This is a genomic window from Streptomyces olivoverticillatus, assembly GCF_014203555.1.
Classification (GTDB): Bacteria; Actinomycetota; Actinomycetes; order Streptomycetales; family Streptomycetaceae; genus Streptomyces; species Streptomyces olivoverticillatus.
In genome coordinates, this window is record NZ_JACHJH010000006.1 from 1 (window position 1) to 114271 (window position 114271).

General features: G+C 73.1%; 98 protein-coding genes, 1 tRNA gene, 1 rRNA gene and 2 pseudogenes (1 of these 102 cut by a window edge). 63 read left to right on the top strand and 39 right to left on the bottom strand.

What is annotated here, in order from left to right:
* The 3 genes and pseudogenes from rrf to FHS39_RS25180 form a co-directional block, all read left to right on the top strand.
* A 5S ribosomal RNA gene (rrf, locus tag FHS39_RS19485) occupies nucleotides 1–95 on the top strand; the annotation flags it as partial.
* Nucleotides 96–588: 493 nt separating this feature from the next.
* Nucleotides 589–1077: pseudogene (locus tag FHS39_RS26075) on the top strand (hypothetical protein); the annotation flags it as partial.
* Nucleotides 1078–1431: 354 nt separating this feature from the next.
* Complete coding sequence (locus FHS39_RS25180; protein WP_343069677.1) at nucleotides 1432–2232, top strand: tetratricopeptide repeat protein; 801 nt, start codon at nucleotides 1432–1434, stop codon at nucleotides 2230–2232.
* Nucleotides 2233–2306: 74 nt separating this feature from the next.
* Here FHS39_RS25180 and FHS39_RS19495 read toward each other — a convergent pair whose 3' ends face one another.
* A complete protein-coding gene (locus FHS39_RS19495) occupies nucleotides 2307–3611 on the bottom strand; it encodes a DUF1015 family protein (RefSeq protein ID WP_184350652.1) in 1305 nt (434 codons plus the stop codon).
* Nucleotides 3612–3691: 80 nt separating this feature from the next.
* Between FHS39_RS19495 and FHS39_RS19500 the strand changes: the two genes are divergently transcribed.
* Entirely contained in the window at nucleotides 3692–4723 is a 1032-nt protein-coding gene (locus tag FHS39_RS19500) for an HAD hydrolase-like protein (RefSeq protein WP_184350653.1), read from the top strand.
* Between the two features lie 47 nt (nucleotides 4724–4770).
* Here FHS39_RS19500 and FHS39_RS19505 read toward each other — a convergent pair whose 3' ends face one another.
* Nucleotides 4771–5118 carry an SCP2 sterol-binding domain-containing protein gene (locus tag FHS39_RS19505; RefSeq protein WP_184350654.1) on the bottom strand — a complete coding sequence of 116 codons (348 nt, stop codon included), beginning with the start codon at nucleotides 5116–5118 and terminating at the stop codon, nucleotides 4771–4773.
* A gap of 69 nt (nucleotides 5119–5187) precedes the next feature.
* Between FHS39_RS19505 and FHS39_RS19510 the strand changes: the two genes are divergently transcribed.
* From FHS39_RS19510 to FHS39_RS19520, 3 genes are read left to right on the top strand one after another with little or no spacing between them, the layout of a single operon-like run.
* Nucleotides 5188–5418, top strand: coding sequence for a hypothetical protein (locus FHS39_RS19510; RefSeq protein ID WP_184350655.1), 231 nt, complete (start codon nucleotides 5188–5190; stop codon nucleotides 5416–5418).
* Nucleotides 5419–5431: 13 nt separating this feature from the next.
* On the top strand, nucleotides 5432–6238 hold the full coding sequence (locus FHS39_RS19515; protein ID WP_184351086.1) for a TlyA family rRNA (cytidine-2'-O)-methyltransferase: 807 nt from the start codon (nucleotides 5432–5434) through the stop codon (nucleotides 6236–6238).
* A complete protein-coding gene (locus FHS39_RS19520) occupies nucleotides 6235–7173 on the top strand; it encodes an NAD kinase (protein ID WP_045934407.1) in 939 nt (312 codons plus the stop codon). The genes FHS39_RS19515 and FHS39_RS19520 overlap by 4 nt, the downstream gene beginning before the upstream one ends.
* Here FHS39_RS19520 and FHS39_RS19525 read toward each other — a convergent pair.
* Nucleotides 7170–8645 carry a S41 family peptidase gene (locus FHS39_RS19525; RefSeq protein ID WP_184350656.1) on the bottom strand — a complete coding sequence of 492 codons (1476 nt, stop codon included), beginning with the start codon at nucleotides 8643–8645 and terminating at the stop codon, nucleotides 7170–7172. The genes FHS39_RS19520 and FHS39_RS19525 overlap by 4 nt on opposite strands.
* A gap of 122 nt (nucleotides 8646–8767) precedes the next feature.
* Here FHS39_RS19525 and recN point away from each other — a divergent pair, with 122 nt between their 5' ends.
* The 3 genes from recN (at nucleotide 8768) to FHS39_RS19540 (ending at nucleotide 12546) form a co-directional block, all read left to right on the top strand.
* Nucleotides 8768–10519, top strand: coding sequence for a DNA repair protein RecN (gene recN / locus FHS39_RS19530; RefSeq protein ID WP_184350657.1), 1752 nt, complete (start codon nucleotides 8768–8770; stop codon nucleotides 10517–10519).
* Nucleotides 10519–11292, top strand: coding sequence for a hypothetical protein (locus FHS39_RS19535; protein ID WP_184350658.1), 774 nt, complete (start codon nucleotides 10519–10521; stop codon nucleotides 11290–11292). The genes recN and FHS39_RS19535 overlap by 1 nt, the downstream gene beginning before the upstream one ends.
* A gap of 135 nt (nucleotides 11293–11427) precedes the next feature.
* Nucleotides 11428–12546: a glycosyltransferase gene (locus tag FHS39_RS19540; RefSeq protein WP_184350659.1), complete on the top strand. Its 1119-nt coding sequence runs from the start codon at nucleotides 11428–11430 to the stop codon at nucleotides 12544–12546.
* Nucleotides 12547–12550: 4 nt separating this feature from the next.
* On the opposite strand, the gene FHS39_RS19545 is transcribed toward FHS39_RS19540, so the two are convergent.
* Nucleotides 12551–14161 (bottom strand): PucR family transcriptional regulator, encoded by a 1611-nt coding sequence (locus tag FHS39_RS19545; protein ID WP_184350660.1) that lies wholly within the window; start codon nucleotides 14159–14161, stop codon nucleotides 12551–12553.
* Nucleotides 14162–14201: 40 nt separating this feature from the next.
* Between FHS39_RS19545 and FHS39_RS19550 the strand changes: the two genes are divergently transcribed.
* A complete protein-coding gene (locus FHS39_RS19550; protein WP_184350661.1) occupies nucleotides 14202–15521 on the top strand; it encodes an MFS transporter in 1320 nt (439 codons plus the stop codon).
* Here FHS39_RS19550 and FHS39_RS19555 read toward each other — a convergent pair.
* Nucleotides 15493–17295, bottom strand: a complete 1803-nt coding sequence (locus FHS39_RS19555; RefSeq protein ID WP_184350662.1) for a glycoside hydrolase family 15 protein — start codon at nucleotides 17293–17295, stop codon at nucleotides 15493–15495. The genes FHS39_RS19550 and FHS39_RS19555 overlap by 29 nt on opposite strands.
* A 456-nt stretch (nucleotides 17296–17751) precedes the next feature.
* Here FHS39_RS19555 and pyrG point away from each other — a divergent pair, with 456 nt between their 5' ends.
* The 9 genes from pyrG to FHS39_RS19600 all read left to right on the top strand — a co-directional run bounded on the left by pyrG (nucleotide 17752) and on the right by FHS39_RS19600 (nucleotide 28512).
* On the top strand, nucleotides 17752–19404 hold the full coding sequence (gene pyrG / locus FHS39_RS19560) for a CTP synthase (protein WP_184350663.1): 1653 nt from the start codon (nucleotides 17752–17754) through the stop codon (nucleotides 19402–19404).
* Between the two features lie 76 nt (nucleotides 19405–19480).
* Nucleotides 19481–20107, top strand: a complete 627-nt coding sequence (locus FHS39_RS19565; RefSeq protein ID WP_184350664.1) for an NUDIX domain-containing protein — start codon at nucleotides 19481–19483, stop codon at nucleotides 20105–20107.
* Between the two features lie 195 nt (nucleotides 20108–20302).
* Nucleotides 20303–22300: a tetratricopeptide repeat protein gene (locus tag FHS39_RS19570; RefSeq protein WP_425507794.1), complete on the top strand. Its 1998-nt coding sequence runs from the start codon at nucleotides 20303–20305 to the stop codon at nucleotides 22298–22300.
* 186 nt (nucleotides 22301–22486) lie between these two features.
* Complete coding sequence (gene ald, locus FHS39_RS19575; protein ID WP_184351087.1) at nucleotides 22487–23602, top strand: alanine dehydrogenase; 1116 nt, start codon at nucleotides 22487–22489, stop codon at nucleotides 23600–23602.
* A 322-nt stretch (nucleotides 23603–23924) separates the two neighbouring features.
* The gene (locus FHS39_RS19580) at nucleotides 23925–25070 is read left to right on the top strand and encodes a ParA family protein (protein WP_184350666.1); all 1146 of its coding nucleotides are present in this window, start codon (nucleotides 23925–23927) and stop codon (nucleotides 25068–25070) included.
* Nucleotides 25055–25576 (top strand): hypothetical protein, encoded by a 522-nt coding sequence (locus FHS39_RS26080; protein ID WP_184350667.1) that lies wholly within the window; start codon nucleotides 25055–25057, stop codon nucleotides 25574–25576. Before FHS39_RS19580 ends, FHS39_RS26080 begins: the two co-directional genes overlap by 16 nt.
* Before the next feature lie 82 nt (nucleotides 25577–25658).
* Nucleotides 25659–26585 carry a segregation and condensation protein A gene (locus tag FHS39_RS19590; protein WP_184350668.1) on the top strand — a complete coding sequence of 309 codons (927 nt, stop codon included), beginning with the start codon at nucleotides 25659–25661 and terminating at the stop codon, nucleotides 26583–26585.
* Nucleotides 26582–27241, top strand: coding sequence for an SMC-Scp complex subunit ScpB (gene scpB, locus FHS39_RS19595; RefSeq protein ID WP_184350669.1), 660 nt, complete (start codon nucleotides 26582–26584; stop codon nucleotides 27239–27241). The genes FHS39_RS19590 and scpB overlap by 4 nt, the downstream gene beginning before the upstream one ends.
* The gene (locus FHS39_RS19600; protein ID WP_184350670.1) at nucleotides 27241–28512 is read left to right on the top strand and encodes a pseudouridine synthase; all 1272 of its coding nucleotides are present in this window, start codon (nucleotides 27241–27243) and stop codon (nucleotides 28510–28512) included. The genes scpB and FHS39_RS19600 overlap by 1 nt, the downstream gene beginning before the upstream one ends.
* 64 nt (nucleotides 28513–28576) lie before the next feature.
* Here the strand turns inward: FHS39_RS19600 and FHS39_RS19605 are convergent, their stop codons facing one another.
* Nucleotides 28577–28939, bottom strand: a complete 363-nt coding sequence (locus FHS39_RS19605) for a DUF952 domain-containing protein (protein ID WP_184350671.1) — start codon at nucleotides 28937–28939, stop codon at nucleotides 28577–28579.
* 89 nt (nucleotides 28940–29028) lie between these two features.
* On the opposite strand from FHS39_RS19605, the gene FHS39_RS19610 reads away from it, so the two are divergent.
* The 4 genes from FHS39_RS19610 to der all read left to right on the top strand — a co-directional run bounded on the left by FHS39_RS19610 (nucleotide 29029) and on the right by der (nucleotide 33098).
* Nucleotides 29029–30114: a prephenate dehydrogenase gene (locus FHS39_RS19610; protein ID WP_184350672.1), complete on the top strand. Its 1086-nt coding sequence runs from the start codon at nucleotides 29029–29031 to the stop codon at nucleotides 30112–30114.
* A 96-nt stretch (nucleotides 30115–30210) separates the two neighbouring features.
* Nucleotides 30211–30927: a (d)CMP kinase gene (cmk, locus tag FHS39_RS19615; RefSeq protein WP_184350673.1), complete on the top strand. Its 717-nt coding sequence runs from the start codon at nucleotides 30211–30213 to the stop codon at nucleotides 30925–30927.
* A complete protein-coding gene (locus FHS39_RS19620; protein WP_425507795.1) occupies nucleotides 30885–31577 on the top strand; it encodes a lysophospholipid acyltransferase family protein in 693 nt (230 codons plus the stop codon). The genes cmk and FHS39_RS19620 overlap by 43 nt, the downstream gene beginning before the upstream one ends.
* A gap of 57 nt (nucleotides 31578–31634) precedes the next feature.
* Nucleotides 31635–33098, top strand: a complete 1464-nt coding sequence (gene der, locus FHS39_RS19625; RefSeq protein WP_184350674.1) for a ribosome biogenesis GTPase Der — start codon at nucleotides 31635–31637, stop codon at nucleotides 33096–33098.
* Nucleotides 33099–33162: 64 nt separating this feature from the next.
* Here der and FHS39_RS19630 read toward each other — a convergent pair whose 3' ends face one another.
* Together FHS39_RS19630 and FHS39_RS19635 are read right to left on the bottom strand one after the other, a co-directional pair.
* Nucleotides 33163–33477 carry a hypothetical protein gene (locus FHS39_RS19630; RefSeq protein ID WP_246470366.1) on the bottom strand — a complete coding sequence of 105 codons (315 nt, stop codon included), beginning with the start codon at nucleotides 33475–33477 and terminating at the stop codon, nucleotides 33163–33165.
* Between the two features lie 158 nt (nucleotides 33478–33635).
* Nucleotides 33636–34418, bottom strand: coding sequence for a hypothetical protein (locus tag FHS39_RS19635; protein WP_184350676.1), 783 nt, complete (start codon nucleotides 34416–34418; stop codon nucleotides 33636–33638).
* 246 nt (nucleotides 34419–34664) lie between these two features.
* On the opposite strand from FHS39_RS19635, the gene FHS39_RS19640 reads away from it, so the two are divergent.
* Entirely contained in the window at nucleotides 34665–35915 is a 1251-nt protein-coding gene (locus FHS39_RS19640) for a glycosyltransferase family 4 protein (protein WP_184350677.1), read from the top strand.
* 32 nt (nucleotides 35916–35947) lie between these two features.
* Nucleotides 35948–36814 carry a hypothetical protein gene (locus FHS39_RS19645; RefSeq protein ID WP_343069653.1) on the top strand — a complete coding sequence of 289 codons (867 nt, stop codon included), beginning with the start codon at nucleotides 35948–35950 and terminating at the stop codon, nucleotides 36812–36814.
* On the opposite strand, the gene ctaD is transcribed toward FHS39_RS19645, so the two are convergent.
* Entirely contained in the window at nucleotides 36811–38493 is a 1683-nt protein-coding gene (gene ctaD, locus FHS39_RS19650; protein WP_184350678.1) for an aa3-type cytochrome oxidase subunit I, read from the bottom strand. The genes FHS39_RS19645 and ctaD overlap by 4 nt on opposite strands.
* 517 nt (nucleotides 38494–39010) lie before the next feature.
* Here ctaD and FHS39_RS19655 point away from each other — a divergent pair.
* Entirely contained in the window at nucleotides 39011–39226 is a 216-nt protein-coding gene (locus FHS39_RS19655; RefSeq protein WP_184350679.1) for an I78 family peptidase inhibitor, read from the top strand.
* Between the two features lie 75 nt (nucleotides 39227–39301).
* Here the strand turns inward: FHS39_RS19655 and FHS39_RS19660 are convergent, their stop codons facing one another.
* Complete coding sequence (locus tag FHS39_RS19660; protein WP_184350680.1) at nucleotides 39302–40312, bottom strand: phosphatase PAP2 family protein; 1011 nt, start codon at nucleotides 40310–40312, stop codon at nucleotides 39302–39304.
* A gap of 261 nt (nucleotides 40313–40573) precedes the next feature.
* A complete protein-coding gene (locus FHS39_RS19665; protein ID WP_184350681.1) occupies nucleotides 40574–41749 on the bottom strand; it encodes a mannosyltransferase family protein in 1176 nt (391 codons plus the stop codon).
* A gap of 155 nt (nucleotides 41750–41904) precedes the next feature.
* Here FHS39_RS19665 and FHS39_RS19670 point away from each other — a divergent pair, with 155 nt between their 5' ends.
* Both FHS39_RS19670 and FHS39_RS19675 read left to right on the top strand, forming a co-directional pair.
* Entirely contained in the window at nucleotides 41905–43491 is a 1587-nt protein-coding gene (locus FHS39_RS19670) for an MFS transporter (protein WP_184350682.1), read from the top strand.
* Nucleotides 43492–43592: 101 nt separating this feature from the next.
* Complete coding sequence (locus FHS39_RS19675) at nucleotides 43593–44762, top strand: acyl-CoA dehydrogenase family protein (RefSeq protein ID WP_184350683.1); 1170 nt, start codon at nucleotides 43593–43595, stop codon at nucleotides 44760–44762.
* 85 nt (nucleotides 44763–44847) lie between these two features.
* Here the strand turns inward: FHS39_RS19675 and FHS39_RS19680 are convergent, their stop codons facing one another.
* The gene (locus FHS39_RS19680) at nucleotides 44848–45294 is read right to left on the bottom strand and encodes a cell division protein SepF (protein ID WP_184350684.1); all 447 of its coding nucleotides are present in this window, start codon (nucleotides 45292–45294) and stop codon (nucleotides 44848–44850) included.
* Nucleotides 45295–45570: 276 nt separating this feature from the next.
* Between FHS39_RS19680 and FHS39_RS19685 the strand changes: the two genes are divergently transcribed.
* The 5 genes and pseudogenes from FHS39_RS19685 (at nucleotide 45571) to FHS39_RS19705 (ending at nucleotide 50923) form a co-directional block, all read left to right on the top strand.
* The gene (locus FHS39_RS19685) at nucleotides 45571–46815 is read left to right on the top strand and encodes a DUF5685 family protein (protein ID WP_184350685.1); all 1245 of its coding nucleotides are present in this window, start codon (nucleotides 45571–45573) and stop codon (nucleotides 46813–46815) included.
* Between the two features lie 117 nt (nucleotides 46816–46932).
* Nucleotides 46933–47466: pseudogene (locus FHS39_RS19690) on the top strand (LLM class oxidoreductase); the annotation flags it as partial.
* 212 nt (nucleotides 47467–47678) lie between these two features.
* The gene (locus FHS39_RS19695) at nucleotides 47679–48602 is read left to right on the top strand and encodes a trypsin-like serine protease (RefSeq protein WP_184350686.1); all 924 of its coding nucleotides are present in this window, start codon (nucleotides 47679–47681) and stop codon (nucleotides 48600–48602) included.
* Between the two features lie 155 nt (nucleotides 48603–48757).
* Complete coding sequence (locus FHS39_RS19700; protein WP_184350687.1) at nucleotides 48758–49771, top strand: slipin family protein; 1014 nt, start codon at nucleotides 48758–48760, stop codon at nucleotides 49769–49771.
* A gap of 261 nt (nucleotides 49772–50032) precedes the next feature.
* Nucleotides 50033–50923: a S1 family peptidase gene (locus FHS39_RS19705; protein WP_184350688.1), complete on the top strand. Its 891-nt coding sequence runs from the start codon at nucleotides 50033–50035 to the stop codon at nucleotides 50921–50923.
* Nucleotides 50924–51021: 98 nt separating this feature from the next.
* Here the strand turns inward: FHS39_RS19705 and FHS39_RS19710 are convergent, their stop codons facing one another.
* The 3 genes from FHS39_RS19710 to FHS39_RS19720 all read right to left on the bottom strand — a co-directional run bounded on the left by FHS39_RS19710 (nucleotide 51022) and on the right by FHS39_RS19720 (nucleotide 54564).
* Nucleotides 51022–51465 (bottom strand): subtilase-type protease inhibitor, encoded by a 444-nt coding sequence (locus FHS39_RS19710; RefSeq protein ID WP_184350689.1) that lies wholly within the window; start codon nucleotides 51463–51465, stop codon nucleotides 51022–51024.
* Nucleotides 51466–52016: 551 nt separating this feature from the next.
* Nucleotides 52017–53411: an NAD(P)/FAD-dependent oxidoreductase gene (locus FHS39_RS19715; protein WP_184350690.1), complete on the bottom strand. Its 1395-nt coding sequence runs from the start codon at nucleotides 53409–53411 to the stop codon at nucleotides 52017–52019.
* Between the two features lie 118 nt (nucleotides 53412–53529).
* Nucleotides 53530–54564, bottom strand: coding sequence for a DUF3533 domain-containing protein (locus FHS39_RS19720; RefSeq protein ID WP_184350691.1), 1035 nt, complete (start codon nucleotides 54562–54564; stop codon nucleotides 53530–53532).
* A gap of 212 nt (nucleotides 54565–54776) precedes the next feature.
* On the opposite strand from FHS39_RS19720, the gene FHS39_RS19725 reads away from it, so the two are divergent.
* The 14 genes from FHS39_RS19725 (at nucleotide 54777) to FHS39_RS19790 (ending at nucleotide 73479) form a co-directional block, all read left to right on the top strand.
* A complete protein-coding gene (locus FHS39_RS19725; protein WP_184350692.1) occupies nucleotides 54777–58223 on the top strand; it encodes a DNA polymerase III subunit alpha in 3447 nt (1148 codons plus the stop codon).
* A complete protein-coding gene (locus FHS39_RS19730; protein ID WP_184350693.1) occupies nucleotides 58220–59263 on the top strand; it encodes a DNA polymerase Y family protein in 1044 nt (347 codons plus the stop codon). The genes FHS39_RS19725 and FHS39_RS19730 overlap by 4 nt, the downstream gene beginning before the upstream one ends.
* A 186-nt stretch (nucleotides 59264–59449) precedes the next feature.
* Nucleotides 59450–60322, top strand: coding sequence for an alpha/beta fold hydrolase (locus FHS39_RS19735; RefSeq protein WP_184350694.1), 873 nt, complete (start codon nucleotides 59450–59452; stop codon nucleotides 60320–60322).
* A 115-nt stretch (nucleotides 60323–60437) separates the two neighbouring features.
* Complete coding sequence (locus FHS39_RS19740; RefSeq protein ID WP_184350695.1) at nucleotides 60438–60947, top strand: ribonuclease FAU-1 family protein; 510 nt, start codon at nucleotides 60438–60440, stop codon at nucleotides 60945–60947.
* A gap of 4 nt (nucleotides 60948–60951) precedes the next feature.
* Nucleotides 60952–62460 (top strand): carboxyl transferase domain-containing protein, encoded by a 1509-nt coding sequence (locus FHS39_RS19745; protein WP_184350696.1) that lies wholly within the window; start codon nucleotides 60952–60954, stop codon nucleotides 62458–62460.
* 167 nt (nucleotides 62461–62627) lie between these two features.
* Nucleotides 62628–63848 (top strand): ATP-grasp domain-containing protein, encoded by a 1221-nt coding sequence (locus tag FHS39_RS19750; RefSeq protein ID WP_184350697.1) that lies wholly within the window; start codon nucleotides 62628–62630, stop codon nucleotides 63846–63848.
* Nucleotides 63848–65590: an IucA/IucC family siderophore biosynthesis protein gene (locus FHS39_RS19755; RefSeq protein ID WP_246470367.1), complete on the top strand. Its 1743-nt coding sequence runs from the start codon at nucleotides 63848–63850 to the stop codon at nucleotides 65588–65590. The genes FHS39_RS19750 and FHS39_RS19755 overlap by 1 nt, the downstream gene beginning before the upstream one ends.
* Nucleotides 65591–65637: 47 nt before the next feature.
* Nucleotides 65638–67383 carry an IucA/IucC family protein gene (locus FHS39_RS19760; protein WP_184350699.1) on the top strand — a complete coding sequence of 582 codons (1746 nt, stop codon included), beginning with the start codon at nucleotides 65638–65640 and terminating at the stop codon, nucleotides 67381–67383.
* Nucleotides 67380–68567 carry an alanine racemase gene (locus FHS39_RS19765; protein WP_184350700.1) on the top strand — a complete coding sequence of 396 codons (1188 nt, stop codon included), beginning with the start codon at nucleotides 67380–67382 and terminating at the stop codon, nucleotides 68565–68567. The genes FHS39_RS19760 and FHS39_RS19765 overlap by 4 nt, the downstream gene beginning before the upstream one ends.
* A 166-nt stretch (nucleotides 68568–68733) precedes the next feature.
* A complete protein-coding gene (asnB, locus tag FHS39_RS19770) occupies nucleotides 68734–70587 on the top strand; it encodes an asparagine synthase (glutamine-hydrolyzing) (protein WP_184350701.1) in 1854 nt (617 codons plus the stop codon).
* Between the two features lie 73 nt (nucleotides 70588–70660).
* Complete coding sequence (locus FHS39_RS19775) at nucleotides 70661–71035, top strand: GntR family transcriptional regulator (RefSeq protein ID WP_184350702.1); 375 nt, start codon at nucleotides 70661–70663, stop codon at nucleotides 71033–71035.
* A 69-nt stretch (nucleotides 71036–71104) separates the two neighbouring features.
* The gene (locus FHS39_RS19780) at nucleotides 71105–72481 is read left to right on the top strand and encodes a glycoside hydrolase family protein (protein ID WP_184350703.1); all 1377 of its coding nucleotides are present in this window, start codon (nucleotides 71105–71107) and stop codon (nucleotides 72479–72481) included.
* Nucleotides 72482–72574: 93 nt separating this feature from the next.
* On the top strand, nucleotides 72575–72829 hold the full coding sequence (locus FHS39_RS19785; RefSeq protein WP_184350704.1) for a hypothetical protein: 255 nt from the start codon (nucleotides 72575–72577) through the stop codon (nucleotides 72827–72829).
* Between the two features lie 14 nt (nucleotides 72830–72843).
* Nucleotides 72844–73479: a hypothetical protein gene (locus tag FHS39_RS19790; RefSeq protein ID WP_184350705.1), complete on the top strand. Its 636-nt coding sequence runs from the start codon at nucleotides 72844–72846 to the stop codon at nucleotides 73477–73479.
* A gap of 7 nt (nucleotides 73480–73486) precedes the next feature.
* On the opposite strand, the gene FHS39_RS19795 is transcribed toward FHS39_RS19790, so the two are convergent.
* The 6 genes from FHS39_RS19795 to FHS39_RS19820 form a co-directional block, all read right to left on the bottom strand.
* On the bottom strand, nucleotides 73487–77149 hold the full coding sequence (locus tag FHS39_RS19795; protein ID WP_184350706.1) for a lipopolysaccharide biosynthesis protein: 3663 nt from the start codon (nucleotides 77147–77149) through the stop codon (nucleotides 73487–73489).
* Nucleotides 77142–77957 carry a polysaccharide deacetylase family protein gene (locus tag FHS39_RS19800; RefSeq protein ID WP_184350707.1) on the bottom strand — a complete coding sequence of 272 codons (816 nt, stop codon included), beginning with the start codon at nucleotides 77955–77957 and terminating at the stop codon, nucleotides 77142–77144. Before FHS39_RS19800 ends, FHS39_RS19795 begins: the two co-directional genes overlap by 8 nt.
* Nucleotides 77954–79000, bottom strand: a complete 1047-nt coding sequence (locus tag FHS39_RS19805; protein ID WP_184350708.1) for a glycosyltransferase family 2 protein — start codon at nucleotides 78998–79000, stop codon at nucleotides 77954–77956. Before FHS39_RS19805 ends, FHS39_RS19800 begins: the two co-directional genes overlap by 4 nt.
* On the bottom strand, nucleotides 78997–79818 hold the full coding sequence (locus FHS39_RS19810) for a glycosyltransferase family 2 protein (RefSeq protein ID WP_184350709.1): 822 nt from the start codon (nucleotides 79816–79818) through the stop codon (nucleotides 78997–78999). The genes FHS39_RS19805 and FHS39_RS19810 overlap by 4 nt, the downstream gene beginning before the upstream one ends.
* Nucleotides 79819–80239: 421 nt before the next feature.
* Nucleotides 80240–81334: a GNAT family N-acetyltransferase gene (locus FHS39_RS19815; protein WP_184350710.1), complete on the bottom strand. Its 1095-nt coding sequence runs from the start codon at nucleotides 81332–81334 to the stop codon at nucleotides 80240–80242.
* Nucleotide 81335: 1 nt separating this feature from the next.
* Nucleotides 81336–81791: a hypothetical protein gene (locus FHS39_RS19820; protein ID WP_184350711.1), complete on the bottom strand. Its 456-nt coding sequence runs from the start codon at nucleotides 81789–81791 to the stop codon at nucleotides 81336–81338.
* A 312-nt stretch (nucleotides 81792–82103) separates the two neighbouring features.
* Between FHS39_RS19820 and FHS39_RS19825 the strand changes: the two genes are divergently transcribed.
* Nucleotides 82104–82907: an SGNH/GDSL hydrolase family protein gene (locus FHS39_RS19825; RefSeq protein ID WP_184350712.1), complete on the top strand. Its 804-nt coding sequence runs from the start codon at nucleotides 82104–82106 to the stop codon at nucleotides 82905–82907.
* On the opposite strand, the gene FHS39_RS19830 is transcribed toward FHS39_RS19825, so the two are convergent.
* Nucleotides 82896–84533, bottom strand: a complete 1638-nt coding sequence (locus tag FHS39_RS19830) for a serine/threonine-protein kinase (protein WP_184350713.1) — start codon at nucleotides 84531–84533, stop codon at nucleotides 82896–82898. The genes FHS39_RS19825 and FHS39_RS19830 overlap by 12 nt on opposite strands.
* 246 nt (nucleotides 84534–84779) lie before the next feature.
* On the opposite strand from FHS39_RS19830, the gene FHS39_RS19835 reads away from it, so the two are divergent.
* Nucleotides 84780–85061, top strand: a complete 282-nt coding sequence (locus FHS39_RS19835; protein ID WP_184350714.1) for a hypothetical protein — start codon at nucleotides 84780–84782, stop codon at nucleotides 85059–85061.
* 74 nt (nucleotides 85062–85135) lie between these two features.
* Here FHS39_RS19835 and FHS39_RS19840 read toward each other — a convergent pair whose 3' ends face one another.
* Together FHS39_RS19840 and hmgA are read right to left on the bottom strand one after the other, a co-directional pair.
* Complete coding sequence (locus FHS39_RS19840) at nucleotides 85136–85885, bottom strand: UTRA domain-containing protein (protein ID WP_184350715.1); 750 nt, start codon at nucleotides 85883–85885, stop codon at nucleotides 85136–85138.
* Between the two features lie 51 nt (nucleotides 85886–85936).
* Nucleotides 85937–87265 carry a homogentisate 1,2-dioxygenase gene (gene hmgA / locus FHS39_RS19845; protein WP_425507805.1) on the bottom strand — a complete coding sequence of 443 codons (1329 nt, stop codon included), beginning with the start codon at nucleotides 87263–87265 and terminating at the stop codon, nucleotides 85937–85939.
* A gap of 204 nt (nucleotides 87266–87469) precedes the next feature.
* Between hmgA and FHS39_RS19850 the strand changes: the two genes are divergently transcribed.
* Together FHS39_RS19850 and FHS39_RS19855 are read left to right on the top strand one after the other, a co-directional pair.
* Complete coding sequence (locus FHS39_RS19850) at nucleotides 87470–88888, top strand: aldehyde dehydrogenase family protein (RefSeq protein WP_184350717.1); 1419 nt, start codon at nucleotides 87470–87472, stop codon at nucleotides 88886–88888.
* A gap of 53 nt (nucleotides 88889–88941) precedes the next feature.
* Nucleotides 88942–90027, top strand: coding sequence for a zinc-binding dehydrogenase (locus FHS39_RS19855; RefSeq protein WP_184350718.1), 1086 nt, complete (start codon nucleotides 88942–88944; stop codon nucleotides 90025–90027).
* Nucleotides 90028–90044: 17 nt separating this feature from the next.
* On the opposite strand, the gene FHS39_RS19860 is transcribed toward FHS39_RS19855, so the two are convergent.
* Nucleotides 90045–90605, bottom strand: coding sequence for a DUF2165 domain-containing protein (locus FHS39_RS19860; RefSeq protein WP_184350719.1), 561 nt, complete (start codon nucleotides 90603–90605; stop codon nucleotides 90045–90047).
* 152 nt (nucleotides 90606–90757) lie between these two features.
* Here FHS39_RS19860 and FHS39_RS19865 point away from each other — a divergent pair, with 152 nt between their 5' ends.
* Nucleotides 90758–91393 (top strand): TetR/AcrR family transcriptional regulator, encoded by a 636-nt coding sequence (locus tag FHS39_RS19865; protein WP_184350720.1) that lies wholly within the window; start codon nucleotides 90758–90760, stop codon nucleotides 91391–91393.
* Nucleotides 91394–91408: 15 nt separating this feature from the next.
* Entirely contained in the window at nucleotides 91409–91870 is a 462-nt protein-coding gene (gene soxR / locus FHS39_RS19870) for a redox-sensitive transcriptional activator SoxR (RefSeq protein ID WP_184350721.1), read from the top strand.
* Between the two features lie 49 nt (nucleotides 91871–91919).
* Here soxR and FHS39_RS19875 read toward each other — a convergent pair whose 3' ends face one another.
* Together FHS39_RS19875 and FHS39_RS19880 are read right to left on the bottom strand one after the other, a co-directional pair.
* Nucleotides 91920–92531: a hypothetical protein gene (locus tag FHS39_RS19875; protein WP_184350722.1), complete on the bottom strand. Its 612-nt coding sequence runs from the start codon at nucleotides 92529–92531 to the stop codon at nucleotides 91920–91922.
* 187 nt (nucleotides 92532–92718) lie between these two features.
* The gene (locus FHS39_RS19880; protein WP_184350723.1) at nucleotides 92719–94041 is read right to left on the bottom strand and encodes an alpha/beta fold hydrolase; all 1323 of its coding nucleotides are present in this window, start codon (nucleotides 94039–94041) and stop codon (nucleotides 92719–92721) included.
* 125 nt (nucleotides 94042–94166) lie between these two features.
* Between FHS39_RS19880 and FHS39_RS19885 the strand changes: the two genes are divergently transcribed.
* A complete protein-coding gene (locus FHS39_RS19885) occupies nucleotides 94167–94769 on the top strand; it encodes a TetR/AcrR family transcriptional regulator (RefSeq protein ID WP_425507796.1) in 603 nt (200 codons plus the stop codon).
* Nucleotides 94770–94790: 21 nt separating this feature from the next.
* On the opposite strand, the gene FHS39_RS19890 is transcribed toward FHS39_RS19885, so the two are convergent.
* The 4 genes from FHS39_RS19890 to FHS39_RS19905 all read right to left on the bottom strand — a co-directional run bounded on the left by FHS39_RS19890 (nucleotide 94791) and on the right by FHS39_RS19905 (nucleotide 98621).
* Nucleotides 94791–96023 (bottom strand): acyl-CoA dehydrogenase family protein, encoded by a 1233-nt coding sequence (locus FHS39_RS19890; RefSeq protein ID WP_184350725.1) that lies wholly within the window; start codon nucleotides 96021–96023, stop codon nucleotides 94791–94793.
* Nucleotides 96024–96030: 7 nt separating this feature from the next.
* A complete protein-coding gene (locus FHS39_RS19895; protein WP_184350726.1) occupies nucleotides 96031–97053 on the bottom strand; it encodes a phosphotransferase family protein in 1023 nt (340 codons plus the stop codon).
* Between the two features lie 120 nt (nucleotides 97054–97173).
* The gene (locus FHS39_RS19900) at nucleotides 97174–98100 is read right to left on the bottom strand and encodes an MBL fold metallo-hydrolase (protein ID WP_184350727.1); all 927 of its coding nucleotides are present in this window, start codon (nucleotides 98098–98100) and stop codon (nucleotides 97174–97176) included.
* A gap of 83 nt (nucleotides 98101–98183) precedes the next feature.
* A complete protein-coding gene (locus tag FHS39_RS19905) occupies nucleotides 98184–98621 on the bottom strand; it encodes a MarR family winged helix-turn-helix transcriptional regulator (protein WP_184350728.1) in 438 nt (145 codons plus the stop codon).
* 148 nt (nucleotides 98622–98769) lie between these two features.
* Here FHS39_RS19905 and FHS39_RS19910 point away from each other — a divergent pair, with 148 nt between their 5' ends.
* Together FHS39_RS19910 and FHS39_RS19915 are read left to right on the top strand one after the other, a co-directional pair.
* Nucleotides 98770–100263, top strand: a complete 1494-nt coding sequence (locus FHS39_RS19910) for an MFS transporter (protein ID WP_184350729.1) — start codon at nucleotides 98770–98772, stop codon at nucleotides 100261–100263.
* A 31-nt stretch (nucleotides 100264–100294) separates the two neighbouring features.
* Nucleotides 100295–101218, top strand: coding sequence for an NADP-dependent oxidoreductase (locus FHS39_RS19915; protein WP_184350730.1), 924 nt, complete (start codon nucleotides 100295–100297; stop codon nucleotides 101216–101218).
* Between the two features lie 210 nt (nucleotides 101219–101428).
* Here FHS39_RS19915 and FHS39_RS19920 read toward each other — a convergent pair whose 3' ends face one another.
* Both FHS39_RS19920 and FHS39_RS19925 read right to left on the bottom strand, forming a co-directional pair.
* Entirely contained in the window at nucleotides 101429–101965 is a 537-nt protein-coding gene (locus FHS39_RS19920) for an NUDIX hydrolase (protein ID WP_045932291.1), read from the bottom strand.
* A gap of 32 nt (nucleotides 101966–101997) precedes the next feature.
* Entirely contained in the window at nucleotides 101998–102882 is an 885-nt protein-coding gene (locus FHS39_RS19925; RefSeq protein WP_184351090.1) for a DMT family transporter, read from the bottom strand.
* Nucleotides 102883–103277: 395 nt separating this feature from the next.
* Here FHS39_RS19925 and FHS39_RS19930 point away from each other — a divergent pair, with 395 nt between their 5' ends.
* Together FHS39_RS19930 and FHS39_RS19935 are read left to right on the top strand one after the other, a co-directional pair.
* Nucleotides 103278–104261 carry a hypothetical protein gene (locus FHS39_RS19930; RefSeq protein WP_184350731.1) on the top strand — a complete coding sequence of 328 codons (984 nt, stop codon included), beginning with the start codon at nucleotides 103278–103280 and terminating at the stop codon, nucleotides 104259–104261.
* A gap of 53 nt (nucleotides 104262–104314) precedes the next feature.
* Nucleotides 104315–105853, top strand: coding sequence for an APC family permease (locus tag FHS39_RS19935; protein ID WP_184350732.1), 1539 nt, complete (start codon nucleotides 104315–104317; stop codon nucleotides 105851–105853).
* Between the two features lie 32 nt (nucleotides 105854–105885).
* Here the strand turns inward: FHS39_RS19935 and FHS39_RS19940 are convergent, their stop codons facing one another.
* The 3 genes from FHS39_RS19940 to FHS39_RS19950 all read right to left on the bottom strand — a co-directional run bounded on the left by FHS39_RS19940 (nucleotide 105886) and on the right by FHS39_RS19950 (nucleotide 107335).
* Nucleotides 105886–106293 carry a (2Fe-2S) ferredoxin domain-containing protein gene (locus FHS39_RS19940; protein WP_184350733.1) on the bottom strand — a complete coding sequence of 136 codons (408 nt, stop codon included), beginning with the start codon at nucleotides 106291–106293 and terminating at the stop codon, nucleotides 105886–105888.
* A gap of 72 nt (nucleotides 106294–106365) precedes the next feature.
* A complete protein-coding gene (locus FHS39_RS19945; protein ID WP_184350734.1) occupies nucleotides 106366–107154 on the bottom strand; it encodes a class I SAM-dependent methyltransferase in 789 nt (262 codons plus the stop codon).
* A 93-nt stretch (nucleotides 107155–107247) separates the two neighbouring features.
* Nucleotides 107248–107335, bottom strand: a tRNA-Leu gene (locus FHS39_RS19950).
* Between the two features lie 241 nt (nucleotides 107336–107576).
* Between FHS39_RS19950 and FHS39_RS19955 the strand changes: the two genes are divergently transcribed.
* The 3 genes from FHS39_RS19955 (at nucleotide 107577) to FHS39_RS19965 (ending at nucleotide 110321) form a co-directional block, all read left to right on the top strand.
* The gene (locus FHS39_RS19955) at nucleotides 107577–108911 is read left to right on the top strand and encodes a M20/M25/M40 family metallo-hydrolase (RefSeq protein WP_184350735.1); all 1335 of its coding nucleotides are present in this window, start codon (nucleotides 107577–107579) and stop codon (nucleotides 108909–108911) included.
* A 153-nt stretch (nucleotides 108912–109064) separates the two neighbouring features.
* Nucleotides 109065–109298: a chaplin gene (locus tag FHS39_RS19960; protein ID WP_184350736.1), complete on the top strand. Its 234-nt coding sequence runs from the start codon at nucleotides 109065–109067 to the stop codon at nucleotides 109296–109298.
* Nucleotides 109299–109448: 150 nt separating this feature from the next.
* Entirely contained in the window at nucleotides 109449–110321 is an 873-nt protein-coding gene (locus FHS39_RS19965) for a chaplin (protein WP_184350737.1), read from the top strand.
* Between the two features lie 118 nt (nucleotides 110322–110439).
* On the opposite strand, the gene FHS39_RS19970 is transcribed toward FHS39_RS19965, so the two are convergent.
* The gene (locus tag FHS39_RS19970) at nucleotides 110440–110628 is read right to left on the bottom strand and encodes a DUF5703 family protein (RefSeq protein ID WP_045932285.1); all 189 of its coding nucleotides are present in this window, start codon (nucleotides 110626–110628) and stop codon (nucleotides 110440–110442) included.
* A gap of 47 nt (nucleotides 110629–110675) precedes the next feature.
* Here FHS39_RS19970 and FHS39_RS19975 point away from each other — a divergent pair, with 47 nt between their 5' ends.
* On the top strand, nucleotides 110676–111353 hold the full coding sequence (locus FHS39_RS19975; RefSeq protein ID WP_184350738.1) for a hypothetical protein: 678 nt from the start codon (nucleotides 110676–110678) through the stop codon (nucleotides 111351–111353).
* Between the two features lie 46 nt (nucleotides 111354–111399).
* Here FHS39_RS19975 and FHS39_RS19980 read toward each other — a convergent pair whose 3' ends face one another.
* Both FHS39_RS19980 and FHS39_RS19985 read right to left on the bottom strand, forming a co-directional pair.
* A complete protein-coding gene (locus FHS39_RS19980) occupies nucleotides 111400–113379 on the bottom strand; it encodes a helix-hairpin-helix domain-containing protein (protein WP_425507797.1) in 1980 nt (659 codons plus the stop codon).
* On the bottom strand, nucleotides 113376–114271 hold the 3' portion of the coding sequence (locus tag FHS39_RS19985; protein WP_184350739.1) for an aldo/keto reductase. 88 nt of this gene lie beyond the right edge of the window; only the last 896 of its 984 coding nucleotides appear in the window; its start codon lies off the right edge, out of view; its stop codon occupies nucleotides 113376–113378. Before FHS39_RS19985 ends, FHS39_RS19980 begins: the two co-directional genes overlap by 4 nt.

Here is a 114271-nt window from a genome sequence, read left to right on the forward strand (position 1 = left end):
AAACGCCCGGTTACATTCCGAACCCGGAAGCTAAGCCTTTCAGCGCCGATGGTACTGCATGGGGGACCGTGTGGGAGAGTAGGACGCCGCCGAACAATCTTTCAAGGACCCTTGGTCCCAGCGTTCACGCTGGGACCAAGGGTCCTTTTGTTTTTTCCTTTGCATATCTTGCCGAAGCGCATCTGTGAGCAGTGTGCGCGAGAATGACAGCGGTAGCTGAAGACAGGAGTCACGTCGATGTCCACCAACTCTCCCGACGATCGCTCGGGCGGCGAGCGCCGCGGTGGGCCTCGCGGCCCCCGTGCCGGCGGCTTCCGCCGTGATGACCGCTCCGGCGGTTTCCGTCGCGACGACCGTGGTGGCCGTCCGGCTGGTGGCTCCGCGCGCCGCGACGATGACCGCGGCGGTTTCCGCGGTGGCCGTGACGAGCGTCGCGACGACCGTCCCACCTTCCGTCGCGATGACCGTCGTGACGACCGTGGCCCGCGCCGTGATGACGACCGTCCGACCTTCCGTCGCGATGACCGTCGTGACGACCGCTCCGGTGGTGGCTTCCGACGTGACGACCGCCCGTCCGGTGGCTTCCGTCGGGATGACCGCCCCTCCACTGGTGGTTTCCGTCGCGATGAGCGCCGTGACGACCGCGGTCCCCGTCGTGATGACGACCGTGGCGGCTTCCGCCGCGATGACCGTCGCGATGACCGCCCGTCGTTCCGTCGCGATGAGCGTCGTGATGACCGCGGCCCGCGTCGCGACGACGACCGTGGCGGCTTCCGCCGTGACGAGCGCCGTGACGAGCGTCCGTCGTTCCGTCGTGACGAGCGTCGTGATGACCGCGGTCCCCGCCGTGATGACGACCGTGGCGGCTTCCGCCGCGATGACCGTCGCGATGACCGCCCGTCGTTCCGTCGCGATGAGCGTCGTGACGACCGTGGCCCGCGTCGCGACGATGACCGTGGTGGTTTCCGCCGTGACGAGCGCCGCGATGACCGTCCGTCGTTCCGTCGCGATGAGCGTCGTGACGACCGCGGCCCGCGTCGCGACGACGACCGTGGCGGCTTCCGCCGCGATGACCGTCGTGACGAGCGTCCGTCGTTCCGCCGGGACGAGCGTCGTGACGACCGCGGCCCCCGTCGCGACGACGACCGTGGTGGCTACCGCGGTGGCCGCGATGAGCGTGGTCCTCGTCGTGATGACGACCGTGGTGGCTTCCGTCGCGACGATCGTCGTGACGACCGTGGCCCGCGCCGCGACGACGACCGCGGCCCCCGTCGTTCGTTCCGTGACGACCGGCAGGGCGGCGGCTACCGTGGCCGCGACGACCGCTCCGGTGGCTACGGGCGCCGTGACGACCGGGACCGCGGCGACCGCGAGCCTGTGAAGCGGCTGCCGATCCCCGAGGAAGTGACCGGCGAGGAGATCGACAAGGACGTGCGGCAGGAGCTGATGAGCCTGCCGAAGACGCTCGCCGAGGACGTCGCGCGCAACCTCGTCATGGTCGCCAGGCTGCTGGACGAAGAGCCCGAGCAGGCCTACGAGTACTCGCGGGTCGCCCTGCGGCTCGCCTCGCGCGTGGCCGCCGTCCGTGAGGCCGCCGGCTTCGCCGCGTACGCCACCGGCAAGTACTCCGAGGCGCTCGCCGAGTTCCGTGCCGCCCGCCGGATGACCGGTTCGGTCGAGCTGTGGCCCGTCATGGCCGACTGCGAGCGCGGCATGGGCCGCCCGGAGCGTGCCCTGGCCATGGCCGGTGAGCCCGAGGTGCAGAAGCTCGACAAGGCCAGCCAGGTCGAGATGCGCCTGGTCGCCGCCGGTGCCCGCAAGGACATGGGCCAGGCGGACGCGGCGGTCGTGACGCTGCAGAGCCCCGAGCTGGCGTCGAACTCCGTCCAGCCGTGGACCGCACGCCTGCGGTACGCCTACGCCGATGCGCTGCTCGACGTGGGCCGCGAGGACGAGGCGCGCGAGTGGTTCGCCAAGGCCCTCGAGGCCGACCAGGGCGGCACCACGAACGCCTCCGACCGGCTCGCCGAGCTGGACGGCGTGGAGTTCACGGACGCCCTTGAGGAGACCGCGGACGAGACCGCGGACGAGGCTGTCGCCGAGACCCCGGCTGTCGAGACCCCGGCTGTCGAGACCCCGGCTGTCGAGACCCCGGCCGCCGAGGCCCCCGCTGCCGAAGCCGACGCCGATGCAGCCGCCGACGCCGAGGACTCCGGCTCCAAGGACGCCTAAGACGCTCCGGCACTGATACGACGACGAGGGCGGAACCCCCACCAGGGGTTCCGCCCTCGTCGTCGTATTCCGGTTCAGTCCAGAGCCAGGCTCCGCAGCACCAGCCCCGTCGCCGGCTTGGGGCCGAACGACGTCGACTTGCGCGGCATCGTGACGCCCTGCTCGGCGAGTTCACGGACGACGTCCTCGTGGACCGGGTGCATCAGCACTGCCGTGCCGCCGTGGCGCTCGGCCTGCTCGACGGCGGCCGCCGTCTCGTGGATGTAGCCGATGTGCTCCGGGTCGTCCGGCACATGCCAGACGTGCTCCAGGAGCGTGGAGTGCAGCACCGTGGCATCCAGCTCGCGCCATGCCCGCGGCCGGTCGGCCGGGATCGTGCGGGCCAGCAGCTCCGCGTCCGGGCGGTCGACGAGGTGGAAGCGGCCGTCGCCCGCCAGCAGGAAGGCATTGCCGTGACCGCCCCCGCCCACCGCCTGCGCCAGCGCGTCGAGGGCGTCCTGCAGCGGTACGTCGAGGGTGCGCACCCGGAAGGTGCCGCCCACCGCGGCCAGTGCCTCGGCGACCGGGAGGCGGTGCAGCAGGCGGTGGATGGCGCGGACCCGCAGCGGGTAGCGGGCGGTGTCCACGAGCAGCACCAGGCCGAAGTCCCAGGGGCCCGGCGCCGGTTGCTCGGCGCGCAGGCGCAGGTAGGTGGCCCAGCGGTGGTGGCCGTCGGCGATGAGGGCGTGCCGGTGGGAGAGGTCCCGGTCGATCCGGTCCAGGTCGTCCTGGGCGGTGATCGACCACAGGCGGTGCGCGTAGCCGTCGTCGGTGGTCGTCGAGAGCAGCGGCTCGGTGCGGATGACGCGCTCGATGACGCCCGCCGCGCCTTCCGTGCCATTGCCGTCGCCACGGTAGGAGAACAGCAGCGGTTCCAGGTTGGCGCTGGTGTCGCGCATCAGGGCGGCGCGGTCCTCGATGATGTGCGGCATGACGTCCTCGTGGGGGAGGACCACGCCTTCCTCGCGCGGGGTGAGGCGGAGGGCGCCGATGAGGCCGCGCTGGAGTATGCCCTCGCCCCGCTGCTCGTAGACGTAGAGCGCGGGCACGGGATCGGCGGCGAGGACGTTCTCGTCCTGCCAGCGGCGCAGGGTGCGGGCCGCCTGGCGGTGCCGGTCCGCGGCCGTGGCCGCCTGCGGGAGGATGAGCCGGACGATGTTGTGCGGGTCCGCGGTCTCCAGGTGGCGCAGGCCGTCGGGCCGTACGACGACGTCGTACGGCGGCGAGGTGACCGCGGCGAGGCTGCCCACCCGCTCGGGGACGTAGCGCAGCCCCCGGAAGGGTGCGAGATGAAGCCCCTGCCCGGTGGCACCGGTGGGGCCGTGGCCTGGAGTGCTCATTGGGAAATGCTATGTCCCGAGACCCGCCGGGCAATGAAATGATCGGGGAAGAGACGTACGGCACAGGGAGCGATCACAGCATGGAGCAGACCGTCCGGACCCGCCCCGACGGCAGCGGGCAGCGGCTGAGCGAGGCCTACGACACCGCGCTGCTCGACCTCGACGGCGTCGTGTACGCGGGGGGCGAGGCGATCGTGCACGCCGTGGAATCGCTGGGTGCGGCCCGGGACGGCGGGATGCACCTGGCCTACGTGACGAACAACGCGGCGCGCACGCCCGAGACCGTGGCCGGGCATCTGACCGAGCTGGGCGTGCCGGCCGGGCCGGCGGACGTGATCACCTCGGCCCAGGCGGTGGCCCGGCTGATTTCCGATCAGATTCCGTCAGGTTCCCGGGTGTTGGTGATCGGCGCCGAGGGGCTGCGGGTCGCGCTGCGTGAGCGCGGGCTGGTGCCGGTGGAGTCGGCGGACGACGACCCGGCCGCCGTGGCGCAGGGGTACGGCGGGCCCGACATGCCGTGGTCGCGGCTGGCGGAGGCCTCGTACGCGGTGGCGCGCGGGGTGCCGTGGTTCGCCTCCAACACGGACCTGACGATTCCGAGCGCGCGGGGCATCGCACCGGGCAACGGGGCGGCGGTTCAGGTGGTGCGGATAGCGACCGGCGCCGAGCCGCAGGTGGCGGGCAAGCCGCTGCCGCCCATGCACCGCGAGACGATCCTGCGGACCGGGGCCGAGCGGCCGCTGGTGGTCGGGGACCGGCTGGACACGGACATCGAGGGCGCGCACGTCGGCGGAGTGGACTCGCTGCTGGTGCTGACCGGTGTGACGACGCCCACGCAGCTCCTCGCGGCCCGGCCGGAGCATCGGGCGACGTATGTGGCGGAGGACCTGCGCGGGCTGCTCGTGGCGCAGCCCGCCGTCTCCGGCACGGCCGGCGAAGGCTTCCGGTGCGGCGGATGGACGGCGTCGGTCAGCGGTGACGCGTTCGTCCTCGACGGGGACGGTGACCGCGGCGACGCGCTGCGGGCGCTGTGCGCCGCCGCCTGGACGACGGCCGGCGACGGGGTCTGCGAGCTGGACCCGGGCAAGGCGCTGGCCCGGCTCGGCTGGTAGGAGCCGGCAGGAGAGGGTCTCGGGGGGCGAAGGCCCCCTCCGGGCCCCTACAGGATCGAGCGCAGCCGGAGCACGTCCCGCAGGCTCGCCTGGACCTTGACCCGGCCGCTCGCCCAGGCCCGTGCGAAGTGAATCTTGCCGTCGACCAGGGCCAGCAGGTCGTCGCCGGACATCTCCAGACCGATCTCGGCCCGCCGCTCGGGCGTGCCGTGGACGGTCATCACATCCCTGATCCGGCCGTCCCTGAGGTGCCCGACGAAGGTCACGTCGAGGTCGGTGATGTGACAGCTGAGGGAACGGTCGAGCGCGGCGGCGCTGCGCAGCTCCCCGCCCGCCCCTTCGAGGTTCTCCGCCAGCCTGTCGAGTGCGCCCCGGCACTCCTCAATGGTCGCCATTTCCCTGGACGCTACCTCAGAACGGCGGAAACGCCGGAGAAACACCCGTTCCGAGGTAGCGTCGGAACCATGACCGAAGGCCCTTCCCAGCCCCAGCCGCTCGGCGTCGAACGGACCCCCACCGGAAACGACCGCGTGGACGCCGTCCTGGCCCGGCTGGCCGACGCCGGCCACCTCGACGCGAGCGGTCACCTGGAGGTGTACGAGGATGTACACGCAGGTCTGCGCGACGCGCTCGGCGCGCTCGACCGGCACCCCGGGCCTTCGGGCCCCACGCGTCCGTACGACAACAGGAGCTGAACCGCACGTGGCAGTGACCCGCCGCCGACTCGACGCGGAGCTGGTGCGCCGCAAGCTGGCCCGTTCGCGCGAGCACGCGAGCCAGCTGATCGCCGCAGGGCGCGTGACCGTCGGCGGCACGACGGCGACCAAGGCCGCCACGCAGGTGGAGACCAGCGCCGCTCTGGTCGTCACCCAGGACGACAGCGACCCCGACTACGTCTCGCGCGGCGGTCACAAGCTCGCCGGCGCCCTGGCCGCCTTCGTGCCGCTCGGGCTGAAGGTCGAGGGCCGGCGGGCGCTGGACGCGGGCGCCTCCACGGGCGGCTTCACCGACGTGCTGCTGCGCTCGGGCGTCGCCCACGTCGTCGCCGTCGACGTCGGCTACGGGCAGCTGGCCTGGTCGCTGCAGAGCGACGAGCGCGTCACTGTCAAGGACCGGACGAACGTGCGCGAACTGACGCTGGAGCAGATCGACGACGTCCCGGTCGACCTGGTCGTCGGCGATCTGTCCTTCATCCCGCTCGGGCTGGTGCTGCCCGCGCTCGTGCGGTGCGCGGCGCCCGACGCGGACCTGGTGCTCATGGTCAAGCCCCAGTTCGAGGTGGGCAAGGAGCGGCTGGGCAGCGGCGGCGTGGTGCGCAGCGCCGAGCTGCGCGCCGACGCGGTGTGCACCGTCGCCCGGCAGGCGGCCGGGCTGGGGCTGGGTGTGCTGGGTGTGACGGCGAGCCCGCTGCCGGGTCCGTCGGGCAATGTCGAGTACTTTCTGTGGCTGCGCGCCGGTGCGCCCGAACTGGACCCGGCCGACGTTGACCGTGCAGTGGCGGAGGGGCCCCGTTGACCACTTCAGAAGCACCATCACAGGCACAGAGCGCAGGAGGACGTACGGTCTTCCTGCTCGCGCACACCGGCCGTCCGGCGGCCATTCGCAGCGCCGAACTCGTGGTCGAGGGGCTGCTGCGCTGCGGGATCGGGGTGCGGGTGCTGGCCAAGGAGGCCGCCGACCTGCCGCTGCCGCCCTCGGCGGAGCGGGTCGAGACCGGTCCGGGCCGTCCGGATGCCCTGGAGGGCTGTGAGCTGCTGGTGGTGCTCGGCGGCGACGGCACGCTGCTGCGCGGCGCGGAGTTCGCGCGGCGCTCCGGGGTGCCGATGCTGGGCGTCAACCTGGGCCGGGTCGGCTTCCTCGCCGAGGCCGAGCGCGACGACCTCGACAAGGTCGTGGACCGGGTCGTCACCCGCGCCTACGAGGTCGAGGAGCGGATGACGCTGGACGTGCTGGTCCGCACGGACGGGCACGTCGTGCACACCGACTGGGCGCTCAACGAGGCGTCCGTCGAGAAGGCGGCGCGGGAGCGGCTGCTGGAGGTCGTCACCGAGGTCGACGGCCGCCCGGTCTCGCGTTTCGGCGGCGACGGCGTCGTGTGCGCGACGCCGACCGGTTCGACGGCGTACGCGTTCTCGGCGGGCGGGCCGGTGGTCTGGCCCGAGGTCGAGGCGCTGCTGATGGTCCCCATCAGCGCCCACGCCCTCTTTGCCAAGCCGCTGGTGACCGCGCCGGACTCGGTGCTGGCCGTCGAGGTGCAGCCGCAGACCCCGAACGGGGTGCTGTGGTGCGACGGCCGCCGCACCGTCGAACTCCCGGCGGGTGCGCGAGTGGAGGTGCGGCGGGGTGCGGTGCCGGTGCGGCTGGCGCGCCTGCACCACGCGTCGTTCACGGACCGGCTGGTGGCGAAGTTCGCCCTGCCGGTGGCGGGGTGGCGGGGGGCGCCGCACTAGCGGCGGGCCGGCCCCCGGCCCCGGAGCTCTTCCAGCGCCCGGGTGAGCGCCGAGTCACGGTGGTGGGAGAGCTCGTCCTCCGTGAAGACGTCCGTGTGGATCGCCGGCGGGATGCCCGTGCCGTCGTAGGTCGTGCGGTGGTCCTGCGCGCTGACGAACTCCTCGTTCGGCAGCCAGAACTTCCAGCCGTTGGGCAGGGTGCGTTCGAGCCGGTCCGAGAACAGCCCCTGGGTGTTCTCGCCGATGAGTACCGGGCGCGGCCCACGGCCCAGCAGGGCCTGGGTGAGCGTCTCGCCCGCGCTCATGGTGAGCCGGCCGGTGAGGACGGTCAGGGGGCCGGTGTAGACCGGCCCCCGGTGCGGGCTGACCGCGATCGGCTCGGCGGGGGTGAACTTCTTCGGGTCCCGGGCGTCGTTCCGGGCGTGCTTGAGGTAGGCCGTGTACGGCCGTCCGGTGAGCCGCTCGGCCACGCTCAGGGCGAGGCGGTCGGAGCCGCCGCCGTTGAGGCGCAGGTCGAGGACGAGGCCGTGCAGGGCATCCGGGCCGCTGGTGCGGGCGGCGGTGAAGACCTCGTCGAGGGCCTTGTCGAGGGTGGCCTTGTCGGCTTCGTAGGCGTTGCCCCGGTCGTAGCCCAGGAACGTCGTGATGCGCAGGAATCCGATCCGGCCGGGCAGCTCGGCGTAGGTGATCTGTCCGTTCGCCCAGGACCGCTCGCCGGCCTTCTGGGCGCCGGCCGCATCGACGCTCGCGGCGACCGCGCCGTCGATGCGGGCCCGTTCCTGCTTCCCGGGGATGACGGTGTCCTGCCGGTGCCCGCTGAAATAGCCGTCGGGGTTCTCCAGGTCGACCAGGCCGGTGTGCCCGTCGTAGAGCGGCCGGATCATCTCGGACAGGATCGAGAAGAGCTCCTTTTTGCTGGTGTTTGCGGTGATGCGGGGCCGGTAGCGGTCCCGCATCGCGTTCCAGTCGACGTGCCGGGCGGCGAAGAAGGGGTAGTTCTCGGCGTAGGTCTGCCAGTAGGTGTCGAAGACGGTGCGCGGGTCCGCGTCCGGGGACGGGACGGTGGCGGGGCTGCAGTTCGCGGGGAGCGCGGCGGTGCGCCGCAGCGTGCGGTGGCCCACGTTGTCCCCGAACGCCAGCTCCGACCGGTCGCTCCCCTTGAGGGCCACCGTGAGGGGTGCCTCGCCGTCCTGCCGGAAGGGGCCGGTGGCATCGGTACGGGTGCCGGTCAGCTCGCCGGGCAGACAGCTGACGCCCGTCGTCTCGTACGTCCGCAGCTTGCGGCCGCCGTCCTCGATGGCGACGACCGTGCCGTAGCCGTCCATGCGCCAGGTGCCGTCGAGCGAGGCCGTGCGGGGCGTGGCGGCGACCGCGCTCGCGGTGCCGGCGGCGGTGGTCAGGGCGACGGCGGCGGCCAGGAGCAGGGCTGTGGTGCGGGGGCTGCGGGTGTGGGGGCGGAGGCCTGCGTTCATGGTGAACAGCCTCCTCCGGTAAGGGGTGCCGGGACCATGGAGTGATCACCCGGAACGGTGGTGGGGCTTTCCCCAAGGTGTTCAGTGGGGGAGGCCGTCGCGAGGGGCCCCCGGAACCTCGTATGGTCGTATCCGTGTTGGAGGAGATGCGGATCCGGTCCTTGGGCGTCATTGACGACGCGGTGGTCGAGCTGTCGCCCGGTTTCACGGCGGTGACGGGCGAGACCGGCGCCGGCAAGACCATGGTCGTCACCAGCCTCGGGCTGTTGCTCGGCGGGCGCGCCGACCCCGCCCTGGTGCGGGTCGGGGCGAAGGCGGCGGTGGTCGAGGGGCGGATCGCCCTCGACGGCCGGTCGCCCGCGGCCGTGCGGGCCGAGGAGGCGGGTGCCGAGCTCGACGACGGCACGCTGCTCGTCAGCCGCACCCTCTCCGCGGAGGGGCGCTCGCGCGCCCATGTGGGCGGCCGCAGCGTGCCGGTGGGGCTGCTGGGCGAGCTGGCCGACGACCTCGTCGCCGTCCACGGGCAGACCGACCAGCAGGGGCTGCTGCGCCCCGCGCGCCAGCGGCAGGCCCTCGACCGCTACGCGGGCGACGCGGTCGCCATGCCGCTCGCCAAGTACGCCGACGCCTACCGCAGGCTGCGGGCGGTGGCCGCCGAGCTGGCCGAGCTGACGACGCGGGCCCGCGAGCGCGCCCAGGAGGCGGACCTGCTGCGGTTCGGCTTGGAGGAGGTCGCCGCGGCCGAGCCCGTGCCGGGGGAGGACGCCGAGCTCTCCGCCGAGGCGGAGCGGCTGGGCCACGCCGAGGCCCTGGCCTCCGCGGCCACCGCCGCGCACGCCGCGCTCGCCGGCGATCCGGAGGACCCCGAGGGCATCGACGCCGCCACGCTCGTCGCAGGTGCGCACCGGGCCGTTGCAGCCGTACGCTCCCACGACCCCGCGCTCGCGGCCCTCGCCGACCGGATCGGCGAGATCGGCATCCTGCTCCGCGACGTGGCGGGCGAGCTGGCCGGCTACGCCTCCGACCTGGACGCCGATCCGCGGCGGCTCGCGGCCGTGGAGGAGCGGCGGGCCGCGCTGACGCACCTCACGCGCAAGTACGGCGAGGACATCACCGCCGTCCTGGCCTGGGCCGAGAGCGGCGCGGAGCGGCTGGCCGAGCTGGACGGCGACGACGAGCGGATCGGCGAGCTCACCGCCGAGCGCGACGCCTTGCGGGCCGAGCTCGGGGAGCTGGCCGAGGCGCTGAGCGCCGCCCGGGCGGAGGCGGCCGAGCGCTTCGCCGGAGCCGTCACCGCCGAGCTGGCGGAACTGGCCATGCCGCATGCGCGGGTGTCCTTCTCCCTCCGGCAGAACGCGGTGTCCGACGCGGAGTCCGGCATCGAGGTCGGCGGTCGGGCCGTCGCCTACGGGCCGCACGGCGCGGACGAGGTCGAGCTGCTGCTGACCCCGCACCCCGGGGCGCAGCCGCGGCCCATCGCCAAGGGGGCCTCGGGCGGCGAGCTGTCGCGGGTCATGCTGGCCGTGGAGGTCGTCTTCGCGGGGTCCGCCCCGGTGCCGACCTATCTGTTCGACGAGGTGGACGCCGGGGTCGGCGGCAAGGCCGCCGTCGAGGTCGGCCGGCGGCTGGCGCGGCTCGCGCAGTCGGCGCAGGTGGTCGTGGTGACGCACCTGCCGCAGGTGGCCGCCTTTGCGGACCGGCACCTGGTGGTGGAGAAGACCCACGACGGCGCGGTGACGCGCAGCGGGGTCAAGGCGATGGAGGGCGAGGACCGGGTGCGGGAGCTCTCGCGCATGCTGGCGGGCCAGGAGGACTCGGAGCTGGCTCGCGCCCACGCGGAGGAACTGCTGCAGGCGGCACGGGCGGGGCGTTGATGCCGTGGCGGGCGGCCGGTGCCCGGCGCGGCGCCGGCACCGCCGCGCTCGTCGCGCGTGGCGCGTATGAGGCGCTGCGCCGCACCCGGCCCGGCGGCCGGGCCGTCTGGGAGCGCAAGAACCACGCGGGCCGCACCGTGGACCTGTGCAGCGGTCCCGCCGCCGCGCTGGGCACCGCGGCGGGCATCGGCACCGCCCCCGGGCTGCCGGCCCGGCACCGGGCCGCCGGTTCCCTGGCCGTGCTCGCCGCCGCGGCCTGCGGCGCGTACGACGACGTCGCAGGCGCCGGCGACCCCCGCCGCGGCTTCCGCGCCCACCTGGGCGCCCTGCGACGCGGCGAAGTGACCAGCGGCACCGTCAAGCTCGCCGGCATCGGTGCCGCCGGGCTCGCCGCCGGGATGGTGCTCGAAGAGCGCCCCCTCGACCGCGCGCTCGCCGCGGTCGTCATCGCCGGATCCGCGCACCTGGTCAACCTGCTGGACGTACGGCCCGGCCGCGCCGCCGCGGCCGTGATCGCGCTCGGTGCGGGCGGGCTGCTGCGCGGTGGGGCCGCGAGGGGGGTCTGCGCCGCCCCCGTGGCTGCCGCGGCCGTGCTGGCCGCCGATGACATCGGCGAGCGCACCATGCTCGGCGACACCGGCGCCCACGCCCTCGGCGCGGGGCTCGGCGTCGCCGTCGTGGCCGCCAACGGCCGTGCCGGGCTGGCCTTCCACGCCGCGGTGCTGACCGCCGTGGCCCTCGTCGCCGACGCCCGGAATCCCCAAAGCGGGTGAATCCGGGGATGTGCGGGCGAGGTAGGGCGGGCCGCCCACGGAACGGCGGTGACCGGATGCCGGTGGAGGCTGGCATCCTGGGCGCAGCACCTCGCCGTACGCCCCGCCCGACGTCGACTCAGGAGCTTCCCCCGCGTGAGCAGCACACCCGGCCCCTCGCACGGGCGGCCGCCCCTGCACGCCGTTCAGGTATTGGGCGGCGGCAGCGGGGGGAGCGGCGCGCACGTGCGCTCGTTGGCGGGCGGACTGGTGGCGCGAGGGCTGCGGGTGACGGTGTGCGGACCGGGGGAGACCGCCGGGCGGTACGGGTTCGATGATTCGGGCGCGTCCTTCGTGTCGCTGCGCGCAGGCACGAACGCGCCGGCCGTCGCCGGGATCCGGGCGGCGGCCGCGGACGCCGACGTGGTGCACGCGCACGGGCTGCGCTCCGGGATGCTGGCCGCGCTGGCGCTGCGGGGGCGCCCTACGCCGCTGGTGGTCACCTGGCACACGCGGGTGTCCGCGGAGGGGGCGCGTTCCCACGTCGTACGGCTCATGGAGCGGCAGGCGGCGCGCGCGGCGGCGGTGGTGCTCGGCGCTTCCTCGGACCTGGTGGACCAGGCGCGGCTGCGCGGCGCGCGGGATGCCCGGCTGGCGCCCGTGGCGCTGCCCGCGCCCCGGTACGCGCTCGACGAGGACGAGCTGCTGCGCAACAAGGCCCGCGCCGAACTGGGCGCCGTGGCCCGGCCGTTGCTCGTCACCGTCGGCCGCCTGGAGCCCGGCCAGGGCTACGGACCGCTGCTGGATGCCGCCCGGGTCTGGCGGGAGCTGGACCCCGAGCCGCTGCTGGTCGTGGCGGGGGAGGGGCGCGAACGCCCGGAGATGCAGCGCCGGATCGAGGACGAAGGGCTGCCGGTGCAGCTGGTGGGCCGCCGCGACGACGTGCCCGAGCTGCTGGCCGCCGCCGACGTCGTGATCCTGGCGAGCCGTTGGGAGGCGCGGTCCTGGCTGGCCCAGGAGGCGCTGCACGCCGGGGTGCCGCTGGTGGCCACCTCGGTCGGCGGGGTGCCCGACCTGGTGGGGGCGGCGGCCGAGCTCGTCCCCTATGGCGATGCGCCCGCGCTCGCCGATGCGGTGGCACGCCTGCTGGAGGACCCCGTCCGCCGGGCCGAACTCTCCTCGGCGGGCCGCCGCCAGGCGGCGAGCTGGCCCTCGGAGGACGACACGGTCGCCCACGTCCTGAGCATTTACGACGAACTCGGGCACCGGGTCTGAGCCGTCACCCCACGTGGCGCCGGGCCCGCAGGGCCAGGCTCAGGGCCAGCACCGTCTGCGGGTCCTCCAGATCCGTGCCCAGCAGTCGGCCGATGCGGGCCAGCCGGTCGTACAAGGTCTGCCGGTTGAGGTGGAGTTCGCGTGCCGTCTCCGCCTTGCGGCCCGCGTGGGCGAGGTAGGTCTCCAGCGTCGGCAGCAACGCCGGGCGGGAGGTGCGGTCGTGGGCCAGCAGCGGCCCGATGACCCGCTCGACGAAGTCCGCCAGCTCGCCGTGGGCGCGCAGCCGCCACAGCAGGACGTCCACGTCCAGCCGCCGCACGTCGTGCCACGGCCGGTCCGGCAGCCCCTGTGCCGCGGTCGCCGCCTGCGCGGCGTGGCGCAGCCCCGCCCCGGCCGTCGCCCAGGTGGCGGGCGCGCCGACCACCACCACCGGCGGCCGGGCGGCCGTCCGCTCCGCCCCGGCCCGCAGCGCCGCCGCGACCCGGTCCGCCACCGCCGCCCGTTCGCCCTCCTCCCGCAGCCCCACCAGCAGCGGAACCCGCCCCTCCGGAAGCCGTACGCCCAGCAGCACCGGCACCCCCACGCCCGCCAGCTCCTTGTGGACCGCACAGGCCAGCGGCGCCCAGGCGTCCGGGGGCACCAGCTCGGTGGCCATCCGCATGACCACCGGCAGCAGCGGTCCCGGTCCGGGCCGAAAGCCCAGCACCCGGGCCTGCGCGGGCGCGTCCGCCGCGTCCAGGCGCCCTTCGGCCAGGTCGGTGAGGAAGTCGCCGCGCCCGCGGGCGGCCAGCTCCTCCTCCTGCCGCGCCTGGAGCAGCACCACCGCCAGCAGCCCGGCCGCCCGGTCCGCGGCGATCCGGTGCACGGGCGCGAGCGGCGCGTTCACCGGCAGCACCGCGAGGCGGGCCCGTACGGCGCCGGGGCCGGGCCCGTGTCCCGGCACATCCGTCACCAGACTCCCTGGCAGCCCCGCCGCCCGCAGCCCGTCCCACACCTGGAGCGGATCCGCCGCACCGCTCGCGCCCACGGGCCCGGCGGCGTACAGCAGCCGCCCGTCCGGCGTCTCCAGGAAGACGGGGTTGCCCGCGAAGTCCGCGAAAAGCCGCAGCACTTCCGGCACCCCGCCGCCGCCCAGCAGCACCTCCGTGCACCGCCGGTGCACCTCCTCGGCCCGCTGCAACAGCGCGTAGTGCTCGTTGACCAGCTCCGTGTGGATCTCCTCGGTCACCGCCACGAACGGCACCTCCCGGTGCAGCTGGACCAGCGGCAGCCCGCAGGAGCGCGCCGTGTCCACCACCGCGGCGGGCAGCGTCGCGAACCGCGCACCCAGCTCGACCACCAGCGCCGCGATGTCCCGCTCGGCCAGCCCCCGGACGAACGCCCGCTGTTCGGCGGCGCGGGCGCCCAGCCCCAGCCCGGTGGTCAGCAGCAACTCGCCGCCCTTGAGCAGCGCCGCGATGTTGGGCGCTTCGCCCGCGTGCACCCAGCGCACCGGCCGGTCCAGCCGGTCCGGGCCCGCCATCACCTCGGGCAGCCCCCGCCGCAGCGCGGGCAGTTCGAGGGCGCGGGCCACGGTGATCGTGCCCTGGGCGGCGGACGGCGCGTGCGGTTCCATGGCGGGAACCTACAGGTCGCACGCGCCTACCCTGTCCCGCATGACGTCTGCCGCCGAACCCGCCTCCGGGCCGTCCGACATATCCGGCACGGCCAACGCCGACCCCTCTTCCCCCGACCTGCCCGCCGTCCAACGGCGCACCCTCAAGGTCCTGATGGCGGCGCAGGTCGTCGCGGGCATCGGCATGGGGGCGATGCTCTCCTCGGGCGGGCTGCTCGTGGAGCACCTCAGCGGCTCCGAGGCCACCGCGGGCTTCGGCACCACGCTCGTCACCCTCGGCGCCGCGCTGGTGTCCGTACCGCTCGCCGCGCTCTCCCGGGCCCGCGGCCGCCGCGCCGGGCTCGGCGCCGGCTGGCTGACCGCCACCGCGGGCGCCCTGACCGTCCTGGTCTCGGCCCACTTCGGCCGGCTCGCGCCGACCATGCTGGGCATGCTGCTCATCGGCGCCGCCACCGCCGCGAACCTGCAGTCCCGCTACGCGGCCGCCGACCTCGCCGAGCCCGGCGCCCGCGCGGGCGCCCTCTCCCTCGTCGTGTGGTCGACCACCGTCGGCAGCGTCCTCGGCCCCAACCTCAGCGAGCCGGGCGCCGCCGTCGCCCGCGTCGTGGGCGTCCCCGACGCGGCCGGCACCTTCGTCTTCTCCGTCGCCGCGTTCGTCACCGGCTGGGCCGTCGTCCACACCCGGCTGCGCCCCGACCCCCTGCTGCTCGCCAGAGCCCGCGAGGCCGCGAACGGCGGGCAGGAGGCACAGCGGCAGGGCTTCGGCGCCCGGATGCGCGCGGCGGCCCGGCACGTGACGGGCTCGCCCGCCGCCCTGACCGGGCTGGGCGCGCTGGTCCTCGGGCACGCCGTGATGGTGTCCGTCATGACGATGACGCCCGTCCACCTCGCCCACCACGGCGCCTCGCTCGGCGTCGTGGGCTTCACCATCAGCCTGCACATCGCCGGGATGTACGCGCTCTCGCCGCTGGTGGGCAAGGCCGCCGACCGGCTCGGGCGGATACCGGTGATCCTCGCCGGGCAGGGGATCATGGCGCTCGCCACGCTGCTCGCCGGCACCTCCGGCGGCCGTCAGTGGCCGGTGGGGGCCGGGCTCTTCCTGCTGGGCCTGGGCTGGTCCTGTGCGACCGTCGCAGGCTCGACGCTGCTGAGCGAGTCCGTCGGCGCCGCGCACCGCTCGGAGGTGCAGGGCCTGTCCGACACCCTCATGAACCTCGTCGGGGCGGCGGGCGGCGCGCTCTCCGGCGGCCTGCTCGCCCTCTACGGCTACGGCGGCCTCAACGCCGCCGCAGCCGTCCTCGTCCTCCCCGTCAGCGCCTTCGCGCTGTACTTCAGCCTCCGAACGCGCTCGACGCGGTGAGCCGCAGCGCCGTGTCGATCAGCGGCACATGGCTGAACGCCTGTGGGAAGTTGCCCACCTGACGCTTCAGGTGCGGATCCCACTCCTCCGCCAGCAGTCCCAGGTCGTTGCGGAGCGCCAGCAGTTTCTCGAAGAGCTGGCGGGCCTCGTCGACCCGGCCGATCATCGCCAGGTCGTCGGCGAGCCAGAACGAGCAGGCCAGGAAGGCCCCTTCGTCGCCCTCCAGCCCGTCGACGCCCGCCTCCTCGCCCGCCGTCGGATAGCGCAGCACGAAGCCGTCGGCGGTGGACAGCTCGCGCTGGATGGCCTCGATGGTGCCGATGACGCGCTTGTCGTCCGGCGGCAGGAAGCCCATCTGCGGGATCAGCAGCAGCGACGCGTCGAGCTCCTTCGAGCCGTAGTACTGCGTGAAGGTGTTGCGCTCCTTGTCGTAACCCTTCTCGCAGACGTCCCGGTGGATGTCGTCGCGCAGCTCGCGCCAGCGCTCCAGCGGGCCGTCCACGTCACCGGACTCGATGAGCTTGATGGTGCGGTCCACCGCGACCCAGGCCATGACCTTGGAGTGCACGAAGTGGCGGCGTGGGCCGCGCACCTCCCAGATGCCCTCGTCCGGCTCGGTCCAGTGGTCCTCGAGGTAGCCGATGAGCCGCAGCTGGAGCAGCGACGCGTAGTCGTTGCGGGCGAGGCCCGTCATGTGCGCCAGGTGCAGGGCCTCGGTGACCTCGCCGTAGACGTCCAGCTGGAGCTGGCCCGCGGCGCCGTTGCCCACCCGCACCGGAGTCGAGTTCTCGTACCCCGGCAGCCAGGGCAGCTCGGCCTCGCTCAGCTCGCGCTCGCCCGCGATGCCGTACATGATCTGCAGGTTCTCCGGGTCGCCCGCCACGGCCCGCAGCAGCCACTCCCGCCAGGCGCGGGCCTCCTCGCGGTAGCCGGTGCGCAGCAGCGAGGAGAGGGTGATCGCGGCGTCCCGCAGCCAGGTGAAGCGGTAGTCCCAGTTCCGGACGCCGCCGATCTCCTCCGGCAGCGAGGTGGTGGGCGCGGCCACGATGCCGCCGGTGGGGGCGTACGTCAGTGCCTTGAGCGTGATCAGCGAGCGGACCACGGCGTCCCGGTAGGGGCCGTGGTACGTGCAGTGGCCCACCCACTCCCGCCAGAACTCCTCCGTGGCCTCCAGCGCCCCGTCCGGGTCGGGCAGGGCCGGGGGCTCGCGGTGCGAAGGCTGCCAGCTGATGGTGAAGGCGACGCGCTCGCCGGGGGAGACGGTGAAGTCGGAGTAGGTGGTCAGGTCCTTGCCGAAGGTGTCGGCGGTGGTGTCCAGCCACACCGAGTCGGGACCCGCGACGGCTACCGTGCGCTCGCCCACCTTGTGCACCCACGGCACGACCCGGCCGTAGGAGAAGCGCATCCGCAGCGCCGAGCGCATCGGCACCCGCCCGCTGACGCCCTCCACGATCCGGATCAGCTGGGGCGCACCGTCGCGCGGCGGCATGAAGTCGATGACCCGCACCGTGCCGCGCCCGGTGTCCCACTCGGATTCGAGCACGAGGGAATCCCCCCGGTACCGGCGGCGGTCCGCACGCGGCGGCGCCGCACCCGAGGGGTGCGCCGGGCCGATCCGCCAGTAACCGTGCTCTTCCGTGCCGAGCAGTCCGGCGAACGCCGCATGCGAATCGAATCGGGGCAGGCACAGCCAGTCGGCCGTGCCGTCCCGGCAGACCAGTGCGGCGGTCTGCATGTCGCCGATGAGTGCGTAATCCTCGATACGCCCGGCCACGTCATCTCCAGTCGAACGGCATCTAGGACCCCGGAGGGCCTTTGGCGGTCAAGCGATCTTCGACGAGCTCTGTTCCGGAAGGGGAGTACCTCCCTGGCGGGCGCCCCCAGCGGTGGCTGGGAGAGGTAGCTCGGGGAGGGCGGGATGGTGCCGTGCCGGCCGGCTCGCTGCATGTGTCCGAGCAGGATACGACGCGGAGTTGGGACACGCGCGACGGTTGGCCGGGGAATCTGTGCCGAATGGGTGGCCCGGGACACGCCGTGACGCACGGGCCGTGACACAGGGTCCGCGAGGGCACAGCGCCGCGTCACCGGAAGCGCCGGGCCCCGGGCGCTGATACCCTGGTACCCCGTGGACCGGTGGGTGCAAGACCCCCCAACCGCAGCGACGGCGACTCCGGGAAAACCGGGTGATCGCCGAATCGCACCTCCACCTCGCGACCACGGGAGCCCCCCTTTGGCAATTGCCGCTAAGCCCACGACGACCAAGCACCTCTTCGTCACCGGGGGTGTGGCCTCATCGCTCGGCAAGGGGCTGACCGCCTCCAGCCTGGGCGCGCTGCTCAAGGCACGGGGTCTGCGGGTGACGATGCAGAAGCTCGACCCGTACCTGAACGTCGACCCCGGCACGATGAACCCTTTCCAGCACGGCGAGGTGTTCGTCACCAATGATGGCGCCGAGACCGACCTGGACATCGGCCATTACGAGCGCTTCCTGGACGTCGATCTCGACGGCAGCGCGAACGTGACCACGGGCCAGGTCTACTCCACCGTGATCGCCAAGGAGCGGCGCGGCGAGTACCTGGGCGACACCGTGCAGGTCATCCCGCACATCACCAACGAGATCAAGCACCGCATCCGCCGCATGGCGACCGACGACGTCGACGTCGTCATCACCGAGGTCGGCGGCACCGTGGGCGACATCGAATCGCTGCCGTTTTTGGAGGCAGTGCGTCAGGTCCGCCACGAGGTCGGCCGTGACAACGTCTTCGTCGTCCACATCTCGCTGCTGCCCTACATCGGCCCGTCCGGCGAGCTGAAGACCAAGCCCACCCAGCACTCGGTCGCCGCCCTGCGCAACATCGGCATCCAGCCCGACGCGATCGTGCTGCGCGCCGACCGCGACGTGCCCACCGCCATCAAGCGCAAGATCTCGCTGATGTGCGACGTGGACGAGGACGCGGTGGTCGCCGCCATCGACGCCAAGTCGATCTACGACATCCCCAAGGTGCTGCACGCCGAGGGCCTGGACGCCTACGTGGTGCGCCGCCTGGACCTGCCCTTCCGCGACGTCGCGTGGTCCCAGTGGGACGACCTGCTCAAGCGCGTCCACGAGCCGGACCACGAGGTCACCGTCGCCCTGGTCGGCAAGTACATCGACCTGCCCGACGCCTACCTGTCGGTGACCGAGGCCATCCGGGCCGGCGGTTTCGCCAACAAGGCCCGAGTGAAGATCAAGTGGGTCACCTCCGACGACTGCACCACCCCCGCGGGTGCCAAGAAGCAGCTCGGCGACGTGGACGCGATCTGCATCCCCGGCGGCTTCGGCGACCGCGGCGTCAACGGCAAGGTCGGCGCGATCACCTACGCCCGTGAGAACAAGGTGCCGCTGCTGGGTCTGTGCCTGGGCCTGCAGTGCGTGGTGATCGAGGCCGCCCGCAACCTGGCGGGGATCGCGGACGCGAACTCCACCGAGTTCGACCCGGCCACCGCCCACCCGGTCGTCTCCACGATGGCCGAGCAGATGGACATCGTCGCCGGCGAGGGCGACATGGGCGGCACCATGCGACTGGGCATGTACCCGGCCAAGCTCGCCGAGGGCTCCATCGTCCGCGAGGTGTACGACGACGCCCCCTACATCGAGGAGCGCCACCGCCACCGCTACGAGGTGAACAACGCCTACCGCGGTGAGCTCGAGAAGAAGGCGGGCATCGTCTTCTCCGGCACCTCCCCGGACAACAAGCTGGTGGAGTACGTGGAGTACCCGCGCGAGGTCCACCCGTACCTGGTGGCCACCCAGGCCCACCCGGAGCTGCGCTCCCGCCCGACCCGTCCGCACCCGCTCTTCGCGGGCCTGGTCAAGGCGGCCGTCAAGCGTCAGCAGGGCTGACCTATACGGTTGACCGGGGTAGGGCCTCCCACACTGGGCGGCCCCACCCCGGTTTTCGCATTTCTGGAGGACGCACATGCGCATCAAGGACACCGCCGAGGAATGGCGGATCACCGCCAGCGAGACGCCGTTCACCGGCAACAAGACCAGCGTGCGCACGGACACCGTGGTCATGCCCGACGGCAGCGCCGTCACCCGCGACTACCAGGTGCACCCCGGCTCCGTCGCCGTCCTCGCCCTCGACGACCAGGACCGGGTCCTGGTGGTCAACCAGTACCGCCACCCCGTGCGCCAGAAGCTCTGGGAGATCCCCGCGGGCCTGCTCGACGTCCCCGGCGAGAACCCGCTGCACGCCGCCCAGCGCGAGCTGTACGAGGAGGCGCACGTCAAGGCCGAGGACTGGCGGGTGCTGACCGACGTCTACACCACCCCCGGCGGCTGCGACGAGGCCGTCCGCGTCTTCCTGGCGCGCGGCATCTCCGACGTCGAGGGCGAGCGCTTCGAGGTCTCCGAGGAGGAGGCCGACATGGAGATCGCCCGCATCCCGCTGACCGACCTGGTGCGCGGCATCCTCGCGGGCGAGCTGCACAACAACTGCCTCGTGGTCGGCGTGCTCTCGCTCACCGCAGCCCTCGCGGGCGACGGCCTCGACGCGCTGCGCCCGGCGGAGGCCCCCTGGCCGGCCCGCCCCTTCGAGGCGTAGCAGGCGAAGTCACTCTCGCGGGACCCCGTCCGACTGTCATCCAACCCGAAGAGGTGATCTTCTAAGGGGCCGGACGGGCATTCCCGGCGGGTGGCGGGCGGTGAACTAGGCTCGTTGCGTTCCCGCCCGCGGCCGCGGCGGGCCAGTGCAGCAGGCAGTGACCTCCCCGCCGTAGGCAGGGGAAGGGAGTGGACCGTGGCGGAACGGACGGTGGAGACCGGAGAACCTGTGGCGCCGCCGCCCGCCCGGCGGCCGCCCGCCGGACCGGAAGTGAGACCCCGTCAGCAACGGCCGTCCCGTCGGCGACCCGCCGCGCCTCCCGGCACATTCGTCGGGCGGCAGCGCGAACTCAAGGAACTGCGCGCCGACATCGTGCGCGCCGGCCTCGACACCCTCTCCGGCCGCAAGCAACCGCGCGGCAGGGTACTGCTCATCGCCGGACGCCCCGGCTCCGGCCGCACCGCGCTCGCCGAGGAACTCGCCCGGCAGCTGGCCGCGGAGTACCCGGACGGAGTACTGCGCGCCCGGCTCACCGGCCCCGACGGCGAGCCCGTACCCACCGAACGCACCGCGCGCGCCCTGCTCGCCGCGCTGGGCGCGCCCGTGCCCGCCGGGGCGTGCGAGGACGAACTGACCGAGGCGCTGCGCCGCGCGCTGGACGGGCGCCGGGCGCTGCTGCTCCTGGACGACGCCGCCGGCGCCGAACAGGTCGACCCGCTGCTGCCGGACGAGCCCGAGTGCCTGGTCGTCGCCGTGGCCCGCGGCCCGCTGACCGGCGTGCCCGACGTGCGGCCCTGCACACTGGGCGGGCTGGACACGGCCGCCGCCGTGGAGCTGCTGGAGTCGTACGCGGGCCCGACCCGCATCACCTGCGACCCGGCGGCCGCGGCCGCCGTCGTCGAGGAGTGCGGTGGCCAGCCCGCGGCGCTGGTGCTGGTCGGCGGCTGGCTGGCGGCACAGCCCAAGATGTCCGTCGTCGACGTGGTCAACCGGCTGCGGGAGCTGCCGCCCGCCGAGGGGCACGAGAACGCCGGACACCCGCTGGCCCGCTCCTTCTGGCTCGCCTACGAGGCCCTGCCCCGGCCCGTCGCCCGCACCCTGCACCTGCTCGCCCTGGCCCCGTCCGGACTGGCCGACGCCCACACCGCCTCCGCCCTGGCGGGGTGCGCGGTCTCCACCGCCCAGGGCGCCCTGGAGGACTTCACCGCCCGCGGCCTGCTGCGCCAGGAGGCCCCCGAGGGCCCGGAAGGGGTGCTTCCGCCGCAGTACCGGGTGCCGGGCTGCCTGGCGCCGCTGCTCGGCTCCCTGCTGCACGCACAGGAGCGGCCGGCCGAGATCGAGCTGGCCCGCGCCCGGATGCTGGAGCGGACCGTGCGGCAGCTGCACTCCTGCCGTGCGGCGACCGAGCGCAACGATCCGGCCGTGCGCCGGAGGATCGAGCAACTGCCCAGGGCGCTGCGGTTCCCCTCGGAGCGGGCCGCCGGCCAGTGGCTGGCGGCCCGGCTGCCGGCGTTGCTGGCCGCGGCCCGGCTGGCCGTGGAGGACGGCCGGCTGGACACCCTGGCGCGGCGGCTGGTCTCCGCGCTGACCCGGGCCCTGACGGCCCATCTGGGACCGGAAGCGGCCGCTCCGGAGCTGTACGGGCTGCACCAGCTCGTCCTGGACGTGGCCCGGCGCTGCGACATGCCGCTGGAGAAGGCGGCGGCCCTGCTCAACCTCGGGGATCTCGACGCCCGGGCCGGGCGCACCCAGGAGGCGCTCGAGCGCTACCGGGACGCGCTCCAGGCAGCCCGGGAGTCGGGCGACCCGTACGCCACCAGCCGGGCGCTGGAGTCCGTCGCCGCCGCCCACCAGGAGCTCGGCGACTTCCAGCGCGCGGCCGACTGGTACCGGCGGGGGCTGGAGCTGCGGCTGACGCGCGGTGAGCTGGCCGACGAGGCCCGGCTGTACGGGCGGCTGGGCGCGGTGCACGGCTACGCGGGCCAGTGGCAGGAGGCACTACGCGACTGGCGGGCCGCCGGCGCGGCCTGCCGCAGGCTGCGGGACGTGCCGGGGCAGGTCCGCGCGCTGACCGAGAGTGCCCGGCTGCTGGAGCTGCTGGGTGACGCCCCCGCGGCCGAGCGGCACCGCTCGGCCGCGGCCCAGCTGCAGCCTGAGGCTCCGGCGCAGGGCCCGGACACCCGGAAGGGGTAACGCAGGGTACTTGATCGTCGACCTACGAAATCAGTGGCGCGTGCCGCAAAGATTGGTGCATTGCAAGGCTAGACAGCGCGGGATCCTTCATTAGACTGGCTGAGCCGCGATCGACGCGGTCTGCTCTGGTGTGCCCGGGCATATCAGGATTAGCCTGTCATTCTCTGAACAAGGACCGTGATCGACGTGAAGGTCGGCATCCCCCGCGAGGTCAAGAACAACGAATTCCGCGTGGCCATCACCCCGGCCGGTGTGCTCGAACTCGTGCGCAACGGCCACCAGGTCTTCGTGGAGAAGGGGGCCGGTCTCGGCTCCTCCATCACCGACGCCGAGTACGTCGGTGCCGGTGCCGCCATCCTGGACACCGCTGACGACGTCTGGGCCACGGCCGACCTGCTGCTGAAGGTCAAGGAGCCCATCGCCGAGGAGTACCACCGCCTCCGCAAGGGCCAGACCCTCTTCACCTACCTGCACCTGGCCGCCTCCCGCGAGTGCACGGACGCCCTGCTGCAGTCCGGCACCACCGCCATCGCCTACGAGACCGTGGAGCTCGCCAACCGCGCGCTGCCGCTGCTCGCCCCGATGTCCGAGGTCGCGGGCCGGCTGGCCCCGCAGGTCGGCGCCTACCACCTGATGCGCTCGGCCGGCGGCCGCGGCGTGCTGCCGGGCGGTGTCCCGGGCACCCACGCGGGCAAGGCCGTCGTCATCGGCGGTGGCGTCTCCGGCTGGAACGCCGCGCAGATCGCCGTCGGCATGGGCTTCCACGTGACCCTGCTCGACCGTGACATCAACAAGCTGCGCGAGGCCGACAAGGTCTTCGGCACCAAGGTGCAGACGGTCGTCTCCAACGCCTACGAGCTGGAGAAGGCCGTCGTCGAGGCCGACCTCGTCATCGGCGCGGTCCTCATCCCCGGCGCCAAGGCCCCCAAGCTGGTCACCAACGAGCTCGTCGCCAAGATGAAGCCCGGAAGTGTACTTGTCGACATTGCGATCGACCAGGGCGGCTGCTTCGAGGACTCCAAGCCGACCACGCACACCGAGCCGACCTTCCAGGTCCACGACTCCGTGTTCTACTGCGTCGCCAACATGCCGGGCGCCGTCCCCAACACCTCCACCTACGCGCTGACCAACGCCACGCTGCCCTACATCGTGGAGCTGGCCAACCGCGGCTGGCAGGAGGCGCTGCGCCGCGACGCCGCGCTGGCCAAGGGCCTCAACACGCATGAGGGCCAGGTCGTTTACGGCCCGGTCGCCGAGGCGCACGGCCTGCCGCACGTCGAACTGAGCACCCTGCTGGGCTGAGTCGGCGCCGCCGCACCCACGAAAGCACGCACCCGGCCGGGCCTTGCCGAGCAAGGCCCGGCCGGGGCTTTTCCGCCCCCGTCCCGCCTGCCCGTGAAACTTCCGGGTTATGGGCCGAACACCCTTGACAGAAGGGTGTTCGATTGCCGACACATCGTGCCGTCTCCGGCGGATTGTGTTGCTGCGGACCGCCGACACGCCATAGAGTCGCCAACCGTCGGCATGGTGCCACGCTGACGTATCTAGATGTTTCCTGGTCACCAAGGAGGTAGGACGACTTGTGAATGAGTCGACATTTGCTCCCGGGGGTGGTCAACCAGGAATGCTCCCGTGCGTGGAGGTTCCCCCAGCGCAGGGGCCGAGTCCCGTGGGACTCCAAGCTGTCGGCTCCGTCGCTGTCCACACCTTCGCAGCACACCAGAACATCCAGAACATGACGACAGCCCACCAGAGCATGGACGGTCAACACGTGAACGCCATGGCCGGCGACCGCGGCACGGAGCTCGCCCGTCTCGCCGACTACGAGGAAGTCCCCGAAGGGCACTTCTACGACCCCGACGCCGAGTACGAGCCGGACCCGGAGTACGCCGCGACCCTCGCCCCTGACGCCGCCCGCCAGCGCCGCGAGCGCATCGGCCCCACCGGCCGCCCCCTGCCGTACTTCCCGATCCCCGGACCGCTGACCCACCACGGCCCGGCGAAGATCATTGCGATGTGCAACCAGAAGGGCGGCGTGGGCAAGACCACGTCGACCATCAACCTGGGCGCGGCCCTTGCCGAGTACGGGCGCCGGGTGCTGCTCGTCGACTTCGACCCGCAGGGCGCGCTCTCCGTCGGGCTCGGAGTCAACCCGATGGAGCTGGATCTGACGGTCTACAACCTGCTCATGGAGCGGGGCATGTCGGCCGACGAGGTGCTGCTCAAGACGGCCGTGCCCAACATGGACCTGCTGCCCAGCAATATCGATTTGTCAGCGGCCGAGGTCCAGCTGGTCAGCGAGGTGGCCCGGGAGTCCACCCTGCAGCGGGCGCTCAAGCCCCTGATGGCCGACTACGACTACATCGTGATCGACTGTCAGCCCTCGCTCGGCCTGCTCACCGTCAACGCCCTGACGGCGGCTCACAAGGTGATCGTGCCGCTGGAGTGCGAGTTCTTCGCGCTGCGCGGAGTGGCCCTGCTGACGGAGACCATCGAGAAGGTCCAGGAGCGGCTCAACCCCGAGCTGGAGCTGGACGGCATCCTCGCCACCATGTACGACTCGCGCACCGTGCACAGCCGCGAGGTCCTCGCGCGCGTGGTCGAGGCGTTCGACGACCACGTCTACCACACGGTCATCGGCCGTACGGTCCGCTTCCCCGAGACCACGGTCGCGGGCGAGCCCATCACCACGTACGCCTCCAACTCCGTCGGCGCCGCCGCCTACCGTCAGCTCGCCAGGGAGGTGCTCGCCCGGTGTCACGCCGAGTGAGTCTGCCCGGAGCCGACGAACTGTTCCGTACGACCGGAGGGATGGGGCTGCAGTCCTCCTCCCCCCGCCGCAAGGCGAACGGCGAGACGCCGCCGCGGGTCCCCGGTCCGGGTGACGGTCCGGATGCCGAGCGGTCCCCGGGGCCAGAGGGGCGCCCCGCCGCCCCGGCGGCCGGTGCGGCCCAGGAGCCGGACGAGGGGCGGCGGGCCGACGCGGCCCGTGCCGCCGCCGCCCCGCGGTCCGTGGAGCCGGCCCAGGGCAAGCGCCGTGGACGCGCCGCGGGCCGTCGCCCCAGCGGCCGCGAGCGGCACGACGAGAAGATCACCGTCTATGTCTCCGCCGAGGAGCTCATGGACCTCGAACACGCCCGGCTGGTGCTGCGCGGCGAACACGGCCTCGCGGTCGACCGCGGCCGGATCGTCCGGGAAGCCGTCGCCGTCGTCCTGGCCGACCTCGAGTCGCGCGGCGACGCGAGCATCCTCGTACGGCGCCTGCGCGGCCGCTGAGCGGCCCCGCCGCGCTAGCCTCCTGCCGTACCGCGCCTTCACGGGCCGTACGGCCCGTTCCGCCCCGCACCCTGGAAAACCGATGCCCCCAGCCGCCGCTCCTCCGGCCCGCCGTCCCCTGGGCCGCGGCCCCGGCGGGCAGGCGACGCCGCCGGCCGACACCGAGGGGCCCGAGGCGCCCGCGGCGGCGGAGACCGAAGGCGACGGCCGGTTCACCGTCCGGCTGGACAACTTCGAAGGCCCCTTCGACCTGCTCCTCCAGCTGATCGCCAAGCACAAGCTGGACGTCACCGAGGTGGCCCTGTCCAAGGTCACCGACGAATTCATGGCCCACATCCGGGCCATGGGCCCGGATTTCGACCTGGACCAGACCACCGAGTTCCTCGTCGTCGCGGCCACCCTCCTCGACCTCAAGGCGGCCCGGCTGCTGCCCGCCGCCGAGGTCGAGGACGAGGCGGACCTCGCCCTGCTCGAAGCCCGCGACCTGCTCTTCGCCCGGCTGCTCCAGTACCGCGCGTACAAGCGCATCGCGGAGATCTTCAGCGACCGGCTGGAGGACGAGGGCCGACGCTACCCCCGTACGGTCGGCCTCGAACCCCACCACGCGGAACTGCTGCCCGAGGTCGTGCTCGGCATCGGCGCCCGGCGGCTGGCCGAGCTCGCCGTCAAGGCGATGACCCCCAAGCCCGTGCCGCAGGTCTACGTCGACCACATCCACGCCCCCCTGGTCAGCGTCCGCGAGCAGGCCGGGCTCGTCGTGGCCCGGCTGCGCGAGGCGGGCGAGGCGAGCTTCGCCGAGCTGACCGAGGACGCCCCGGACACCCTGACCGTCGTGGCGCGCTTCCTGGCGCTGCTGGAGCTCTACCGCGAGCGGGCGGTCGCCCTGGACCAGGAGGAGGCGCTGGGGGCGCTCACGGTCCGCTGGACGGGCACGGCGGGCGCCTCCCTGCCGGTGTCCGACGAATTCGACCGAGCCCCCGAGGCGGAGCCCGAGGAGAGGACGCCGTGAGCGAAGGACCGTACGGACGCGAGGAGCCGCCCGCCGGGACGGACACCGCCCCGCAGCTCGCCCTCAGGCCCGCCCTGGAGGCCGTCCTCATGGTCGTGGACGAGCCCGCCACCGAGGAACACCTCGCCAAGGTCCTCGGCCGGCCGCGCCGCGAGATCGCACAGGCGCTGCAGGAGCTCGCCGACGAGTACACCGTCCAGGGCCGCGGCTTCGAGCTGCGGCAGATCGCGGGCGGCTGGCGGTACTTCACCCGGCCCGCCTACGCGGCGGCCGTGGAGTCCTTCGTCCTCGACGGGCAGCAGGCCCGGCTGACCCAGGCCGCGCTGGAGACCCTGGCCGTGGTCGCCTACCGCCAGCCGGTGGGCCGCTCCAGGGTCTCCGCCGTGCGCGGCGTGAACTGCGACGGCGTCATGCGCACCCTCCTCCAGCGCGGTCTGGTGGAGGAGGCGGGGACGGAACCCGAAACAGGTGCGATCCTGTACAGGACGACGAACTACTTTCTGGAGCGGATGGGCCTGCGCGGCCTCGACGAGCTCCCCGAGCTCGCGCCGTTCCTCCCCGAGGCGGAAGCGGTCGAGGGCGACTCCCAGGAAGGGGTGCCGTCGTTCGATCCGGACGCACCGGACACCGAAGCGGACGACAAGACGGAACTTTGATGCGAAGCAGCGGCAGGAACAGCGGAAGCGGCAACCGGGACGACCGGGGCGGTCGAGGCCGCCCGGCCTCCGGCGGCGGGCGCGCGGGCGGCGGACGCTCCGAGGGCGGTCGCTCCGGCGGGCGTTTCGACGGCGGGCGCGCCGGTGACCGGCGGGACGACCGCCGCGATGATCGCCGCGATGATCGCCGCGACGACCGTCGTGATGACCGTCGTGACGACCGGCAGCAGGAGCGCCCCCGCCGGCCGCGCCCCGAGGAGCGCCGCTACGACGTGGGCCCCGACGCCGAGCGCACCCGCGGTGGCGCCACCAGCGGCCGCACCACCGGTCCCACTAGCGGCCGCGGCGCGTCCGCCCGCGGTGGCGCCAAGGGCGGCCCGCGCAAGAGCTCCACGGCCGGTTCCGGCGGGCGCAGCAGCGGGCCCGCCCGTGGCCATGGCTACGCCCCGGCCCGCCCGCGTGAGCTCGACGCCAAGATCGAGGAGCGCAACCGGGAGCGGCACAACAAGCCCCAGGTGAAGACCCCCAAGACCTTCCCCGGCGCCGAGCAGGAAGGCGAGCGCCTGCAGAAGGTGCTGGCCCGTGCCGGCATGGGCTCGCGCCGTGCCTGCGAGGAGCTCATCGAGCAGGCCCGCGTCGAGGTCAACGGGCAGATCGTCACCGAGCAGGGCCTGCGCGTGGACCCGGAGAACGACGAGATCAAGGTCGACGGCCTGACCGTCGCCACGCAGTCGTACCTCTTCTTCGCGCTCAACAAGCCCGCCGGCGTCGTCTCCACCATGGAGGACCCCGACGGCCGCCAGTGCCTCGGCGACTACGTCACCAACCGGGAGACCCGTCTCTTCCACGTCGGCCGCCTCGACACCGAGACCGAGGGCATCATCCTGCTCACCAACCACGGCGAGCTGGCCCACCGGCTGACGCACCCGCGGTACGGCGTGCAGAAGACCTACCTGGCCGCCATCACCGGGCCGCTGCCGCGCGACATCGGCAAGCAGCTCAAGAGCGGCATCGAGCTGGAGGACGGCTACGCCCGCGCGGACAACTTCCGCGTCATCCAGCAGACCGGCAAGAACTACCTGGTCGAGGTCACCCTCCACGAGGGCCGCAAGCACATCGTGCGGCGCATGCTGGCGGAGGCGGGCTTCCCCGTCGAGAAGCTGGTGCGCACCTCGTTCGGCCCCATCGCCCTGGGCGACCAGAAGTCGGGCTGGCTGCGCCGTCTGACGAACACCGAGGTCGGCATGCTGATGCGCGAGGTCGAGCTCTAGGATCCGGCCCGGCCGTCGTGGCGGCGGGATCTTTCCCGCCGCCACGACGGGCACGGTCGAACGGTCAGGACCACACCGCAAGCCCCGTCGCCCGGCCCGTCTCGTCGCGCTGGATCTCCATCATGCCGTCGACCGCATCGCGCGTGATCCGCCCGTAGACGTGCGGGAAGAGCGTCCCGGGGGCGACCCCGGGCGGGGGAGCGGGATCCGCGGACTCCCAGCGGACCAGGACGTCCAGCTTGTGCTCGTCGACCAGCAGCGCCATCAGCGGCCCCGGCACCTCCCGGTAGAACGCGGTGGCCACGGCCAGCGTCGTCGCCTCGTCCGGCGAACAGTGCACGAAGCCCTCCTCGGCCAGCGACGCGGGGGAGTAGGGGCGGTCGGGCACGGCCAGCCAGTCGTCCAGGGGCACCACATGAAAGATCATGAGCATGGTTGTACCGGACGCGGACCCCCTTCGTCGCTGACTAGGCTGGGAGCCACCAGTCAACGGACGCGCCCCCAGGACACCGCCCAGTGAGAACAGCTCTCGTCATCGGTACCGGACTCATCGGTACCTCCGCCGCGCTGGCCCTGGCCGGCCGTGGGATCCAGGTCCACCTGGCGGACCACGACCCCGCCCAGGCCCGGACGGCCGCCGCCCGCGGCGCCGGCACCGACCAGCCGCCGGAGGGGCAGGTCGACCTCGCCATCGTCGCCGTGCCGCCCGCGCACGTCGCCGCGACCCTCGCCGACGCCATCCGGGGCGACCTGGCCCGCGGCTACCTCGACGTCGCCAGCGTCAAGGGCGGCCCCCGCCGGGAGCTCGAAGCGCTCGGCGCCGACCTCACCGCCTACCTGGGCACCCACCCCATGGCAGGCCGGGAGCGCAACGGCCCCCTCGCCGCCACCGCCGACCTCTTCGAGGGCCGCCCCTGGGTGCTCACCCCCACCGGCGACACCGACACCGAGGTCCTCAACCTCGCCCTCGAACTGGTCGCCCTGTGCCGTGCCGTGCCCGTCGTCATGGACGCCGACGCCCACGACCGGGCGGTCGCCCTCGTCTCGCACACCCCGCAGCTGGTCTCCAGCATGGTCGCCGCCCGCCTGCGGGACGCGGACGAGACGGCCGTGCGCCTGTGCGGCCAGGGCATCCGCGACGTCACCCGCATCGCCGCCTCCGACCCGCGGATGTGGATCGACATCCTCTCCGCCAACCCCGGCCCCGTGGCCGACGTCCTCGCCGGCCTCGCCGCCGACCTCGACGAGACCGTACGGGCCCTGCGCGCCCTGGACTCCGCCGACGAGGACAAGCGGATCGACGGCGCCTCCGGCATCGAGGACGTGCTGCGCCGCGGCAACGCCGGCCGTTCCCGGGTGCCGGGCAAGCACGGCGCGGCCCCGGCGGTCTACGAGACGGTGACTGTGCTGATCGGCGACCAGCCGGGCGAGCTGGCCCGGATCTTCGCGGACGCCGGGCGGGCGGGCGTCAACATCGAGGACGTCCGCATCGAGCACGCCACCAACCAGCAGGCCGGCCTGATCCAGCTGATGGTCGAACCGGGTGCCGTCTCCTCCCTCGCGGCGACCCTGCGCGACCGGGGCTGGTCGGTCCGGCAGTAGCCCGCCCCGGACGGCTGCACGGGGCGGTCCGGCGAGCCAGTAACCTTGGGTGAGCCCCGTTGGGGCCCATCGTCTCCCGCCCCGTGCACAAGGAAGGTGTCTGACACCGTGGAAACCGCCGCCCGGACCGCCCCGGCAGCTGTCATCGTCGGCATCGACGGCCCCTCCGGCACGGGCAAGTCCAGCACCTCCAAGGCCGTCGCCGCCAAGCTGGGGCTGGCCTACCTGGACACCGGCGCCCAGTACCGGGCGATCACCTGGTGGATGCTGAACAACGGCATCGACGTGAACGACGCCGACGCCGTGGCCGCCGCCGCCGGCAAGCCCGACATCGTCTCCGGCACGGACCCGCTCGCGCCGACCATCACGGTCGACGGCGCCGACGCGTCCGCGCCCATCCGCACCCACGAGGTCACCTCCGCCGTCAGCGCCGTCAGCGCCGTGCCGGAGATCCGCACCCGGATGACCGAGCTGCAGCGCGCCATCGCCGCCGAGGCGCCGCACGGCATCGTCGTCGAGGGCCGGGACATCGGCACCACCGTGCTCCCCGACGCCGACCTCAAGATCTACCTCACCGCCTCGCCCGAGGCCCGCGCCGCCCGCCGCAACGGCGAGCTCAAGGGCGCGCAGGCCGCCGGCCTGGCCGCCACCCAGGCCGCCCTGCTCAAGCGGGACGCCGCCGACTCCGGCCGCAAGACCTCCCCGCTGGCCAAGGCCGGCGACGCCGTCGAGGTGGACACCACCGAGCTGACCCTGGACCAGGTCATCGAGTGCGTGGTCACCCTCGTCGAGGAGAAGCGGGCGGCCGCGTGAGCGGAGCGGTCACCGGCTCCGAGCCCGGCGCCGCCGTCGGGCGGCGGATCGGCATCGGGCTGATGTACGGGCTGTGGAAGCCCCGTGTGCTGGGCGCCTGGCGGGTGCCCGCGGCGGGGCCCTGCATCGTGGCCGTGAACCACTCCCACAACCTCGACGGCCCGATGGTGATGGGCACCGCGCCCCGCCCCGTGCACTTCCTGATCAAGCGGGAGGCGTTCACCGGCCCGCTGGACCCCTTCCTGCGCGGGATCGGCCAGCTCAAGGTGGACCGGGAGAGCGTGGACCGGGCCGCGATCACGGACGCGCTCGGCGTGCTGGAGCGCGGCCACGTCCTGGGGATCTTCCCCGAGGGCACCCGCGGCGAGGGCGACTTCGCCTCCGTCCGCGCCGGGCTCGCCTACTTCGCCGTGCGCTCCGGGGCGCCGATCGTGCCGGTGGCGGTGCTGGGCACGGCCGAGCGGCAGGGCCGGGCGATATCCGGACTGCCGCCGCTGCGCAGCCGGGTCGACGTGGTCTTCGGCGACCCCTTCACGGCGGGCGACGGCAGCGGACGCCGCACCCGCAAGGCGCTGGACGAGGCGACCGTGCGCATCCAGGAGCGCCTGGGCGCACACCTGGCGGACGCCAAGCGGCTGACCGGCCGCTGACCGAGACTTAAGAAGCACACCGCTATGTGTGCGGACGACGAACGAGGAACGGACTTCATGAACGACCAGATCCACTCCGGCGACGAGCACGGTGAGCTTGGCGACGCCGAGTACGCGGAGTTCATGGAGCTCGCGGCCCAGGAGGGCTTCGACGCCGACGAGGTCGAGAGCGAGCTCGCCGCCGCCGGCCACGGCCCGCTGCCCGTCCTCGCCGTCGTCGGCCGCCCCAACGTCGGCAAGTCGACGCTGGTGAACCGCATCATCGGCCGCCGCGAGGCCGTCGTCGAGGACCGGCCGGGCGTCACCCGTGACCGCGTCACCTACGAGGCAGAGTGGGCCGGGCGCCGCTTCAAGGTCGTCGACACCGGCGGCTGGGAGCAGGACGTCCTCGGCATCGACGCCTCCGTGGCCGCCCAGGCCGAGTTCGCGATCGAGGCCGCCGACGCGGTGGTCTTCGTCGTGGACGCCACCGTCGGCGCCACCGACACCGACGAGGCCGTCGTCAAGCTGCTGCGCCGGGCCGGCAAGCCCGTGGTGCTGTGCGCCAACAAGGTGGACGGCCCCTCCGCCGAGGCGGACGCCGCCATGCTGTGGTCGCTCGGCCTCGGCGAGCCGATGCCGGTCTCCGCGCTGCACGGCCGCGGCACCGGCGACATGCTGGACGAGGTCCTCAGGGCGCTGCCCGAGGCCCCCGCCCAGACCTTCGGCGCGGCGCTCGGCGGCCCCCGCCGCATCGCGCTGATCGGCCGTCCCAACGTCGGCAAGTCGTCCCTGCTGAACAAGGTGGCGGGCGAGGAGCGCGTCGTCGTCAACGAGCTGGCCGGCACCACCCGCGACCCGGTCGACGAGCTGATCGACCTGGGCGGCCAGATCTGGAAGTTCGTGGACACGGCGGGCATCCGCAAGCGCGTCCACCTCCAGGAGGGCGCCGACTACTACGCCTCGCTGCGCACCGCCGCCGCCGTGGAGAAGGCCGAGGTCGCGGTCGTCCTGATCGACGCGAGCGAGTCCATCAGCGTCCAGGACCAGCGCATCATCACCATGGCCGTCGAGGCCGGCCGGGCGCTCGTCCTCGCCATCAACAAGTGGGACACGCTGGACGAGGAGCGCCGCTACTACCTCGAGCGCGAGATCGAGACCGAGCTCGCCCAGATCGCCTGGGCGCCCCGGGTGAACGTCTCGGCGCGCACCGGCCGGCACATGGAGAAGCTCGTCCCGGCGCTGGAGACCGCGCTGGCCGGATGGGAGACGCGAGTGCCCACCGGGCGCCTCAACGCCTTCCTCGGTGAGCTCGTGGCCGCCCACCCGCACCCGATCCGCGGCGGCAAGCAGCCCCGCATCCTCTTCGGCACGCAGGCGGGCACCAAGCCGCCGCGCTTCGTGCTCTTCGCCTCCGGCTTCCTGGAGGCCGGCTACCGCCGCTTCGTCGAGCGTCGGCTGCGCGAGGAGTTCGGCTTCGAGGGCACGCCGATCCACATCTCGGTGCGCGTGCGCGAGAAGCGCGGCCGCAACAAGAAGTAGGGCGGCTGCGCTCTAGCGCCACCCAAAGCCCCGGGACCCGTACGGGCCCGGGGCTTTCGCGCGCTCAGAAGTTGCGCATCCGGCCGTCGCGCTGGCCGGGCGGCAGTGCGGGCAGCTGGCTGCCGCGGCGGCCGTAGTACGACTCCCAGACCGCGTTGTACCCCGACTGGACGGGGTACGAGGGCGCGGGGAGCTGGGGGAAGTAGCCCTGCCCGCTGTAGCCGCCCTGCGGGCCGAAGCCCTTGAACCTCAGCTCCTCCTCGCCCGAACGGTCACCGGGCAGCGTGCGGAACGACCGGCGGTACTCGGCGCAGAGGGCGTCGTAGATCGGGGTGACCGAGAAGGGGTGCTCCGGGCCGGCGTCGCGGGGTGGCCGCATGCCGGGGATGTGGTTCGGGTACGAGGTCCGGGCGACGGGTTCGTATGAGTACACATCCCTGCCAACGACGCGGGACCCCGTCGGATGCGGCCCCCGACTCGAATGGCTCGCCGGGACCACCCCCACGGGGTGCACAAGGGGAGGAAAGGCCCGGCCGGTCAGGTGCCCGCGAGCGGCATGGACGCACCCACCAGGCGGCCCGCGGCCGCGGCCCGGTCCAGCGCCTCGCGCAGCAGGTCCTCGCGCGGCTGTGCCCCGATCGTCCCGACCGGTGCGGCAAAGACCAGCACCCGCTGCGTCTTGTTCACCGCGGCCCGCCACTCGTCGGCGACCTGCATGGCCTGGTGCGCCTGCCACCAGGCGGTGGGGGCGGCACCGGCCTGGGACTGCAGGATCGCGTGCAGCTTGCCCATGACCAGCAGCACCGACCAGCCCGGCGAGGGGGCGGGCACCCGGTCGATGGAGCCGACCGGCGCGAAGCCCTGCTCGGTGAGGAGCTCCAGGAAGACGTCCTCGGACCCGCCGGTGCCCGGGCGGGCGATCGGGGCGAGCGGCTCGACGACCAGCGCGGGCTGGATCTCGCCGCCGACCATCACCAGGCCGCTGGTCACCCCGAGCTCGGCCTGCAGTGGCACCTCCGTGCGCACCCCCACCTGCTCGCCGCCCTCGCCCGTGATGGACCTCACGGCGCCCTGGAGCTGTTCCTCGGAGACCGGCACGACCTGCGAAGGGATGCAGGTGGCATGCGCGAAGGCGAGCACCGCCGTCTCCTCGCCGACGAACAGCACGGTGCTGGTGGGCTCCCGCTCGGTGTCGCCGGGGGTGCGGCAGGACGTGCAGTCGTACTGGCCCGGGGCGTTGTCGCCGCCGAGCAGTCGGTCCGCTTCTTCGTCGCCGATCTCGGCGCGTACGTCGTCGCTGACATCGAGCATGCGCGGCACGGGGGCTCCTCGTACTGAAACGTTAAGGGGGCGCCGGGACCGTCCCGGCGGCTCGTAAGGAGACAACGGACGACCCATGGCCTGGGTCACGGCCCGGAAAAGTTCCCGTCCGGGGCTACCGATTCCTCATCACTTGGGGAACGAGTTGGCGATCACGGCCAACCGCCGGGCCCTCCGTGCGGTCTAACCTCTCAGTAGAAGCGGGCTACCCGGACTGTCCGCGGCATACCGGCTGCATGGGGACGAATGCACATCTCATTCCTGATTCACAACGCGTACGGAATCGGCGGCACGATCCGCACCACGTACAACCTCGCGGGCACTCTCGCCGAGCACCACGACGTGGAGATCGTCTCCGTCTTCCGCCACCGCGACGAGCCCGTCTTCGCCCCCAGCAGCAAGGTGCGGCTGCGGCACCTGGTCGACCTGCGCAAGGACAGTCCCGGCCACGACGGCGACAACCCGGAGTACGAGCGCCCCGCCACGGTCTTCCCCGCCACCGAGGGCCGCTACAAGCAGTACAGCGCGCTCACTGACCGGCGGATCGCCGAGCACCTGCGCGGCCTGGAGTGCGACGTGGTCGTGGGCACCCGTCCCGGTCTCAACGTCCACATCGCCCAGCAGGCCCGCCGCGGTCCGGTCCGCATCGGCCAGGAACACCTGACGCTCGGCACCCACTCCCCGCAGCTCAAGCTCACCCTGCGCACCCACTACCCGCGCCTGGACGCGGTCACCACCGTGACCGAGGCCGATGCGCAGACCTACCGCAAGATGATGCGGCTGCCCGGAGTCCGCGTCGAAGCCGTGCCCAACAGCGTCCCCGCCCCGGCACTGGCCCCCGCCGACTCCACCGGCAAGTGGGTGATCGCCGCCGGCCGGCTCGCGCCCGCCAAGCGCTACGACGTCCTCATCCGGGCCTTCGAGAAGGTCGTCGCCGAGCGCCCCGACTGGCGGCTGCGGATCTACGGCGCCGGTGCCGAGCGCGCCAAGCTGCGCGCGCTGATCGACAAGCGCGGCCTCTACAACCACGTCTACCTGATGGGCCCGGCCACCCCGCTGGAGCCCGAGTGGGTCAAGGGCTCGATCGGTGCCGTCACCTCCAGCCTGGAGTCCTTCGGCATGACCATCGTCGAGGCGATGCGCTGCGGCCTGCCGGTGGTCTCCACCGACTGCCCGCACGGTCCCGGCGAGATCATCGACAACGGTGTCGACGGCCTGCTCGTGCCCGTCGGCAAGGTCGACGAGATCGCCGCCGGACTGCTCAAGCTGATCAACGACGACGAACTGCGCAAGAGCATGGGCGAGCGCGCCCTGGAGAACTCGGCCCGCTTCGACCCCGACCGGGTCGCCGGGCGCTACGAGGAGCTCTTCACCGACCTGCTCGCGCGCGGCGCCTTGCGCGGCTCGCTGCACCGCACCCGCGGCGCCCTGCTCAGCAGCGCCTTCCGCACCAAGGACCGCAGCCGCTCCGCCCTGCGAAGGGCGCGAGCCGCATGACCCCTTCCACCACCCCCGAGGAGAGCACCATCGTGTCTGCCCCTCCCCTGGCCTTCGGCGCGGAGAACCCCACCGCCGACTGCATCGCGGACTCCGCGGGCGGACTGACCTTCGACCTCGACGCACCGGGGCACGGGGGCGAGCCCGCCCACTGGTCCGCGGCCCTCGTCCTGCGCCGCCGCGGCGCCACCGGGGAGGACGAGGTCCGGCTGCCGCTGACGTCCAACGGCGAAGGGCGCCTGCGGGCCGTCCTGCCCAGCACCGTCGCCCTCCCGGAGGGCCGCTGGGACGTCCACGTGGCCTGCGGCGAACACGCTCCGCAGCGCCTGGTGCCCGGCGTGGCCGACCTGCGCTCGCTCGTCGACCGCAGACCCGGCCCCAGCACCTCGCCGCTCGCCGTGCGCATCCCGTACGCGACCAAGCACGGCAACCTCTCGCTGCGCAGCTGGCTGCGGGCCCCGCACGCCGAGGCCGGCGACCTCCTCCTCGAGGCCTCCGGCATAACGGGCCACGGCTGCCTGTACCGGGTCGGGGAGCCGGCGGCCTGGCTGGCGGAGGCCGTCGTCGAGGCGCGGCTGCGCCGCGACGACGACGTCATGGTCACCGCGGCGGTCACCCCCGACGGCCAGGACTTCACGTTCTTCCTCTCCTACGACGAGCTCTGCGCCCCGTGGCACGGCGGCCTGGACGTGTGGGACCTGTGGCTGCGCGGACCGGAGGGCACCTCCCCGGTGCGCCTGGCCCGCATCCTGGACGACGTCGCCGACAAGAAGCAGATCTTCACCTACCCCGCGCGGGACGTCGCCGCCTCCTACGCCCCTGCCCGGGTGAGCCCGTACTACACCGTCGACAACGACCTTTCCGTCCGCGTCGACGAGCGGCCCCCGGTCACCGCTTAGCGCGGTCCCGCTTCGCCCGTGGCCTCGGCCTTCTCCTGCCGCACCGTCTCCGGATGGTGCAGGTCGAAGGCCGGGGACTCCGAGCGGATGCGGGGGAGGGAGAGGAAGTTGTGGCGCGGCGGCGGGCAGGTGGTCGCCCACTCCAGCGAGCGGCCGAAGCCCCAGGGGTCGTCCGACTCGACGCGCCTGCCGTACTTGGCGGTCTTCCAGACGTTGTAGAAGAACGGCAGCGTCGACATCCCGAGCAGGAACGCCCCGATGCTGGAGATCGTGTTCAGCGCGGTGAAGCCGTCGGCGGCCAGGTAGTCGGCGTACCGCCGGGGCATCCCCTGCGCGCCCAGCCAGTGCTGGACGAGGAAGGTGAGGTGGAAGCCGGTGAACAGGGTCCAGAAGTGGAGCTTCCCCAGCCGCTCGTCCAGCAGCTTCCCGGTGAGCTTGGGCCACCAGAAGTAGAAGCCCGCGAACATGGCGAAGACGACCGTCCCGAACACCACGTAGTGGAAGTGCGCGACCACGAAGTAGGTGTCGGTGACGTGGAAGTCCAGCGGCGGGGAGGCCAGGATCACCCCGGTGAGGCCGCCGAAGAGGAAGCTGACCAGGAAGCCGACCGCCCACAGCATCGGCGTCTCGAAGGACAGCGAGCCGTGCCACATGGTGCCGATCCAGTTGAAGAACTTCACCCCGGTCGGCACGGCGATCAGGAACGACATGAACGAGAAGAACGGCAGCAGCACCGCCCCGGTCGCGAACATGTGGTGCGCCCAGACCACCACCGACAGGGCCGTGATCGCCATGGTCGCGCCGATCAGCATCACATAGCCGAAGATCGGCTTCCGGGAGAAGACCGGGATGATCTCGGTGATGATGCCGAAGAACGGCAGCGCGATGATGTAGACCTCCGGGTGCCCGAAGAACCAGAACAGGTGCTGCCACAGCAGCGCCCCGCCGCTCGAAGCCTCGAAGACCTGCGCCCCGAACCGCCGGTCCGCCTCCAGCACCAGCAGCGCCGCGGCCAGCACCGGGAAGGCCAGCAGGATCAGGATGGACGTGAAGAGCACGTTCCAGGTGAAGACCGGCATCCGGAACATCGTCATGCCGGGCGCGCGCATGCCGATGATGGTGGTCAGGAAGTTCACCGCGCCGAGGATGGTGCCGAAGCCGGACAGCGCCAGGCCCAGGATCCACATGTCGGCGCCCAGCCCCGGTGAGCGGACCGCGCTGCTCAGCGGTGCGTAGCCGGTCCAGCCGAAGGACGCGCCGCCCTCGGGCATCAGCAGGCTGCTGACCACAATCAGGCCGCCGAAGAGGTAGAGCCAGTAGGCGAACATGTTCAGCCGGGGGAAGGCCACGTCCGGCGCGCCGATCTGCAGCGGCATGATCGCGTTGGCGAAGCCCGCGAAGGCAGGGGTGGCGAAGAGCAGCAGCATGATGGTGCCGTGCGCGGTGAACGCCTCGTTGAACTGCTCGTTGGTGATCAGCTGCAGCCCGGGGCGGGCCAGCTCGGCGCGCATCAGCATGGCGAGCAGCCCGGCGACGAGGAAGAAGCAGAACGACGTGATCAGGTAGAGGTGCCCGATCTTCTTGTGATCGGTGGTGGTCAGCCAGTCCACCACGATCCGGCCGCGCTGCCGCTCCCGGGTCTCGCCCGATGCGGTGGCCTGCGCGGTGTCGCTCCCCATCCCTGCCCCCTCGCTGTCGGCTCATAAGGCTGTCGTGGCACGTGAGCCCTCCCGGGCACCCGCCATGATGCTCGCCGGGTGGGCCGGGGCGCGAGGGTGCCTCGCCGGGTTCGGGCCGCGGTGCCGTCCCATGCCGGTCAAACAGATGTCCGCGACCGGTGTGCGCGTTGTGGCGGAACTGTGTATTCCGGGCGGTCCGGCAGCCCTCGCCGGACGGCACCGGAGACCCTCTCGGCAATTCTTCCCGAGCGGTATCTCCATGACTCTTTACCCGGGAATTCCAGCGAGCCCACAGAGAGGTTGACCGGGTCCTTTGGAAAAGGTGCCGTGAATTTCTCCGCGGTGTTTTATGAAGGCGGTTGGCGGGATACGGAACGGGCGCCGGGGACGGTCGGTGGCGAGGCGCAAGGGCTCGCAACATCTGTGACAGAAGTGTGACCAGTGGCGGACCGGGCGGGGACGGATCCATGGGCGGCTCCGCTTCCCCCGGCCGGGCGGCGCGGCCTACGGTGCTGCCATGGCACCTCTTCCGCACTTCCCCTCCGACCCCGACGACGACCCCGGGGCGTACGCCGGCCTCGACGCCGAGACCGCCGCGGAGCGCGCCCGCTCGCGCGGCTGGACGGAGGTCCGGGCGCTGGCGCCAGGCACCTTCATCACCCTGGAGTACCGCGTCGGGCGGCTGAACTTCGAGGTCGAGGACGGCCTCGTACGGCGCTGCTGGAAGGGGTAGAAAGCGCAAGGAGGGCGGTCCCGGAAGCTTCCGGGACCGCCCTCCTTCGTGCTGTGCGTCCTTGCCGTCGCGCCGTCAGCTCGCGGTGCGGCCACGGCCGGCGGCCGGGCCCAGCGGCGCGGTGCGCGGCGCGCGGTCGGCGTGCGGCGGCCGGCGGCTGCCGGTGGGGGTGACGGGCGTCCGCTCCGAGCGGGCGGTGTGCGGCCGGGGCAGCAGGTGCGGCCGGCCGTCCGGGACACGGGAGGCGCCGCCGCGGCTGCCCGCGCCCACGGGCTCGCGGACGGGCCGCTCGTCGTCGGCCGGGGCGCGCGGTCCGCCCAGGGCGACCGTCGCCGGCACCGGAGCCGCAAGCGGTGCGCCGCGCTCGCGCAGCCGCCGCCAAAGGGTCAGCAGCCAGGCCTCGGCGCGGGCCATCAGCGGCTCGAACCAGGGGAGCACCAGCAGGACCAGCAGCCCCGCGGTCCAGCCGAGGGTCACGTCGCTCATCCAGTGCGTGCCCAGGTAGACGGTGGTCATCCCGACCCCGAGCGCCAGCAGTGCCGCGATCACCGAGGCCACCCGGCGGGTGCGCGGGGTGGTCGCCAGATAGGCCAGCACGCCCCAGGTCACCACCGCGTTCGCGGTGTGCCCGGAGGGGAATATGTCGCCGCCCGCGAACATCTCGTTGGAGCCGATCGAGGTGGCGTAGTGCGGGCCGAGCCGGCCCATGCCTATCTTCGCGGCGCCCACGGTCGCGTTGAGCAGCAACAGCGAGGTGCCCAGCACCAGCAGCGGGCGCAGGGTCTTCTGCTTGTACGTGCACCAGCCCAGCCAGGCGGCCACGGCGACGGCGGTCGGGCCGCGCTGGCCCAGGACCACGAAGTAGTCGAGGAACGTGTGGATCTCCGGCCACTGCTTGTACGGCCGGAAGAGCATGACCTGCCAGTCGAACCGCACCGGCCAGGACGTGGTGAGCACACCGACCACGATCGCCACGTACACCATGAGGGTCGCCACGAAGATCCCCAGGCGGGTCCTGGTCATCCGCGGCCGCACGGGATCGGTCTGGCGCTCCTCCGCTTGGACGAGCTCGTCGTTGGTACGCACTCAATCGACGTTACATTGCGTGACGGGAGGGTTTGGCCGATCGGGCCTCTTTGTGATGACGATGTGATGTGGAATGCGTCTCAACCATGACTTTCGGCGCGCCCGATCCGACGGAATAAGGAACACCTAAAGAATCGTCCGGGGAGTTTCCGGAACTACTCTCTCCGCCTTATTCCATTTTCCTGTGCCGATGTTTATCGGTGATTGGCCACGACGTTCCGTGCCGTTTCCCCGTACCCGTCGGACGGTCCGGAAATATGATCACGGGGGGCCGGAGCCGTGCAGCCAGAAGGCGCCGTAGACCGCTGACGCCAGCGCCACACCGGACACCACGGTCACCATCCGCACCGTCCGCATGCGCGCCAGGGCCACCGCGAGCGGCAGCAGCAGCGGGAAGGCGGGCAGCATCAGACGCGGCTTGGAGCCGAAGTACCCCTTGGCCGTCAGGGCCAGCAGCAGCACCACGCCCGTATAGACGAGCAGCGGCAGCGGCTGGCGCTGCCGCGCCCCCGCCGCGTACAGCCAGAGCACCAGGCCCACGCCGACCAGCAGCGCCAGCCCGGCGGGGAACGCCGGGCCCGCCAGCCGCTGCCCGATGAACGAGGCGAAGGCGAGCCCCCCGTCGAAGCCGTTGCCCCAGCCGCCCTGGACATCGAGGTAGCCGGTGACGCTTCCCTCGCGCACACCGACCCAGGCGAAGTAGGCCAGCCAGCCCAGCGGCGCGAGCACCACGCCGAGCAGCATCCGCCCCCGGGGCAGCGCCCGCCGGTCCTCACTGCGCAGCAGCGTCACCGCCGCCGTGATCCACACGGCCGCCACCACCGCCGCGCCCACCGGCCGGGTCAGCCCGGCCAGTGCCGCGAACGCACCCGCCGCCACCCACCGGCCGCGCAGCAGCCCGTACACGCTCCACGCGGCCAGCGCCGTGAACAGCGACTCCGAATAAGCCATCGACTGCACCACGCCCACCGGCAACACGGCCCACAGCGCCACCAGCGCGACGCCCGTCCGCCGCCCGTGCACCAGGTCGCCGACGGCGAAGATCCCCCACGCGGCGAAGAGCGAGGCCACCGCGCTCACCACGAGCCCCGCCTGCCCCGCCGACAGCGGCAGGACCGCGGACAGCCCCCGCTCCAGCCCCGGCAGCAAGGGGAAGAACGCCAGGTCCGAGTGGACCTTCCCGCCCCCCAGATGAAGGGTGTAGCCGTAGCCGTGCTCGGCGATCCGGGCGTACCAGAGGGAATCCCAACGCGCCGAGAGCAGCTGGAGCGCGCTCTTTCCGTCCGCCAGACCCCACAGCGCCAGCGCCACGACGCCCAGCACCCGCACCGCCGCGAACACCAGCAGCGCCGGAACGGCACGGCGCAGCGCGAAACCGAACGCGGCGCGGCCGCGGGGCGGTGCACCCGTGCCGGGGGGAGGAGCGAGAGTGGTCATCGATCGATTGTCCCAGCCCTGTGACGTGAGAGGTGCCACGGAGGTTCGGGCGGGACTCGCGTACGCTGTCGACTCACTCAAGCCGCCTCAAACCGTCGGGCCCGCGCATTCCCGGGCCCGCGGCCGTCCGGCGCACGACCACGACAGGAGAGTGAATGTCCGGGACGACCACCGCCGGCACCCGACGGTCGTCGGGTGTTCCCCGGCAGCGGTCCCGGTACGGGCTCTCCGTCCGCGGGGGCGGCGCCGGGGCGAGCCGCTGGACGGTGCTCGTCGTCCTGTGCGTCAGCCTGCTCCTCGTCGCCGTCGACGCCACCGTGCTGCACATCGCCGTCCCGGCCGTCAGCGAGGACCTGCGGCCCAGCGCGATCCAGCTGCTGTGGATCGTGGACGTCTACCCCCTGGTCTGCGCCTCGCTGCTCATCCTCTTCGGCACCCTCGGCGACCGCGTCGGCCGCCGCCGGGTGCTGCTCCTGGGCTATGCGCTCTTCGGCGTGGCCTCGGCGCTGGCCGCGCTGGCCACCGCGCCCGAGGTGCTGATCGCGGCCCGGGCGCTGCTCGGCGTCGGCGGGGCGATGATCATGCCGGCGACGCTGTCGATCCTGCGGCAGGTCTTCCCCGACCGGCAGGAGCGGGCGCTGGCGATCGGCGTGTGGAGCGCGGTGGCCGCCGTGGGCGCGGCGGTGGGTCCGCTCGTCGGCGGGCTGCTGCTGGAGCACTTCTGGTGGGGATCGGTCTTCCTCATCAACATTCCGCTGATGGCGCTGGTCCTGCCGGCCGGGTGGTGGCTGCTGCCCGAGTCGACCGGTGACCGCAACGGCCCATGGGACGTGGTCGGCGCGCTGATGGCGGCGTTCGGACTGTTCGGCGTCGTCTACGGGGTGAAGCGGATCGGCGGCGCCGAGGCGCTGTCCCTCACCACGCTGGTGCCCGGGGCGCTCGGGGCCGCACTGCTCATCCTCTTCGTACGCCGCCAGCGGCGGCGCACCCACCCGCTGGTCGACCTCACGATGTTCGCGCGGCCCGCGTTCGGCACTTCGGTGGGGTGCATCGTGCTGGCGATGCTGGCGCTGGTCGGGCTGGAGCTCATAGCCGCCCAGTACCTCCAGCTCGTCCTCGGCCTCACCCCGCTGGAGACCGGCCTGCGACTGCTGCCGCTCACCCTCGCCGCCATGGCCGCGGGGCTCGCGGGGTCGCACGTGCTGCGCCGCTTCGGCCCCCGGGCCATGGTCTCGGCCGGCTTCGTGCTGACCGCGATGGCCGTGCTCTCCCTGACCGTCATGGGCGACCGGGACCGGCCCTGCGTGCTCGTCGTGGGCTTCGTGCTGCTCGGCTTCGGCCTGGAGACGACGCTCTTCGGGGCGTACGAATCGATGCTCAGCGAGTCGCCCGCGGAGTCCGCGGGCGGTTCGGCGGCGATCGGCGAGACCTCCTACCAGCTCGGCGCCGGCATCGGCATCGCGCTGCTGGGCAGCGTCATGAACGCGGCGTACGCGCCCGGAGTGGCCGACGTGCCCGGGGTGCCGAGCGCCGCGGGGCGGGCGGCGAGCCACTCGCTGGGCGAGGCGTACCAGGTGGCCGACCGGGTCGGCGGACCCGCGGGGGCCGCGCTGCGCGGCGCCGCGCGGGAGTCCTTCGTCTACGGGATGCACGTCGCCCTGGCGGTGAGTGCGGCTCTGCTGCTGCTGGGCGCGCTGGCCGCGCTGCGCCTGCCGCGCGGCACGGAGAGCGGAACGCCGTAGCGGGCGAGGGGCGGGACCGGGGCTGGACGAACGTGGTTACCCGGCCGTAGCGTTCGGGGCAAAGCCGTTGATCCACACCGCACCCGAGCCCGGAGGCCCCCGTGTTCGACCCGCACGATCCGCTCGCGATCGACGACCTCCTCACCGACGAGGACCGGGCCGTCCGCGCCACCGTCCGGCAATGGGCGGCCGACCGCGTGCTGCCCCACATCGCCGAGTGGTACGAGAGCGGCAGCCTCCCTGGCATCCGTGAACTCGCCCGCGAGCTGGGCTCGATCGGGGCCCTGGGCATGCAGCTCACCGGCTACGGCTGCGCGGGCGCGAGCGCCGTGCAGTACGGGCTGGCCTGCCTGGAGCTGGAGGCCGCCGACTCCGGCATCCGCTCGCTGGTCTCGGTGCAGGGCTCCCTCGCGATGTACGCCATCCACCGCTTCGGCTCCGAGGAGCAGAAGCAGCGCTGGCTGCCCGGCATGGCGGCAGGCGAGATCATCGGCTGCTTCGCGCTGACCGAGCCTGACCACGGCTCCGACCCGGCGGGCATGCGGACGTTCGCCAAGCGGGAGGCCGGGGGCGACTGGGTCCTGACCGGCCGCAAGATGTGGATCACCAATGGCTCGGTGGCCGGGGTGGCCGTGGTCTGGGCGCAGACCGAGGAGGGCATCCGCGGCTTCGTCGTGCCGGCGGACAGCCCGGGTCTGTCCGCGCCGGAGATCAAGCACAAGTGGTCGCTGCGCGCCTCGGTCACCAGCGAGCTGGTGCTGGACGAGGTGCGGCTGCCCGCGGACGCGGTGCTGCCGGAGGCCGTCGGCCTGCGCGGGCCGCTCAGCTGTCTGAGCCACGCCCGGTACGGGATCGTGTGGGGCTCGATGGGCGCCGCGCGCACGTGTTTCGAGACGGCGCTGGACTATGCGAAGACCCGGGAGCAGTTCGGCAGGCCGATCGGTGGCTTCCAGCTCACCCAGGCCAAGCTGGCCGACATGGCGGTGGAGCTGCACAAGGGCATCCTGCTCGCCCACCATCTGGGGCGGCGGATGGACGCGGGGCGGCTGCGGCCGGAGCAGGTGAGCTTCGGCAAGCTCAACAGCGTGCGCGAGGCGATCGAGATCTGCCGCACCGCGCGGACGGTCCTGGGGGCCAACGGGATCTCGCTCGAATACCCCGTCATGCGGCACGCCACGAACCTGGAGTCGGTGCTCACTTACGAGGGCACCGTGGAGATGCACCAACTGGTGCTGGGCAAGGCGCTCACCGGCATCGACGCGTTCCGGTAAGCACCTGCCCGTTGGGTCCCAGTCAGTTCTGATTGCTGTGCTTGCCCGGGGGCCGACCCCCGGACCCCCGGCCGGCCCCCCCGCGTCAGTTCTGGTTGAAGAAGCCGCCGTTGGCGCGGCGCATGGGCTCCCCGCTGACCACCTTGTAGTCGGCGGGGGTGAGCAGGAAGACGCGGTTGGCGACGCGCTCGATGGAGCCGCGCAGCCCGAACGTCAGACCGGCCGCGAAGTCCACGACCCGCTTGGCGTCGCCGGGCTCCATCGCCGTGAGGTTGACGATCACCGGCACGCCCTCGCGGAAGAGTTCGCCGATGCCGCGGGCGTCCCGGAAGCCGTCCGGGGTGACGGTGGCGATCCGGGTGCCCTGCTCCTGGGCGACCTCGTCGGCCACCCGCACCTTGGGGTTGGTGACCCAGGAGTCGGCTGGCTCGGGCCCTTCGTACGAGTCCTCTTCGTAGCCGCCGTAGTAGCCCTCGCCATCGCTGTCGTCGACGAGGCCAAGCCAGGCACTCGCCTTGCGCACCGATCCCATGGACGCCTCCTCTCACACGCGGTGTGTTCCGCCCGCTCCCCTATGGTCGTCCATGATGCGGATGATGTGCCAAGTGGATGGCGGCCAAGCGAGGATTTCGTGACGCATCTGGTGCAAAGCGGGTGTCGGTGCGTCAGAAACCTCGAGGAGTCAGCCACAGGCGCTGGACCTGGGCATATGCGGCATGGGTCGGGTGCGTGCAGGCCACGGCCCAACACGATTCTCCCCGGTGACTAGGATGCCCGGGCACATCGACACCACACACGGGGACACGTTTTGTTCGGGATTATCAGGCCATGCCGTCATCGGCTGTCCGAGAGCATGCGGACGGAGTGGATGGCGCATCTTTGCGGCCTCTGCCTCGCTCTGAGGGGCGATCACGGGCAGTTTGCTCGAATAGCCACCAACTATGACGGTCTAGTCATATCCGTTCTGGTCGAGGCCCAGTCCTCGCGCGCCGAAGGTGCGAACTCCTGGCGGCGCACGGCCGGTCCGTGCCCGTTGCGCGGCATGCGCAGCGCTTCCGTGGCCAAGGGCGAGGGCGCCCGGCTGGCCGCGTCCGTCTCGCTGGTACTGGCCTCGGCCAAGATGCGGGACCATGTTGCCGATGGGGACGGAGCGTTGGGCAGGCGCCCGGTCGCGGCCGCCGCCCGCCGGATCGCCGCCAAGTGGGACCGGGCGGGCGCACGTACCGGCTCCGAACTCGGCTTCGACACCGCCGTACTGGTCGACGCGGTCGAACGGCAGACCGGGCTCGAGGAGCTCGCCGGGCCGGGCACCCCCCTGGTGCAGATCACCGAGCCGACGGAGACGGCGACCGCCGCGGCCTTCGGCTACACGGCCGTACTGGCCGGGCGGCCCGCCAACCGGGCGCCGTTGGAGGAGGCGGGCCGGCTCTTCGGGCGGCTGGCACACCTGTTGGACGCCGTCGAAGACCTGGCCGAGGACGCCCGTACCGGCGCATGGAACCCGGTCGCCGCCACGCAGACCCCGCTCGCCGAGGTGCGGCGGCTGTGCGACGACGCCGTGCACGGAGTGCGGTTGGCGCTGCGCGAGGTGGAGTTCGGCAGCAAGGCGCAGGGCAGGCTCGCGCATCTCCTGCTCGCCCATGAACTGCAGAGCGCGGTCGACCGGGCGTTCTCCGACGGCGGCCACACCTGTGCGAACCCCGGACACCGGGGAGCCGCGGAACACCAGGGCGCCTTCGGCCCGCCGTCCTACATGCCCCCGCCCGCGCCGCCGCAGCCGCCGAGGTGGGGGAGGCGGCGCGGGCTGATCGCCGGGTGCGCGGTGTGGAGCGTGATGTGCTGTACGTGCCAGGTGTGTTGCAAGGACCCCTATATGGACCCCTGGAGCGGGAAGCCGCGCGAGGCCTGGTGCTCCATCTGTGCCGACAACTGCGACTGCGGTGGAGGCGACTGCAGTGGCTGTGGTGATTGCTGCGATGCCTGCAACTGCTGCGGCAAATGCTGCGATGGATGCGACGGATGTGATGGATGCGATTGTGGCTGTGACTGCTGAAAGGTACTGACCGAGCAGAAAGTGGCGCGAGGGGAGGGTGCGGCCGGAGCGACGGCCGGGGTGAAGGCAGCGGAGGCGCCGGCTTTGCCGCCGGGGAGGCGGGGCGGGCGGCCGTGGCCCGGGGTGACCTTCGTCCTCGGCGACACGGCGGCCGAGGCCCAGGAGAAGGCCGCCGAGATCCGCAAGCAGCAGGTCTCCCCGCAGACCGCCCTGCTCACCCTGGAACAGGTCTGGGGCCGCGACCTGTCCGGCTACGACCTCGACGGCCCGCTGCCGGACATCGACCCCGATCCCGAAGGCCGCCCGGCCCAGGGCCGGGTGCGCATCGGCGATCCGCTCGCCGTCGCCGCGAAGTGGCGGGCCGTCTCCGAGGCCAAGGGCCTGTCCATCCGGCAGACGGTGATCGAGACCACCGGCCGGCAGTCCTTCATCGGGACGCCCGCCCAAGTGGCCGACGCCCTCGACGAGTTCGTCACCCTCCGTGCGGCGGACGGCTTCATCCTCGTCCCCCAGTTCACCCCCGGCGGCCTCGACGACTTCGTCGAGAGGGTCGTCCCTCTGCTCCAGGAGCGCGGCGCCTTCCGCACGGAGTACTCCGGGCACACACTGCGCGAGCACCTCGGACTCGCGCGGCCCGCGGGGAAGGGGTGAGCGGCGGGCTCGGGGGAGCCTCCTCGGGGCGCTCGTCGCGCGCCGGGGGCGCGTCCGAAAGGCGCTCTTGCGCCGCGGTGTCCGATGCCCGAATACTCCCGGACAGCGCTTGTCAGGGGCACGGCGAAAGTGGAATCCTGCGTGCCTCTTGGCTGTGCGCCTCACGGGCCCGTCCCACCGGCGGGCCCCGGACCCCCCTCGGGAGGAAAGACGTGAGGATCAAGCGCACCACCCCCCGTACCGGCACCGCCCGCCGAGCCAGGGTCATCGCCGTGGCCTCCGGCCTCCTGGCCGCCTCCGCACTCGCTGCCACCAGCGCCCACGCCGAGCCCGGCGCGGCAAGCACCGCCTTCTCCGCCGCCCAGCTGTCCGCCGCGAGCTCCGCCGTCGAGTCGGCCGACGTCGCGGGCACCGCCTGGGCTGTCGACCGGGCAAACGGAGACGTGGTCGTCACCGCCGACTCCACGGTCTCCGCCGCCGCCATAGCCAGGATCAGACAGCAGGCCGGGCCGTTGGCCGACGCGATACGCGTCGAGCGCACGCCCGGCACCCTCAAGCCGCTGCTCGCCGGCGGCGACGCGATCTACGCACCCACCTGGCGCTGCTCGGTCGGGTTCAACGTCCGCAAGGGCAACACCTACTACTTCCTAACCGCCGGCCACTGCACCCAGGGCAAGCCGCCCTACTACACCAACTCCAGCCACAGCACGAGCATCGGCCCCACCACCGGCACCACCTTCCCGGGCAGCGACTACGGGATCGTGCAGTACACCAACGGCTCCCTCGCCCACCCCAGCGCCGTCGACCTCTACAACGGCAGCTCCCAGCGCATCACCTCCGCGGGCAACGCCGCCGTGGGCCAGAGCGTCCAGCGCAGCGGCTCCACCACGAAGGTGCACGGCGGCAAGGTCACCGGCCTGAACGCCACCGTCAACTACGGCAACGGCCAGGTGGTCCGCGGCCTGATCCAGACCAACGTCTGCGCCGAGCCGGGCGACAGCGGCGGCGCGCTCTTCGCCGGCTCCACCGCCCTCGGGCTGACCTCCGGCGGCAGCGGCAACTGCACCTCCGGCGGCACGACCTTCTTCCAGCCGGTCACCAAGGCGCTCAGCGCCTACGGGGTGAGCATCTTCTAGCGCCCCCTCCCGCGTCTGACCGCGAGCGCTTCCGCCCTTCCCCAGCCTCTCGGCCAGCAGCACAGAGCCCCCGGCCCGCCCGGCCAGGGGCTCGACCACGCCCCGGCGCGGGCATACCGTGGATGTATCGCCTATGCGTACGGCAGGGGGTCGTGATGCTCGAAGACCTCGTGGTGGCAGTGGTGGCCGCAGGATCCGCCGGGGTGGTGTACCTGGTCGGGGCGGCCCGGGTGGTCAAGCAGTACGAGCGCGGAGTGGTGCTGCGCCTGGGGCGGCTGCTGCCCAACGTCCGGCAGCCCGGGTTCACGCTGATCGTTCCCGGAGTCGACCGGCTCCGTAAGGTGAACATGCAGATCGTCACCATGCCGGTGCCCGCCCAGGAGGGCATCACCCGTGACAACGTGACCGTGCGCGTGGACGCGGTCGTCTACTTCAAGGTCGTCAACCCGACCGAGGCCGTGATCGCCGTCGAGGACTACCGCTTCGCGGTCTCGCAGATGGCACAGACCTCGCTGCGCTCGATCATCGGCAAGAGCGACCTGGACGACCTGCTCTCCAACCGGGAGAAGCTCAACCAGGGCCTGGAGCTGATGCTCGACAGCCCGGCCATCGGCTGGGGCGTGCAGATCGACCGGGTCGAGATCAAGGACGTCTCCCTGCCGGAGACGATGAAGCGGTCGATGTCGCGGCAGGCCGAGGCCGAGCGGGAGCGGCGGGCCCGCGTGATCAACGCGGACGCGGAGCTGCTGGCGTCGAAGAAGCTGGCGGAGGCGGCTCGGACGATGTCCGGGCAGCCGTCGGCGCTGCAACTGCGGCTGCTGCAGACGATCGTGGCCGTCGCCGCCGAGAAGAACTCGACGCTGGTGCTGCCGTTCCCTGTGGAGCTGTTGCGGTTCCTGGAGCGGGCCGGCCACGGGGAGGCCGCGCCGCCGGCCCGGCCGGAGGCCGAGCCCGCGGCCGAGCGGATCGAACTCGAAGAGGCGCCGGAGGCTTCGCAGATCGCGGAGTCCTTGGCGTCCTTGGGGTCCGCGGAGCCCCTGGAGCTCTCGGAGCCCTCGGCGTCCTCCGAGCCCTTGAAGTTCACAGAGCCTTCGGAGACCGCGGAGCCCGTGGAGCGCCCGGCGTCCGCGGAGCCCGGGGACGGCGGGGCGGGCACCGAGCGTGCGTAAGGCATAGGCAAGGCAGGGGTACGGCATAGGGCGTAGAGCCCTCGAACGCCCCCGGCAAGCGCGCGGCGCGTGATGGGGGCGCGCGCATGGTCATGCGCGCGACTGGAAGTCGCCCTTGTGCACTCCCCCCTCCGATCGGGACACTCGACGGACGACTTGGCATGGACGCGACCCGTGCCGCACGTCCTCCGGGTCCCGGACGCAGCATCGCCGCCGGGAACCCGACCCCCCACTGGAGGTGTCGAGTTGACCATCCGCCGGATGCCCGCGCGCGCCGCCTCGGCTCTCGCCGCCGCTCTTGCCCTCACCGCCGCCGTCCTTCTCCCGCAGTCCGCCCACGCGTCGTCCGCTTCGGCCGCCACCCGCTTCTCCGACTCCCAACTCGACGTCGTGCAGGAGGAGTTGAGCAAGACCGCCGCCATTCCCGGTACGGCGTGGGCGACGGACCCCAGACTGGGCCGGGTGGTCGTCACCGCCGATTCCACCGTCACCGGCGCCCGGCGGGCCAAGCTCGACGAGGTCGTCTCCGGCTCCGGCGGGGCCGTGGTGGTGCGTACGGTCCCCGGCAGGCTCACCCGTTTCCTCGGCGGCGGCGACGCGGTCTACGGTCGCTCCGCCCGCTGTACGGCGGGGTTCAACGTCACCCGGCCCGGCAGGCCCGCTGCTTTCCTGACGGCCGGACACTGCGGCAACGCCGTGCCGAGCTGGTCCGCCACCCAGGGCGGCCCGGAGATCGCGAAGACCGTGGCCTCGGTGTTCCCCGGGCACGACTACGCGCTCGCGGAGTACACCGCCGGCGGCGACCACCCGAGCGTCGTGAACCTCCACGGCTCCGGTGCGCAGGCCATCCGCGAGGCCGCCCTCGCGTCCGTCGGTGAGACGGTCGAGCGCAGCGGCTCCAGCACCGGCGTGCACAGCGGCAAGGTCACCGGCATCGACGCCACGGTCAACTACCCGGAGGGGCAGGTCACGGGGCTGATCAAGACCAGTGTCTGCGGCGAGCCGGGGGACAGCGGCGGCCCCCTCTTCGACCACGACAAGGGTCTCGGCGTGCTCTCCGGCGGTGTCGGCAGCTGCGGGCTGCAGGGCGGGGAGACCTACTACCAGCCGCTCCCGGAAGCCCTGGCCGCGCTCAAGGCGCAGCTCGGCTGAGGGCGCGCCCCCACAGGCGGCGGCCCCCGGACACACCTCCACGGTGTCCGGGGGCCGCTTTTCGCGTGCTGTGGCCGCGCGGTGTGGCTGGCCTCCGGTCAGAACTCGAAGACCGTGCCCTTGCCCGCCTTCGCCTCGCACGGGTTGGCGAACGTGTGCTCGTAGTTGACGCGCTTGCCTTCCCAGACGCCTATGGCCGTGACCACGGACGGGTTCCACTCCTTGGTGCAGAACGTGTCGGACTTGATCTTGGTGATCTGATCGAAGTCCCCGTCGGTCAGACGGAGCTGGGCGCAGGCGCCGCGCACGTCCGGGTGTGTGCCTGCGGGCTTGGGCATACAGGTGAGCGTCACCGCGCGCTGTACGTTCGCGGTCGCCGCCTCGTCGCCCTGGCCGACGGTCAGTACGAGCGCTGAGGGCGCGTACAGACTCTGCGTCTGCGCCGCTTGCGCGGGCGCGGCGTTCGCGGCCGTCCCGGCCGCCGCCAGGCCGCCCAATGCCAGCGCGGCCCCCAGCGCGATCCCCCCAGTGATGTACCGCATTCCGAACACTCCCTTGCTCGTGGGTGCAGATAACGGACGGCAGTCTGGCCCAAGTTGGGCATGAACGCACGCCCATCGAACACTTTCAGTCGCCGGTTGAAGACTTTCCGTAGTGGCTCGATCTCATGTGAAACGGGTCTCCGGGGTGGCGCCAGGTAAACGCCGGGCGGACGGGAGTGTCCGACTTGGCGGGGAAGAGGGGGATTTAATGTTTCAGGAGTGTTGACCAGCGCAGATCCCTTGTAATCATTGACGACCCCTTAGGGAAGCCTTGGAAAGCTTGATTTAATGGCTTGTTGATCGTCGTATCGAAGGGCCTCGGTGTTGGCTCGGAAGGCTCGCGAGGCCAGGCCGAAAAGCGGTCCGCCCGGCGGTTGCGGGGCGACCTGCAGGGCTGCGGAGCTCCGCAGTAATGGCCGAAGAGCACTCAGACCGACCGTTCGGTCTGTCCTCAAAAGGCTCTCTCGTCACTGGTGTTGATGCCCGCGGAGGGGCCGCTGACACCGCTTCCGCCGTTTCGTATACAGCGACCAATCAGTTGCGGCGGTCCATCAGCGCGCGCGGTGACGCAGGACGCTCAGGAGGACGGAGGGGTGGGCGAGGGCCGCGGGGCCGTCGAGCATGTGCTGGACGCGGGCGAAGCGGCGGTAGGCGGCCGGGTCCTCCGGCAGGACGGCGAGCAGGCCGGTCAGATACCGGTGCGCGAGGCGGCGGCCGACCGAGAGCGCCCGGGAGGGGTCCGCGGCGAGGTCGGCGGTGGTGCTGAACGTCCAGGGCAGGCGCAGCAGCCGGGCGGCGCGCCGCTGGAACGGGCGGGCCACGGGCCCGGCGGGCTTCCCGGCGGCGGCGCGCTCGCCGAGCATGGTGCCGAGCAGGACGGCCTGCTCGGCGGCGACCGTCATCCCTTGCCCGTAGAGGGGGTTGAGGGTGCACAGCGCGTCGCCGAGGACGGTCAGGCCGTCGGGCCAGGCGGGCATCTTGTGGAAGAGCGTCCAGTGGTTGCCGGGATTGGTGTGCCGGTAGGTGCGCGAGAGCGGGGTGCCCTCGGCGACGCATTCGGCGAAGTGGGGGTTGCGCAGGCCGGTGGCGTACTCCAGGAAGCCGGTGTCGTCCGCGGGCGGCAGGTCGTCGTCGCGGGTGATCAGGCAGATGATCCAGCGGCCGCCGTCGATGGCGAGAATGCCGCCGCCGCGTGGCACGGCGGGCAGGAAGGGGACCTCCACGGAGCAGAGCCAGTCGTGGTCGCGGGCGCTGTCGGGGATCTCGTACAGCCGTGAGGAGTAGGCGAAGGGCGAGGCGACGGCGAGCCGGCGGGCCCGCGGATAGCCCGCCGCCTCGAGCCAGCGGGACAGCGGCGAGGAGCGGCCGGTGGCGTCGACGACCAGGTCGGCGGGGAGGGTGAGGTTCTCCGGGGTGGCACCCGGCGCCAGCCTGCGGCCGATGACGGCCCGGACGCGGCCCGCGGCGCGGTCGAGGGCCAGCCCGTCGGCGCGGAAGCCGTCGAGGGTCTCCACCTGGGGCAGGGCGGTCACCCGGCGGCGCAGGCACTCCTCCAGGGTGTCCCGGCCGCAGGACTGCAGCGGGATGTCCAGGTGGGCGCTGGGCGCCCAGCCGGTGGGCAGCAGGCTGCGGTAGGCGGTGCCGAAGTCGAAGACGGGCGCCTGCCGTGCGGAGAGTTCCTCGCGCAGGCCGGGGAAGAGGATCTCCAGGAGCTGTCCGCCCCGGGCGAGCATGCCGTGGGGGTGCCGGGCCTGCGGCACTCCGGGGCGGGGCTCGCCGGGGCGGGGCGCCCGGTCCCGCTCGATGACGGTGACGCGCTCGAAGGTCTCGGCCAGCACCCGGGCGGTGAGCAGGCCCGCGTAACCGCCGCCGAGCACCACCGCCTGCCGCCAGGGCCGCGGGGCCGCCTCGGCCTCCGCCCGGGATATGTCCGTGCCGGACGCCACATGGACCTCCCCTGTCCGTCTGCCGGGCCGTGACGCTGCACGGCCCCCAACAGAGTGGACCCGCGCCCGTACCGGGATCACCGGCTCGTCAGCGCACCGACCGGCGCGCGCCGGTGGTTCAGGCGCCGGGCGAGGACTTCCTGGACCGCAGCGCCGAGCACGTCAGCGTGACGACCGTCCCGGCCACGGCCCAGGCGGAGAGCACCAGCAGCGGGCCGGTCAGGGCGTTGCCCCGGAAGTATGCGATGGAGCGGGCGGACCAGGTGCCCGCCCCCGGTGGCAGGGCCGGCCCGATGGTGCGCCAGAAGGGCGGCAGCAGCGGATAGGGATAGGCGCCGCCCGCGCTGGGGTTGCCGAGCACGACGACGAGCGCGATGGCCAGCCCGATGCCCACAATGCCCGCGAGCCCCTGGAAGGCCAGGGTGATGGCGCCGACGGCGAAGACCACCAGCGCGCCCAGCCCCCACAGGCAGGGGATGCTGCCGGGCAGGGCGTCGAGCGCGGGGCCCGCGATGACGGCGCCGAGCAGGCCGGAGCCGAGGGCGTAGAGGGCGATCGCGCCGAGCCGGATGACGGCCCGGTGGAGATTGGCGGGGCGGGCCCCGGCGCTGACGGCGAGGATCGCGGCACACAGATAGCCGCCCACGCACCACCCCACGACCAGGTAGAACGAGGTCAGGCCCCGGGCGTCGCCCCGGGCCGCCGGAGCGACGTCGCGCACCTTCACGCTGCGCTGCTGCGACTTCTCGACCTTGGTCACCACCGTCTCCGTGGCCTGGGCGAGCGAGGCGCCGGAGCCGCCCGCGACGAGCAGGGTGTCGGTGGTGCCGCGCGGGTCGACGATCAGCGCGGCGTCCAGGTCGCGTTCGCGGATCCGGCGGACGGCGTCCGCCTCGCCCCGGACCACGCGCGGGTCCAGCGGGTCGCCGGGCAGTGCGCCGAGCTTGCCGGCCAGCTCCGCGCTGATCTGCTGCGGGGCCACGACGCCCAGCGGGATCTCCTTCGGCCTGGGGCTGTGGAAGGCCCCGATGTAGGAGGCGATGAACGCGAGCTGGAGCACCAGGGCGCCGAGCACCAGTGCCGCCGCGCGGCCGGTCACCGCCTGCCGGACCTCTTCGACGAAACGGGCGGAGCCGCCGGGGGTGAGGACCATGCCCCGAGCCTGCGCGCGCCGGTGGGGCGGCGCAGGTCGTGCGGGCCGTTCGAGGGACGGCGTGCGCGCGAGCGCTCGTACGGGTTCGCACAGACATTCGTACGAACGTTCGAGAAGTGGTCTATGGTGGGGGGAAGAGGAAGGGCTGTTTTCGGCCAGGAAATGTCGGACGGACGAGCCGACCAGGAGGTGGGGAAGCGGCAGGAGGCGCGATGGCAGGCTTCACGCATCTGCACACCGCGTCGGGGTTCTCGGCGCGGTACGGCGCCACCCACCCGGAACGGCTGGCCGAGCGGGCGGCCGAGCGCGGCCTGGACGCCCTCGCCCTCACCGACCGCGACAGCCTCGCCGGCACCGTCCGCTTCGCCCGGGCCGCCGCCAGGGCCGGGGTGCGCCCGCTGTTCGGCGTCGACCTGGCCGTACGGGACCCCGAGCCCGAGCCCGGGCCGGCCGTGCGCAGGCGGACCCCCGTGCGCGGCGGGGCCTTCGTCGACGAATCGGCGCCCCGCGCGGTCTTCCTCGCCCGCGACGGCGCGTACGGCTGGGCCGCGCTGTGCGCCCTGGTCTCCGCCGCACACGCCGGAGGCACCGAGCGCCCCGAGCTGCGCCACGCGGACCTGGCGGGCGCCGCGGCCGGGCTGCGCGCCCCGCTGACCGTCCTGCTCGGCCCCGGCTCCGAGGTCGGCCGCGCCCTCGCCGCGGGCCGCCCCGACCGGGCGGCACGGCTGCTCGCGCCCTGGCGCGAACTGTTCGGTGACGGCCTGCGGTTGGAGGCCGTCTGGCACGGCCGCACCGGCACCGGCCCCGGCTCCCTGCGGCTGGCCGCCCGCACCGTCGGCTTCGCCGCCGAACACGGCGTACGGGCCGTGCTGACCAACGCCGTGCGCTACGCCGACCCCGGGCAGGGCCCCGTCGCCGACGTCCTCGACGCGGCGCGGCTGCTGGTGCCCGTCGACCCCCGCAGGCCCGAGGCCCTCGACGGCGGGGAGCGCTGGCTGAAAGGCGCGTCCGCCATGGCGGACGCCGCCGAGCGGATCGCCGAGGCCGCGGGGGAGCGCCGCGAAGGAGCGCACCGGCTGCTGACCACGACGGAGGAGACCGCCGCCGAGTGCCTCGTCGACCCCGAGGGCGACCTGGGGCTGGGCACCGTCCACTTCCCTGAGCCGCACCTGGTGGGGGCCGGGCGGCGCACCGCCGCGCGCGTGCTGCGCTCCCGCTGCGCCGCGGCCATGGTGCTGCGCGGCTACGACCGCGACCGCCGCCACTGGGACCGGCTGGAGGAGGAGCTGGCCGTCATCGAGGCGCGGGGCTTCCCCTCGTACTTCCTCACCGTCGCGCAGATCGTCGACGACACCCGGGCGCTCGGCATCCGGGTCGCCGCCCGCGGCTCCGGCGCGGGCTCGCTCGTCAACCACCTGCTCGGCATCGCGCACGCCGACCCCGTCGCGCACGGCCTGCTCATGGAGCGCTTCCTGTCGGTGCGCCGGGCCGCGCTGCCCGACATCGACATCGACGTGGAGTCCGCGCGCCGCCTGGACGTCTACCGCGCGATCTTCGACCGCTTCGGCGAGGAGCGCGTCGCCACCGTCTCCATGCCCGAGACCTACCGGGTGCGGCACGCGGTGCGGGACGTGGGCGCGGCCCTGGGCATGGAGCCGGCCGAGGTCGACCGGCTCGCCAAGGCCTTCCCGCACATCCGGGCCAAGGACGCCCGCGCGGCGCTCGCCGAACTGCCCGAGCTGCGCGGCGTCGCCGCCGGCCGGTACGGCGCGGGGCACCGGATGTGGGAGCTGGTGGAGGCGCTGGACGGACTGCCGCGCGGGATCGCCATGCACCCGTGCGGGGTGCTGCTGTCGGACGCCTCGCTGCGGGCCCGCACCCCCGTCGTGCCCACCAGCGGCGCGGGGTTCGCGATGTCGCAGTTCGACAAGGACGACGTGGAGGAGCTCGGGCTGCTCAAGCTCGACGTGCTGGGGGTGCGGATGCAGTCCGCGATGGCGCACGCCACCGCCGAGCTGGCACGGGCCACCGGGCGCCGCATCGATCTGGACGACCCGGCGCAGGTGCCGCCGGGCGACCGGCGGACGTACGAGCTGATCCGCTCCGCCGAGACGCTGGGCTGCTTCCAGATCGAGTCGCCCGGCCAGCGCGATCTGATCGGCCGGCTCCAGCCCGAGGACTTCCACGACCTCGTGGTCGACATCTCGCTGTTCCGGCCGGGCCCGGTCGCGGCCGACATGGTGCGGCCCTTCATCGCCGCCCGGCACGGCCGCGCCCCCGCCCGCTACCCGCACCCGGACCTGGAGGAGACGCTGCGCGAGACCTATGGCGTGGTGGTCTTCCACGAGCAGATCATCGAGATCCTGCGCATCATGACCGGCTGCGACCGGGCCTACGCGGACGAGACGCGCCGCGCCCTGTCCGATCCCGAGCTGATCGGCCGGGTGCGCGCCTGGTTCGCGGCGGCGGCGCGCCGCAAGGGCTACTCGTCCGAGGTGGCCCGGCGCACCTGGGAGATCGTCGAGGCGTTCGGTTCGTACGGCTTCTGCAAGGCGCACGCCGTGGCCTTCGCCGTGCCGACCTACCAGTCGGCCTGGCTCAAGGCGCACCACCCGGCCGCCTTCTACGCGGGCCTGCTCACCCACGACCCGGGGATGTACCCCAAGCGGCTGCTGCTCGCGGACGCCCGGCGGCGCGGGGTGCCGATCCTGCCGCTGGACGTGAACCGCTCGGGCGCCGCCTATTCGATCGAACTGGTGTCCGGTGATTTCGGCATCCGCCTGGCGCTCTCCGAAGTGCACGGCATCTCCGAGGCCGAAACCCACCGCATCGTGGCCGGCCGCCCCTACACCTCGCTGGTGGACCTGTGGCAACGCGCCCGCCCCGGGCGGCCCGTGGCCGAACGGCTCGCGCGGGTGGGGGCGCTGGACGCGTTCGGCACCAACCGCCGCGACCTGCTGCTGCACATCGCGGAACTGCACCGGCACCGGCGCGGCGACGCCGCCCAGCCCACCCTGGTCGACAGCGCGCAGGCCGAGCCCATCGGCCTGCCCGACCTCGACGCGGAGGAGCGGCTCGGCGCGGAGCTGAGCGTGCTCGGCATGGACGCATCGCGCCATCTGATGTCCCGGCACCGGGACTTCCTGCAGGAGCTGGGCGCCATGCCCGCCCGGCTGCTGCGCGATGCGCGCCACGGCGAGACCGTGCTGGTCGCCGGCGCCAAGGCCGCCACCCAGACCCCGCCCGTCCGCTCGGGCAAGCGGGTCATCTTCACCACGCTCGACGACGGCACGGGCCTGGTGGACTGCGCCTTCTTCGACGACAGCCACGCGGCGTGCGCACACACCGTCTTCCACTCCTGGCTGCTGCTCGTGCGCGGCGTGGTCCAGCGCCGCGGCCCGCGCAGCCTGAGCGTCGTGGGCGCCGCGGCCTGGGACCTCGCGGAGCTCGCCGCCCTCCGCGCCGAAGGCGGCCTGGACGCGGTGGCCGCACTGCTGGCCGCAGGCGGTGCAGCGGGCGCCGGCGCCGCACCGTCGCAGCGCCGCATCCGGCTGTCCACCGGCTACGCCCTGCACCCCTGGTCCGACCTCCGGCCCGCGGGCGAGGGCGCGGCCACCGGCCGCAAGCTGTGGCACGCGAGCCCGGGGAGCGCGGGATGAGCGCGGGCGAGGGCCGCCACCTCGCCGCCGTGCCGGACCGCCCCCCGGCGGCGGGCGTGCTCTACGTGCACTTCCACCCCGTGGCCGGCCCGGCCCTGACCGAGGACACCTACGACGGGCTGCTCGCCCTGCTCGCCGAGGTGACGCCCGTCGTCCAGGCGCTGCCGCCCGACGCCGCGCTGCTGGACGTGCGGGGCGCGGTGCGGTACTTCGGGCACGACCCGGCGGAACTGGCCGCGCTGCTGCGGGTGCGGGCCCTCGCCCGGTACGGGGCCGACTGCACGGTCGGCATCGCGGGCAACCCCATGCTCGCGCGGATGACCGCACACGACGGGCCGCCGGGGTCGGTCCGCACGCTCCCGGACGACGCGCAGGCCGTGGCCGCGTTCCTGGCCCGCAAGCCCGCCGCCGCCCTGTACGGGGTGGGGCCCGCCACCGCCCGTACGCTGTGCGCCTACGGGCTCGACAGCGTCGGCCGGATCGCCGAGGCGCCGCTGTCCGCGCTCCAGCGCGTCCTCGGTGCGGCCGCCGGGCGCCGGATCCACGAACGGGCCCGCGGCATCGACCCGACGCCCGTCACCCCGGACGCCCGCGTCCGCTCCATGGGGTCCGAACACCGCTTCGGCAGCGACGAACTGGACCCGCACCGGCGCCGCCGCGCGCTGCTCGCGCTCGCCGACGGGCTGGGGCTCCGGCTGCGGCAGAGCGGTCAGGTAGCACGCGGTCTGAAGCTCACCGTCCGCTATGCCGACGGCTCCTCGACCACTCGTTCCCGGACTTTCCCAGAACCGACCGCGCATACCCCCGAACTGACCGCCGCCGCCTATGCGCTGCACGCCGCGCTCGGCCTGCAGCGGGCCCGGGTGCGGGCCGTGGCGCTGCGCGCCGAAGGGCTGTGCGACGCCCAACTCGTCGCGCACCAGCTTTCTTTCGACCCGGAGGACGAGAAGGCGCGCCGGGTGGAGGCGGCCGTGGACCGGGCCCGGGCGCGCTTCGGGATGGCGGCGGTCGGCCTCGCCTCGGCACACCACGTGGCCTGAGCGCGTCCCTGTTTCTGCGGGGCGGTGGCTTGTTCTGTTCGCAAAGATGCGTGCCGCTTTCCTTGACGGCGGCATGACCAGCGCGCACCCTACTCGCACGTAAGTTGACGCGCTATCAGCGAACCGGTGGTAAGGGTGTCCCCGTTCGCCCTAGCGTTTCTCCCCCCCCACCTGCGAGGAGTTCATGTGAAGCTGCCCTGGAGACCCCTGCGTGCCCTCCTGCCTGCCCTTGCCCTGGCACTCACCGTAGCCGCCGTCCCGCAGACCGCCACCGCCGCGCCCGCCCACGCCGAGACTGTCAGCAGTGGCTGGAACGACTACTCCTGCAAGCCATCGGCCGCCCACCCCAGGCCCGTCGTCCTCTCCCACGGCACCCTCGGCAACTCCGTCGACAACTGGCTCGCCTTCGCGCCCTACTTGACCAACCGCGGCTACTGCGTCTTCTCCTACGACTACGGGCAGGTGCCCGGCATCCCCTTCTTCCACGGCCTCGGGCCCATCGAGAAGTCGGCCGGGCAGCTCGCCGCCTTCGTCGACAAGGTGCTCGCAGCCACCGGCGCGCCGAAGGTCGACGTGGTCGGGCACTCCCAGGGCGGCATGATGCCGCGCTATTACCTGAAGTTCCTCGGCGGTGCGGACAAGGTCAACTCCCTCATCGCCATGGCCCCCACCAGCCACGGCACCACGCTGTCCGGCCTCACCAAGCTTCTCGACGTCGTCCCCGGCGCCCGCGCCGCGATCTCCGGCCTCACCCCGGGCCTGACCGACCAGGCCCAGGGCTCCGACTTCCTGCGCCGCCTCAACGAGGGCGGTGACACCGTCCCCGGCGTCCACTACACGGTCATCGCGAGCAAGTGGGACGAGATCGCGACGCCCTACCGCTCGCAGTTCCTGACCGGGCCCGACGTGCGCAACGTCCTCGTCCAGGACCTCTGCCCGGTCGACCTCTCCGAGCACGTCGCGCTCGGCACGATCGACCGCGTCGTCTTCCACGAGATCCTCAACTCCCTCGACCCGGCCCACGCCACGCCGACCACCTGCGCTTCCGTCATCGGATAGGGCAGTCCCGCGGCGTGGTCCGCGCCGCGGGAAAACCGGTGGCACCGCGGCCCGCCGTCGGGGAGGCTTCACGGCGTCCCACGACGGCGGGTTGCACAGGTTCGAGGAGCACGACATGAGCAGGACTCTGACGGCAGGCGAGAGCGTGACGGTCAGGCTGGTGAAGGGCGGCCGCACCAAGGTCCGCTACCCGGCGGTCGTCGTCCGCGACGACGGCACGCACGCCGTGGTGCGCGCGCCCTGGGCCGGGGCGGGCTCCCGCGACTTCGGGTTCGTCCGCTTCGAGGAGGGCGACGTGTTCACCGAGCACTACTGGCGCGACCGCTGGTACGCGGTCATGGAGGTGCGGGACGCGGCCGGTGCCCTCAAGGGCTGGTACTGCGACGTCGCCCGCCCGGCCGAGATCGGCGAGGAGGTGGTCGTCGAAGACCTCGACCTCGACCTGTGGCTGTCGGCCGACGCGGCGACCGTCCTGCGCCTGGACGAGGACGAGTTCGACGCCAGCGGCCTCGCCGAGCGCGACCGGGACGCCGCCGCCTCGGCCCGGCGGGCACTGGACGAGCTGGAGGCGCTGGCCCGCGCCGGTGGGTTCGCCGCCCTGCTGGCGGAGCGCGTGGCAGGGTGAGGCCATGAGCGCGAACAACCCCCGTACGCCCGCCCTCGACCTCATCGCCGCCGTGGTGGACCCCGGCAGCTGGCACGGCTGGGACGAACCCGTCGATGTGAGCACCGACGACCCCGGCTACCGCGCCGACCTGCTCGCCGCACGCGAGCGGACCGGCCTGGACGAGTCCGTGGTCACCGGCGAGGGCACGGTCGGCGGCCGCCGAGTGGCCGTGGTGGCCTGCGAATTCCGCTTCCTGGCCGGGTCGATCGGGGTGGCGGCGGGGGAGCGGCTGGTTCGGGCGGTGGAGCGGGCCACGGCCGAGGGCCTGCCGCTGCTGGCGGCGCCCGCCTCGGGCGGCACGCGGATGCAGGAAGGCACGATCGCCTTCCTGCAGATGGTCAAGGTCACCGCCGCGATCGCCGACCACAAGGCCGCGGGCCTGCCGTACCTGGTCTATTTGCGCCACCCCACGACGGGAGGCGTCCTCGCCTCCTGGGGCTCCCTGGGGCACCTCACGGCCGCCGAACCGGGAGCCCTCATCGGCTTCCTGGGTCCGCGCGTCCACGAGGCGCTCTACGGCGAGGAGTTCCCGCAAGGCGTCCAGGTGGCGGAGAACCTGCTGGCCAACGGGCTCGTCGATGCAGTGCTGCCCGCGGCGCGGCTGGGGGAGATCGTGGCGCGGTCGCTGTCGGTCCTGTGCGGCGAGACGGTTCCGGCCGCCGGGGCAGCGGTGGCCGAGGTCGCCGGGGCGCCGGCAATCGCACCGTCCGCCGCCGAATCGATCCGGCGGTCGCGGCTGCCCGGACGGCCCGGTGTACGGGAGTTGCTGGCAGCCGTCGCCGGCGACGTCACACCGCTCAGCGGGACCGGCGCCGGCGAGCGCGACCCGGGGATGCTGCTCGCGCTCGCCCGCGTGGGGGGTGTGCCCTGCGTCGTCCTGGGGCACGACCGCGGCCGGCCCCCCGCATCCGGACGGCACGGGCAGGCGCTCGGGCCAGCCGGACTGCGGGCCGCCCGGCGCGGCATGCGCATCGCCGCCGAGCTGAACCTGCCACTGCTCAGCGTCGTCGACACCGCCGGGGCCGCACTCTCGCGCGAGGCCGAAGAGGGCGGGCTGGCGGGGGAGATCGCCCGCTGCCTCGCCGACCTGGTCACCCTGCCCGCACCCACCCTGTGCCTGCTGCTCGGCCAGGGCGCGGGCGGCGCCGCGCTCGCGCTGCTCCCGGCGGACCGGGTGGTCGCCGCCCGGCACGCATGGCTCTCCCCGCTGCCGCCCGAGGGCGCGTCGGCCATTCTCCACCGCACCACCGACCGGGCCTACGAGGTCGCTGAGCGCCAAGGCGTGCGCTCCGCCGACCTCATGGCCAGCGGCATCGTGGACCGGCTCGTGGAGGAGGACGGCGAGACCGGCCTCCTGCTGACCCTCGGACCGCTGCTGGGCGCGGAGTTGGCCGCTCTGAGGGCGTGCGACCAAGGCGAGCGCCTCGCCGCACGGCGCGCACGCTACCGCCGCCTGGGGAGCGCGAAGTGAGGCACGCACCGGCACTCCCTCGGGGAATTGACAGACTTAGGGTTACCTAACCTAGGGTCGTCCCCGTGGTGCGGCGGTGTCGACACGGCGGAGGGCGAGGGCAAGAGTGGCGGCAGCGTCACCCGCGCAAGCACCCCTCGTCCACCCCGGCCCGAAAGGCGCCTGCCGTGCGGCTGCATCTGCTCGCGCTCAAACCGACCGACTCCGTCACCGAGGGCTTCCTGCCCGCCGCCGCCCGGCTCGGCCTGACGGTCACCCTCCTCACCGACCAGCCCACGGCACACAGACGCGCCTACGAGCGGCACACGGCCCACGGCGGCGCCCCGCTGCCCGCACTGGACGTCGTCCCCTGCGACGTCGGCGACTACCGCGAGGTCATCGACCGGATCGCCGCCCTCGGCCGCCCCGACGCCGTCTTCACCAACAGCGACCACCTCCAGACCCAGGCCGCCCTGGCCGCCGCTTACTTCGGCCTCCGCGGCAAGGACTGGCGGGCCACGTACAACGCCAAGAACAAGGCGCAGCTGCGCCGCGTCCTCGCCGCAGCGGGCCTGGACACCGTCCGCTCCGCCGAGCTGGCGCCGGACGACGACCCGGCCGCCCTCGCCGCGACGGACCTGCCCTTCCCCTGCGTCCTCAAGCCCCGCGAAGGCGTGGCCAGCGAGGACGTCGTCCTGGTCGGCAGCGCGAGCGAACTCGTCGGCCGCTGCCGCGAGATCAGGGCCCGGCGGCCCGGCGCCGCGCTCGTCGCCGAGGAGTACCTCGACGGAGAGCTGCACACCCTGGAGACCCTCGGCGACGGCAGCACCCTGCACACGGTCGCCGCCTTCCGCACCGAGCTCTCCCCGCTGCCGTACTTCACCGAGGAACGCTGCCACCTGCTGCCCGCCCCGCCCCAGCCGCACAGCGCGCAGGTCGTCGCCCAGCTCGAAGCCCTCGGCGTCGGCCTCGGCGCCTGCCACACCGAGTACGTGGCCCAGGGCGACCGGGCCAGGATCATCGAGGTCAACTACCGCGCCGTCGGCGACCACAGCGACCTGGCCCTCGCCGAACTGCTCGGCGTCCCGCTCTTCGAGGACATCCTGCGCACCCACCTGGGCGAGCGGCTGCCCGCCCGCCCAGGTGCGCCCGCCGGCGCCCGGGTACGTATGGAGTACGTGCGCGCCGAGCGCGGCGGCACCCTCAAGGCCGCGCCCGGGGCGAGCGACACCGAGCGCGACGGCGTCCGGCTGGTCTACCGGCCGCTGCGCGCACTCGGCGAGGAACACCCGCTCCACCACTCGAACCGCGACTTCCTGGGCGCGCTGTGGGCCACCGGCACCGACGACGACCGGATGGACCGCGCAGTCGCGGACTTCCTGGCGTCCCGGCGATGGGAGATCGGCTGATGAGCAGGACCACGACCGACACGGCGGAGAACGCGCTCCTGGTCCGGGTCCTGACCACCCTGCTGCGCGAGGACCCCTACGGACTGCGCCGCACCGCCCGCACCGAGCACCGCCCGGACGGCGACTGGCTCCGGCTCCGGGCCGCGGGCGGCACGCTGCTGGTGCCGGTCGCCGCCGACGGCTTCCAGTGCGAGATCCAGGCCCGCGAGGCCCTGCTGGAGACCGCCGACGGCACCCGCCTCACCGGCCTCCGCCCCGTCCTGGACCGGCTCCGCGGGGCCGTGGCCGCCGAGGACCGGCCCGGCTTCGACGCCTTCGCCGCCGAGTGCCGCGAGGCCCTCGCCACCGCCCACCTGCACGACCGGCTGCGCCCGGGCGTCGTCGAACGGCTGGCAGGGACGTACGGGGACACCGTCACCGCCTGGACCGGGCAGCGCGGCGCGCTCGCCTTCGACACCCTCGCCGCCTTCCGCGACCACCCCGTCCACCCCACCGGCCGCGCCAGGTCGGGCCTGGGTGAGGACGAACTGCGGGCCCACGCACCCGAGTTCCACCCCCGCTTCCCGCTGCGCTGGCTCGCCCTCCCGCACACGGCCGTGCGCGGCGAGCGGGCGGAGCTGCCCGCGTGGTGGCCCGCACCCTCGGCCCTCGGCCTGAGCGGGCTGGACGCCACCCACCTCGCCCTGCCCGTCCACCCGCTCACCGCCGCCGGGCCGCTCGCCCCGGCCCTGCGCGCCACCGGACTCGCCGGCCGCGCCCACCTCGCCGAGCAGCCGTGGCTGGAGGTGATCCCCACCCTGTCCACCCGTACGGTCGCGGTCGCGGGCGACCTCGCCACCCACCTCAAACTGCCCCTCACCACCGCCACTCTGGGCCGGCTCAACCGGCGCACCATCAAACCCGGCACGCTCCTCGACGGCGAGGTCTCCCAGCGGCTGCTGGAGGAGATCACCGCCCGCGAGCCGCGCTTCGCCGCCACCGTCCTGCTGGCCGACGAGCGCACCCACCTGGACGCGGACCACGAACTCCTCGCCGCCCTGGTGCGCCGCCACCCACCCGGCCTCCACGAAGCCCACATCGTCCCCGTCGCCGCACTGCTCGCCCGCGCCCCCGACGGCCGTCTCGTCGCCGAAGCCCTCGCCGAGCGCTACTACGGCGGCTGCCTCGCCACCTTCCTCGACGCCTATCTGACGCTGCTGATGGACTGGCACACCACCCTCTTCTCGTACGGCATCGCCCTCGAATCCCACCAGCAGAACACCTCCGTCGTCCTGGACGAGGCCGACGGCCGGCCCCGGCTGCGGCTGCTGCTCAAGGACAACGACGACCCCCGCGTGCACCCCGCCCGGCTCGCGGCCCGGATCGGCCGTGCGACGGACGGCCTGCTCGGCTTCGGCGACCGGCGGATACTCGTCGCCGGGGACGGGCCCGTCGCCGACGTCTTCGCGACCATCACCGTCCACCTGTGCGCCGGCGCCCTCGCCTTCGAGCTGGCCCGGCTCGGCCGGGGCACCCTGGACGGCTGGCTGGCCCAGCTGCGCGACCGGCTCGCCGAAGCCATCGCCCGGCTCGCCCCTGGGCCCGCCGCCGTCCTGCGCGCCCGGGTCCTGGCCGCCCGCCGGCTGCCGGTCAAGGCCATGGTCACGGCCGGCACGCTGCTCACCAAGGAGCGCTCCGGCGCCACCGACATCAACAAGTACTACGTCGACGGCCCCAACTACCTGCTGCCGACGGCCCGGTGACGGCGCACACCGGCCCGCCCCCTCCCCCCTCCGCTGGAGCCGCTGACATGACAACAGGCCCATCCGCCCCCACCTCCCCCCTCGCCGGTCACATCGTCGCCCACACCCTCCTCAACTGCCTGCTCCGCGAGGTCTGCGGCCCGGAGCACCAGACCGCCGTCAGCGACGGGCACCTGCTGCTGCGCCTGCCCCGGTGCGGCGAGCTGCTCCGGGTCCGGCTGCGCCGCACCTCCCTCATCGGCGCCCACCGCTTCACCGGCCCCGTCACCGCACAGCACGGCGGCACCTGGAGCGCACTGCCCTGGCAGGCCCTCGCCGAGTGCATCCACCGTGAACTCGCCCTGCGCACCGGCTTCCGCAACGACGAATTCCTGGACCAGGTGGCCGCCAGCCACGCCGGCGTCGCCGCCGCCCTCGCCACCGCCGGGGCCGGCGACCACCCCGCCGACCCCTACCTGGCCTCCGAACAGTCCCTGCTCTTCGGCCACCGCTTCCACCCCACCCCCAAGGCCCGCACCGGCACTCCCGAGGACTGGCGGCGCTACGCCCCCGAGGCCCGCGCCCGGTTCGCCCTGCGCCATCTGGCCGTGCGCCGCAGGTACGTACGCCAGGAGGCCGCCGCCCCCGGCGCCCCGGCCGCCTTCGAGCGGCAGGGCGGCGTGCCCGACGGCTACGTCCTGCTGCCCGCCCACCCCTGGCAGTACGGCATGCTGCGCGACCACCCCGCCCTGCGCGCCGCCGTCGCCCGCCGCGACGTCCTCGACCTCGGCCCGCGCGGCACCCCCTTCGCGCCCACCGCCTCGGTGCGCACCCTCTACGACGGCCGGGACTTCCTGAAGTTCAGCCTCAACGTGCGCATCACCAATTGCCTGCGCAAGAACGCCGAGTACGAGCTGGCCGGCGCGGTCGCCCTGACCCGGCTGCTCGCCCCCGCCGCCGCCGACCTCGCCGCCCGCTTCCCCGGCACCGCGCTGCTGGGCGAACCCGCCTACCGCACCCTCGACCTCGGCAGCCGCGACCTCGCCGAAGGCTTCGGCGTCATCGCCCGCGACGGCCTCGGCGCCCACCTCGCGCCGGGCCTGACCGCCCTGCTGGCCGCCGCCGTGGCCGACGAGTACCCCAGCTGCGGCGCCCAGCTGGGCCGGCTGCTGGACGGCCGCAGCCAGGCCGAGGCCCTCGCCTGGTGGGACGCCTACCTGCGGCTGCTGATCCCCCCGGTGCTGGCCGCCTACTTCGACCACGGCGTGGTCCTCGAACCCCACCTGCAGAACGTCGTCATCGGCATCGACGACCGGGGCAGCCCCCTCCAGGTTGTCTTCCGCGACCTGGAGGGCACCAAGCTGCTCACCGGCCACCCCGGCCTCGCGGGCCTCGACGAGATGGTCGCCCGCCCCATGACGTACGGCCGCGAACGCGGCTGGGACCGCGTCGTCTACTGCCTCCTCGTCAACCACGTCGCCGAGATGCTCGCCGCCCTCGCCGACCGGCACCCGCGCCTGGAAGGCGCCTTGTGGTCCGCCGTCCGCCGCGTCCTCGCCGACCGCGCCGCCGCGCACGGCCAACCGCCTCTGTTGCGGGCCCTGGTCGCGGGCGTGCCGCTGCCCGCCAAGGCGAACCTGATCACTCGCTGGCAGCGCCTGGCCGACCGGGACGCCGGGTACGTCCGGATCGGCTCGCCCCTGGTGCCCGACGTGCTGAGCGCCCTGCGGGTACTGCCGGAAGCCGGCACCCGCGCGGCCGGGGGTGACGGTCCGCCCGTACCGCCGCGCCGGCCTTTGGAGACCACCCCGTGATCACCCCCCGCGCTGCCGGCCACGCCGCCCACCTGGCTGCCGATCAACTGCCCGCCTACGTCTACGACCTGGCCGACCTGGCCGACAGCGCCCGAGCCGTGCGGGCCGCCCTGCCCGAGCGGGCCGAGCTGTACTACGCGGCCAAGGCCAACCCCGCCGCCGAGATCCTCCGCACGCTCGCCCCGCACGTCAGCGGCTACGAGACGGCCTCCGGCGGCGAGCTCGCGCACGTCCGCGAGGCCGTACCCGGCATGCCACTAGCCTTCGGTGGCCCCGGCAAGACCGAGGCAGAACTCCGGCTCGCCCTGGACCTGGGCGTCGAGCGCTTCCACGTGGAGAGCGAGCAGGAGCTGCGGCTGCTCGCGGACCTCGCCGACGAACGGCCCGGCGGCGCACCGGCCGACATCCTGCTGCGCGTCAACCTGCCCGCCGTCGATGCCGAGACGAGCGGAGCGGCGCTCGCCATGGGCGGCCGGCCCAGCCCCTTCGGCCTCGACCCGCGGAGCGCCGAAGCCTGCCTGCCGCTGCTGCGCGGGCGCCGGCTGCGGCTGCGCGGCATCCACGCCCACCTGGCCAGCGGCCTCGGCCCCGAGGCCCAGCTGGCCGTCGCGGCCCGCGTCACCGACTGGGCGCGGGACCTCGCCGGCCGGCACCGCCTCCAGGTGACCGAGGTCGACGTGGGCGGCGGCATGGCCGTCGACTACGCCCGGCCGGGCGCCCGCTTCGACTGGCAGACCTACGGCCGGGGCCTGCGCGAACTGACCGCCAAGCACCCCGACTTCACCCTGCGCGTGGAGCCGGGCCGGGCGCTGACCGCCTACTGCGGCTGGTACGTCACCGAGGTCCTCGACCTCAAGCACACCCACGGCGAGGCCTTCGCCGTCCTGCGCGGCGGCACGCACCACCTGCGCACCCCCGCCGCCAAGGGCCACGACCACCCCTTCACCGTGCTGCCCGTCGACGACTGGGCCCAGCCCTGGCTGCGCCCGGCGGCCCTCGGCGAACCGGTGACCCTCAGCGGGCAACTGTGCACGCCCAAGGACGTCTTCGCGCGGCGGGTGCCCGTCGCACGGCTGCGGGCGGGGGACCGGGTCGCCTTCGCGATGGCCGGTGCGTACGCCTGGAACATCTCGCACCACGACTTCCTGATGCACCCGCCGCCCACGTTCCACTTTTTGTCATAAGCAGGGGCTGTCATGAGTGGGGCCTGTCATGAGTCCCGGGCGAAAGGTTTTACCGTAAATAGATGGTGTCTGCATCTATGTCGGCGTAGCGTCGTCCGCCAGCGGGGGGCAGTGCCATGCTCCGGAACCCACCGGGGCGGCCAACCGAAAGGGGACACCGCCAACCATGTGCGGCATCACCGGATGGATCTCCTACGACCACGACCTCACCACCGAGCGCGACACGCTCGACGCGATGACCGCGACCATGGCCTGCCGCGGGCCGGACGCATCCGGCATATGGCTGGACACCCACGCAGCCCTGGGCCACCGCCGCCTCGCCGTCATCGACCTCGAAGGCGGCACACAGCCCATGCTCGTCGAACGCGACGGGCGCACCCTGCTCGCCGTCACCTACAGCGGCGAGGTCTACAACTACCGCGAACTGCGCCGCGAACTGCTCGCCCGCGGCCACGCCTTCCGCACCAGCAGCGACACCGAGGTCGTGCTCCACGCCTACCTCGAATGGGGCGAGGCCTTCACCGAGCACCTCAACGGCATGTACGCCTTCGCCCTGTGGGACCCGCGCCGCGAGGAACTCCTCCTCGTCCGCGACCGCATGGGCATCAAGCCGCTCTACTACCACCCCACCCCCGACGGCGTGGTCTTCGGCTCCGAGCCCAAGGCCATCCTCGCCCACCCCGCCGTGCGGCCCGCCGTCGACGCCGAGGGCCTCGCCGAGATCACGGCCTTCACCAAGACCCCCGGCCACGCCGTCTACCGCGGCATGCACGAGCTGCGCCCCGGCCACACCGCACGGGTGCGCCGCGAGGGCCTGACCGTCCGCCGCTACTGGGGACTCGAGGCACGCGAGCACACCGACGACACCGCCACCACCGTCCGGCGGGTGCGCGAGCTGCTCGACGACATCGTGGCCCGCCAGCTCATCGCCGACGTCCCGCTGTGCACCCTGCTCTCCGGCGGCCTCGACTCCTCCGCCATCACCGCGCTCTCCGCCTTAGGGCTGGCCGAGGCCGGCCGCGGTCCGGTGCGCTCCTTCTCGGTGGACTTCACCGGCCACACCGAGAACTTCAAGGCCGACAGCCTGCGGCCCACCCCCGACGGTCCCTACGCGCACGCCCTCGCCGAGCACGTGGGATCCGACCACGCCGACATCGTCCTCGACACCGCCGCCCTGATGGACCGCGCCCACCGCGACGCGGTGCTCACCGCCCGCGACCTGCCCATCAGCTTCGGCGACGGCGACACCTCGCTCTACCTCCTCTTCAAGGCCATCCGCGAACACTCGACCGTGGCCCTGTCCGGGGAGTCCGCCGACGAGATATTCGGCGGCTACAAATGGTTCCACGACCCGGAATCCGTGCACGCCGACACCTTCCCCTGGCTCGCCGCCGGCGTCTTCGACAACTTCTCCGGTGAAGGGGCCGGCCGCCGCACCGACCTCCTCGACCCGGGCATCCTCGGCAAGCTCGACCTGCCCGGCTACCAGGACGCCCGCTACCGCGAGGCGCTCGCCGAAGTGCCCCGGCTGCCGGGCGAGACGGGCCTGCAACGCCGCATGCGCGAGGTCAGCTACCTGCACCTGACCCGGTTCGTCCAGCTGCTGCTCGACCGCAAGGACCGCGTCAGCATGGCCGTCGGCCTCGAAGTGCGCGTGCCGTTCTGCGACCACCGGCTCGTCGAATACGTCTTCAACACGCCCTGGGCGATGAAGACTTTCGACGGCCGCGAGAAGTCCCTGCTGCGCGCCGCCGTCCGCGACGTCCTCCCGGCGTCCGTCGCCGACCGCGTCAAGAGCCCCTACCCCAGCACCCAGGATCCCCGCTACGCCGCCGCCCTCCGCGCGGAACTGCGGCGCGTCCTCGCCGATACCGACGCACCCGTCCGCCCCCTGCTCGACACCGCCGGCGTGGCCCGGGCGCTGAAGGAGGACACCGGCGAGACCTACCGGACCGGCACCGAACTGGTCCTCGGCCTCAACAGCTGGCTCGCCGCCTACGGCACGGCCCTGGAGCTCTAGCCGCACGTGCAGGCACGGTGGTCCCGCCTGGCGCACAATGGACGGCACAACACCGTCCACCCAGGAGTCCACCGTGGCCTTGCAGATGACCGTCGACCCGGACGCCGCCGAACCCCCCTACGAGCAGATCCGCGCCCGCATCGCGGAGCGCGCCCGCTCGGGCGCGCTCCCGGTGGGCTACAAGCTGCCGACCGTGCGCGGCTTCGCCGAGGAACTGGGGCTGGCCGCCAACACGGTGGCCAAGGCCTACCGGGCGCTCGAAGCGGACGGCGTCATCGAGACGCGCGGCCGCAACGGCACCTTCATCGCCGCCCCCGGCGACACGGCCGACCGCGAGGCGGCCGCCGCCGCACAGGCCTACGCCCAGCGCGCCCACCGCCTGGGCCTGGACCGGGCCGCCGCGCTGACCGCCGCCGAGAACGCGCTGCGGGCGGTCTACGGCGACTGACGCACGACCCCTGCGGCGATTGAGGACAAAAGGGGGAAGGCACGGACAGGGCCGGTTACCCTTGCCCTGATGGGACGTCATGGTGAAGGTCGGACGTTGCCGCGGGCGAGGCGATGGAAGCTCACCGCGCTGCTGGGAGCCGTCGTCGTGGTGCTCGCGCTGCTGGTCACCGTGGTCGTCGCCGACTGGCAGTCGGGCGGCCGCGCCCGGGGCGTCACGGGCCGCCTCGGCGGACACGCGGCCGACGTCGGCTGGGGGTTCACCCACACCCAGTACAGCGCCGACCTCGGCCAGGACGCCGCCCGCAAGAAGGCGGCACAGACCCTCTCCGCCGACCCCATGCCGCAGAACCAGCACATCATGGGCTGGGGGGCCGACAACCCCGAGCCCCGGCCCGGCGTCTACAACTTCGCCGACCTGGACCGCAGGATCGCCCTGATGCGGGCGACCGGCGGCACCCCCGTGCTCACCCTGTGCTGCGCCCCGGACTGGATGAAGGGCGGCGGTGACCGCACCGACTGGTCGCAGCAGTCCCTGGAGAAGGCCCCGGACCGCGCCCACTACAGGGACTTCGCCCAACTGGCCGGAGTGATCGCCGCCCGCTATCCGGACGTCCGCCACTTCATCGTCTGGAACGAGTTCAAGGGCTTCTACGACGATTCCAGGAACCGCTGGGACTACGAGGGCTACACCGAGTTCTACAACCTCGTCTACGAGGAGCTCAAGAAGCGGAACAAGAACGCCCTCGTCGGCGGGCCGTACGTCGTCATGGACAGCCAGGCGCCCGGCTCCACCGCCAACTCCTCCTCGGTGAGCGGACCGTGGGGATCGCTCGACCAGCGGGCCGTCGACGCCGTGGAGTACTGGGACCAGCACAAGGAGGGGGCCGACTTCGTCGTCGTCGACGGCTCCAGCTACACCCGCGACGGCAGCAGACTCATCCCCGACGAGTTCGCGGCCACCCGGAAGTTCGCCGACGTCACCACCTGGCTGAACCGGACCACCGGGCTGCCCGTGTGGTGGGCCGAGTGGTACGTCGAGCCCGCCGACGCCCAGGACAACCGCACGGGCTGGACCGAGCCGCACCGCATCGCCGTGCAGGCCACCGCCATGATGCGGCTGGCCGAGTCGGGTGTGGCCGGCGCCTTCTACTGGAACCCGGAGGAACAGGGCGCCAACTGCCCCGGCTGCCTGTGGCGCAGCACCGAACTGGGCGACGGCGGGGGAGAGCTGCCCATGCTGGACCTGCTCACCCACTTCGCCAAGGCCTTTCCGCCGGGCACGCGGCTGCGCCCGGTGGACGTGGGCGGACCCGACGCCGGGCAGGTGCAGGCCCTGGCCTCCGGCAAGACCGTGCTGGCCGTCAATACCGCGGACCGGCAGATCTCGGCCCGGGTCGACGGCCGCCTGCTCGGCCTCGGGGCGTACGAAGTCCGCTGGCTGTAGCCGGTTCTGGCGGTTGCCTTCGCCGCCCGGGGAGGCAACACTTCCCTCGGCGTCCACCGAGCGAGAGACGCCCCTGGCGAAAGAAGGGCCGCCGTGCCGGAAAACGCGAGTCAGGCGTTGGTCATCGTCGACGCGGAACGGAACTACTACGTGCTGCCCCGGGAGGCCGTCGCCACGGCGAAGGCCGCCCCCGAGGCCAGGGCCCTGATCGAGGCGCACCTGGGGGAGCGTGCGGACGTGCCGCTGTGCGAGGGCTACTCCTTCGCCGGCGTGCTGAACCTGCCGGCCGAGGCGGACATGGCCCACTACACCTCCGAAGCCTCCTGGCCGGTCGCCTCCGTCTCCTGACGGGCGCCGCCGACGTGAGCACGCAAGCCGACGCCGCACCTAACGGCCGCCCCGTGACCCCCGCCGAACGGCGGGCCTTCACCGCCGACGGCTACGTCCACCTCCCCGGACTGTGGGACGGCCGGCTGTCCGACGCCATCGCCGCGGAGGGGCGCGAGCGCCACGCCCACGCCGCGATCCCCCTGAGCGGGCCGCGCACGCCCGTCGTGACCCGCCGGCTGCCCCGCCGCGCCACCCCCGCCGCGAGCGGCCCGCTGCTGGCCCAAGTGCACCTGGCCCTGACCGGCACGGCCCGGGCGCTGACCGGCCGGCTGCTGGTGCCGACCTTCGCCGCCTACGGCTACTACGAGGGCGACGACGAGGTCTTCCTCCACATCGACACCGAACAGTGCGACCTGACCCTGCTGACCACCGCCTTCGGCGCCGTCGGCCCGCTCCACCTCCACCCCGGCCTGGTCGGCGCCACCATGGAGCGGCTTGGCCAGCTGGAGAGCGACCCCGAGTGGGACCGCACGGCGGGCACGCGCATCAGCTATCCGCCGACCGGCGTCACTGCCCTCGACGGCCACGTCCTCCCGCACCACCGGCCCGGCCGCCCCGCCCCCGGGGTGCAGGCCGTGGCCGCCCTCTGCTACCGCGCCCTGTTCTGACGCACCCCTACGACATCGTGGCCAGCCGCCACACCAACGACCCCAGCACCACGGCCAGCAGCGGCAACGCAAACCAGAAGGAGCCCTGCAACCACCTCAGCTGCTGCACCCCCGGCCGCACCCCGACCCGCACCAGCTCCCGCACCGTCAGCAGCACCAGCAGCGCCACGGCCGCCAGGGCGCCGACCACGGACACCGGCGTCCAGGTCACCCGCGGCCCGGCGGGACCGGGCCGCGGCTGCGGCACCTCCCCGGCGGGGCGGTCCTTGAGCGAATAGAGCACCGCGTCGTCGTTGGCCAGCATCCGGCGCAGCTCCGGCCGGCCGTCCAGGGTGCGGCGCAGCCGCCCGTCCCAGTCGGGCACGTAACCCGCGCTGAGTTCCAGATACTCCGACTGGCTGCGGTTGACCACGAGATAGGAGTTCGGCCCAGCCTTGCGCAGGGCCTCGACCAGGCTCGGGCCCCGGCCCGGGTCGCGCGGGGCGAGGACCGGCTCGTAGAGGACCCGCTCCATGTCCCGGGCGCCCCAGGGCAGCGCGGGGGTGACGTTGGTGAGGGTGTCGCTGCTCATCCACAGCAGCCGTACGGTCGGCTCGTCGTGCTCGTAGACGTAGTCCATGGCGGCGACCTCGCCCGAACGCACCTGCTCGAAGGGTTCGTTGCCCCAGCGCGCCACCAGGAAGCCGAAGACGAGCACCACCCCGGCCAGCAGGGCCGCGAGCGGCGCCGCGAAGGAGCGGCCGCCGGCGCCGGCGGGGCGCGGGAAGAGCGCGAGCGCCGCGAGGACACAGGCGCCGGGCAGGGCGAACAGGAAGACCCGCAGGGCCACCTCGCCGCCGTAGGACTGCATCCCGAAGGCCAGGAACGGCACAGAGGTGAGGACCAGCAGCGACCGGTCACCGATCCCGGCACGGCGCCTCCGCCACCAGCCGAGCCCGGCCAGGGCCAGCGTGCCGCCCGCGAGCGCCACCCGGACGTAGAGCACCATCTTGTGGGTGGCACTGCCGCCTTCGATACGGCCCGATACGGACGAGGAGACATTGCCGCCCAGCGAACCGAGGCCGCCGAAGAGCTCGTTGAAGTGGCCCGACCAGTACGGCTCCGCCAGGAACCCCACCCACACCGCCAGCATCACCGCGCACAGCAGCGGGAGCCCGGCCGCCGTGCAGCGGCGCGCCAGGACCAGGGCCGTCAGCACGCCCAGCATGACGAACGGGGTCAGCTGGTGGCTGGCGACCGAGGCGGTGAACAGGGCGACGAGCAGGGCCAGCAGCACCGCGAGCTCGCCCCGCCCGGCGGGCCGGACCTCCCGCTCGCCGGGCAGCAGCCTGCCGCGCAGCTGCCCCGGCCAGCGGAACCACACCAGCAGCACCGCCACGAACAGCAGATAGAAGACGTAGTTGAGCGACTGGGGGGAGAAGTAGTCCTGCCCGACCCAGCCGCACAGCGCGAACAGCCACAGCGCCGTCCACTTCGCCCGCCAGCTCGCCCGTACCGCCCGCAGCAGCAGGGCCAGCGGTGCCAGGCAGGCCAGCTGGACGGCCAGCGGCCACCAGCGCAGCACCTCGCCGAGGTCCGTCACACCGCAGGCCCGGGCCGCGAACACGGCGAGCGCGAAGAAGCCCGGCCAGCTCCAGCGGGCGTCCAGGTCGGGCGCGGCGGTGCCGGTGCGGTCGATGTAGTCCAGGAAGCCCAGGTGCTGCCAGGCCGTCGGGAAGCGCGGCTGGGCCTCCAGCAGCGCGGGCACGGCGTGCAGCGAGACCACCGTCGCCAGCAGCAGCGCCGCCAGCAGCCACCGGCGCGCCCGGTCCAGACACAGCGCGCACGCGAAGGCCAGCACCAGCAGCGCGGCCCCCAGCAGCGTGGCCACCGGCAGCACGGACACCAGCCCGAAGCCGCCCATGCCCTCCAGGTCGACCGAGCCGACCGCCTCCAGCGGCACCCAGTACATCGCCAGCGCCGCGACGGCCAGCAGCCGGATTCCCGCCACCGGCGTACGCCACCATGCCACGGCCCCCGGCCGCACGGCCTCCCCGGCGGCTTCCCGCGCGGGCGGCAGGGCCGGCAGCCGCTCCGGCTTCGGCGGAGTGCGCGCGGCCTTCTCCGGCCGCTCCGCCTTCTCCAGGCCCCCGGCAGGCGTGTGCCGCAGGTCCGGCCGCCGCTCCAGATGGTCGAAGTCCAGCCGCACGCCCAGCGGCATGGTGTCCGCGTCCAGCGCCGAGCGCAGCGCCCAGCGCGTGCCGTGCCCGGCCTCCTCCCGCCCTCCCACCGTCTCGTCCCTGCGGTCGCCGCGCACCGGCAGATCCGCGAGGTCCCCGTCGGGCGGCGTCCTGTCGCCACCTTGCCCGGCGGCGGGCGCGGCCTTCAGGACGCCCCGCAGCTTGACCGCCGCGATCGAGACGATCACGGTCAGGCTGCTGATCTCCGCGACCCCCGCCCCCGTCAGCCCCATCCGCGGCAGCAGAATCAGCGTCAGCCCCAGCACCAGTGCACACAACAACCCCTGGAGATAGGCCAGTCCGGCCGTGCGGCTCTGCGCGCGCAGCACCGCGAAGTAGACCTCCATCACCACCCGCAGCGCCGCGCCCACCGCGAACCAGCGCAGCAGCGGCGTCGCCGCCTCGGCGTAGCCCCGGCCGAAGACCTGCAGGATGTACGGCGCGAGGGCGAACAGCAGCACGCACACCGGCACCATGATCTTGGCCATCCGGCGCAGCGCCGCCCGGCAGTTGTCGGCCAGCCGCGCCGGATCGTGCGAGCCCTCGACGGTCAGGGACGCGCCCATGTTGATGGCGAGCAGATTGACCGTGCCGCCGATGGTGGAGGTGATGTAGAAGTAGGCGTTGTCGGTCGAGCTGACCTGGGCGGCCACGATCACCGGTACCAGGTAGACCACGGCCAGCGAGAACAGCGAGCCGGTGTAGTCACCGGCCAGGAAGCGCCCCATCTCCCGGTAGGACGCCGGGAGGGCGCTCTCCTCGGTGGCCCGGACGTGCGCCGGCACCAGGCGCCGGAACACCAGCCACCCCAGCGGCACCACCGAGACGGCGATGGAGACGACCCAGGAGACGAACACCCCGGACATCGGCAGCGCCGCCGCCAGCCCCACCAGCAGCGCCAGCTTCACCGCCGAGAAGACGGTGTTGCCCACCGGCACCCACAGCGCGCTGCGCAGCCCGGTGAGCACCCCGTCCTGCAGCGTGAGCACCGACCAGGCCACGACGGCCGCCATGAAGCCCAGGCCCGGCAGCAGCCCGTGCAGGAAGTGGTAGGACGGGCCCCACAGGCCCAGGGTGAGCAGGAAGACGCCCGCCGCCGCCGCGACGAGCAGCGAACTGGCCGCGTACGTACGGAAGACCAGCCGCCCCGTCGTCCGCCCGGCGACCGGGATGAACCGGGCCAGCGCCCCGGTCAGGGTGACCGCCGTGAGCCCCGCGAGGAGCTTCATCGCGGCGATGGCGGCCGAGCTCTGGCCGACCGAGTCCTCGCTGTAGTAGCGGGCGGCGACCAGCCAGAACCCCACCCCGAGGACCGCGCTGATGCCCGTGTTGAGCATCAGCGCGAAGGCGTTGCGGAACAGCGGTGTCCCGCCGCCTCGCCCGGGAAGCCGCAGCCGCCGGGCGGGGGCGTCCACGGCTCTTTCCTCGGTCCGGGTGGACGTGTCAGACACGGGCTTCGATCACTTTCCTGACGACTCGGCGGCTTCTGCGGACGACGGCGTACCCCTTGGTCAGGGCCCGGTCACCGGCGAAGTGCCGGCCCAGCCCCCGGCCCTCGACGAGCCGTTCGAAGTCGGCTATGCCCGTGGTGCGGCGCACGGTCACCCGCTCCAGGGCGTACGGGCCCTGGCGGCGCGCGGCCAGGGTGTTGCCCACGGCCAGGGACACCCCGAAGCCGGCCGTGCGCACCGCGCCGCGCACCCGGCGGCTGGAGTAGCCGTACGGGTAGGCGAAGGACACCGGCGGGCGGTCCAGCTCGGCGGCGAGCACCTCCCGGCAGTGCTGCACCTCGAACCACAGCCGGTCGTCCGTGAGCTGGTCGAGCTGGGGGTGGGTGTGGCTGTGCCCGCCGATCTCCAGCCCCGCCGCGGCCAGCTCGCGCACCTGGTCCCAGCTCAGCATCAGATCGAGCGCGCCCCCCGTCTCGTGGGCGCCGCGCAGCCAGCCCGTGGAGGCGAACAGCGTGGCCGTGAAGCCGTGTTCGAGGAGGACGGGCAGGGCGTAGCGGTGCACGCCCTCGTAGCCGTCGTCGAAAGTGATCAGTACCGGCTTCGGGGGCAGCGGGCGCCCTGCCCGCCAGGCGGCGGCCAGCTGCTCGGCCGTCACCGGGGTGAAGCCGAAGCCGTCCAGCAGCCGCATCTGCTCGTCGAACGCCTCGGGGGAGACCGACAGCCCGTAGGCCGCACGGGCCGGGGTGCGGGCCACCGAGTGGTACATCAATATGGGCACCGGCCGCTGCGCGACGCTCGGACCGTTCATGCCGCCGCCCCCTCGCCCGCGCTGCTCGCCGGCACGTCCGCCACCGCGAACCGCCCGCCGTCCCGGCGCGCCCGCCAGACCCCCAGTGCGTAGCCGGCGGTGGTCGCCGCCAGCCCCGCCACGATGGCCCCGGCCCGCCCGGCGCCGCCCGGCCGGCCCAGCAGTGCGTCCCGCACCCCGCGCGCGACGCCCGCGGGCAGCACGCGGGTGGTGTACCGGCGCTCGCTCTCCAGCCCGGCCCGGGCCCCCACGCTGTGCGTCACCAGGGCCTTGGAGAGGCCTTCGGCGTACGCGCGGTCGCGGAAGTAGCCGAACCGCTCGCGGGCGGCGGGGACCCGGTGGTGGATCACCGAGCGGTCGTCGATCAGCAGCAGCGCCTCCGGCACGGCCCGGGTCAGCCGGATGCACAGCTCCGTCTCCTCGCAGCCGAGCGGCAGCCGGTGGCCGTCGCGCCCGATGCCGCTGGCGAACCCCCCGACCGCCTCCAGGGCCGAGCGGCGGAACGAGGCGTTGCCGCCCAGCACATTGCGCACGACCGTCTTGCCCGGCGGCAGGCCGCGGTAGGTGCAGCCCACCACCCAGTCGAACTCCTCCGGGAACCAGGCGGGGCGGCGCCGGGACGCCCACACCGGCTGGGTGCGGCCGCCCACCGCCATCACCCTGGGGTCGGCGTAGCCCTCGGCGAAGTGCAGCAGCCAGTCCCGCTCGGCCACCGCGTCGTCGTCGAGGAAGGCGATGACCTCGCCGGCGCTGGCCGCGAGGCCGGTGTTGCGGCCCGCCGACAGGCCACGCGGGCCCGCGTTGGCCAGCACCCGCACGGGACGGGCGCCGGCCCCCGCCCCGTCGTCCCCGTAGGCCTTGGCGAGCCGGCGCAGCAGCGCCGGATTGTGGTCGACCACGAGCAGCGTCTCCAGCGCGGGGTACGACTGGTCGAGCACCGAGGCCACCGCGGCGAGGATGTCGCCCCAACGGTCCTCGGTGTAGACGCAGATGACCACCGAGACGCTCGGTGCACCGGTCCGTCCGGTCGGTGCAGTGCTCAAGAGACTTCCCCGTGATTCGCCGCCGGTGCGATGGCCAGCCGCTGCCGCGGATGCCGGGCGCGGCGGGTGCCGCGCTCGTGCAGGATCACCTTGAGCACGCGCAGCCCGTCGCGCACGGCCCGCAGATTGCTCGCGCCGTGGATCCGGACGAATTCGTGGCTGGGAATCTCCTGGACCCGCAGCCCTGCCTTGACCACTCTGATGTTCATCAGGGTCTCGACCTCGAAGCCGGCGCAGTCCAGCGCGATCGCGTCCAGGCAGTGTTTCCAGAACGCGTTGTACCCGTAGCACAGATCGGTATAGCGAGCACCGAACTTGTGATTGACGATCGAACACAGCACCCGGTTGCCGAGCTTGCGGATCAGCGTCATGTCGTCCGTGCCGCCCCCGTTGGCGAACCGGGAGCCCTTGGCGAAGTCCGCGCCGCCCACCAGGGCGGAGACATAGCTGACGATCTCGCCGCCGTCGGCCGAGCCGTCCGCGTCGACCATCACGATGATCTCGCCGGTGCAGGCGGCGAAACCGGTGATCAGCGCGTCGCCCTTGCCCTTGCCGCGCTGTTCGACCACCTTGACGTCCGGGTACAGGTCGCGGGCGACCCGGACCGTGTCGTCGGTGGAATTGCCGTCGACTAGGACCACTTCGTGGATCCAGTCGGGAAGTGTCTTGAAGACGTACGGGAGGTTCTCCGCCTCGTTCATGGCGGGAATGACGACGCTCACCGGTGGCGCTATCGCGAACTGCGAGGTCACCGGACGGTAGCGGCCTGAGACTTCAGGATCATCCTCACCGGCCGCCGGGCGCACGAACGCACTCATGAGTCTTCTTTCCCTCTCGTCCGGTGGACCGCCCGCCCTAGAGCGGTCCGGTTGTCTGTCCGGTTCGAAAAGGGGGTACTCGCCGTTGTCCGTACGGCATTGCTGGCCCCGTACGGGCAGGGCGAGTTGGCAAGTAACGCCGGCCGCGCGGCACGCGACTCGGCACTGCTGAAAGCCGAGCGCGGCACCCCCTGCCGCGCCCCGCGTCGGACACCATCGCGACGCTTTTCGAAGCCCTCCCCGGAGCCGCTTGGACATGATGGGCCGATGCGGGTAGATGTACGACGGTATTGAAGCTTGAGACTGTATGGCAAGAGGTGGGGCGGAGACTCCTCCTTTGGTGTTTTTTGCGCCGATGCAACTGCCAGCGGCGCCGCGGGTATTGACGGGCCGCGCGGCCCCGACGGTTCCGGCCGGACCCTCAGCCGCCTTCCCGGATCCGCCCCATCCGCCTCAGCAGCCGGTCCGCCGGCTCGAACAGTTCGGGGCGGGACAGCACGGTGTTGCGCAGCGCGCGCACCGGCGCCCGGCGCGCCCGGTAGCCCAGGGCCACCGGGTGGCGGCGGGTCACCCACCCCTCGGAGACGCTGAGTTCACGGGTCTTGAGCGAGTCCTTGTACGCCTTCCCGCCCCGCCCCAGGTCCAGGTAGGCCAGCCCCTCGGCGGCCGCTTCCTCGGCCATCCGCAAGTGGAGTACGAGCCCCGGCGAGTACTTGGCGAATTCCGTGTCGTAGGCCGGGAACCAGCAAGCCAGCACCGCGGGGGAACGCAGCCCGAAGTGCGCGGCGACCGGCCGCCCCGCCGCGTAGAGCACCGACAGCAGCCCGCTGAAGGTCTCCGTGCGGGTGTGGAACAGCTGCTCGACGAGATGCGCTATCCAGGGGCGCGCGAAGCGGTCTGCGCGCCCCGTTCTTCGGTACTGCGCCGACTTCCAGCCCGTCAGGGTGCGCAGCACGGCCGGGTCTCGCTCGTCGTGCACGTAGCGCACCTCGCCGACGTCCCGGCCGAGCCTGCGCTCCTTGGCCAGCGTGGTGCGGGTGAACTTCGGCGACTGCTTGCGCAGCGCCGCCAGATACCGCTCGTACCCCTGGTCGACGTCGATGACGGGCGAGGCGTACGACCCGGAGGCCGCCACCTCGAACGGCTTCTGCCCCTCGATCAGATGGTCGAACTCCCACAGGGACAGCCCGCAGGCCTGCAGCAGCTCGCGCGTGTCCCACTGGAAGCCCGGTCGGTGGACGAGGCCCTGCGCGTCCGAGACGCCCAGGCCTATCGCCCGGCCCACCCCGAGCGAAGTGCGCTGGAAGGGGAAGAAGGCCACGGGCTCGCCCTCCTCGCGCACGACCGCGATGCGCGCCCCGCGGCGGCAGCGGCCGACGGCGAGTGCGAACTCGGGTGCGAGGAAAGGATTCGCGAGCTGCGGCGAACCGTCTTCGACCGCCCGTGCCTGCAGGGCCGACCACGCCGCCCGGTCGACGGCCGTGAGCTCACCCGGCCGGCACACGCTGATGTCCACGTCACGAAGCCCGACTTCTCGCCGCGCGGCCGCGGTGGTGCCGCACGTGTGCCAGCAGGAACAGCAGCAGGCTGAGCGCCGCCACCGCGGCCACACCGCCCCGCACCGTCCAGGCGTGCAGCGCGAGCATGGTCTGTGCGATCAGCAGGTCGACGGCGATGGCCCCACCGGTGGCGATCACCGCCCGGCTGAGCGGATCGAGGCTGCGCAGCGCGGCGCCCACGGCGCACGCGGGCGCCACGATCAGGAAGAAGAGCGTGAACGGCGCACGCAGCGGCGAGCCGATGTCGGCGAGCGCCAGCGCGCCCCCCACCCCCGCGATGGCCGCCGCGGCCCCCGCGACCACCGGAAGGGAGTCCGCGGCGGGCGGCCTCCTCCCGCGGTGACCTGCCGCTTCGCCCATGTCGTCTGGTTCTGTCGGACCGTCGAGACCGGTGAGATCCGTGAAGTTCTGCATTGGCGACTTTGCCCCCCGAAGCGCCGGATGCCGGGCTTCAATGTCGCGCAATCGGCGGAGGCACGTCAAGATGTGAAGGCCATGCGAAAAGCCTCCGGTTGGCACTGATCACCACAACCGGAGCTTGTCCGTCAGATGAACAGTCGGGAACCGGACGAGGGTCCGCCGCCCGCTCTGACGAGACGTCATCCTCGCGCCATGCAACCGCAATCCATATGACGGACCGCTTTCCAGTTTTGACATGGACACTTCCGACGCGACAGGGTCGCTGCTACCACGGAGATGGCGGAAAACCCTGCTAAAGGAGGTTCCATGAAACTGTCCAGATGTGCGGCTTCTCTGTCCGCACTCCTCGTCACCGCGGCTCTCGCCCTCGGGGGAGCCGGTACCGCGCAAGCCACTCCCCACCTGTCAACTCCCGGTTATGTGGCGCTCGGTGACTCCTACTCGTCCGGCGTCGGTGCCGGCAGTTACGACTCCGCAAGCGGAAGCTGCAAGCGCAGCAACCGGGCCTACCCCAAGCTGTGGGCGGCCGCGCACTCACCCTCGAGCTTCGCCTTCACCGCGTGTTCGGGCGCGCGTACGGGTGATGTGCTCAGCGGGCAGCTGACCCCGCTGAACGCCTCCACCGGGCTCGTCTCCATCTCCATCGGCGGCAACGACGCGGGGTTCGCCGACACCATGAGCACCTGCGTCTTCGGCTCGGACAGCTCCTGCCTGGACAGGATCGCCAAGGCCCGCGCCTTCATCAGCGACGCACTGCCCGCGAAGCTCGACAGCGTCTACTCGGCCATCAGCGCCAAGGCGCCCTCGGCCCACGTCGTCGTCCTCGGCTATCCGCGCTTCTACAAGCTCGGCGGCAGCTGCATCGGGCTGAGCGACACCAAGCGGTCGGCCATCAATGCCGCGGCCGACCACATCGACTCGGTGATCGCCAAGCGCGCCGCCGACCACGGCTTCTCCTACGGGGACGTCACGGCCACCTTCTCCGGCCACGAGCTGTGCTCCGGCAGTCCGTGGCTGAACAGCGTGACGCTGCCCGTCGACGAGTCCTACCACCCCACCGCGGCCGGGCAGTCCGGCGGCTATCTGCCGGTCTTCTCCTCAGCGGTCTGAGCCCCCGTATGTGGAAGGGGCCGTCGGAGTCGGCACCGACGGGCTCGCGGAACCAGGGGAACCGGAAGACGAAGCAGACGAAGGAGAGGTCCTGCCCGTAGGGGACGTACGGCAGGTCACGGTGAAGGGGACGTGCCGGGACGTCTGCTGCCGGGGTGCCTTGACCTCCAGGGCGATCCAGTCGTCGTCGGGCGTGCCCGCGCGGTGGTTCACCTCCGTGTGCCGCAGGAGCGCGGTACGGGAGGAGCCGGTGAAGTGGACGGTCTGCCAGCCGCCATCGGTGACGGCGCCGCTGCCGGTGATCCAGCGGTAGACGACGTCCGCCGGGGTGCGGTCCACGGCGAGGGAAGCGGTAAAGGCCGGAGCCGAATCCTCCGGCGGCGGACAGGCCCCCGCATAGCGGTTGCGCAGGGCGGTCAGCTCGATCGTCACGGAGAAAGAAGGAGAGGCGGAGGAGTAAGAAGAGGAAGGAGGGGCGGAAGAGGACGTGGAGCCCCCGGCACTGCTGGGGGCCACCGCGTTCTTGCCGCCGTCACCGGTGGCCCCGCCCGTGGACGCACCGCCGCCCGAGCCACCGTCCAGCGTCCACACCAGAACGCCCGCGGCGATCGCGGCGGCGACCACCGCGGCCGCCACCCCGGCCCAGAGCCGCCGGGACCGCCGCCGGCCGGGCTCGGGGGAGCCGGCACCGGGGGAGTCCGGGGCGGCCGGCGGTGTGGACGGTGCGGGGCCGTCGCTCCGCGCCACCGCCACCGTCGGCGCGTGCGCCCCCGCCGGGCCCGCAGCCGGGCGCGGCGCGCGCCCGGCCGCCACCGTCCGTAGTAGGCGCTCCGCCTCCGCCGCGCCCATTCGCTCCGCGGGGTCCTTGCGCAGCAGCCCCTCCAGCACGGGGGCGAGCGATCCGGCCCGCCGGGGCGGCGGCAGCGCGTCGTCCACCACGGCCCGCATCGTGCTCAGCGGGGTGTCCTGCCGGAAGGGGGAGTACCCTTCCACCGCCATGTACAGCATCACCCCGAGCGACCACAGGTCCGACTCGGGGCCGGGGGCGCGGCCCAGGGCGCGCTCCGGGGCCAGGTACTCGGGCGAGCCCACCAGCTGCCCGGTCGCGGTCAGCGCCGAGCTGCCCTCGATCGCCGCGATGCCGAAATCGGTGAGGACGACACGCCCGTCGTTGCCGAGGAGCACATTTCCCGGTTTCACGTCCCGGTGCAGTACGCCCACGGCGTGCGCGCTCCGGAGTGCGGCCAGCACCTCCACACCGATGTGCGCCGCGCGCGCCGGGTCCATCGGACCCTCCGCCTCCAGCGTCTGCGCAAGTGACAGACCCGGCACCAGCTCCATGACGATCCACGGGCGGCCGTCCTCGGTGGCCACGTCGTGCACGGTGACGACGTTGCGGTGCGCGACACGCGCGGCCGCGCGCCCTTCCCGCTCCAGCCGTGCGTACAACTGCCGGACCTCGTGTTCCTGCAGGCCGGCGGGCGCGCGCACCTCCTTGACGGCCACATCGCGGGCCAGCACCTCGTCCCGGGCCCGCCATACCACGCCCATACCGCCGCGCCCCAGCTCGCCCAGCAGCCGGTACCGCCCCGCCAGCACGCGCCCGGCGTCGGAACTCCCGCTCATGCCGCCCACCCCCGCCAGAGCAATGCCAGAGCAATTCGGGGTGAATGTACCGCAACGGAGCGTGATTGCCCCTACCTTGATGCCGTATTGTCCTGGTCAACTCGCGCTGGGTTACGACAGGTTCACGCCAGGCTCGTCAACGCCCTTGACGGGCTGGTGAATCGGCACCGCGAATGCGCGGGTGACGCGATGGGGCGATAGGGTTACCCTGCCTGGGCCGGGTGCCTCGTACGGGTGGGGAGTCTCATGGATCAGATAGCTATGCGCAGCAGGCCACGTGTGCCTGCGATCAGTTACGGAAGCGGTGCGTCGAGTGCGCGCCTCGACCGGCACCTCGCGGTGCTCGGCGGGCCCGCCCTGCCGCAGCGCGAGGTCGAGGGTGCGACCGTGCTGATGCGCGAGCTGACGGCGCGTGACCACACGCGGGCCGGCCAGAGCCGCACCGCCCGGGTCTCCCTGTTCGCCCCGCTGCGCCGGCTGCGGCGCTCGCTCTTCGGCAGCCGCGGCAGCCAGAACGGCCACGCCTGACCCTCCTCCCCGTCTCCCCCGGCCCGAGCCCCGGCGGCCCGCCCGTACCGTCGGTCCGGCGCTCAAAGCGTGCCCTAGCGGGCGTCGAGGGTGACGGTGAAGGAGAAGCGGTCGCCCCGGTAGCGGATGCAGGCCACGTCGACAGCCCGGCCGGTGTCGTCGTAGGTGACGCCCGTGTAGTGCAGGATCGGGCTGAGCAGCGGCACCTGGAGCAGCCGTGCCGTCTCGGGGTCGGCGAGCCGGGCCTCGACCGTGTCCGTGATCCGGCTGATGCGGACCCCCAGCGCATCGCGCAGCACCTTCGTCATCGGCCAGCGGGCCAGGTCCGCCAGGTCGATGCGGCCGGCCAGCTCGGGGCGGAGCAGGTTCTCCGCCCAGTTGACCGGTTCGCCGGACTTCTCGTCACAGCGCAGCCGCCGGAAGGCCACCGCCTCCGTCAGGTCCGGGAAGTGCTCGGCGTATCCGGCCGGGACCGCCACCGGGCCGTGTCCCAGCACCGTGGTGCGCTCCCCGGACTGCTGGGCGACGATCGTGTCCACCGAGCCGAGCAGCCGCACGGGTGAGCCCCGCCGGGCGCCCGGCTCGATGAAGGTGCCCCGCCGCCGGTGCCGGCTGATGAGCCCCTCCGCCTCCAGCTCCTTGAGCGCCTGGCGCATCGTCAGCACGCTCACGCCGTAGTGCTCGGCCAGCGCGTCCTCGGTGGGCAGCCGCAGTGGGTCCTCCGGGCGCCGGCCGAGTATGGAGGCGCGCAGCGACTGCGACACCTGATACCACAGCGGGAGCTTGCGGTTGAGCGCGAGGGAGTCGGGGGCGAAGGCGGTCACGGGAACTCCGGCTCTACGGGGCGGGCGTGGCGGCGGCGGGTCCCGCGGGGCTCACCCCCGGGACACCCAATGGCGCTCCAGACCCTGCCACACCCCGTCGTACCCCTGCTGCAGGTGGTCGGCGCCCGCCGCCTGCGCGGTCAGGGTCACCGGCCAGCGCGTCTCGAACATGAAGGCCAGGCCGTCGTCCACCTTGCGCGGCGTCAGCTCGGCGGCGCTCGCCTTGTCGAAGGTCTCCCGGTCCGGGCCGTGCGCCGACATCATGTTGTGCAGCGAGCCGCCACCCGGTACGAACCCGCCCTTTCCGCCCGTCTTGGCGTCGTAGGCCCCCTCGATCAGGCCCATGTATTCGCTCATCACGTTGCGGTGGAAGTACGGCGGCCGGAAGGTGTCCTCGCCGACCAGCCAGCGCGGGGCGAAGACCACGAAGTCGACCCCGGCCAGGCCCGGGGTGTCCGACGGCGAGGTGAGGACCGTGAAGATCGACGGGTCCGGGTGGTCGTAGCTGATCGAGCCCAGCACATTGAAGGTGCGCAGGTCGTAGACGTACGGCACCAGGTTTCCGTGCCAGGCCACGACGTCCAGCGGCGAGTGGTCGTACGTCGCCGACCAGAGGTTGCCGCAGAACTTGTTGACCACCTCGACCGGGCCCTCGGTCTCCTCGTAGGCGGCGGTCGGCGCGAGGAAGTCGCGCGGGTTCGCCAGCCCGTTGGCGCCGATCGGGCCGAGGTCGGGGAGGACGAAGTGCTGCCCGTAGTTCTCGCAGACGTAGCCGCGGGCGGTGGCGTCCAGCAGCTCCACCCGGAAGCGCACGCCGCGCGGGATCAGCACCACCTGGCCCGGCTCGGCCCGCAGCAGGCCGAACTCCGTGCGCAGCAGCAGCCCGCCGCTCTCGGGCACGATCAGCAGCTCGCCGTCGGCGTCGCTGAACACCCGGCTCATGGAGGCGTTGGCGGCGTACAGGTGCACAGCCATGCCGGTGCGCTGGGTGGCGTCGCCGTTGCCCCCCAGGGTCCACAGCCCGGCCAGGAAGTCGGTGCCCTCGGGGGGCTGGGGCAGCGGGTCCCAGCGCAGCCGGTTGGGGTCGGGCACGGTCTCGGTGAAGGGCGCCCCGCGCAGGGCGCCGCCGTCGATGCGGGTGAACGGCGGGTGGGCGGCGGAGGGACGGATCCGGTAGAGCCAGGACCTGCGGTTGTTGCGCCGCGGCTCGGTGAAGGCGGTGCCGCTCAGCTGCTCCGCGTACAGCCCCAGCGGTGCCCGCTGGGGGGAGTTGCGGCCGTGCGGGAGGGCGCCCGGGTGTGCCTCGCTGCTGTGCTCGTTGCCGAACCCCGACAGATAGGCGAGCCCCTCGGCCGTCCTCCGCGCCTGCTCGCTGCCCATACCGCTCATCACGTGCTCCCACCGCCGAAGAAATCCTATGGATGACCGTAGGATTCCCGGCCGGGCACGTCAATGACCGATTCCCGGCGAGCGCGGACGCGGCCGGACGGCCGGAACCGGCATGTGGGTCTGTCAGTTGGCACTACCCGTGGGTAGGGTCGGTCGGGAACGAAACGGGGCGACCGACATGCAAGGAGACGACCTGTGATCGCGCACGACGGGATGTTCATCGACGGCGCCTGGCGCCCTGCCTCCGGCACCGACACCATCGAGGTGCTGAACCCGGCCGACGAGAGCGTCCTCGGCACCGTCCCCGCGGGCACGGCCGACGACGTGGACGCCGCGGTGCGGGCCGCCCGCGCGGCCCTGCCCGCCTGGGCCGCCACCCCGCCCGCCCGCCGCGCCGAGTACCTGACCGCCCTGCGGGACGCGCTCGCCGAGCGCGGCGAGGAGATCGCCCGGACCGTCGTCGCCGAGCTGGGGTCGACCGTCGGCTTCGCCCGCGCCGTGCACGCCGGGCTGCCGGTCGCCGTCACCGGCTCGTACGCCGAACTGGCCGCGAGCTTCGCCTTCGAGGAGCGGATCGGCAATTCGACCGTCTTCCACGAGCCCGTCGGCGTGGTCGGCGCGATCACGCCGTGGAACTACCCGCTCCACCAGATCGTGGCCAAGGTCGCTCCGGCGCTGGCCGCGGGCTGCACGGTCGTCCTCAAGCCCGCCGAAGACACGCCGCTGACCGCTCGGCTCTTCGCCGAGTGCGTGGCCGTCGCGGGTCTGCCCGCGGGCGTCTTCAACCTCGTCACCGGCCTCGGCCCGGTCGCCGGGCAGGCGCTCGCCGAGCACGAGGACGTGGATCTGGTCTCCTTCACGGGCTCGACCGCCGTCGGCAGGCGGATCGGCGCGATCGCCGGAGGTGCGGTCAAGCGCGTCGCCCTCGAGCTCGGCGGCAAGTCCGCCTGCGTCGTGCTGCCCGGCGCGGACCTGCCCAAGGCCGTCGGCGCCACCGTCGCCGACGTCTGCCGCAACTCCGGGCAGTCCTGCAACGCCCTGACCCGGCTGCTCGTCCACGCCGACCACTACGAGGAGGCCGTCGCGCTGGCCGCGGAGGCCGTCGCCCCGTATGTGCCCGGCGACCCGGGCGATCCCGCCACCCGCCTCGGCCCGGTGGTCAGCGGCCGCCAGCGCGACCGCGTCCGCGGCTACATCGAGAAGGGCGTCGAGGAGGGCGCGCGCCTGGTCACGGGCGGCCCCGAGGCGCCCGAGGGCCGGGATAAGGGCCACTGGGTGCGCCCGACGGTCTTCGCCGACGTCACCCCGGAGATGACCATCGCCCAGGAGGAGATCTTCGGGCCCGTCGTCTCGATCATGAAGTACCGCGACGAGGAGGAGGCCCTGCGCATCGCCAACGGCACCGTCTACGGCCTCGGCGGCGCCGTGTGGGCCGCGGACGAGAGCACGGCGGTGGCCTTCGCCCGCCGCATGGACACCGGGCAGATCGACATCAACGGCGGCCGGTACAACCTGCGGGCGCCCTTCGGCGGGTACAAGCAGTCCGGCGTCGGCCGGGAGCTGGGCGAGCACGGTCTGGCGGAGTACCTCCAGACCAAGTCGCTGCAGTTCTGACCGGCGCGACCGCGTCCGTTTTCGCAATCGGAACCGCCTAGGAAGGGGCCGGCATGGTCCGCGCCGCCGTACTGCCCGCCGTTGGCGCCCCGCTGAGGATCGCCGCGATAGAGCTGCCCCCGCCCGGCCCCGGCCGGGTGCGGGTCAAGCTCGCCGCCGCCGGGGTGTGCCACTCCGACCTCTCCCTCTCCAACGGCACGCTGCGCCAGCCCGTGCCGGCCGTGCTGGGGCACGAGGGCGCGGGCACCGTCACCGCCGTCGGCGAGGGCGTCACCGCGGTGGCGCCCGGCGACCGGGTGGTCCTCAACTGGGCCCCCTCCTGCGGCGGGTGCCACTTCTGCGCCCTGGGCGAGCCGTGGCTGTGCGCCCGCGCCGCCGACGGCCACGGCACCCCCTACGCCACCCTCGCCGACAGCGGCGGCGAGCTCTACGCGGGCCTGGGCACCGCCGTCTTCGCCGAGGAGACCGTGGTGCCGGCGAGCGCCGTCCTCCCGCTGCCGGAGGGCGTGCCGCTCGCCGAGGGCGCGCTGCTGGGCTGCGCGGTGCTCACCGGCTACGGGGCCGTGCACCACAGCGCCCGGGTGCGGGCGGGCGAGTCGGTGGTGGTGTACGGCGTCGGCGGCGTGGGACTGGCCGCCCTGCAGGCCGCGCGGATCGCGGGCGCGCACCCGCTGATCGCCGTCGACGTCTCGCCCGGCAAGGAGGCGCTGGCCCGCGCCGCCGGAGCCACCGACTTCCTCCTCGCCTCGCCCGACACCGCCAAGGAGGTCCGCAAGCTGACCGGCGGGCACGGCGCGGACGTCGCCGTCGAGTGCGTGGGCCGGGCCGACACCATCCGCACCGCCTGGTCCTCCACCCGGCGGGGCGGCCGCACCACGGTCGTCGGCATCGGCGGCAAGGACCAGCAGGTCTCCTTCTCCGCGCTGGAGCTCTTCCACTTCGGCCGCACGCTCTCCGGCTGCGTCTACGGCAACAGCGACCCCGCGCGGGACCTGCCGGTCATCGCCGGGCACGTCCGCGCGGGCCGCTTCGACCTGTCCGCCATGGTCACCGACCGCATCGGACTCGACGGCATCCCCGGCGCGTTCGAGGCGATGCTCGCCGGGCGCGGCGGGCGGGCCCTGGTGGTCTTCGAGTAGCCGCGGGTCGGCGCCCTTCACCCTCCGTCGTGCGCCCACTGAGGAGACGGCAGATGGATCAGCACCAGGACTGTCCCGGCGAGCGTGAAATTGCGCAACGCCGCCTGCAGGCCGTTCCACTTCGCCGACTGCCACATCGCGAACCACTCGCCGCCGATGGCGATGAAGCCCAGCCCGAAGAGCAGCATGAGCATCAACAGCCCCAGGGTGGAGGCCCGGCGGGCCGGCCCGTAATCGGCGCGGCCCGACCGGCGGTCCCCCAGCAGCTCGCGCACCCACAGCACCGAAGCCGCCACGAGGACGAACGCGCAGAGCGTCTCCCAGATCACGATGGCGACGTAGGTGAGGTCCTGGACGGTGTGCGAGGTGATCGCGCGCCACATCAGGTCCGCGTCCTGGAACGTGGTGTCCATCGCGAGCACATGGCGGACGAACTGCTGGTTGGTGCCGAAGTCGGTGATGTTGCCGAAGGTGACCAAGGTGATGTAGACCGCTACCGTCGCGGTCAGGGCGGCGGCCGCCACCGGCAGCGTGCCCAGCGGCCGCAGACCGCGCGCCCCCTTGCTGTTCCAGGCCATCCGCCCTCCCCGTCGGCCGTGGCTTACCTGCGTGAATGCATTCCCGTGGGAAGGGCCGCGTACGCCATCTAAGCGCTTGCTCAGCTTCGGGGTATGGTGTTCGTTCTTCTGTCGGCGAGGGGCCCCGGCGGGCCCGGAGAGCGGGGCGCGGTATGGGCACGGAGGCGGAGCGGAACGGGGAGTGGGCAGAGGTCACCCCCGACGCCGCCCGGCGGCTGCTGACCGCGGGGGTCCAGGCCTTCGCCGAGCGCGGCTACCACGCCACCACCACCCGGGACATCGCCGGCCGCGCCGGCATGAGCCCCGCGGCTCTCTACATCCACTACAAGACCAAGGAAGAGCTGCTCTACCGGATCAGCTCCGTCGGCCACCGGCTGGCACTCGGCATCCTTGAGCGCGCCCGCGACGGCGCGGGCGGCCCCGCCGAGCGGCTCGCCGACGCCGTCCGCCACTTCGTGCGCTGGCACGCCGAGCACCACACCACCGCCCGCGTCGTGCAGTACGAACTCGGTGCGCTCGGCGAGGAGCACTACGCCGAGATCGTCGGGCTGCGCCGCGAGACCGACGCGGCGGTGCGCGACATCATCGAAGACGGCGTGCGGACGGGTGACTTCGACGTCCCGGACGTGCGCGGCACCGGCCTGGCCGTGGTCTCCCTGTGCATCGACGTGGCCCGCTGGTTCACGTCCGACGGCAAGCGCACCCCCGACGAGATCGGCGACCTCTACGCCGGGCTCGTCCTGCGCATGGTGGGGTGCACCGGGCACCGGCCCGGGGATCACCGCTGACGTAAAGTCCACGCCATGCCGCAGATTTCCACCCAGGTCCACGAGCTGACCGTCGGTCAGCTCTCCGCGCGCAGCGGCGCGGCCGTCTCAGCACTGCACTTCTACGAGGCCAAGGGGCTGATTTCCAGCCGCCGCACCTCCGGCAACCAGCGCCGCTACGGCCGTGACGCACTGCGCCGGGTCGCCTTCATACGGGCCTCCCAGCGCGTCGGCATCCCGCTCGCCACCATTCGCGATGCGCTCGCCGAGCTGCCCGACGAGCGCACGCCCAACCGCGAGGACTGGGCGCGGCTGTCCGAGGTCTGGCGGGCCGAGCTCGACCGGCGCATCCAGCAGCTGGGGAAGCTGCGCGACCACCTCGACGACTGCATCGGCTGCGGCTGCCTCTCGCTCGACAAGTGCGCGCTGTCCAACCCCGACGACCGCTTCGGCGGCCTGGGCACCGGCTCGATGCTCTACGGCCAGCGCAACGCCTGACGCCCGCCCGGCCGGGCGGACGTTCCCCGGGGCGCCCCGGGGAACGCCCTCACACCGCCGCGTACCGCTCCGCCAGGGCGTAGCGCCGGGCCGCGGAGAGCGCGGCCGCGGTGAGCACCGGGGGCGGCACCACGATGCCGCAGTCCGTGCAGACCGGCCCCTGGAGCGGGAAGCGCTCGAGGTCGGTGCGCCACTCGATGCGCTCCTGGGCGCAGACCGGGCAGGTGTCGCCCGGCGCGGACTCCATCGCCTTGATCACCCGCCGCAGCACCTCCGCGAGCCGCGCGTCCGGCTGCACCAGCGGCGAGGCGCAGGGCACGATGTCGCAGCCGCCCCAGGTGTTGCGGTGCCAGTCGTCGACCGCACTGGGCTGGCGGATGCCGTCGTGCTTCTCGCTCCTGCGCCGTCCCGCGAACTCGGCCTCGTACGCCAGCCAGAGCTCACGGGCCTCCTCGAGCTCGGCCAGCGCCGCGAGGAGCGATGCGGGGTCGGGAGCCCGGTCGTCGGGGGCGAACCCGGCACGTGAGCACAGATGGTGCCAGGTCGCCCGGTGCCCGTACGGGGCGAAGCGTTCGAGGCATTTGCGCAAGCAGGTCCGTCGCAGCGCGATCGTGTTCCGTGGATTGCGCACCTCTCGAGCCAGTGCTCTGAAACCTGCCACTGCATCCCACCTCCGGCGGCGCGGACTCGGATCGACATGGAAGGGACGTAACCCGCCGCGAATCGGATCCATCGGATCGAGACCGGATGGATCCGCCGGGCGCGGTACGCCGCCGACTCCGCTCTGCTACCCCCATCGGGCGCACAGATGTGGGCTTCGCCGAAGGTGGCGCAAGCCCGACCGCCGTTCAGCGCAGGATCCGGCCTGTCAGCAGGACCAGCCGGGCCAGTTCCGGGTGACAGATGTCGCTGTGGGCGCCCGAGGGCGGGCCGCCGCGCCGCACCACGGAGGAGCAGTCGACGTTGACGCAGCCCGCGCCGGGCAGCGCGCCGCCCAGGGCCGAGTCGAGGGTGAGCTGCGCACAGCCGTCGACGGCCTGGATGCCGTCGTGGCCCATGGCGCCCCACCGGGAGTCGTCCAGCCAGGCCAGCGAGTCGGGGTCGTCCGCGACCCGGGAGGCCAGCGGGTAGAGCATGCCCAGGGCCTGGTCGTAGCGCGAGTGACAGCAGACCACCGGCCCCTGCACCCGGTCCGGCGTCCCCTCCAGGGCCCCCGCGCGGCCGGTGGCGAAGGGCAGCCGGGGCGTGAACGCGTAGTGCGAGAAGGCGCCTTGGAGCATGGTGAGGGAGTGCACGCAGCCGCCGCGCTCCGTCAGGGTCCGGGCGGCGAAGGAGACGAGCCGCCCGCCGAAGCTGTGGCCCACCAGGTGGACGCGGAGGCCGGGGGCGGAGGCTGCGAGCGCCGCGAGGAGCGGGCCGAGACCCGCCCGGCCGACCGTGCCCGCCCGCCGCTTCATCTCCCAGTACGAGGCCTGGCGCAGCAGCTCCAGCGCCCCGCTCCACAGCCGCTGCCACACGTCGCCGAAGAGCTCGGCGGGCACCGCGCCCGCGGCCGTCAGCGCGTCCGCGAAGCGCCCGCACACCTCGGGGGCGGGGCGGACGAGCATGGCGGGATCCGCCGCGTCGACGTCGTCCATGTCTTGTATGTCGGCGGCGGTCGGCGCCGTGGAGGTCCCCTCGGTCCGGCCGTGCGCGACGAGGGTGCGCACGAGGCCGGCGAACTCCTCCAGGCGCGCGTCGTCCGGCGGCCGCCGCTCGATGAGTTCGGCCAGCCGGTCCAGCAGCGCTTCGCTGCCGGGGAAGACGCCGGCCAGCGCCCGCAGCGTGTCCGGGCCGAGCTCGGGCCCCGCGGCGGTCAGAGCTGGGCGGGAGGGCGGGAAGTCGGGCACCGGCTCGTCCGTGAACCGCATCGACGGCCAGATCACGCCGCCGTAGCCGAGGCACACGGGGCCGGGGGCGCCCGCGAGGAGGCCGGGGAAGGGGGCGAAGAAGGAGCGGTAGAGCCCGGTGGCGGTCGACCGGCTGTTGTTCCAGCCGTGTGCGAAGACCACCAGATCGGTCAGGCCCGCCGCTGCTGCCCCGCCCAGCAGGGCGTCCCGCTCGCCGGGGTCGGGATCCCCCTGCGCGTCGAACGTCGTCTCCCAGTACGGTGCCACGCCCATGTCCGCCATGCGTCCCCCTGACCTGCTCCGCTGTGGGCGCATCGTCCTGCCGTCAAGGGTGCATGTCCAGCCTTCGCCCGCTCTGTTCACCCGACGGTGGGGGCTACTCTGCCGACAGCCGAGCCGAAGGAGACGTGAACGTGAACAGCGTGCGCAGCGCGGTAGTTGCCAGGACGGTTCCGCAGCGGCTGCTGGCAGCCGCCACCCGGCTCTTCGCCGAGCAGGGCTACGACCGCACCTCCGTCCAGGAGATCGTGGAGGCGGCGGGCGTCACCAAGGGCGCGCTCTATCACTACTTCGGCTCGAAGGACGATTTGCTGCACGAGGTGTACGGGCGGGTCCTGCGGCTGCAGCAGGAGCGGCTGGACGCCTTCGCGGACGCGGCGGCGCCGGTGGAGCAGCGGTTGCGGGAGGCCGCTGCGGACGTCGTCGTCACGAGCATAGAGAACCTCGACGACACGAAGATCTTCTTCCGGTCGATGCACCACCTCGGCCCGGACCGGCTCCGGCAGGTCCGCGCCGAGCGGCGCCGCTACCACGAGCGCTTCCGCGCGCTGGTGGAGGAGGGGCAGCGGTCGGGCGTCTTCAACGCGACCACCCCCGCCGACCTGGTGGTGGACTACCACTTCGGGTCGGTCCACCACCTGGGCAGCTGGTACCGGCCGGGCGGCCCGCTGGGCCCGCAGCAGGTGGCCGACCACCTGGCCGACCTGCTGCTGCGGGCGCTGCGACCCTAGGGCGTGTCCGCCCTGGCCGGCTCACACGTAGCGCTTCAACTCCCGCCGCGCCAGCGACCGCTGGTGCACCTCGTCCGGGCCGTCGGCCAGGCGCAGCGTGCGTGCCGCGGCCCACAGCTCCGCCAGCGGGAAGTCCTGGCTCACCCCGCCCGCGCCGTGCAGCTGCACCGCCTTGTCGATGATGTCCGCCACCGCCCGCGGCGTCGCGATCTTGATCGCCTGGATCTCGGTGTGCGCACCCCGGTTGCCGACCGTGTCCATCAGCCAGGCCGTCTTGAGCACCAGCAGCCGCAGCTGCTCCACCGCCACCCGCGAGTCGGCGATCCACTCGTGCACCACCCCCTGCCGCGCGAGGGGCTTGCCGAACGCCTCGCGGGCCACCGCCCGCCGGCACATCAGCTCGATCGCCCGCTCGGCCATGCCGATCAGCCGCATGCAGTGGTGGATCCGGCCGGGCCCCAGCCGCGCCTGGGCGATGGCGAAGCCGCCCCCCTCCTCCCCGACGAGGTTGGCCGCCGGCACCCGCACCCGGTCGAGGACGACCTCCGCGTGCCCGCCGTGGTAGTGGTCCTCGTAGCCGTACACCTGCATGGCGCGGCGGACCTCCACCCCCGGCGCGTCCCGGGGGACCAGGACCATCGACTGCTGCCGGCGCACGTCGGCGCCGTCCGGGTCGGTCTTGCCCATGACGATGAAGACCCGGCAATCGGGGTGCAGGGCGCCCGAGATGTACCACTTGCGCCCGGTGATGACGTAGTCGCCGCCGTCCCGCTCGATCCGGGTCTCGATGTTCGTGGCGTCCGACGAGGCCACGTCCGGCTCGGTCATCGCGAAGGCCGAGCGGATCTCGCCCGCCAGCAGCGGCGTGAGCCACCGCTCGCGCTGCTCCTCGGTGCCGAACTGTGCCAGCAGCTCCATGTTCCCGGTGTCCGGGGCCGCGCAGTTGAGGGCGAGCGGGGCCAACTGCGGGCTGCGGCCGGTGATCTCGGCCAGTGGCGCGTACTGCAGGTTGGTCAGCCCGGCCCCCCGCGGGCCGCCGGCCCCGCCGTGCTCGTCGGTGAAGAAGAGGTTCCACAGGCCGCGCCGCCGCGCCTCGGCCTTGAGTTCCTCGACGACGGGCGGGACGTCCCAGGGGGAGGCCGCCTTGGCGCGCTGCTCCCCGGCGACGGCCTCGGCCGGGTACACGTGCTCGTCCATGAAGGCCAGCAGGCTCTCCCGCAGGGCCAGCGTCCGGGCGTCGTAGGCGAAGTCCATGGCGTGCTCAGCCCTCCTGCAGGGTGGTGAGGCCGTTGTCGATGAAGAGCGGGACGAGCTGCCCGATACGGTCGAAGCCCGCGCCGACGGTCTGCCCGAGGGTGTAGCGGTAGTGGATGCCTTCGAGGATGACGGCGAGCTTGAAGTAGGCGAAGGCGGTGTACCAGGGCAGGGCCGTGACGTCCCGGCCCGAGCCCGCGGCGTAGCGCTCGACGATCTCGGCGGGCTCGGGGTGCCCCGGGGCGCCGCGCGTGGTGGTCAGCGGCGAGCCGGGCACGTCCTGCTGCTCGCTGTACATCACCAGCAGGCCGAGGTCGGTGAGCGGGTCGCCGAGCGTGGACATCTCCCAGTCCAGCACGGCCGTGACGGTGTCGTCGGCGCCGACGAGGACGTTGTCGAGCCGGTAGTCGCCGTGCACGACGGTGGGCGCGGGGGAGTGGGGCAGCGCCAGGCCCAGCGCCTGGTGCAGCGCGTCGATGCCGGGCAGGTCGCGGTTGCGCGACGCCTCCAGCTGCTTGCCCCAGCGGCGCAACTGCCGTTCCAGGAAGCCGTCGGGCCGCCCGAAGTCCGCGAGCCCCACTTCGTGCGGATCCACGGCGTGCAGACGGACGAGGGTGTCGGCCAGGCCCAGGACGACCGTGCGGGTGCGGTCCGGGCCGATGGCGGCGAGCTGCTCCGCCGTGCGGTAGGGCGTGCCCTCGGCGAACTCCATGACGTAGAAGGGCGATCCGATGACGTCCTCGTCCTCGCACAAGAGCACCGTCTCCGGCACCGGGACGTCCGTCGTGCGCAGCGCGCTGATCACCCGGTGCTCGCGCCGCATGTCGTGCGCGGTGGCGAGCACATGGCCCAGCGGCGGCCTGCGCACCACCCAGCGCCGGACGCCGTCGCCGACCGCGTAGGTGAGGTTGGACCGCCCCCCTTCGACCAGCTCGGCGCCGAGCGGCCCGGCCACCAGGCCCGGCCGCTCCCGGTCCAGGTGTGCGCGCAGCCGTTCCAGGTCGAGGCCCGGGGGGTTGCCCTTGCTCATCGAGTGCTCCTCTGCGGGGAGTCGGGCTGATCGCCGTACGTGCGTACGGCCCTGGATCATGATGCCGACCGGTCGGTATGGCGTCCAGGGCCCCGGAGCACTCTCCCGTAGCGAAGCGCCTCAGGCGTGACAGGCCATCGGTTTCCCGCCGTTCATCGTCATCATGTCGCCCAGCACCGTGGCCAGATCCAGCGGCGCCCCCGGCGGCAGCCCGTCCAGCTCGGCGTAGGCGCGGTGCAGATTGCCGACCAGGCGCTCGCTCTCGCGCAGCGCGGCGAACTCGCCGAGGTCGGCGCCGCGCGCGGCCTCCAGTGGAGTGCGCCCGGCGGCGTGGGAGGTGCGGGCCAGGTCGTCGACGAAGCGCAGATAGCCCTCGATGGTGTCGTAGACGCCGGGGTCGGTCACCCGGCCGTGGCCGGGCACGACGGTCTCCGCGTCGAGCGCCCGCAGCGCCTCCAGTGCGCGCAGCGAGCCGCTGAGCGAGCCCATGACGATGAAGGGGGTGCCGCCCTCGAAGATGAGGTCGCCGGTGAAGACGACGCGCTGCTCGGGCAGCCAGGCGATCGTGTCGCCGACGGTGTGCGCCGTCCCCGGGTGCAGCAGCCGCACCTCGGTCTCGCCCAGGTGGAGGGTGAGCTCGTCGGTGTAGGTGAGCGTGGGCGCGCTGACCTCGATGTCGCCGTAGTCGACGGAGGGCCAGATGGCGTGCAGTTGCAGCCCCTCGGCCAGGGTCTCGCGGCGGCACGCGACGTGCCCGACGACGGTGGCCTCGGGGGTGAAGACGCAGTTGCCGTAGGTGTGGTCGCCGTGGTGGTGGGTGTTGACCACCAGGGAGGGCCGCGGCGCCCCGCTCTCCTCGACCGCGTCGCGCAGCAGCCGGGCCCGCCGCTCGGTGGCGGCGGTGTCGATCAGCAGGGTGCGGCCGCCGCCGGTGACGAACCCGGCGTTGTTCAGGCACCAGCCCCCGTCCGGCTGGACGAAGGCGCTCACGCCCGGCGCGAGCGTGACGGTGTAAGGCTGGTACGTGCTGTCGGTCGTCGTTCCCACGCGTGCCTCCCCGGTGCGGTCCGTCTCTCGGAGCCGACTGCCCGTCAGAATACGGGCGCGGGGCAAGGCCGCCGTGCGCGCGGTCAGGCCCGGTGCTCCAGGTCCGGGCGGAGCCGCTCCAGCAGCCGGTAGAGGGTGCTGCGCTCGTCCTCGTCGAGGGCGTCGAGCGCGCTGTGCGTGGCCTGCATCTCGTCCCGCACCCGGCGGATGGTCTCGACGCCCTCCTCGGTGGCCACCACGTTCTTCACCCGGCGGTCGGAGGGGTCGGGCTCGCGCCGGACCAGGCCGCGCGCTTCGAGACGGTCCACGATGCCGGTGACGTTGGAGGCGTCGCAGACCAGCACGGTGGCCAGGCCGCGCATCGGCACCGGGCCCTTGAGCTGGGCGAGCAGCTTGGCCTGGACGGAGGTGAGGCCGTGCCGGGCGGCGGTGGCCGCGAAGTCCTGCCACTGGGCGGTGCCGAGCGCCGCGACGAGCTCCAGGAGCTGGGCCTTGGTCGGGGGCGAAGGGGTGCCGGTCATGGGTGAAGTGTACTCAAGAGCTTGAAGCTCTAAATCATTAACTTGACTACCTGAAGTATTCCGCCGTAACGTAGGCCCAGTTGCTTGACGATCTCAAGCATCAACGTCGTGAAGTAACCAGATGGACCCCAAAGGACTCCGCATTCCCATGACCTCCCAAGCGCCCGCCACGCCCGGCAGCCGGCGGAACGAGACGGTGATCGTCTTCGCCCTGAGCCTGGCCGCCATGGTCGTCTCGATGATGCAGACCCTGGTGGTGCCGATCCTCGGCCTGATCCAGAAGGACCTGCACACCACCTCGGCCAACGTCAGCTGGGTCACCACCGCCACCCTGCTCTCCGCGGCCGTCTTCACCCCGCTGCTCGGCCGCTTCGGCGACCAGCACGGCAAGAAGAAGACGCTCGTCGGCGTGCTGATCGTCATGGTCGCCGGGTCCGTCCTCGCCGCCGTGACGCACTCCCTGCTCTGGCTGATCGTCGGCCGGGTGCTCCAGGGCGCCGCGACCGCGATCTTCCCGCTGGCGCTCTCCGTGCTGCGCGAGGAGGTCCGCCCGGCCAAGCTGCCCGGCGCCATGGCCATGGTCAGCGGCACCCTCGCCTTCGGCAGCGGCCTGGCGCTCGTCGCCACCGGCCTGCTCACCTCCGGCGACAACCCCGACTACCGCAGCGCCTTCTGGCTGGCCACCGGCCTCGCCGCGCTCGCCCTGCTCGCCGTCGTCACCCTCGTCCCGGCCACCCGGGAGACCACCGGCGGACGCACCGACGTGCTCGGCGCGCTCAGCCTGGCCGCCACCCTCGTCCTGCTCCTGCTGCCCATCACCCAGGGCCACGAGTGGGGCTGGTCCTCCGCCCGTACGATCGGCTGCTTCGTGGGCGCCGCCGTGATGGCCGCCGTCTGGACGCTGGTCGAGCGCAAGGTGCGCGAGCCGCTGGTCGACATGAAGATGTTCGTCCACCGCCCGGTGCTCTTCGCCAACCTCTCCGGCCTGCTCGTCGGCTTCGGCTCCTTCGCCCTCTTCATCGGCGTCTCCTACCTGGTCCAGATGCCGTCGAAGATCACGGGCTACGGCTTCGACGCCAGCGTGCTGCGCGCCTCCGTCGAGTTCCTGCTGCCCAGCACCGTCGTCTCGCTGCTCGCGGCCCCCGTCGGCGGCCAGCTCGTCCGCCACAAGGGCCCCCGCCTGGTGCTGCTGCTCGCCTCGCTGATCGGCACCGCCGGCTTCGTGTGGATCGCGCTCGACCACGAGCACGCCTTCTCGGTGATCGCCGCCGGCATGTTCGTCGGCGCCGCCATCAGCTTCGGCTACGCGGCCATGCCCGCCGTGATCGTCACCAGCGTGCCGCACCACCAGACCGGCATAGCCAACGGCATCAACTCCATCTCCCGCTCCACCGGCAGCGCCATCGGCAGCGCGATGATCACCACGGTCCTCGCCTCCAAGAGCATCGCCCACCTGCCGCCCGGCGCGCCCAAGCTGCCCGCCGAGAGCCAGTTCACGCTCACCTTCGTCATCGCGGGGACCGCCTTCGCGCTGGTCTCCGTGGTGGCCGGGCTGGGCCTGCGCACCATCCACGGCCCGCGGGCAGCGGTGGCGGGCTCGGCCGCCGCGTCCGAGGCTGAAACCGCACCCGCCACCCGCTGAGTCACGCCACCGAGCACGGAGGAGCACCACGATGAAGGCTGTCAGCTACCGCGTCTACGGCGGCCCCGAGGTCCTCGAATACGGGGAGCTGCCCAAGCCCAAGGTGGGCCCGGACTCCGTCCTGGTCCGGGTGAAGGCGGCGGCCGTCAACCCCGTCGACTGGAAGGCCCAGGCGGGCTACCTGGAACCGCTGCTCGACGCGGTCTTCCCCGTGATCCCCGGCTGGGACGTCTCCGGCGTGGTCGTCGCCGTGGGCTCCGACGTTCCCGAGTTCCAGGAGGGCGACGAGGTCATCGGCTACGTACGCGAGGACGTCCTCTCCCGCGGTACCTTCGCGGAGTACGTGGCGGCCCCGGTGCGCACCCTGGCCCGCAAGCCCGCCGGCCTCAGCCACGAGGAGGCGGCCGGCCTCCCGCTGGCCGGCCTGACCGCCTACCAGGCGCTGAAGGCCGTGGGGGCCGCCTCGGGCGACACCGTCCTGGTGCACGCCGCCGCCGGCGGGGTGGGCTCGATGGCCGTCCAGCTCGCACGCCACTTCGGCGCCCGCGTCATCGGCACCGCCAGCGAGCGCAACCACGACTACCTGCGCGCGCTGGGCGCCGAGCCCGTCGTCTACGGGGACGGGCTGACCGAGCGCGTACGGGCCCTGGCGCCCGAGGGCGTCGACGTCGTCCTCGACCTGGTCGGCGGCGGCGTGATCCGTACCTCGGCCGAGGTGAGCGCGCCCGGCGCCCGGCTGGTCTCCATCGCCGACCCGGAGGTGGCCGACCTCAACGGCCGCCTGCTGTGGGTGCGCCCCGACGCCGACGACCTGACCGCGCTGAGCCACCTGGCGGAGCAGGGCGTCCTCTCGGTCGAGGTGGCGGAGGTCTTCCCGCTGGAGAAGACGGCGGACGCGCAGCGCCTGAGCGCCCAGGGCCACACCCGGGGCAAGATCGTGGTGACGGTGCCCTAGGGCGTGTCCGATGGGTCGGCACAGGCCCCGCGACTCCCCCAGCTACCGCTGGGAGGTGCCCCCGGCACGGCACCTCGCTGCGTTGTCGCACGACCCGAGTACGCCCAGTACGCGGGTCATGCTCCGCCTTGCGATGCTCCCCCAGCTACCGCTGGGAGGTGCCCCCAGCGCCAGACGCCGCGGGACCCGCACTGACCCATCGGACACGCCCTAGCGCGTGCCGGAGGCCGAGGGCATCGCCCTCAGCCTCCGGTAGGCCTCGAAGCCGTCCGGCACCCAGTCCCACTCGCCGAGCCGCTGCGCCAGCTCCGCCTCGGAGAGGAAGGCGTGCCAGGCCACCTCTTCCTCCTGGGGGCTGACCGGCAGCGCGCACCGAACCTCATACACCGCCGACCACCAGCTGTGCTCGGCGGTTTCGTACAGGAACCGGAAGAGCGGCACGGGGGCCGGGAGGCCGCTGACGCCCAGCTCCTCCTCGGCCTCGCGCAGGGCCGCCTCGTCGTAGGTCTCGCCCGCGCCGACGACCCCGCCCACGAACATGTCGTAGCGGGAGGGGAAGACGAGCTTGCGGTCGGTGCGGCGGTGCACGAAGATCCGCCCCCGGGGATCCCGGGCAAGGACGAAGACGCACCGGTGCCGCAACCGCCGGGCGTAGCTCTCGGCGCGCAGCGCCTGCCCGACGACCCGGTCGTGTTCGTCGACGATGTCCAGCAGTTCGTCTTCCGCGAGCGGTCGCTGATCGGTCATGGCCCCATCCAACCAGCCGGTGCGCTTCTTGGTCAGTGCGGCTGGAGGTCGCGCATCCGCCCGGTCTCGGCCATTCCCGAGGGCATCGCCGGATGCCGGCCGATCAGCACGATCCCGACCACGATGGCCGCCAGGCCCGCCGCCTCCCAGGCCAGCGCCCCGGGCGTGGTCCGCAGCCGGTCGCCCATGAAGCCGACCCCGCAGGCGATCCCCGCCAGCGGCTGGGCGGCGGTCAGCGCGGGCAGCGACATCCGCAGCGGGGCCGTCTCGAAGGCGCTCTGCACCAGCACCAGCCCCGTGACGCCGAGGGCCAGCACCCCGTACGGATGCCAGCTGGTGACGAGCACCGGCCAGCCGCCGTGCGCCCACTGCTCGCCGCTGACCCGGGTCAGCGCGTCCTGGACGCCGTAGAGCAGCCCGGCGGCCACCGCCAGCAGCGCGGCCTCCGTGCTCATCCGCACCCGCTTGGAGACGGCGGCGAGCAGCATCGCCGTGCCCACCATCACCCCGATGATCAGCCAGTGCCGCAGCGGGTCGGTGACGGTGTCGCCGCTGTGCGGGCGGCCCGCGACGATGAACGCCGTCACCCCGCCGGCCAGCAGCCACAGTCCGCCCCAGCCCGTCCGGCCGAGCGGCTGTTTCGTCTGGTACCGCGAGAGGGCCATGGCGAACAGCAGGTTCGTCGCCAGCAGGGGCTCCACCAGCGACACCTCGCCCCCGCTCAGCGCCACCGCGCCCAGCGCCATCCCGCAGACCATCAGCGCGATGCCCGCCAGCCAGCGGGGCATCCGCATCAGGTCGAGCAGCAGGCGCAGGGAGAGGAAGTCGCTCATCGGGGCCCGCTGGGCGGCGTTCTGCTGGAGAACGAAGCCCACACCCAGACAGGCCGCCGCGCCGACGGCGAAGGCGAAGATCATCACGTCGTGCACCTCAAGACCGGCCGGTCGTAGGAGACTTGACAGAAAAACGATAGCCGCCTTGTGGGCGGAGTGACGTCCGAGTACCCCTCTTTCGGCCGTTCATCCAGTCGAACGGTGGACCGGAGTCGGAAGTGCCGCACAAGAGAGGGGTGAGTGTCGAATGTATGTACGTCGTATGTACGTGCGGATGGGCAGTGCCGCCGAGGCGCTCCGCCGTCGACCCGCGCCGCCAACTGGAGCTGACGGCACGTCACTTGACGTGATGTCAGTACAAGACCGGCCTTGACGCGGAGCCGTGACTACCGGTTTGCTGTGCGTGATGGGGAATACCTGTTCACGGACGCCGGGCTGTGGCGCCCGGAGGGGACGCACGCCGTGGAGGGAGCACGCCGATGACGCCCCCACCCCCCTTGGGTCGTCCCCGGTACAAGGGCGGGCCGACCTTCGATCCGGTCCTGGACGACACCGAGCTGGCCACGGTCCGTGATGCCCTGGCCCGGGGGCGCTGGGGTGAGGCCCGGCAGCTCCTCGCCCGCACCGGCGACGACTGGGACCGCCGCGGCCACCGCCTCGTCGTCCTCGCCGAAGGGGGCAGCAGCCTCGCCTGGGCCCGCGACTGGCAGCTGGCCGAGCCCGACAGCCCCGACGCCGCCCTCCTCCTCGCCTGCGCCACCGTCTTCCGCGCCCTGCAGGGCAAGGACCAGCCCGATGCGGCCCGCGCCCTGTGCCTGACCGCCGCCCGGATGGCCCCCCGCGACCCGACCCCCTGGCTCTGCGCCCTTATCCTCGCCCGCCGCACCGGCACCGACGACGAGCGCGTCCGCGCCTTCGACCAGGTCCGCGCACGCCACCGCGACCACCACCACGCGCACCACCTGATGGCCGCCTGCCTGGCCGAACACCAGGAGGGCGACCGCGACGACCCGCTCCACGAGGTCTACGACTTCGCCTCCTGGGCCGCCGAGCAGGCCCCCGCCGACTCGCCCCTGGCCGTCCTGCCCGTCGTGGCCCACGCCGAGCGCTACCGCGTCCTGGCCCGCGCCGGAGTCGAACCGGCCGACCCCGCCCGCTCGGGCCACTGGACCACCCGCCGTGCCCGCCAGGTGATGAAGGCCGCCTTCGACTGGTGGCTCGAATGGGACACCGACGAAGAAGGGCCGGACGCGGCGGACAGCACCGCCGCCACCCACCCCCGGCGCAAGGTCGACCTGAACTACCTCGCCCACGCCAAACTGCACGAAGGCCGGCTCGCCGAAGCCGCCGCCCTGCTCACCCGCATCGGCCCGCACGCCACCCACGCCCCCTGGTGCTACCCCGACCGGGACCCGCGGGGGGCGTTCCGGGCCGCCCGCCGCGCCGCCCTCGGCGCGGCCTGACGCCGAGGGCGGCACCCCCGACCCGCTCACCCCATGGGAAGGACGACCCCGCCATGCCGACGGGCACCACGAGCGAGATCAGCACCTATCTGGGGCAGGGCAGACGGCTGCGCGCCAACCGGATAGGAGTGCCGGGGCTCCTGCTGTCGGTCGTCGCCGCCAGCGCTCCCCTGATGGTCACGGCGGGCGTCATGCCCACCATCTACGGCACGATGGGCATCGTCGGCCAGCCCCTGCTCTTCGTCATCCTCGGCGTCGTGCTGACCCTCTTCAGCTTCGGATACGCCGAGATGAGCCGGCACGTCCACAACGCCGGCGCCTTCTACGCCTACATCGCCCGCGGCCTCGGAGGCACCGCCGGAGCCGCCGCCTCCGTCGTCGCCCTGGTCGCCTACAGCGCCATGCAGTTCGGGATCTACGGCCTGTTCGGCTTCGAACTCTCCGGGCTCCTCGGCGAACACCTCGGCCTGAACGTCGGCTGGTGGGTGCCCGCCACCGCCGCCGTGCTCGCCGTCGGCGCGCTCGGCTGGCTCAAGATAGACCTCAACGCCAAGGTCCTGGGCGCCTCGCTCCTCGTCGAATGCGCCATGGTCGTCGTTTTCGACGTCGCCGGGATCGCCCAACCCGGCCGGGACGGCTTCTCGCTGCACGCCTTCGACCCCACCACCCTCGGCGGCGCGGGCCTGGGCACCGCGCTCTCCTTCACCATCGCCTCCTTCGTCGGCTTCGAACAGGCCGCCGTCTACGCCGAGGAGACCAGCCGCCCCCACGTCGTCGTCGCCCGGGTGACCTTCCTCGCCGTCGGCTTCGTCGCCCTCTTCTTCGCCCTCTCCTCCTGGGCGCTGAGCGTGGCTGCCGGACCTTCCCGGATCACCGCCCTGGCGCAGCAGGAGGGGCCGGGCCTGCTCTTCACCCTCACCGAAGCGCGGTTCGGCGCCGCCTTCACCGACGTCATGCACCTCTTCTACGTGACCGGCATGTTCGCCGCCATGCTCAGCTTCCACAACGTCGTCGCCCGCTACGCCTTCGCCATGGGCCGTGAGGGCCTGCTGCCCGCCGCCGTCGGTCGCACCTCCCGCTCCAGCGGCGCACCCGCCTACGGCTCCCTGCTGCAGAGCGTCGTCTCCCTGCTGGCCGTCGTGGTGTTCGCGGCCACCGACCACCGGCCGCACGGCGACCCCACCGCGCCCGTCCTGCGCCTGTTCACCTGGATGGGCAACATCGGCGCGCTCGGCGTGATCGTCCTCATGGCCACCGCCTGCGCCGCCGTCATCGCCTTCTTCGTGCGCCGCGGAGCGGGCCGGGCGCAGGCCCCGCGGCTGATCGCCTCCGGCCTGGCCGGGCTCGCCCTGCTGGTGATCGTCGGCTGTGCAGTCGAGGACTTCGACGTGCTGCTCGGCGCCGACCCCGGCCCGGTGCTGCGCTGGATCCTTCCGGGCATCGTCGGCGCCTCGGTCCTCCTCGGGGTGGTCTACGGACTGCTGCTGCGACACCTGCGGCCCGAGGTGCACGCCCGCATCGGGCTGGGCAACGAGGCGTTCCTGCTCGACAAGGCGGCGGCCTCCCGCCTGACCCGAAAGGCTTCCTCATGACGTGCTGCCACCGGCCGACGGGGAAGGCGCCCTCAGCCCTCCAGCGCCTTGCCGACCCGCCGCGACACCGTGAACGCGTACAGATCCAGCACCCCCGGCGGCTCGGCCAGCCCCGGGCCGCCGGCCCGGACCCACTCGGCGATGTCCGCCAGGGCGCCGTCGTCGTTGACCAGCCCCAGCCACACCGGCCGCCCGCCTGCCGCGCGCCCCGCCGCCGACGGCTGCACCACCATCACATTCGCCTGGTCGCACACGTCCAGGCACTCCGACGCCCGCACCCGGGCCGCATCCCCCACGGCACCGCGCAGCCGGGCGATCTGCCCCGCGTGGTCGACACCCGGCACCTTGCGGGCGTCACCACAGCAGCAGCCGCGGCAGACCGTTATCCGGCAGGGGGCGGCGGCGGACGGTGCGGCACGGCGGGAGCTGTTGGAGATCATCCGCCCGATGATACGCAAGGCCGGTTGGCCGGCCCGCCGTTGAGAGGAACGCCTCATGGCGGGCCCGGCGCCCTAGGGAACCGCGCGGATCAGCACGAGCGAGCCGACCAGGGACGGCTGCCCGCGCAGGGCGCCGTGCCGCTCGTCCCACGCCCCGCTGTCGAGGTCGCGGCGGAGCCGGTCCGTGTACCGCTCCGCCACGTCCGCCTCGACGAAGCTCCACGCCGAGCACGCCTGCCGGGCCCCGGGGTCCAGCAGGCGCTCGGGGCGGGCGTAGTACGCCTCGTTGAAGCCGTCGCTGCAGTCCGCGGGGACCGGCACCGGCTCGACCGTGGTCCGGCCGCCGAGCGCCCGGGTGATGTCCTCGACCGCCGGATACCGCCGGGCCTCGGTGTCCAGCACGAGCGGGGCATAGTCGTACAGCCAGAACTCCCGTACGAGGTCCGGGTCGCAGGTCAGGACGGCCACGGGGCCGCGCGTCACGCGCCGCATCTCCCGCAGGCCGGCCTTCAGGTCGCTCCACTGGTGCACGCTGAAGGTGGTCATCGCGGCGTCGAACGCGCCGTCGTCGAACGGCAGCCGCTCGGCCACGGCGTCCACGGCGGTCGGTAGATGCGCGGGCCGCTGGGCCCGCATCGACGCCGACGGCTCCACCGCCGTCACCAGCGCCCCGGCCGGCTCGTACGACCCGGCCCCCGCCCCCACGTTGATCACGGTACGGGCGTCGCCCAGGGCCCGGGAAACCGCCGCCGCGATGCGCGGATCGGGCCGGCGGTAGCGGCTGTAACCCGCGCCGATCGTGCCGTAGTCCGCGTCCCCCGCGCTGCCGTCGGCCGCCCGGCCGGTCGCATGTTCGGTCATGATCCTGAACCTATCCCCGCCGTCAATGCCCCGGGGCGCCCGCAAGACCCCCCGGAAACGCAGAAAAACCCCAGCTGAGCTGGGGTTTTTCGTTGGTGTCCGAGGGGGGACTTGAACCCCCACGCCCGATAAAGGGCACTAGCACCTCAAGCTAGCGCGTCTGCCATTCCGCCACCCGGACTAGGTGTCTGTCTCTGCGGGGTGTTCCCCGCGGCGACATGGAAAACAATAGCAAACATCCGGACGTGCTCGATCACCCGGACGCCGCAGCCCCCGGCAGGGGGTCGGCGCCGCGGAACATTGCGGGCGCATGTCGGCGGCATTACGGCCTTGGGCCCGCGGAGCGGGGGAGGCAGGATGGCGGTGGACCACGTCGGGGCCCGCCGCGGGCGGGACCCGGCAGCGAACCACGAGGAGGCAGCGTGAGCGAGTCGAAGCCGGCCACCGCCGGCCCGGGCAAGGGCGCCGAGGCAGAGGTCACGGACCTCTGCCGGGACCTGATCCGGATCGACACCAGCAACTACGGCGACCACTCCGGACCGGGTGAGCGAGCCGCCGCCGAATACGTGGCCGAGAAGCTCGCCGAGGTCGGTCTCGAACCGCAGATCTTCGAGTCGCACCCCGGCAGGGCCTCGACCGTGGCCCGGATCGAGGGCGCCGACCCGTCCCGCCCGGCGCTGCTCATCCACGGCCACACCGACGTCGTGCCGGCCAACGCCGACGACTGGACCCACCACCCCTTCGCCGGCGAGATCGCCGACGGGTGTGTATGGGGCCGCGGCGCGGTCGACATGAAGGACATGGACGCGATGACCCTCGCGGTCGTCCGCGACCGGCTGCGCACCGGGCGCAAGCCCCCGCGCGACATCGTGCTCGCCTTCCTCGCCGACGAGGAGGCCGGCGGCATCTACGGCGCCCGGCACCTGGTCGACAAGCACCCCGGCCTCTTCGAAGGCGTCACCGAGGCCATCGGCGAGGTCGGCGGCTTCTCCTTCACCGTCAACGAGAACCTGCGGCTCTATCTGATCGAGACCGCCCAGAAGGGCATGCACTGGATGCGGCTCACCGTGGACGGCACGGCGGGCCACGGCTCGATGACCAACAAGGACAACGCCATCACCGAGCTGTGCGAGGCGGTCGGCAGGCTGGGGCGGCACGAGTTCCCGGTCCGGGTGACCAAGTCCGTGCGGTCCTTCCTCGACGAGCTCTCCGACGCCCTCGGCACCCCGCTCGACCCCGAGGACATGGAGGCCACGCTCGCCAAGCTCGGCGGCATCGCCAAGATGATCGGCACCACGCTGCGCAACTCCGCGGCCCCCACGATGCTGGGCGCCGGGTACAAGGTGAACGTCATCCCCGGGCAGGCCACCGCGCACGTCGACGGACGGTTCCTGCCGGGGTACGAGGAGGAGTTCCTCGCCGACCTCGACCGGATCCTGGGCCCGCGCGTCAAGCGGGAGGACGTCCACGCGGACAAGGCGCTGGAGACGAGCTTCGACGGCGACCTCGTCGAGGCCATGCAGTCGGCGCTCAAGGCCGAGGACCCCATCGCGCGCGCCGTGCCGTACATGCTCTCCGGCGGTACCGACGCCAAGCACTTCGACAACCTCGGTGTGCGCTGCTTCGGCTTTGCGCCGCTGCAGTTGCCGCCCGAACTGGATTTCGCCGGAATGTTCCACGGAGTTGACGAACGCGTGCCCGTCGATGGTCTGAAATTCGGGGTGCGCGTGCTGGACCGTTTCATCGATCAGAGCTGAGAACCGCTCCGAATCCACCCTCCTCTGCGCATTGTTGGCGCATCTTTAACCGGAAAGAGTGAACGCGGTCAGGGTTACGTAGCCCTATTACCTCCTCGTCGTTACAGGTGTGCGGTCCGCGGCTGGGACCGCAGTGCCAACAAGGAGGAATCCATGCTGAAGAAGGTCGTCGCCGTATCGGCTGCCACCGGCGGACTCGTGCTCGCGGGGGCGGGGCTCGCCGCCGCCAGCTCGGGCGCTCAGGGCGCTGCCGTGGGCTCTCCCGGCGTCGTCTCGGGCAACGTCATCCAGGTCCCTGTCGCGGTTCCGGTGAATGTTTGCGGCAACACCATCGACGTCGTCGGTCTGCTCAACCCCACGTTCGGCAACACCTGCATCAACAAGTGACGTTTTGTCCGAGCCCGTGAGGGAATGAGCCAAGCGGCTCCGGAGAGCGCCTCACGCGCCCCGGGGCCGCCGGGCTTTCGACTGGGCTTTCATGAGCGGGCATCTGGCCCGCCCGTAATCCGCATGGCAAAAGCAGAGGGGCAGAAGTAAATGCGACAGGTCAACAAAAAGGGCCTGCTCACCGTAGCGGCGGCGAGTGGAGTGCTCGCCGTCACCGGCGGTTACGCAATCGCGGACTCCGGCGCCCAGGGCGCCACCGCACACTCCCCGGGCGTCGCTTCCGGGAATACCGTCCAGGTGCCGGTCACTGTGCCGGTCAACGCCTGCGGCAACACCGTGAACGTGGTCGGCCTGCTCAACCCGGCCTCCGGCAACCGGTGTGTCAACGGCGGTGGCGGCTTCCACGGGCACGGCGGCAAGAAGGGCCACGGCGGCGGCTCCGCCCAGGCCCAGGGCAAGGCCGTCGGCTCGCCCGGCGTCCTCTCCGGCAACGTCGCCCAGGCGCCGGTCACTGTGCCGGTCAACGCCTGCGGCAACAGCGTCGACGTCATCGGCATCGGCAACCCCGCCAGCGGCAACGAGTGCGTGAACTCCGGGGGCGGCCACGGCTGGGAGGGCCACAGCCACCAGCCGCCGCACCGGGGGCAGCCCGGTCACCCGGGTCACCCTGGGCACCCCGGTCACCCGGGCACCCACGGCCCCGGCGGCCACCACAACCCGCCCGGCCACCCCGGGAACCCGGGCGAGCAGCAGCCCGGCCACAAGCCGCCGGCCGGCGAGCACAACCCGCCGGCCGCTCACCCGGGCAACCCGGGTGACCACGCGGTCAAGCCGGTCACCGCGGTGAAGGACGCCCACCGCCCGCAGGTGATGGACGCCCACCGCCCGGCCGGCGTGGCCGAGCAGGCCGCCCAGCTCGCGCACACCGGTGCGGGCCAGCTCGGTGCGGCCGGTGCGGCCAGCGCCGCGCTGCTGCTCGGCGGCGCGGTGCTCTACCGCCGCGCCCGCGGCGCGCAGGGCTGACGGACCGGCCCGGCGGCAGTGAGCCGCCGGGCCGGCCGCAGCGAAGGGAGCGGACCCCGCATCGGCGGGGCCCGCTCCCTTCCGCGTTCACCCCCGCATGCTCAGGGCGTTCGAACGTTCACCAGGTGGCGCGCAGCTGACGGATGATCCGGCGCCGCAGCCGCACCTTCCGGCTGCCGTCCGGGTAGAGGCGTAGTCGGTCCAACTCCCAGTGTCCGTACTCGGCGTGGTCGGTCAGCAGGCGTGTGGCTGCTCTCCGGGAGACCCCCCGGGGCACATACACATCACAGAATTCGTATTCCGGCATCGCATCTATTGTGCGGGAACGGGCCCGGTGCGGATAGCGTCTGCACTATGTCTGATGCTGCGCAGCCGACCGCTGCCGAGGTACGGGCCGCCGCCGAGGCGGTCAAAGCCGCTCTGGACCGCCACCTCGAGGCCGTCGAACGCCGTTCCGGGGAGGACGACCCGGCCGTCTACGCCGCGTTCAACGAGCTGGCCGCGACAGCCGAGGCCTACGACGAACTGCTCTACGACGCCTATGACGAGGTCACCCCCTTCGAGATCCCCGGCGACGACACGCTGCCCGCGTACGCCGGGCCGGAGGAGCCCAGCGTGCTGAGCGTGCTGATCCGCCGGGACTACGCGGTGGTCGAACCCCAGCGGCTGCTCGCACAGGCGCAGCGGGTGGCCGATCTGGACCCGGACGTCGACGCCGACCCGGAGGCGGGCGGGCCCGGCGGCGCCGCGGGCAGCGTGCACGCGGCGCTCGGCGTGCTGTTCGGCGAGTACGAGCCCGACGAAATCGCCTCCCGGCACAAGGAATTCGGCCTGGAGGAAGGCGACTCCACCCTGTGGGTGGCCGCGGGCGATGAGCCCGCCGAACCGGGGGAGTGGCTGTCGACCCCCTTCGACCAGGCCGATCCCCAGCGGGTGGTGTGCCGCTTCGACGTCAGTGCCGTCTTCGACGAGGAGCTGGACCTCGACGAGGAGATCGAGGACGAGGGGGAATTCGGCTCCTCCGAGGACTGAGGGCGGAAGGCGCCCGGCCCGGGCGCACGCCGGGCCGGGGCCGCGCTCACCCCTCGGCCGCGCCCTGCGCCTGCGCCTGCAGCAGCGAGGCCAGCCGTGTGCTCCGCTCCTTGGCCGGCACCTCCGCGACCGCCCGCGGCAGCGCCTGGTCCACACCGTGCACGACCGACAGATGCCGCTCGGCCCGGCTGAACGCCGTATAGACCCAGGCCCGGGTCAGCGTCTGCGCCGCGTCGCCCGGCAGTACCACGACGACGGCGGGCCAGCGTGCCCCCACCGCCTGGTGGGCGGTCACGGCCCAGCCGTGCCGGACCTCTTCGGCCACCCGGCCGGGCGGCACGACCACGGCCGCACCCGCGCAGTCCAGCCGCAGGCCCTCGACGTCCGCCGAGACCACGGTGCCCTGCACCATCCGGCCGGGGGCCGGGACGTACGCCACCCGGTCGCCCGGGTCGAAGCCGCCGAACCGGCCCGGCCCGGGGTTCAGCCGCTCCTTGAGCGCCGCGTTGAGCGCCCGGGTGCCGACGGCCCCGCCGTGGCCGGGGGTGACGACCTGGGTGTGCTCGGCCGGCACGCCGATCGCGCGCGGCACGGAGTCGGCGACGAGCTGCACCGTGCGGTGCACCGCCTCGCCCGCATCCCGCACCGGGACGATCACGACCTCCTTGCCGGGCGCCTCCACCTGCTGGAGCTCGCCGATGCCGATGCCGGAGACCAGCTCGCCGATCGGGCCGGGGTCGGGGGTCCGGGAGACGACCGCGGGGCAGATGCGGGCCGCCACGACATCGGCGAACACCCGGCCGGGGCCCGCCGACCACAGCACCCCCGGGTCGCCGCTGAGCACCAGCCGGGCGCCGTCCGCCAGCGACTCCACCAGCAGTGCAGCCGTCTCCACGTCCACCTGGGGGGCGTCCAGCACGGCCAGCAGGTCGAGGGCCCAGGCGCCGTCCTCATCGCGCCCGGGACCCTCGCGGTCCGAGAGCAGCCCGGCCAGGGTCACGGCCTCCGTCTCGCCGAGCTCGACCAGGCGCCGCCTGCCGTCCTCGGTGTGCGCGGCGGCACAGGCGCGCAGCCCCAGCGCGCGGGCCGCGGCCACCAGCGCGGCGGGCTCGGCGCGAGCCGCCTCGCCGCCGCTGTGCGTGACCAGGCCGGACGCGGCGACGGCGCGGATCAGCTCGGCGGCCGAGGGGGAGGGGGCGGTCGCCGCCGCGCCTTCCCAGTCGAGCTCCTGATCCGCCTCGAAGGTGCCGGCCAGCCGGGTCAGGCCGTCGGCGAGGCTCTCCTCGGCCATGGCGTACCGGTCGAGCCCGAGCAGCAGCCGCACCGAGGCGTCCTCCGCGGTCTCGCCCTCCGCCTCCTGCTCCTCCTCGCCTTCGGGGCCCTCGCGGAAGACCAGCACCGCGCCCTCGGCGATGGCGCCGTGCAGCGCCTCGTCCGGATCCGGCACCGAGCGGCGGCCCAGCTCGGCCAGGAGCGCGGAGGACTCCAGCACGGTGTGGCCCGCGAGCGCGGCGCGCTCCAGCAGCCAGCCGGTCAGGGCCTGTGCCCGGCGCTCGTCGCCCGGGGTGCACTCGGCGCCGAGCAGCGCCCTGGCGAAGCCGTCGGCCTGGTCTGGCCGTACGCCCGGCACGGCCAGCAGCCGCCAGGGGTCCTCCCGCAGCGTCGTGGCGGCCTGCTCGCCCAGCGCCTCCACAACCTGCCCGGCCAGCTGCTCGGGTGCTCCTCCCGCGGCGAGCACTTGCCGGACGTCCCCGGTGAGCGTGGGGTCCGGCGCGGGGCGCTGCCCGGGGCCGGGGGCGGGCGTCCGCTGGGGGACGGGCCGTGCCGGGCGGGCGGGCGCGGGCCGCTTGGGCTCGGTGAAGAAGGACGCCGCCGACCGCTCGCCGCTCTCCACGGCCCGGACCGCCGCGGCCAGCATCTCGGCGGCCGAGGAACGCTTGCCCGGCTCCGGGCCGTCCGCCGGGCGGCCCTCGGGGGCGTCGGCTCCGGCGTCCGCGGCTCCGCCGGCGAGGCGGTCGTTGCTCACAGGGTGCTCCAGTCCTGGTCGGGGTAGCGGTGCACGGGCGCCGACACGTCGTCGAGCGCCTGGCAGATCTCGTCCGGAAGCGTAAGGCTCTCCACTGACAATGCCGCTCTGAGCTGCTGCGCCGTGCGCGCACCGACGATGGGCGCGACCACGCCGGGGCGGTCGCGCACCCAGGCCAGGGCCACTTCCAGGGGCGTGGTGGCGAGCCCGTTCGCCGCGGTGAGGACCGCATCCACGATCCGGCTCGCCACCTCGTCCAGATAAGGGGCGACGAACGGTGCGAGGTGGTCGGAGGCGCCGCGGGAGTCGGCCGGGGTCGCGTGCCGGTACTTGCCCGTCAGCACGCCGCGGCCCAGTGGTGAGGACGGCAGCACGCCGAGTCCCAGGTCCACGGCCGCCGGCAGGACTTCGCGCTCGATGCCGCGCTGCAGCAGCGAGTACTCCATCTGCGTGCTGGCCAGCGGGGTGCGGACGCCCGGCGCGGCCAGCTGCCACGTCGCGGCCTTGGCCAGCTGCCAGCCGCAGAAGTTGGAGACCCCGGCATAGCGCGCCCGGCCGCTGCTGACGGCCAGGTCGACGGCGTGCAGGGTCTCCTCGACGGGCGTGGCGGGATCGAAGGCGTGTATCTGCCAGAGGTCGACGTGGTCGGTGCCGAGCCGCTTGAGCGAGGCGTCCAGCGCGGCCAGCAGGTGGCCCCGCGAGCCGTCCACCCGCCGGCTGGGGTCCAGGACGCTGCCCGCCTTGGTGGCGATCACCAGATCGCGCCGCGGGACGAGCGATTCCAGGAGCCGGCCCAGGACGTACTCCGCACCGCCGTCCGCATAGACGTCCGCCGTGTCGACGAGGGTGCCGCCCGCTTCCCAGAACGCCTTGAGCTGCTCGGCGGCGTCCC

What these genes read in the sequence shown, in the direction of transcription:
- FHS39_RS19495 (WP_184350652.1), bottom strand. Translation starts at nt 3,611, where the DNA reads ATGAGCACTCCAGGCCACGGCCCCACCGGTGCCACCGGGCAGGGGCTT.
- FHS39_RS19500 (WP_184350653.1), top strand. Translation starts at nt 3,692, where the DNA reads ATGGAGCAGACCGTCCGGACCCGCCCCGACGGCAGCGGGCAGCGGCTG.
- FHS39_RS19505 (WP_184350654.1), bottom strand. Translation starts at nt 5,118, where the DNA reads ATGGCGACCATTGAGGAGTGCCGGGGCGCACTCGACAGGCTGGCGGAG.
- FHS39_RS19510 (WP_184350655.1), top strand. Translation starts at nt 5,188, where the DNA reads ATGACCGAAGGCCCTTCCCAGCCCCAGCCGCTCGGCGTCGAACGGACC.
- FHS39_RS19525 (WP_184350656.1), bottom strand. Translation starts at nt 8,645, where the DNA reads ATGAACGCAGGCCTCCGCCCCCACACCCGCAGCCCCCGCACCACAGCC.
- recN (WP_184350657.1), top strand. Translation starts at nt 8,768, where the DNA reads ATGGTCGTATCCGTGTTGGAGGAGATGCGGATCCGGTCCTTGGGCGTC.
- FHS39_RS19535 (WP_184350658.1), top strand. Translation starts at nt 10,519, where the DNA reads ATGCCGTGGCGGGCGGCCGGTGCCCGGCGCGGCGCCGGCACCGCCGCG.
- FHS39_RS19545 (WP_184350660.1), bottom strand. Translation starts at nt 14,161, where the DNA reads ATGGAACCGCACGCGCCGTCCGCCGCCCAGGGCACGATCACCGTGGCC.
- FHS39_RS19550 (WP_184350661.1), top strand. Translation starts at nt 14,202, where the DNA reads ATGACGTCTGCCGCCGAACCCGCCTCCGGGCCGTCCGACATATCCGGC.
- FHS39_RS19565 (WP_184350664.1), top strand. Translation starts at nt 19,481, where the DNA reads ATGCGCATCAAGGACACCGCCGAGGAATGGCGGATCACCGCCAGCGAG.
- FHS39_RS19580 (WP_184350666.1), top strand. Translation starts at nt 23,925, where the DNA reads ATGCTCCCGTGCGTGGAGGTTCCCCCAGCGCAGGGGCCGAGTCCCGTG.
- FHS39_RS19590 (WP_184350668.1), top strand. Translation starts at nt 25,659, where the DNA reads ATGCCCCCAGCCGCCGCTCCTCCGGCCCGCCGTCCCCTGGGCCGCGGC.
- FHS39_RS19600 (WP_184350670.1), top strand. Translation starts at nt 27,241, where the DNA reads ATGCGAAGCAGCGGCAGGAACAGCGGAAGCGGCAACCGGGACGACCGG.
- FHS39_RS19605 (WP_184350671.1), bottom strand. Translation starts at nt 28,939, where the DNA reads ATGATCTTTCATGTGGTGCCCCTGGACGACTGGCTGGCCGTGCCCGAC.
- der (WP_184350674.1), top strand. Translation starts at nt 31,635, where the DNA reads ATGAACGACCAGATCCACTCCGGCGACGAGCACGGTGAGCTTGGCGAC.
- FHS39_RS19630 (WP_246470366.1), bottom strand. Translation starts at nt 33,477, where the DNA reads ATGCGGCCACCCCGCGACGCCGGCCCGGAGCACCCCTTCTCGGTCACC.
- FHS39_RS19640 (WP_184350677.1), top strand. Translation starts at nt 34,665, where the DNA reads ATGCACATCTCATTCCTGATTCACAACGCGTACGGAATCGGCGGCACG.
- ctaD (WP_184350678.1), bottom strand. Translation starts at nt 38,493, where the DNA reads ATGGGGAGCGACACCGCGCAGGCCACCGCATCGGGCGAGACCCGGGAG.
- FHS39_RS19655 (WP_184350679.1), top strand. Translation starts at nt 39,011, where the DNA reads ATGGCACCTCTTCCGCACTTCCCCTCCGACCCCGACGACGACCCCGGG.
- FHS39_RS19665 (WP_184350681.1), bottom strand. Translation starts at nt 41,749, where the DNA reads ATGACCACTCTCGCTCCTCCCCCCGGCACGGGTGCACCGCCCCGCGGC.
- FHS39_RS19670 (WP_184350682.1), top strand. Translation starts at nt 41,905, where the DNA reads ATGTCCGGGACGACCACCGCCGGCACCCGACGGTCGTCGGGTGTTCCC.
- FHS39_RS19680 (WP_184350684.1), bottom strand. Translation starts at nt 45,294, where the DNA reads ATGGGATCGGTGCGCAAGGCGAGTGCCTGGCTTGGCCTCGTCGACGAC.
- FHS39_RS19700 (WP_184350687.1), top strand. Translation starts at nt 48,758, where the DNA reads ATGCTCGAAGACCTCGTGGTGGCAGTGGTGGCCGCAGGATCCGCCGGG.
- FHS39_RS19705 (WP_184350688.1), top strand. Translation starts at nt 50,033, where the DNA reads ATGCCCGCGCGCGCCGCCTCGGCTCTCGCCGCCGCTCTTGCCCTCACC.
- FHS39_RS19710 (WP_184350689.1), bottom strand. Translation starts at nt 51,465, where the DNA reads ATGCGGTACATCACTGGGGGGATCGCGCTGGGGGCCGCGCTGGCATTG.
- FHS39_RS19720 (WP_184350691.1), bottom strand. Translation starts at nt 54,564, where the DNA reads ATGGTCCTCACCCCCGGCGGCTCCGCCCGTTTCGTCGAAGAGGTCCGG.
- FHS39_RS19725 (WP_184350692.1), top strand. Translation starts at nt 54,777, where the DNA reads ATGGCAGGCTTCACGCATCTGCACACCGCGTCGGGGTTCTCGGCGCGG.
- FHS39_RS19730 (WP_184350693.1), top strand. Translation starts at nt 58,220, where the DNA reads ATGAGCGCGGGCGAGGGCCGCCACCTCGCCGCCGTGCCGGACCGCCCC.
- FHS39_RS19740 (WP_184350695.1), top strand. Translation starts at nt 60,438, where the DNA reads ATGAGCAGGACTCTGACGGCAGGCGAGAGCGTGACGGTCAGGCTGGTG.
- FHS39_RS19745 (WP_184350696.1), top strand. Translation starts at nt 60,952, where the DNA reads ATGAGCGCGAACAACCCCCGTACGCCCGCCCTCGACCTCATCGCCGCC.
- FHS39_RS19755 (WP_246470367.1), top strand. Translation starts at nt 63,848, where the DNA reads ATGAGCAGGACCACGACCGACACGGCGGAGAACGCGCTCCTGGTCCGG.
- FHS39_RS19760 (WP_184350699.1), top strand. Translation starts at nt 65,638, where the DNA reads ATGACAACAGGCCCATCCGCCCCCACCTCCCCCCTCGCCGGTCACATC.
- asnB (WP_184350701.1), top strand. Translation starts at nt 68,734, where the DNA reads ATGTGCGGCATCACCGGATGGATCTCCTACGACCACGACCTCACCACC.
- FHS39_RS19780 (WP_184350703.1), top strand. Translation starts at nt 71,105, where the DNA reads ATGGGACGTCATGGTGAAGGTCGGACGTTGCCGCGGGCGAGGCGATGG.
- FHS39_RS19800 (WP_184350707.1), bottom strand. Translation starts at nt 77,957, where the DNA reads ATGAACGGTCCGAGCGTCGCGCAGCGGCCGGTGCCCATATTGATGTAC.
- FHS39_RS19810 (WP_184350709.1), bottom strand. Translation starts at nt 79,818, where the DNA reads ATGAGTGCGTTCGTGCGCCCGGCGGCCGGTGAGGATGATCCTGAAGTC.
- FHS39_RS19820 (WP_184350711.1), bottom strand. Translation starts at nt 81,791, where the DNA reads ATGCAGAACTTCACGGATCTCACCGGTCTCGACGGTCCGACAGAACCA.
- FHS39_RS19825 (WP_184350712.1), top strand. Translation starts at nt 82,104, where the DNA reads ATGAAACTGTCCAGATGTGCGGCTTCTCTGTCCGCACTCCTCGTCACC.
- FHS39_RS19830 (WP_184350713.1), bottom strand. Translation starts at nt 84,533, where the DNA reads ATGAGCGGGAGTTCCGACGCCGGGCGCGTGCTGGCGGGGCGGTACCGG.
- FHS39_RS19835 (WP_184350714.1), top strand. Translation starts at nt 84,780, where the DNA reads ATGGATCAGATAGCTATGCGCAGCAGGCCACGTGTGCCTGCGATCAGT.
- hmgA (WP_425507805.1), bottom strand. Translation starts at nt 87,265, where the DNA reads ATGGGCAGCGAGCAGGCGCGGAGGACGGCCGAGGGGCTCGCCTATCTG.
- FHS39_RS19855 (WP_184350718.1), top strand. Translation starts at nt 88,942, where the DNA reads ATGGTCCGCGCCGCCGTACTGCCCGCCGTTGGCGCCCCGCTGAGGATC.
- FHS39_RS19860 (WP_184350719.1), bottom strand. Translation starts at nt 90,605, where the DNA reads ATGGCCTGGAACAGCAAGGGGGCGCGCGGTCTGCGGCCGCTGGGCACG.
- FHS39_RS19865 (WP_184350720.1), top strand. Translation starts at nt 90,758, where the DNA reads ATGGGCACGGAGGCGGAGCGGAACGGGGAGTGGGCAGAGGTCACCCCC.
- soxR (WP_184350721.1), top strand. Translation starts at nt 91,409, where the DNA reads ATGCCGCAGATTTCCACCCAGGTCCACGAGCTGACCGTCGGTCAGCTC.
- FHS39_RS19880 (WP_184350723.1), bottom strand. Translation starts at nt 94,041, where the DNA reads ATGGCGGACATGGGCGTGGCACCGTACTGGGAGACGACGTTCGACGCG.
- FHS39_RS19890 (WP_184350725.1), bottom strand. Translation starts at nt 96,023, where the DNA reads ATGGACTTCGCCTACGACGCCCGGACGCTGGCCCTGCGGGAGAGCCTG.
- FHS39_RS19895 (WP_184350726.1), bottom strand. Translation starts at nt 97,053, where the DNA reads ATGAGCAAGGGCAACCCCCCGGGCCTCGACCTGGAACGGCTGCGCGCA.
- FHS39_RS19905 (WP_184350728.1), bottom strand. Translation starts at nt 98,621, where the DNA reads ATGACCGGCACCCCTTCGCCCCCGACCAAGGCCCAGCTCCTGGAGCTC.
- FHS39_RS19910 (WP_184350729.1), top strand. Translation starts at nt 98,770, where the DNA reads ATGACCTCCCAAGCGCCCGCCACGCCCGGCAGCCGGCGGAACGAGACG.
- FHS39_RS19915 (WP_184350730.1), top strand. Translation starts at nt 100,295, where the DNA reads ATGAAGGCTGTCAGCTACCGCGTCTACGGCGGCCCCGAGGTCCTCGAA.
- FHS39_RS19920 (WP_045932291.1), bottom strand. Translation starts at nt 101,965, where the DNA reads ATGACCGATCAGCGACCGCTCGCGGAAGACGAACTGCTGGACATCGTC.
- FHS39_RS19925 (WP_184351090.1), bottom strand. Translation starts at nt 102,882, where the DNA reads ATGATCTTCGCCTTCGCCGTCGGCGCGGCGGCCTGTCTGGGTGTGGGC.
- FHS39_RS19930 (WP_184350731.1), top strand. Translation starts at nt 103,278, where the DNA reads ATGACGCCCCCACCCCCCTTGGGTCGTCCCCGGTACAAGGGCGGGCCG.
- FHS39_RS19935 (WP_184350732.1), top strand. Translation starts at nt 104,315, where the DNA reads ATGCCGACGGGCACCACGAGCGAGATCAGCACCTATCTGGGGCAGGGC.
- FHS39_RS19940 (WP_184350733.1), bottom strand. Translation starts at nt 106,293, where the DNA reads ATGATCTCCAACAGCTCCCGCCGTGCCGCACCGTCCGCCGCCGCCCCC.
- FHS39_RS19945 (WP_184350734.1), bottom strand. Translation starts at nt 107,154, where the DNA reads ATGACCGAACATGCGACCGGCCGGGCGGCCGACGGCAGCGCGGGGGAC.
- FHS39_RS19960 (WP_184350736.1), top strand. Translation starts at nt 109,065, where the DNA reads ATGCTGAAGAAGGTCGTCGCCGTATCGGCTGCCACCGGCGGACTCGTG.
- FHS39_RS19965 (WP_184350737.1), top strand. Translation starts at nt 109,449, where the DNA reads ATGCGACAGGTCAACAAAAAGGGCCTGCTCACCGTAGCGGCGGCGAGT.
- FHS39_RS19970 (WP_045932285.1), bottom strand. Translation starts at nt 110,628, where the DNA reads ATGCCGGAATACGAATTCTGTGATGTGTATGTGCCCCGGGGGGTCTCC.
- FHS39_RS19975 (WP_184350738.1), top strand. Translation starts at nt 110,676, where the DNA reads ATGTCTGATGCTGCGCAGCCGACCGCTGCCGAGGTACGGGCCGCCGCC.